This is a genomic window from Streptomyces sp. NPDC014764 (assembly GCF_043082785.1).
GTDB classification, from domain to species: Bacteria; Actinomycetota; Actinomycetes; order Streptomycetales; family Streptomycetaceae; genus Streptomyces; species Streptomyces althioticus.
The window spans coordinates 1-115034 of the sequence record NZ_JBIBXY010000002.1; the positions used below are offsets into that span (position 1 = coordinate 1).

Genomic DNA, 115034 nt, shown 5'->3' on the forward strand with positions numbered 1-115034 from the left:
CTGTCGACGAACGCGGAGAAGGTGTCGGCGTTCGGGATCGACACGGCGAACATGTTCGAGTTCTGGGACTGGGTCGGCGGGCGGTACTCCTACGACTCGGCGATCGGGCTGTCGCTGATGATCGCGATCGGCCCGGACCGGTTCCGGGAGATGCTGGACGGTTTCCGGATCGTCGACGACCACTTCCGCACCGCCCCGCCGGAGGCCAACGCGCCGCTGCTCATGGGCCTGCTGGGGATCTGGTACAACAACTTCCACGACGCCCAGTCGCACGCGGTGCTGCCGTACTCGCACTACCTGTCGAAGTTCACCGCCTACCTCCAGCAGCTCGACATGGAGTCCAACGGCAAGTCGGTGGACCGCCGGGGCAGGCCCGTGAGCTGGCAGACCGGTCCCGTGGTGTGGGGCACCCCCGGCACCAACGGGCAGCACGCCTACTACCAGTTGATCCACCAGGGCACCAAGCTCATCCCCGCCGACCTGATCGGCTTCGTCCGCCCGGTCGCCGAGCTGAGCGAGGGACTGAAGGCGCAGCACGACCTGCTGATGGCCAACCTCCTCGCACAGGGACAGGCGCTGGCCTTCGGCAAGACGCCGGACGAGGTGCGCGCCGAGGGCGTGCCCGAGGAACTGGTCCCGCACAAGACCTTCCAGGGCAACCACCCCACCACGACGATCCTGGCCACCGGGCTGACCCCGTCGGTGCTGGGCCAGCTGGTCGCCCTCTACGAGCACAAGGTGTTCGTACAGGGCGCGGTCTGGAACATCGACTCCTTCGACCAGTGGGGCGTCGAACTCGGCAAGGTGCTCGCCAAGCGCGTCGAGCCCGCCCTCACCGAGGGCGCCGACGTCCCCGGCCTCGACCCGTCCACGGCCGCGCTGGTGGCCGCCTACCGCGAACGCAGGAAGTGAACTGACATGCAGATCGGTCTTGTTGGTCTCGGCAAGATGGGCGGCAACATGCGCGAGCGGTTGCGCCGCGCGGGCCACACCGTCATCGGCTTCGACACCAATCCCGCGGTGTCCGACGTGCCGCACCTGTCCGACCTGGTCGACCAGCTCGAGGGGCCGCGCGCGGTGTGGGTGATGGTCCCCGCGGGCGGCCCCACCCAGGAGGTCATCGACCGGCTGGCGAGCCTCCTCAAGCACGACGACGTCGTGGTGGACGGCGGCAACTCCCGCTGGACCGACGACGAGAAGCACGCCAAGGAACTGGCCGCCCGGGGCATCGGCTTCGTCGACGCGGGCGTCTCCGGCGGCGTCTGGGGGCTGGAGCACGGCTACGCCCTGATGGTCGGCGGCGAGGCGGAGTACGTGGAGCGGCTCAAGCCGGTCTTCGACGCCCTCAAGCCGGACGGCCCGTACGGCTACGTCCACGCGGGCAAGGTCGGCGCCGGGCACTTCGCGAAGATGGTCCACAACGGCATCGAGTACGCCATGATGCAGGCCTACGCCGAGGGCTGGGAGCTGCTGGAGAAGGTCGAATCGGTGGACAACGTGCGGGAGGTTTTCCGCTCCTGGCAGGACGGCACCGTCATCCGGTCCTGGCTGCTGGACCTCGCGGTGAACGCCCTCGACGACGACGAGCACCTGAGGAAGCTGCGCGGTTACGCCGAGGACTCGGGCGAGGGCCGCTGGACGGTGGAGGCGGCCATCGACAACGCCGTGCCGCTGCCCGCGATCACCGCGTCGCTGTTCGCCCGGTTCGCCTCCCGGCAGGAGGACTCACCGCAGATGAAGATGGTCGCGGCGCTGCGCAACCAGTTCGGCGGCCACGCCGTCGAGACGAAGAAGGCGTAGGCACGGTGGGGGATTTGTACCTCGCGCGGCACGGGGAGACGGAATGGAGCAGGTCGGGCCGTCACACGGGCGGCACCGACCTGCCGCTGACGCCCGCCGGCGAGGCGCAGGCCAGGTCCCTGGCCCCGCTGCTGGCGGGCCACGCCTTCGCCCTGACGCTCACCAGCCCGCTGGCCCGTGCCCGCCGCACCGCCGAGCTGGCGGGCCTGGCCGGCGCCGGACCGGAGCCGGACCTGCGCGAGTGGGACTACGGGGCGTACGAGGGCGTCACCACCGCGGACATCCACACCACCCGGCCGGACTGGGACCTGTGGGCCGACGGGGTGCCGCCGGGCGAGGAGTTCCCCGGTGAGTCCCCGGAGCAGGTGGGCGCACGCGCCGACCGCGTGCTGGCCCGGATAGCGGGGGCGCTGGAGGAAGGGGACGTGATGCTGGTGGCCCACGGCCACCTGCTGCGGGTCCTCACGGCGCGCCGTCTGGGTCTGCCTCCCTCCCACGGGCGTCTCTTCCGGCTGGAGACGGGCACGCTGAGCCGGCTGTCCCTGGAGCACGACCTCCCGGTGATCGCGGAGTGGAACACCCGGCCGCCCGCGCCGGCCCGGGGCTGACCGGCCTTCTCCTCGCTTCCGGTGCGCCCCGTCGGCTTTCCCGGCCGGCGGGGCGCGCCATTCGCGGCCGCTGAGGTGTGTGCGGGGCACTCAGCGGCGTCCCCGGTCCCGCGCGGTCCCGAGGTGTGTCCCAGGTGTGCCCGCACCCCGGCCCCACGGGACGCGGCCCTCGCCGTTCGGGGGTGTCAGCTTCCCCGGCTCCCTCGGCCCCGTACGCCCTCCCCGCCCCGGAGGCACGTCCGCGGCTTCCCCGGCTTCCCTCGGCCCCAGGCGCCCCTCCCCGTCCCGGAGACGTGCCCGCGGCGCGGAAGCGCCTCCCGCCTCCCCGCACGGCACGCCCTCGCCTCTGCGGAAGCGTGTCCGCGGCACCTCGACAGCCACCCTGCCCCGCGAGACGCGGCCCTCGCCGTTCCTCACTCGTGTCGGGGGCGCGTCAGCGGCCGATCAGGAATGGAGAAGCACCGGCGGGCGTCGTCGGCCTAGGCTGTCGGTGGCGCGCGACGCCCGAGGGCGGGGGACGCCGTATGGGCCGGCCGGGACGCGGCCGTGGGCGCGCCGCCACGGACCGGCCGGACGCGCCCTGCCGACGGCCGGACCGAGCCGGGGAACGCCGGCGGGGACCGCGAAGGCGGACCCGCCCGACGGATGGAGAACCACGACCATGGTCACGAGCACGGACCCGCAGCAGCCGGGCGGACACGTCGCCGACAGCCACGACCTGATCCGCGTGCACGGGGCGCGCGAGAACAACCTCAAGGACGTCAGCGTCGAGCTGCCCAAGCGCCGCCTGACCGTGTTCACCGGCGTGTCCGGCTCGGGCAAGAGCTCGCTGGTCTTCGACACCGTCGCCGCCGAGTCGCAGCGCCTGATCAACGAGACCTACAGCGCCTTCCTCCAGGGGTTCATGCCGACGCTGGCCCGTCCCGAGGTGGACGTGCTGGAGGGACTGACCACGGCGATCACCGTCGACCAGCAGCGGATGGGCTCCGACCCGCGCTCCACGGTCGGCACCGCCACCGACGCCAACGCCATGCTGCGCATCCTCTTCAGCCGCCTCGGCAAGCCCTACTTCGGCCCGCCCGGCGCGTTCTCCTTCAACGTGGCCTCGGTGACGGCGAGCGGCGGCTTCACCGTCGACCGCGGCGGCGACAAGACGAAGACCGAGAAGGTGACGTTCTCCCGCACCGGCGGCATGTGCACCCGCTGCGAGGGCCGCGGCACCGTCACCGACATCGACCTCACCCAGCTCTACGACGACTCCAAGTCGCTCAGCGAGGACCCGTTCACCATCCCCACCTACACCGGCGGCGGCTGGGTGGTGCGGGTCATCGCCGAGTCGGGCTTCTTCGACCCGGACAAGCCGATCCGCGAGTACACCAAGAAGGAACGCCACGACTTCCTGTACCGCGAGCCCACCAAGGTCAAGGTCGGCGGCGCCAACCTCACCTACGAAGGGCTGATCCCCAAGCTGCAGAAGTCGATGCTCAGCAAGGACCGGGAGTCGATGCAGCCGCACATCCGGGCCTTCGTGGACCGGGCGGTCACCTTCACCACCTGCCCCGAGTGCGACGGCACCCGGCTCACCGAGGGCGCCCGCTCCTCGAAGATCCAGGGCATCAGCATCGCCGACGCCTGCGCCATGGAGATCAGGGACCTCGCCGTGTGGGCGCGGGGTGTGGACGAGCCGTCCGTGGCGCCGCTGCTCACGGCGCTGCAGCACACCCTCGACTCGTTCGTGGAGATCGGCCTCGGCTACCTCTCCCTGGACCGGCCGTCCGGCACGCTGTCCGGGGGCGAGGCGCAGCGGGTCAAGATGATCCGGCACCTCGGCTCCTCCCTCACCGACGTCACCTACGTCTTCGACGAGCCGACCACCGGGCTGCATCCGCACGACATCCAGCGGATGAACAACCTGCTGCTGCGGCTGCGCGACAAGGGCAACACCGTGCTCGTGGTCGAGCACAAGCCGGAAGCCATCGCGATCGCCGACCACGTCGTCGACCTCGGACCCGGCGCCGGCACCGAGGGCGGCACGGTCTGCTTCGAGGGCACCGTCGAGGGGCTGCGGGCCAGCGGCACGATCACCGGCCGCCACCTCGACGACCGCGCCTCGGTCAAGGACACCGTCCGCAAGCCCACCGGCGCCCTGGAGATCCGCGGAGCCTCGGCGAACAACCTGCAGAACGTCGACGTCGACATCCCGCTCGGCGTGCTCACCGTCGTCACCGGTGTGGCCGGCTCCGGGAAGAGCTCCCTGCTGCACGGCTCGATCCCGGCCGGCCAGGACGTGGTCTCGGTGGACCAGGCCCCCATCCGCGGCTCCCGGCGCAGCAACCCGGCGACCTACACCGGGCTGCTGGAGCCGATCCGCAAGGCGTTCGCCAAGGCCAACGGCGTCAAACCGGCGCTCTTCAGCGCCAACTCCGAGGGCGCCTGCCCCACCTGCAACGGCGCCGGGGTCGTCTTCACCGACCTGGGGATGATGGCCGGTGTCTCCACCACCTGCGAGGACTGCGGCGGCAAGCGGTTCGACGGGGCGGTGCTCGAGTACCGCTTCGGCGGGCGCGACATCAGCGAGGTGCTCGGGATGTCGGTGACCGAGGCGGAGGAGTTCTTCCGCGAGGGCGAGGCGCGGCTGCCGGCCGCCCACAAGATCGTGCAGCGGATGGCGGACGTCGGGCTCGGCTACCTCACCCTCGGCCAGCCGCTCACCACCCTGTCCGGCGGTGAACGGCAGCGGCTGAAGCTCGCCACGCACATGGGCGACAAGGGCGGCGTGTACGTGCTGGACGAGCCGACCACCGGTCTGCACCTCGCCGACGTCGAGCAGCTGCTCGGGCTGCTGGACCGGCTGGTCGACTCCGGCAAGTCGGTGATCGTCATCGAGCACCACCAGGCCGTCATGGCCCACGCCGACTGGATCATCGACCTGGGCCCGGGCGCCGGCCACGACGGCGGGCGGATCGTCTTCGAGGGCACCCCGGCCGAGCTGGTCGCCGCCCGCTCCACCCTGACCGGCGAGCACCTCGCGCAGTACGTGGGCGCCTGACCGCGGACCGGGTGCGCCGGGGCTCTCGGTCTAGGCCCCGGTGCCCCGGCGCGGAACGCCGTACGCCCGGTCGACGTGCAGGCGCAGCACCAGCCGGCGGTCGCGGACCATCGCCGCCCGGTACTCCTCCCAGTCCTCGTGCTCGCCGTTGATGTCCCGGTAGAGCCGGATCAGCTCCTCCACGGTCTCGTCGTACGGCTGCCCGGCGACCGGCGTCAGCTCTGCGGTGCCCTCCGCCACCGTGTACGCCCAGCGGTCCGGGGTGGTGACGTGGTAGGACGCGCGGTGGTCGCGCCGCAGGTTGCGGGTCTTCGCCCTGTCGTCGGTGAGGGAGACGCGGACGACCCGCTCGTCGGGGTAGTAGGCGTGCATGACGTTGGACAGCTGGGGCCGTCCGTCGCGCTTGATCGTGACGAGCACTCCGCCGTGCCCCTCGGAGAGCAGCGCGAGCAGTGCGTTCTGTTCTGCGTCCTGGGTCATGCTTCGATCAACGGCCCGCGCCGGGCCGGCGTTCCCCGGAGGTGTGCGATGGCGGTGCTGCGGCAGGAGGTCGGCCCCGGCGAGGCGGGGCTGGACCCGGACGCGCTGGAACGGCTCGACCGCGAGCTGGCCCGCCGGGTCGACGACGGGGAGATGCCCGGATTCCTGGTGGCCGTCGCCCGCGCCGGACGTGTCGCGCATCTGACGGCGTACGGGGCGCGGGACCTGGCGGCCGGTCTGCCCGTGGAGAGCGACACCCTGTGGCGGATCTACTCCATGACCAAGCCGGTGACCACCGTGGGCGCGCTGATGCTGGTGGAGGACGGGCTGCTGTCCCTGGACGACGAGGTGGGCCGTCACCTCCCGGCGTTCGCGGAGCCCCGCGTGTACCTGGACGGCTCGGGCGACCAGGTGCGGACGCGTCCGGCGGCCGGCCCGCTGCTGGTACGGCATCTGATGACGCACACCGCGGGGCTGACGTTCGCCTTCTACCACGCCCATCCGGTCGACGCGCTGTACCGCGCGGCCGGGCTGGACTCGTCGGTGGCGCCGGGCACGGACCTCGCCGGGACGACGGACGTGTACGCGAGCCTGCCGCTCCAGTTCGACCCGGGCACACGCTGGAACTACTCGGTCGCCACCAACGTGCTCGGCCGGATCGTCGAGGTCGTCTCGGGGCGCCCTCTCGACGTCTACCTCGCCGAGCGCGTGTTCCGGCCGCTCGGCATGGAGGACGCCGGGTTCGAGGTGACCGACGCGCAGGCGGGGCGACTGGCCGAGTTGTACGGCGAGACGGACGACGGGGGCATCGAACCGATCGACGGACTGCCGCTGCGGGGCCGCCCCCGCTTCCTGTCCGGCAGCGGCGGCATGGTCGCCTCCGCGCACGACATGCACCGCTTCATGGAACTGCTCCGCCGGCGCGGCGAACTCGACGGCACCCGGCTGCTCCGCCCGGAAACGGTCGCCATGATGACCCGCAACCACCTCCCAGGCGGTGCCGATCTGCGCACCGTCGGCGTCCCCCCGCACGACGACCCCGGCAACGAGGGCGTCGGGTTCGGCCTCGGCGTCTCCGTGGTCGTCGACCCGTCGCGCACCCGCGAGCCGTCCGGCCCCGGCGCCTACGGCTGGAGCGGGGTGGCCACCACCACGTTCTGGGTCGACCCCGGCCGCGACCTGACCGTGCAGTTCTACACGCAGGTGCGGCCCAGGTCCTCCCACACCGTCTACCGCGACCTCAAACGGCTGGTGCACGAGGCACTGACCGACTGACCTCCGCACGGCGACGGCTCCCCCGCCCGCAGACGTCAGGACAGGTGCCCCACCGCGTCCAGGTGCGGGAGGTGGTGGTCGAGCCGCTCCCGCTTGGTGCGCAGGTAGGTGATGTTGCTCTCGCACGGCTCGATCAGCAGCGGCACCTGCTCGTCGACCTCGACGCCGTGCCGGACCAACGCCTCGCGCTTGCGCGGGTTGTTGGACATCAGCCGTACCGACCGCACGCCCAGGTCCTTCAGCATCCCGGCGGCCACGGCGTAGTCGCGGGCGTCGACCGGCAGCCCGAGCGCCAGGTTCGCCTCCACGGTGTCCAGGCCCTCCGCCTGCAGCGCCATCGCGCGCAGCTTGGCGAGCAGGCCGATACCGCGGCCCTCGTGGCCCCTCAAGTAGACGACGACGCCCGCCCCTTCGGCCACGACCGCGCGCAGCGCAGCCGCCAGCTGGTCGCCGCACTCGCAGTGCTGGGAGCCGAAGGCGTCACCGGTGAGGCATTCCGAGTGCAGCCGGGTCAGGACCCGGTCCGCGCCCAGGTCGCCGTGGACGAGCGCCACTTGTTCGTCACCGCGGTCGTGGTCCAGGTAACCGATCGCCTGGAACTTGCCGTACACGGTGGGCAGCGGCGCATTCACGACGCGTTCCACACCGGTCCGCCGCTGAGGCTGCTTGCCGAGTACGCCTATTTTTTCTGTCATGATTCTCGAGTTCCTAAGCAGAGACGAAAGGCCGTGACGGATATGGGTGGTTCACACGAGCGGTCGGCGGCATACGGCCCGGTGCACGGTCTGTTGCCGGCGGATACTACAGAGGATGTACGGACGCGGGGAGCCGGCGTCTCACGTCAGATCGCGGTACTTCCGGTCGGAAGTCATGAACAGCACGGTCCCTTCCTGCCGCTGGCGACGGACACCCTGGTCGCCTGCGCGATCGCACGGGCGGTCGCCAGCTCCTACCCCGTGCACCTCCTTCCTCCGGTGACCATCTCCTGCTCGCACGAGCACGCGGCCTGGCCGGGCACGGTGTCCATCTCCGCCGTGACCCTGCACGCCGTGGTGCGGGACATCGCCGACTCGCTGCGCCGCTCGGGCGTCGACACGCTCGTGCTGGTCAACGGGCACGGCGGCAACTACGTGCTGGGCAACGTCGTCCAGGAGGCGTCCGCGCGCGGTGAGCGGATGGCGCTCTTCCCCGCCCCTGAGGACTGGGAGGCGGCGCGGGAACACGCCGGGGTCGTCACGTCGCTGCTGACGGACATGCACGCGGGCGAAATCGAGACGTCCATTCTTCTGCACACTTCTCCCGAGGTTCTCCGTCCCGGTTACGAGACGTCCGACCACGTTTCGGACGACCGGCGTCATCTGCTCACCACCGGAATGTCCGCCTATACGGATTCCGGCGTCATCGGCCGGCCTTCGCTGGGCACCGCGGAAAAGGGAAGGGAACTTCTCGCGAGCCTGGCGGATTCCTTCGGCGCGTATTTCTCGCTTCTGACCTCCGACAGCTGAGCGGGAATCCGGACGACCGGGACGGATGTGCTGGGGGCGAGCGGGCGGGGGTGCGCTTCTTCCAGGGGGCGCGCCTCCTCCGCGAGTTGCTCAGGGTCCGCCGCACGGCGGTCCCGGGTGGTGGCGTACCACCGGGCGACCAGCACCACCGCTCCCGGCAGGCTGGCCGCCAGGCTGAGCACCCCGTACACCACGGCGACCGTCAGCCCCCTGCCCGCGCCGAGCCCCGCCGCTCCGAACGCCCAGGCGGCGACGCCCTCCCGTGGCCCCCAGCCGCCCACGTTCAGCGGCAGGCTCATCGCCAGCAGGGCCAGCAGGGCCAGCGGCAACAGCTCCGTCACCGACGCGCCTGCCCCGGCGACGTCCGCGGCGAGGACGAACATGGCCACGTACCCGGCGAGCACGATGACGGACGACACCACGACGCCCGGCGCGGTGGTCCGCGAGCACAGCGTCTGCCGTGCCTCACCGAGCATCCCCCGCACCGCGCCGGGCTTCCGCCCGGACGGCGCCCGGTTCATCCGCAGGGCCAGCACCACCGCGCAGGCACCCACCAGCCCGAGCCCGGCCAGCGGGGCGGCCGCCCGCATCTGGTCGCGGACCGGGGACGGCATGGTCAGCAGGACCGCTCCCCCGGCGGCGAACAGCGCGAGCTGCCCGGCCGTCCGCTCCAGCACCACCGCCCGCACGCCCCGCCCGAGGTCGCCGGCGTCCTGTCCGTGCCGCACGGCCCGGTGCACGTCGCCGAGGACACCGCCGGGCAGCGCCGCGTTGAGGAACAGGGCACGGTAGTAGTCCGCGACGGCCGCGCCGAACGGCAGTCGGATGCCGACGCCGCGGGCCACCAGCGCCCAGCGCCAGGCGCTGAACACCGTGGTCACCAGCCCGATGCCGAGGGCGGCGGCCAGCGTGGCCGCGTCGACGCGCCGCACCCCGTCCACGAAGGCGCCGGTGCCGAGCCTCCAGAACAGCACGGCGAGGATGACGACACCGGCGAGCGTGCCGAGGCGGGTGCGCACGGCGGGACTGCCCAGCCGCCCGAGCACACGGCGGACACCGCCCCCGGCGGCCGGCGGTCCCGCCGGGGACGCCTCCGCCTCGGCCGTCTCCCCCGTGTGCGAGCTCATGCGCCGCCGTCCACCGGGCGGCACAGGGCGAGCAGGTCGGTGTGGTGCACGACCACCCGCAGCCTCCCCACCTCGCAGGCTTCGAGCCGCTCGGTCAGATAGGCGCCGGCGCGCTCTGCCAGCTCCGGGCGCTCCTCCACCGCCGCGCCGACCCAGCCGCGCAGCCACTGCTCGGTGAGCGCGGCCTCCTCCGGACCGAGCCGCCACGGACTGGGGTTGAGCCGTACGGTCGCGCCGTGCTCGGTGAACGCCTCGGCGGCGGCCGTGACCGCGTCCGGGCCGAGGAGGCCATCGCGGCGCTGATGGGCGTTGAACGCCTCGGTGATCTCCGCGTCCAGCGGGTGCGGCTCCGTCAGCTCCACACGCCCGGCCACCGACAGGGTGAGCAGGGCGGGGCAGCCGGCTCCCGCGCAGGCGGCGGCAAGCACGCCGATCTCCTCGCGGGTGAGGACGTCGAGCAGGGCGGACGCCGTCACCAGGGAGGCACCGGCCAGCGCGTCCGGGGTGAGCCGGGCGACGTCGCCGCGCCGGGTCTCGACGGTGACGTGACTGCCGTCGGCGGCGGAGCGCGGGGAGGCGACGGCGGCGAAGTGCAGGAGATAGGGGTCGCGGTCGTGCAGCACCCAGTGCTGGGTGCCGTCCAGACGGGGCGCCAGCCAGCGGCCCATGGAGCCGGTGCCGCAGCCGATGTCGTGCACGACGAGACCGCCGCCGGCCCGCCCGGGCATGTTGGCGAGCCGGATCCGCAGCGGGTCGAGCAGGTCGTAGGAGCGGGCGGCGGCGTCGGCCGGTTCGCGCAGCTGGAGCCACTCGGGCGCGTAGCGGGGCGGCTCGTCCTCGCCGGTGTCACGCAGTCGCACGGTGGCCCGCTCGCCGGGGCGGGGCCCGGCGGGTCCGGCGCCGGGGATGACCGACGCGGCGTCCGTGGATCCGGTGGCTGTCATGTCGCCCCCTGGGGTCGCGGGCGCCGTGTCGGTGACGTCCCGGGGTCCGGGCTGGGCCGGGATCGCGGCGGCGGGCTGGGTGGTGGTCGGTCGGGTCATGCCGCCCTCCCGGACGCGGTGGGGAGCCGGCGCAGGACTCCCGCGAGGCTCTGTGCGGTGCCGGCCCACCCGCCGAGCGCGGCCCGCCGGCCGCGGGCGGCCGCCTTCAGCCGTCGCCGTACGTCGGCCTCGCGGAACCAGCCGCGCAGTTCGGCGGCGATCGCGGCCGGGTTCTCCGGCGGCACGAGGATGCCGGGCACCCCGCCGTCGGGCGCGCGGCCGACGGCCTCGGGCAGTCCGCCGACATCGGTCGCCAGCACCGGGATGCCGCGCGCCAGCGCCTCGGTGACGGCCATGCCGTAGGTCTCGGCGTAGGAGGTGAGGACCATCAGGTCGGCGGCGGCGTACGCCGCGTCGAGGTCGGCGCCGGACTTCGGTCCGGTCAGCTGCAGCCGGTCCTCCAGGCCGTGTTCGCGGACGAGGCCGCGCAGGTGGGCGACGTACCCGGGGTCGTGTCCGAGGCCGCCGACCAGGGAGCAGGTCCACGGCAGGTCGGTCACCGTCGCCAGCGCCTCCACCAGCCGGTGCTGGCCCTTGCGCGGGGTGACCGCGGCGACGCACACCAGGTGCGAGACGCCGTCGGTGCCCGGGGCGAGGGGCGCGATGTCGGCGCCGGGGGCGGCGACATGGACCCGTTCGGGGGCGAGCCCGTGGTGGGAGACGAGCCGGCGCACCGCCCACTCACTGGTGGCGACGACGGCGGGGACCGCGCGCAGCACCTCCCGCTCGCGGGCGTCCAGTTCGGCGGCGACGGTCGCGTCCAGGCCGGTCTCGTCGCCGAGCGGCAGGTGGACGAGCACCACCATGTGCAGTCGCCCCTCCTCCGCCTCGGGCACGATGACCTCGGGCACCCCGCAGGCGACCAGCCCGTCGAGCAGGACGACCGCGCCGTCGGGCAGCTCGCGCAGGGTGCGGGCGAGTTCCCCGCGGGCGTCCGCGTCGGGGCGGGGCCAGTCACCGGCGACCGGATGCCGGTGCGCCTGCCAGCCGAAGCCGGGCAGGTCCAGGCACACGCGCCGGTCGTAGGCGTTGCCGCCGCTCGGGGCGGACCGGTCGTCGACCCCTCCCGGCATCACGAAGTGCACGGAGCGCAGGGACATGGGAATGATCCCGCCGTTCCTCCGGAAGGACGCCTGCACGGGCACGTAGTCCAGGCGACCGGTACCGCCGCGGCCTGCCGTCCTGGCGGTGGTGTCGAGCGTCCTGTCGGTCGTCGTCCCGGTCATGTCGATGGTCGTGTCGGTCACAGCCCACGCTCGTAACTCGCCCAGGCGATGTGCGACTCGTGCAGGGTGACGGCGATCCGCGCGATGCCCTTGGCGCCCTCTCCGAGCGCGCCCTTGTGGATGCGCTCGGCGAGCCGGTCGGCGATGACCTTGGCCAGGTACTCGGTGGACGTGTTCACCCCGGCGAAATCGGGCTCGTTGTCGAGGTTGCGGTAGTTCAGCTCTCCCACGACGGCCCCGAGTTCCTGCGTGGCCAGGCCGATGTCGACGACGATGTTGTCCTCGTCCAGCTGTTCGCGCCGGAAGGTGGCGTCCACGAGGAACGTGGCCCCGTGCAGGCGCTGGGCCGGTCCGAAGACCTCGCCGTGGAAGCTGTGGGCGATCATGATGTGATCGCGGACGGTGATGCTGAACAACGGACGACCCTCCAGGTGCGGCGCGTCTGTTCCCCGCCGGTCTGGGAGGCGGGGATGTCGAGTAGTACGGCTGGCTTCCTTCCCGCGTTCAGCGTCTGCCGTGTCTTTTCTCAGGTCAGGCGTGTGCGTCCGTGCCGGGGTCGTCGTAGCGCACCCGGTGGCACAGGGCGGGGATGTCTCCGGAGGCGAGGCGGGGCATGACTGCGGGCAGTTCCTCGAAGGGCGACTCGCCGGTGACGAGGGCGTCCAGGGCCGGGTCTGCGAGCAGCTCGAGGGCGAGTGCGAGACGGTCCCCGTAACCGAGGTGAGCGCGGGCCGGGGAGACGGTGCCGACCTGACTGCCGCGGACGGTGAGCCGACGGGAATGGAACGCCTCACCCAGCGGCACGCCCACCTTCCGGTCGCCGTACCAGCTGAGCTCGACGACCGTGCCCTCGGGCCGCAGGAGCTCCAGCGCCCGGGCGAGCCCCTGTTCGCTTGCGCTGGCGTGGACCACGAGGTCGCAGTCCGCGTCGGCGTCCGCGGGCAGGGCGAAACCCACGCCCAGGGCCTCGGCGGTCCTGGCCCGTGCCGGGTCGGCGTCGACGAGCTGGACGCGCACGCCGGGGAAACGGGCCAGCAGTGCGGCCACCGAGCAGCCGACCATCCCGCCCCCGACCACGGCGATCCGGTCTCCGACCAGAGGCGCCGCGTCCCACAGGGCGTTGACGGCGGTCTCCACCGTGCCGGCGAGCACCGCCCTCCCGGCCGGCACCGACTCGGGCACCGGCGTCACGGCCGCTGCAGGCACCACGTACCGCGTCTGGTGCGGGTACAGGCAGAACACCGTCCGTCCGGTGAGCGACTCGGGCCCCTCCTCCACCACGCCGACGCTCAGGTAGCCGTATTTCACCGGACCCGGGAAGTCGCCCTCCTGGAACGGCGCCCGCATCACGGTGTGCTGGCTCTCCGGCACCCCGCCGCGGAACACGAGCGTCTCCGTGCCCCGGCTGACCCCCGAGTACAGGGCGCGCACCACGACCTCGTCCGGGCCCGGCTCCGGCAGGCCCACCTCGCGGATCTCCCCCCGGCCAGGTGAGTCGAGCCAGAACGCACGTGCGGCGCGGTTCATCGAAGTCCTCCTGAACGATCGGGATCCTGCGCGCGTACGGAGTGGTGCACAGGCCGCGCACAAGGTAGCGGCGTTGATCGACTCTGTCACACGGCCGGAGGGTGTTCGGTGGCCCTGAACAACACGTACGACGCGAGGCTCGTCCAGCAGGAGACCGCTGTGGGGGCGGGCGTGCAGATCCTGCTGCTGGCCCTGATCGGTACCGCGATCGGCATGGGCCCCGCGGGCTGGGTCACGGGCCTCGTGTTCGCGATCGCCACCTGGGCGGTGCTGTCCCGGGCCCTGCACCGGGCGGGGTCGCGCACCTTCGGTCCGGCGAACCGCGTCACCCTCGGCCGGGCCACCCTCGTCGGCGGGGTGACCGCTCTGGTCGCGGACTCGTTCCAGGATTCACCTCCCGTCTCCCTGTTCGTCGGCCTGACCTCCGTGGCTCTCATCCTCGACGGCGTCGACGGCAAGGTCGCCCGCAGGACCGGCACCTCCACCGCGCTGGGCGCCCGCTTCGACATGGAGGTCGACGCGTTCCTGATCCTGGTGCTCAGCGTGTACGTGTCGATGGCGATGGGCCCGTGGGTGCTGCTGACCGGCGCCATGCGCTACGTGTTCGTCGCCGCCGCCCGGGTGTGGCCGTGGCTGACCGCGCCGCTCCCGCCCAGCACGGCCCGCAAGACGGTCGCGGCGCTCCAGGGCGTGCTGCTGCTGGTGGCGGCCTCCGCACTCCTTCCCCACCCGGTGAACGTCGGGGTCGTGGCGCTGGCCCTCGGCCTGCTGGTGTGGTCGTTCGGCCGGGACGTGCTGTGGCTGTTCCGCACGCACCGGGCGACGCAGGCGGTTCCGGTGGCGGTCGAGCGCAGGGCGCGGCGCGAACTCGTCGCGAGCTGACGTCCACTGACGCTCGCCGCCCCCTTCCACCGCCGGCACCCCGCTACTCGATCCCCGTGGCGTCCAGCAGCCGCACCAGTTCCTTCCGCCCGTATCCGAGCCGTCTCGACCGGTGGGCGGCGGTGAGCACCAGGTGTGCCACGGTCTCGGCCGCGCCCCCTCTTGCGGCGTCGGTGTCGGGCCACTCCCCCGGTCCGCCGTCCGGTCTCACGGCGTTCATCACCACCCCGTACACGCGGCGGATCTCCGCGACCGTGCCGGCGACGGCGTCCAGCAGTGTCCTGCCCGGACGCTGGCACTCCAGGGCGAAGCAGCCGCGGTCGACCGGCACGCATCCCTCGGGCGGCCCCGCCCGCAGTCCCGCATACCGCTCCTCTCCGAAGCCGCAGCCCTCCTCGTCCTCCTCGTCCTCCTCGTGCACCAGCAGGAAGCGGTGGTGTCCCGGCGGGAGCGGGGGCGGCGGGGGCGTGTACTCCCATCCCGCGTCCTCGTAGAGCTGCCGCTTCACCTCCTCCTCGTCGGCGTGCGTCACGGTGAAACCGTTGCTGTCGTTGCGTCCGGTGACCGTGCCGTCCCCGTTCCGCAGGAATTGCAGGCTCATGTCGTCTCCCCCGTCGTCGGTGCCTCGCCGGTCCTTCACGGGAGCGGTGGCCGCCCCCGTCACCCCGTCGAACGGCCCGCACGACCGCCGCGTGCCCGCTTCGGGCGTTATCACCGGATCGCGTGAAAAGACCGGAGGCGGGAACTCCCCTGGCCGTCCGGGGACTTCCCCGCCCGCTCCGACCTGCGGTTGTTACGCTCCCCGGGTGAGGATTCCGGGACCAGAAGAGATCCGTGCGCTGCACGAGAAGCACGCGCCGACGGCCGAGGCGTTCGCCTCCGTCCACCGCCACTGCGAGCTCGTCTGGAGTGTGGCCGAGCAACTGCTGGCGTCACCGCGCCTCGCCCGTCTCGACGCCGAACTGGTCCGGGCCGGCTGCCTGCTGCACGACATCGGCGTCTACCGCCTGTACGGCGAGGACGGACGGCTGGACCACGAGAACTACATCCGGCACGGCCTGCTCGGCCAGGAGCTCCTGGAGAGCGAGGGCCACTCCGCCACCCTCAGCCGTTTCTGCTCGCACCACACCGGCGTAGGACTGACCCGGCAGGACGTCGTACGCCAGAACCTCCCCGTCCCGCCCGCCGACTATCTGGCGGAGACGCCCGAGGAGCGTCTGGTGATGTACGCGGACAAGTTCCACTCCAAGTCGCGCCCCGGCCGGTTCCTCACCCCCGACGCCTATGCCGCGCACGTCCGCCGCTTCGGCGATGAGAAGGTGACCGCTTTCCAGGCCCTGCGGGACGAGTTCGGGGACCCGGATCTCGCCCTCCTCACCCCTCACGTGGAACCCCTCACCCCGCACATGGAACCCCTCACCCCGCACGTGGAACCGCCGCCCGTCAGCGGCTGACGGGCGGCGGTCCGGAAGTCGCGGGCGGGCCGGCACGGAAGGGGTCGGCCTGCCCGGCGCTCACTCCTCCGGCAGGTGCGCGTCCGGCGCGTCCGGGCGGTGGTCGGGGAGGCTGGAGCGGGTGGACGCGTCGTGACGCACGCGCAGGAACTCCAGGTACCGCTCGTACTGGTCGAGGGCGTCGGCGATGAGCTGCTCCTTGGTGTAGCCCATCACGTCGTAGTCCTGGTTGCCCTCGGCGAGACGGACCTCGAACCGCACGTAGGTGTCCCGCTTCTCGACCGACCGGGTGGCGAAGGCGGGGGTGGGGCGTTCCACGGGCCACACCTCGTAGAGGAACACGTCGCCCTCGCCGACGGGGACGCGCAGGCCGACGTGGGTGAGGCCGCTGTCCTCGACGGTGCCCTCCAGCATCTCCGCCTCGGCGCCCTGCTGTCGGAGTTCGTGCGCCACCTCCTCGAAGGCGGGCCGGGCGGTGTGGTCCACGAACCGCGCCGCGGCCCTGCGTCCGGGGAACGACATCGCGCGCGCCAGCCGGTGCCGCCAGTTCGGCGCGCCGGGCAGCCCCTGCTGCACGGTGCGCCCGGAGAGCGAGCCGGGCAGCGTGGTGACCCGCGCCTCGACCTTCATTCTCTCGGTTCGCAGGGCGAGATAGAGGCCCGCCATGATGAGGAACATCACGAACGAGAAGGGCAGGCCCATGATGATGGTGGCGTTGGTCAGGGCCTGTACACCGCCGACGATGAGCATCGCGAGGGTCAGCAGACCGGTCGCCACCGCCCAGAAGATGCGCAGGTAGGTCGGCGCGTCGGTCATCGGGGTGGGCAGGTCGGCGCTGAGGTTGCCCATCACCAGGGCGCCGGAGTCGGCGGAGGTGACGTACAGCAGCAGGCCGACGAAGGTGGCGAGGCCGGCGCTGAACGTGAAGCCGGGGAACTGCTCGAGCAGGGTGTAGAAGCCCTGTTCGGGCACGTTCATGGCGGTGTCGCCGAACTCGGTGTTGCCGTCGCGCACCAGGAACAGGGCGCTGTTGCCGAAGATGGCGAGGAAGAGGCCGGTGAAGAGGAACGGGATGACCAGCGTCGCGGCGACGAACTCGCGCAGGGTGCGCCCGCGTGAGATGCGCGCGAGGAACAGCCCGACGAACGGCGCCCAGGCGACCCACCAGGCCCAGAAGAACAGGGTCCACGCGTCGAGCCACTCGGTGGGCTGGTCGTAGGCGAAGGTGTTCAAGGTCTTCGACGGGAAGCCGCTGACGTAGTCGCCGACGTTCTGCACGATGGCGTTGAGCAGCCGGAACGGTTCGCCGACGACGAGGATGTAGAACATCAGCAGGGCGGCGAGCAGGATGTTGAGCTGCGACAGCCGGCGGATGCCCTTGTCGACGCCGGACACCGCGGAGACGGTGGCCATGCCCACCGCGATGACGATGAGCGCGATCTGCGCGGTCAGTCCTTCGGGGATGCCGAAGAGCGCCTTGAGCCCGTAGTTGAGCTGCACCACGCCGATGCCGAGGGTGACGCCGATGCCGAAGACGGTGCCGATGATGGCGGCGAGGTCGACGGTGTCGCCGATCCGCCCGTGAATGCGGCGTCCGATGATGGGGTACAGCGCGGAGCGGATGGCGAGCGGCAGCTTGTACCGGAAGGAGAAGTAGCCGAGCGCCATGCCCATGAGGGCGTACATGCCCCAGCCGGTGATGCCGTAGTGGAACAGCGTCCAGACGACCGCCTCCCGGGCGGCTTCCAGGGTCTCCGGGTCGCCCTCGGGCGGCGCGAGGTAGTGGCTGACCGGGCCCGACACCGAGAAGAACATCAGGTCGATGCCGATGCCCGCGGCGAAGAGCATCGACCCCCAGGTGAAGAGGCCGTAGTCGGGCTTGGAGTGCTTGGGGCCGAGCTTGATGGTGCCGTACTTGGAGGCGGCGATGAAGATGACGAACAGCAGGTAGAGGGTCGCGGCGAGGAAGTAGTACCAGCCGAACCAGCTGGAGATCTTGCCGACGACGACACCGATGGCGTCCTCGGCTCCTGACGGGGTGATGATGGCCCACAGGGAGATCGCGAGGACGAACAGCGCCGACCCGAAGAAGACGACCGGCTTGATCCGCACCTGGCCGTTCGCCTCATCCTCGGGCGGTTGTTCTTCCGGTGTTCTGGGGCCCTTCTCACCAACGTTCGACACGTCGCACTCCTTCTCGGCCTCCGCTGCCGGCCGCCGCACCGGCCGTCCGGCCCGCGGCGTGGGCGCCCGGATGGTTTCCGGCCACCGAGGCGCATATACCCAACAGTCCCGCCGTCACCACGACTCGGCCGCCGGGGAAGTTTTCACACGTCGCGGCGGTCGCGGACCGCTCACCGCGTCGCCTCCCGGCCGGACGGACCGGACCGGCCGGTGATCAGGTCGGCGGCGCGTTCGGCGGCGAGCAGTACCGTCACCATGGGGTTGATGGTGGGCATTGTCGGAAAGACCGAGGCGTCGACGACGCGTACGCCCTCGGCGCCGCGCAGCCGCATCTCCGGATCGCACACGGCCATCGGGTCGTCGGCGGCGCCCATCTTGCAGGTGCCCGCGGGGTGGTAGACGGTGTGGGCGACGCGGCGGCCGTACTCCGACAGGTCGGCGTCGGAGGTGACATCCGGGCCGGGCGCCACCTCGCGGACCAGCCAGTCCTTCAGCGGGTCGGTCGCGGCGACCTCGCGGGCCACCTTGAGCCCTTCGACGACGGTGCGCTCGTCGTGGCCCTCGGGGTCGGTGAAGTAGCGGAAGTCCAGGGCGGGATGCTCGGACGGGTTGGAACTGCGCAGCCACATACGGCCGGTGGAGCGGGCGCGCGGCACGTTCGGCGTCATGCACACACCGTGCTCGGGGACGGGGTAGCCGAGCCGTTCGGTGTTGACGGTGAACGGCACCTGGTAGAAGTGGAACATCAGGTCGGGCCGGGGCTGCTTCTTGTCCATGCGCAGGAACAGACCGGCGTCGGAGTCCATCGCGGAGTTGGGCGGCAGCGGGCCGCGGGTCTCCCAGACGATCACCGACTCGGGGTGGTCCAGCAGGTTCTCGCCGACGCCGGGCAGGTCGATGTGGACGTCGATGCCGAGGCGGCGCAGGTCGTCGGCCGGTCCGATGCCGGACAGCATCAGCAGCCGCGGGGTGTCGATCGCCCCGGCGCACAGCAGCAGTTCACGGTTCGCGCGTACGGTGGCGGGCTCGCCGTCGGCGCCGCGCACCGCGACCCGGGTGAGCCGTCCCTTCTCGTCGGTGAGCAGCCGGTGCGCCCAGGTCTCCAGTTCGAGCGTGAGGTTGGGGCGGTCGAGCACGGGGTGCAGATAGGCCACGGAGGCGGAGGAGCGCTTGTTGCCCTCCGGCTCGTAGGCGAGGGAGAAGAAGCCGGTGCCGTCGGCGAAGGGCTCGGCGTTGAAGTCGTCGACGACGGGCACGCCGGTGGCGCGGGCGGCGGCGGTGACGAAGTCCTTGGCGATGGGGTTACGGTCCGCCTCCGCCACCGGCACGATGTTGGTCTGCAGCCGGTCGCGGTACGGCAGGATCGTGCCCGGGTCCCAGCCGGTGCACCCGGCGGCCACCCAGTCGTCGAGGTCCTGCGGCAGCGGCAGGAAGCTGATGAGGGTGTTGTGGGAGGAGCAGCCGCCGAGGACGCGGGCCCGCGAGTGCAGGATGTGGGAGTTGCCGCGCGGTTGTTCGACGGTGGTGTAGCCGTAGTCGAACTCCGAGCCGAGCAGGTTGATCCAGTTGCGCAGGCGCAGGATGCGGTCGTCGCCCACGTCGCTGGGTCCGCCCTCGATGACGCAGACGCGGCAGTCGGGGTCCTCGCTGAGGCGGGCGGCGAGCACACAGCCGGCGGTGCCGCCGCCGACGATGACGTAGTCGTAGTCCGACTCGGCGCCGTGAGGTGTGATGGAGGCCATGGGCTGCCTTTCTTCGGAACCATGGGGTTGGAGGGCCGGTGCTGTGCGGGCGGCTCAGCTGCCGCCGCTCTGGCCCTTGAACCAGCCGGAGGGTCCCGGGTTGAGGTTCTGGTAGATGTGCTTGGCCTCCTGGTACTCGCGCAGGCCCGTGGGACCGAGCTCGCGCCCGACGCCGGAACGTCCGAAGCCGCCCCATTCGGCCTGCGGTACGTAGGGGTGGAAGTCGTTGATCCAGACGGTGCCGTGCCGCAGCCGCTGCGCGACGCGCTGGGCGCGGCTCGCCTCGGAGGTCCAGACACCGCCGGCGAGTCCGTAGCGGGTGTCGTTGGCGAGTTCCACGGCCTCGTCCTCGGTGCGGAACCGTTCGACGGTGACGACCGGTCCGAACACCTCCTCCTGCACGATGCGCATGGAGCGGTCGCAGTCGGCGAAGATCGTCGGGAGCAGGAAGTAGCCGTTGCTCAGGGCGGGGTCGTCGGGGCGGGTGCCGCCGGTGACGAGACGGGCGCCCTCCTCCTTGCCGAGGGCGATGTAGCTCTCGACCTTCTCCCGGTGTTCGGCGGAGCTGAGCGGCCCGCTCTCGGTGCCCTCCTCCAGGCCGTTGCCCAGCCGGATCTGACGGGCGCGTTCGGCGAAGGCCTCGACGAACCGGTCGTGGATCGAGTCCTCCACCAGCAGGCGTGACCCGGCGGAGCAGACCTGACCGGCGTGCAGGAAGGAGGCGTCCAGGGCGTAGTCGACGGCGGCGTCGAAGTCGGCGTCCGCGAAGACGATGTTGGGGTTCTTGCCGCCGAGTTCCAGGGCGATGTTCTTCGGGCCCTCGGCCGCGGCGGCCATGATGGCGCGCCCGGTGGCCAGGCCGCCGGTGAAGGACACCAGGTCGACCTCGGGGTGGGAGGTCATGGCCGCGCCGACGGTCGCGCCGGAGCCGAGGACGAGGTTGGCGACGCCGCGCGGGGCGCCGGCCTCCTCGATCAGCCGGAACAGGGCGATGGTGGTGAGCGGGGTGATCTCGCTGGGCTTGAGGACGATGGTGTTGCCGGCCGCCAGCGCGGGCGCGACCTTCCAGGAGGCTTGCAGCAGCGGGTAGTTCCAGGGGGCGATGAGCGCGCAGACCCCGACGGGCTGGTGGACGACGCGGCTGAGCACGTCGGGGCCGACGTCCACGACGCGCCCGCCGTCCTTGCCGGCCAGCTCGGCGAAGTAGCGGAAGGCGTTGGCGACGTCCTCGACGTCGAAGCGGCCCTCGGCCAGGGTTTTGCCGGTGTCGAGGGTCTCCGTGCGGGCGATCTCGTCGATGTCCCGCAGCAGCAGGTCGTGCACCCGCATCAGCAGGTCGGCACGGCGCCGGGTGGGGGCGTTCGCCCAGTCCTCCTCGTCGAAGGCACGGCGGGCGGCCAGCACCGCCTTGTCCACGTCGGCGGCGTCGGCCTCGTCGACAGTGGTGATGACGGAGGCGTCGTACGGATTGATCACCTCGCGCCGCCCTCCGCCGGCGGCGGTCGTCCACTCCCCGTCGATGTACAGCTCACCCATGGCGGGCGCCTCCTTAGCATCCGACCGGCACCGGCTCGGGCGGCCGGCCGGCAGCACGGCCCATCGTGCGGTCGACGGCCACGGCGCGCACGGCCACCGCCGCGTCCGGGTGGTCCGGGTGACTCGGCCGGGCTAGCGCCGGGCGGAGGACGGACCGTCCCTGGCGGCGAGGAAGGACGACGCACGGGTCGGCGAGAAGGGGCGGCCCGCGCGTTGTGTGGGCCGCACGTATGTGTGGGCCGCGTGACGGGACCGCAGGCCGTGTGTGAATTCTTCACACGACCGCGTGGCGTTCACCACAGCACCGCAGCAAAGCAGGACGACCGAGGAAGCGGCACACCCCGCCGACGGCCGGAATGACGGGGATTCAGCCCGACAGTGGCACGTGGAAGGGCCATGGCGCGCGCCACATCGATGGCGGACCGCCCCGTCCCACCTGATCTATGATCGTTCAATAGTTGACTTCATCGCGCTTGCAACTGCTCCCTGATGATGTCCGGTGACCCGGAACGCACCCGTCGGTGCGCGTCCCGTCGCGGTACACGCAGGAGGAAAGGTGATTCGTATGGCCCTCGGACTGCTCCGGCGTCGACGTTCGGGCAGCGGCCGCAAGGCCGCACCGGGCGCGCCGCTGCCCCTGCCGGCCGGCGCCGGCGCGTACAGCTGTGAGGTCGTCGATCCCATGGGGCAGCCCTTGGGCGGTGCCGAGGTAACGGTGACCGCCTCGGACAGTCACCGGGTCGCCGCCCACGGCACCACCGATCCGTACGGCCTGTTCATGGCGGCGCTTCCGCCCGGCTCCTACAGCGTGATGGTCACGGGCGAGGGTCTCACCCCGGCCCGCAGCGACGTCGGCATAGCCGCCGACACCGCCCTCCCCCCGGCGCGCGTCGCGCTGCTGCCCGCACGCCAGCTGGAACTGCCGTCGCCCGGCACCTGGATGTTCGACCCGCCGCACACCGCGATCCGCTTCATCGCCAAGCACGTCGGCATGGCGCACGTGCACGGACGCTTCACCCGCTTCACCGGCGGTATCCGCGTCGCGCCGGACATGCGCGACTCCCAGGTGTCGGTGCGCATCGACGCCGCCAGCATCACCACGGGCAACAGGACCCGTGACAACCACCTGCGCTCCGCCGACTTCCTCGACGTCGAGCACTACCCGTACATCGACTTCATCAGCACGCGGTTCGTCTACCAGGGCGGATCGAAGTGGACGCTGCACGGCACGCTCACGATGCACGGCACCAGCCGCTCCGTGGGGCTGGACACGACGTACCTCGGCACGGTGAACGGCGGTTACGAACAGGAGCTGCGCTGCGCGGCCCTGGCGAAGACGGAGCTGCACCGCGAGGACTTCACCCTCAACTGGCGCTCGATGCTGGCCCGCGGTATCGCTGTCGTCGGTCCGACCGTGCAGCTGGAGCTGGACGTCCAGGCGATGTACCGCACCTCGGAGACCCCCACGCCCCCGGAGTAACCTACGCGGCCCGGCGGGCGGCGGCCTCCCGATTCACGCGTGGTGGTCGGGGATCACCTCGGTCGCCGACTCGAGGACCTTCTCCACCCACAGGACCGCGCTGCGGACGGCTCCCGCCTCCGCGACCAGAACGTCAGGCACGTGGGACTCGTAGAAGCGGAGGTACCCGACGGTACCCACGGTCGTCGTGCGCGCACCGAGCCACAGCACCATCCTGCGCAGGTCGTCGAACTCGTCGGGGTGCGCCTCCTGCCGCACGGTCAGCGCCCACTGCGGCCCGTCGGAGCACAGCTCCCCGACCAGCGCACCCCCGATCCGCAGCGCCGGACCCCGGTCTGTCCACAGAGGGTATGCGTAGCCGTCGTCCTGCCGGCCTCCCTCTTCCCCCAGGTGCCATCGGAGCAGGGCGAGGTCCTGCGGCGGGAGCGAGCCCGGCAGGTCGAGCGTGAGCTGGAACTCGTAGATGTCGGCCATGATCAAAAGGCTACGAGTCCCGGCGCCGGCGCCCTTCACCCCGGCCTCACGTCCGTCGCTCTGCTGTCAGTGCGTGGCGGCGGACCAAGCCGAAGTCGAGAGCCGCAACCACCCGCTACGGCACGCTTCGTTCCACGGCGCCCGGGACGACCGAAACACGTGCGTTCGACGCGCGCTTCGGCGCGTTGAACCCGGTGCGTGGTCATCACGAGATCACCGCCCCTGCACGACCCGCCTCCTACCAGCGCCCTCGGGACAGGAGCAGCCGTGACGCACATCGAGCAGCAGACGCGTTCCGCGTGGGACGCCTACGGGCAGCACCACTTGAAGCGCGGTACGCCCTTGCCGGACCTGGACCGGATCACCTGGGGCCCCGGCCTGGACGGACCGGGCGACGAGGTCCTCGGCGACCTGGAGGGTCTACGGGTCCTCGACCTGGGCTGCGGTACGGGGCGGCACGCCGCGCATCTGGCCCGCGCCTACGGCGCACTGGTCGACGGCGTTGACGCCTCTCCCAGCCAGATCGAACGGGCCCGCGCCCACCATCCCGACGTGCCGGGATTGCGCCTGTTCCACGCGGACGCCGTCGATCACCTGCGCCAGGCGGAGCCGTACGACGTGATCTACTCCGTCAGCGCGGTCCACTTCTTCGACCCGCACCGCCTTTTCCCGGCCCTGGCCGGTTCGCTGGCTCCCGGGGGCCGTCTGCACTTCACGGTGTTGCACACCAACTCGGATGGTCAAGGCCCCAGTTCGACGCCTACGCCACGCACAGAGCTCCTGCACCTGGCGGGCGGGGGCACCCTCACGATGCACATGTGGGTCCTCGCCCCGGACCTGTGGGAGTCCCTGCTCACCCGACACGGCCTCGAGGTGCGCGGCGTCACCGCCCTGGACGCTCCGGAGGAGAGCAACCGGGCGTCGTACCGCTTGTTCGAGGCCCGGCGACCTGACCAATGATCGGTGCTGGTGCCCCATGCGCAGCGGGACGCCTGGCGCTCCAGGGCTAGCACCGAGTCCGCCAGGTCGTACGGTCCGGCCGCCCCCGACGTCTTCGCACCAACGGCGTCGGAGGCTTCCGCGTACAGGGCACAGGATCCGGTAAAGGTACGTCAGCGGCACGTCGACCGGGCCGAGGATGTGATCCGTGTCCGGGTCGACCCGCCGGTCCAGGTAGCGGAGCAGGTCAGCGTCCGTCTTGTCGAAGTCGAAGGGATGGGCGACCGGTCCGGCCAGGCGGCGGTCCTGCCGCAGCAGCCGTAGCGCGTGATCGGACATGCCACGGAACGTAACACCGCCCGTTGGCCGCCGACTGGTGGCTCCTGCCGCGGAAGGCCGTGCGCCGCGTAGACGCTCGGGTACGCGCGGCTGATCACCTACAAGCCGGACGGCTAGTCGGGGCGAGCAACGCCGTCACCCGGCGAAGGCGTCCACGCCGGTCAGCTCCGCCGACAGGGCCCACAGCCGGGCCGCCTGCTCGGGGTCGGCCGCCCAGTCCTTCACCCCGACGCGCTCGCCGTCGGCCGGGGCCGGCTCGGCGACGTCGCAGTCCTCCAGGTACAGGCCGCCCAGGCCCGCCAGCTGAGGGGAGGTCGCCGCCCACACCTGGGTCGCGGCGCCCTGCTCGGGCGTCTTGAAGCCGGACTGGGGGATTTCGTTGCCCTGCTCGTCGATCCAGCCGTTGGCGATCATCTCCTCGCGGGGGAGATGGCGCTGGAGGGGCGTGAAGATGCCGCCGGGGTGCAGCGAGAAGGCCCGGACACCGCGGTCGGCCGCGAGCCGGTCCAGGTGGACCGCGAACAGAGCGTTCGCGGTCTTGGCCTGCCCGTAGGCCTGCCACTTGTCGTAGCCCTGGCGCCACTGGACGTCGTCCCAGCGGATGCCGGAGTAGTGGTGGGCGCGCGAGGACACCGACACCACCCGGGCGCCGCCGGGCTCGATCGCCGGCCACAGCCTGTTGACCAGGGCGAAGTGCCCCAGGTGGTTGGTGGCGAACTGGGCCTCCCAGCCGGGTCCGACCCGGGTCTCCGGGCAGGCCATGATGCCGGCGCTGTCGATCATGATGTCGATGGTCCGGCCCTCGGCCAGGAATCGTTCGGCGAAGCCGCGGACGCTGTCCTGGTCGGCCAGGTCGAGCTCGTCCACCTCGACGCCGCTCAGACCGGTCAGCGCCTCGTCGGCGGTGGACCGGCGGCGGGCGGGGACGACGACGTGGGCGCCGGCCCGGGTCAGGGCACGGGTGGTCTCCAGGCCGATCCCGGAGTAGCCGCCCGTGACGATCGCGAGCTTCCCGGTGAGATCGATGCCCGCCAGGACCTCGTCCGCGGTGCTGGCCGCTCCGAAACCGGAGCCGATCTTGTGCTGTCCAGTACTCATGTCCGAAACGCTACGAATTGGAGTGCTCTCGAAGTCAAGCGGACGGGGGGTGGTGCGTCCGGACAGGGAAGAGCCCCGGCCGGATGGGGGATTCTTGCCGAGGCGTCGGGGGTGGGTGCGCATGGCGGTCGAGGGCAGCTGCGACGGACCCGACCGGAAGTGCAATCTGGACGGTGCTCAGGCGACCTCGTCCGGAGGGATATGAATACGGCTGACGTGCCGGATCGCCCTCGACGGACGATTACGCCGGCCTCCTTGACGGCCCACGGACGGGAGTGCCAGCTGTGGCGGCGGTACACGTCCAACGTGCGGCTTCGCTGCTCCAGGGTGTCGTCAGGAAGAGCCAGAAGGCCCGAGGCAACGGTCTCGACCGCCACGGGCGCTCGAGAGACGCGTCCGTGCCGTCCCAGACGTGCCCCATCACGCCCGGCCCAGCACCCGCTCCAGCCCGTACCTGCCGCGCAGGACCTTGCCCACGGCGCACTGCTCCACCGTCCAGTTCCCTTGACACTCCCCGTGACAGTGCCGGGTGCATCAACCGCGGATCAGCCGTACGCCGACGACGACCGAACGGCCTGCGGCGCTGACCCGGTGGTCGCGACCGCCCCAGGACGACCGGTCGCCGGTGAGCACTCACGGATCGACCACGGGTTTCCGGGCGATACCTCCCCGTATGACATCACCGACGATCTGGCGCTCCGCATCCGCAGGAAATCCCCTTTCCGGCACCACCGGTTGTCACAGGCAAGCGTTATCCTCGCAAGGCGCTTGTGACACGTGTGTCGTACGACAACGGGGGGGTGTCCATGCTCGGCCGGGATCAGACGTTCCCGCAGGACTGTCCTGGGGGTCATCAGGGCATGTCGACGGGGGCGGGGGTCGACGTCCAGCGGCAACTGGAGTCGCTGATCCAGGACTTCCGCGCGGGCGACCCCCCGATGCCGGTGATCGTGCTGCACGCGGAGGACGCCGCCGACGACGACCGTGTGACGGAGCTGGTCGACGAGCTGCGCGAAGGGCAGCAGAGTCACGGTACGCGCCTGGCCGTCGCCCCCACCGAGCCGCCGCAGAACGACGCGGACCCGGACCCCACCGCCCAGGCCGTGCGGCTTCTGCGCGATCTGGGCGACAGCCGGAAGTGGGGCGACCGGTCCGCGTCCTACCGCCCCTACTCCTTCCCCCGGCTAGGACTGGTGCGCGCCCTCCAGGACGCCGCCGACGACCCGGAGATGGACGAGCACTGGCCTACGGCCCCGGCGGGCACCCCGGACGGCAACGCCCAGCGCGAGCAGGCCCAGACCCAGCTGCTCCGCATCCTCGCCCGGCAGCGCTGGCGTCCGCGCCGGCCCGCGCGCCGGAACCGGCAGGCGCTGCTCAACGACGTGCAGCAGTTCCTCCCCGCGGGCGTCCTGGGCGCGCTCACCTCGCTGCTGACCCGCCCCGAGTGGTACGTCGCCGTCCTCGCGGGCATCGGTCTGATGATCCTGCTGGCCGCGCTGAACCACGTGCCTGGTCGCGCACCCCTCTTCCTGTGGCTGCGCAGGGAGAGCCGCTGGTTCCTGACCACCACGTTCCTCCAGTCGGCCGCCCGCCGGCAGTCGACCAGCGTGCGGCTGTTACGGCCGGTCCGGTCCTGGCGCGCCATCGCAGCCCGCGCCTACGACGTCGCCGAGGCCATGCGCGAAGGGGGCGTGTTCCCCCTCCAGTTGCACGTGCTGGCCCTCTTCGAGGACCTGCGGGACAACCACAGACGCGCCAGCTGGGATCTGCGGGGCCTCAAGCGGACCCGGCCGCCCGTGCTGATCCTGCGCCAGGTGAGCCTCGAGAACGGCGGCATCGAGCTGATCAGGGCGGTCAGCGACGTCCGCAGCCGACGCAGCGAACTGGACCCGCTGCTGATCGTCGCCGGCGTGGCGGCGGACGACGCGCCGCTGCTCGACCGGGGCACCGGCACCGGCACACCCCCGAACGGCGTCAACTCCCGTCCCCCGCTGCTCTCCCGCCCCGCCCGGCTCCAGCAACGCCTGCGGCACTGGTACGACGAATGGGCCGGTAACCTACGGGCCGACCAGTCCCCGAGCCGGACCAACGCCCTGCCCTGGGTCCTGCGCATAGCCCTCCCCCACGAGGAGCTGATCCAGCTGCGGCAGGCGGACTGGCGGTGCGTGCGGGCCCGGCACCGTCCGCCCGTGGCGCGGATCGTGTGGTCGGCGTACAGCCTGGCGCTGGTCCTCGCGCTGGCCGCCACCGTCGGCGTCGTGCACGCCCGTGACCTGCACCGTACGTACTGCTCGGCAGGTCTGCTGACCGCCGACCGCGACACCGAACTGCGTCCCGCGCCTGGCGGCGGCACGGAGTGCGTCGGCATATCGGCGGGCGACGTGCGGTTCGGCTCCCACCTCAAGGGCGGCTCCGACTCGGAGGGCGGGCGGCTGCGCGAGCTGGAGAAGCTGGTGCACGCCGAGAACGACAAGGTGCTGCGCGAGAATCCGCGCGCCTACGTCACCGTGGTCTACGCGGGTCCGCTGAGCTCGGCCACGGTTGACCCGTCCCTGGTCAAGGGCGCGGAGGAGCTGGCCGGCGTCTACCTCGCCCAGCGCGTGGTGAACGAGAACTACCGCGTCAAGCTACGCGTGTTGCTCGCCAACGGCGGCGCGGACATGGGCCACCAGCGCTTCACGGCCGGCGCGATCGCCCGCTATGCCGACCGCGATCCGACGGTCGTCGGTGTCGTCGGATTCGGCCGCGACCTGCAGAGCAGCCCGGCCGTCACCCGACGGCTGCAGGAGGCGGGCCTGCCCATCGTCTCGGGCACCAACTCGGCGACGTATCTGCCGGAGGACTTCTCCAACTGGTTCAGCCTCGCGGCCCCCGACGAACACCAGGCGCAGGCGCTCGGCCTGGTCGCGCGGCAACTCCACGGCAAGGGCGAGGCCCCGCACGCGCTCGTCCTGGCCCGCGACACCAAGGCGTCGCAGGACCGGTACACCAGCGAACAGGCCCACTACGGCGGGGAGATGCTGCGCAAGGAGGGCTTCCGGCTGCTGCCCTCGCGGACTTACCGGGTGGCGAACGGCAAGCCCGAACTCCGGCTGCACGCGGAGAGCATCTGCCGGGGTGAGGACGTCCCGTCGGTCATCTACTTCGCGGGTCGCGTCGAGGACATCGGCCCGCTGATGACGCAACTGGGTGTCGAACCGGGATGCGCGAACCGGGAGATCTCGATCCTCACCGGGGACGACCTGAGCAAGGCCAAGTTCTCCGGCGTGGGCGGCAGGGACGGCGTGGCCCCGCGCATCACGCTGTACCACGCGGCGCTGGCGGAGCTGCGGGAGGCGGCGTCCGGCACCGCCTTCTACCAGGACGCCGCCCAGCACCTCCCGTGGCTCGAGCCGGGCGAGGCGACCTACGACTCCCCCGGCTTCGCCAGCGGCCAGACGGCGCTTTCCCACGACGCCACCCGCGCGCTGTACTGGGCGGCGAGCCTCGGCGACGTACGTCAGAGCCGCGCGGCGACCTGGGTCAACCTCAGGGTCGTCAAGCTGGAGGGCATGGCCACCGGCACGATCGACTTCACGGACGCGCCGCTGTTCGGCGAACGCCACGGCCACAGCATCGTCCTCGCCCGCGTCCGCAGGACACCGGAGGGCGTCTCGAAGGCGGAGGTGCTGTGCAGCAGGCCGGCGGGGGTGAGCGAGCCGTTGGACGTGAAGCAGTGCCCGATCGGGTGAGGTGGGCAGGCCTCGACCGAGGGCTCGGGCACGCGGTCACCGGTGCTCACGTTCAGACGGTGAGAGCCTTGGCCAGGTCCACCGCCCCGTCGTCCCGCGGATCGGGCAGCACGACGTAGCCCTGCCGCTGGTAGAGGGCGAGGTTGCGGTGGCTGGTGGCGCCGGTGGTGAGGAGGACACGGCGGCACCCCTCGGCGGCCGACTCCGCGCGGCCCAGCAGCCAACGGCCCACGCCGAGACCGCGCAGGTCGGGTGCGACGGCGAGGCGTCCGATGTGCAGGTCGTCGCCGTCCCGGCGGGTGCGGACCATGCCGAGCAGCCGCCCGTCGCGCCACAGTCCTGTGACGTCCCACTCCGCCAGCCAGGTACGCACGTCCTCCAGGGTCTCGTGGAGCGCCGGGATGTCGAGGGTGTCATTGACCAGCGCCTCCTCCAGCCAGCAGCAGCGCTGCAGCACGGTCACCTCGGCGGCGTCGTCGGGGCCGAGAGGCCGGACGTAGGAACCGGGGAGCGGGCCGGGTACCGCGTCGGCGTGCTCGCGCTCGCGCATCGGGGTCAGGGCGTGGGCGACCCGCACCAGCTCCGCCAGCAGCCCTTCAGCCGCCTCGGCGTGGCGCGGGCCGGGGGCGAACCGCTGGTCCCGCATCGCGTCGGCGATCCGCATCGCGACGGTCGAGCCCAGCGGGACCAGACGCAGAGTGGTCACCACCTGCTTGGCGTGCTGGACCGCGCGGGTGCCGGCGGAGGTGTGGCCGTAGCTGACGAAGCCGGCCGGCTTCCAGGCCCACTCCGGGCCGAGGTAGTCGAGCGCGTTCTTCAGGGTGGCCGGCATGCCGTAGTTGTACTCCGGCGTCACGAAGACGAAGCCGTCCGCCTCGGCGACGATCCGACTCCACCGGCGGGTGTGCTCGTGCCGGTGCACGCCGGTCGACGGGTGCTCCTCCTCGTCGAGGAAGGGCAGGTCCAGGTCGCCGATGGCCAGCGGCACGAGTTCCACGCCGAGCTCCTTGGCGACCGGGGCGAGGGTGTCGGTCAGCCATCCGCCGACGGCGGGGCCGAGCGCGCCGGGCCGGGTGCTGCACGTCAGGACGAGGACACGGAGGTGTTTCGTTGTCATGGAAATGAAATTAGCGGCTAGATTGATTACATGTCAATGAATAAGAGGGAAGGCGAGGTCAGCCGGCTCACGGACGAGGAGGAGCGCGCCTGGCGGGCGTACCGCCGCATGGTGATCGCGGTGCAGACCCGCACGGTGCAGGACCTCGCGGCCCACGGCCTCTCCGAGCCGGACTACGAAGTGCTCAGCACGCTCTCCGAACACCCCGACGGGACCAGCACGTTGCACGAACAGGCCGCGAAGATGGGCTGGTCACGGAGCCGCCTGTCCCGGCACGCGACCCGCATGGAGGCGCGCGACCTCATCCGACGCGCACCCGACCCGGCGGACGGCAGAGGCTGCCTGCTGGTCCTGACCGAGACGGGCCGGGAGACGCTGCGGGAGGCCGCTCCGACCCATCTCGAGTCCGTACGACGGCACTTCGTCGACCGGCTCGAGCCGGAGGAGCTGGCGCTCCTGGGTCGCATCGCGGAAAAGATCGCCGACGGACAGTAGGGGGTGCCCGCACACCATAGGGCGGCCTGTCGTGAACGCTTCAACTACGGCATCCTGGTCGGCGTCCGTGTCCGTTGACATCACCGTGCGACCCACGTCGCAGTTCGGAGACAGCTTTGAGATCGATACGCCTCGCCCTGGTCGGCCTGGTGGCCCTGGTCGGAAGCCTGCTCGTCACGACACCCGCGCAGGCGGCGCCCCTGTTCAAGGCGCCCTTCGCCTGCGGCCAGAAGTGGACCTACAGCCATCACTCGGCCGAGGTCCGGCAGGCGCTCGACTTCGTCCGCAGCGACGGCGGCGCGACGAGCGGCGCGCCGGTGCTCGCGTCGGCGGCCGGCACCGCCACTCGGCACTACCAGGCGAACGGCGCCGGCAACTACATCGTGATCGACCACGGCGGCGGCTGGAAGACCTACTACTTCCACCTCAACGCGTTCTCCGTCGCCAGTGGCGCCTACGTCGGCCAGGGACAGCAGATCGGCACCACCGGCAGCACCGGCAACAGCTCGGGCGCCCACATCCACTACGAACAGCTCCTCAACGGCGTCGGACAGCGCATCACCATCAACGGCACCGCCCTGGCCTACCCCGGCTCGTACGGCAGTCACCACCTCACCAGCGACAACGGCTGCGGCTCAGGCGGCCGTTACTGGGTGGACACCTTCGCCAATGCCACGGGCTACGCCCAGCCGAACACCAACGACGCGCAGGGCGTCCTCAACGCGGGCACCAACTACGTGTACTGCAAGGTGTGGGGCCAGGAGATCCGCGGTGCGAACGGCACCTACAACCACTGGTGGCTGAAGACGGACCTCGACGTCACGTACGCCGGCAAGAACGGGCGCGGGGCGTACGTGTCCGCGTACTACCTGTCGCGGTGGGGGAACGACGAGGCACGGGACAACGGCGGGGCGGTCATTCCGGACTGCTGAGACCATCTCGGCCGGAGCAGAACGCTCTGCGTCTTCACCAACCGCTGGTGCGGGTAGCTGTCGCCTCCCGTCGCAGTACGCGAACCCCGCTGCGCCCCGGGAGGCGGGTGAACACATTTGCGACGCGCGATCATGACGGGTCATACTCCCCTCCCCCCACGCCCTTCCCCGTCGCCTTCAGTCCCAGGAGGACTCCGCCCCCATGGGTGTACCAGTTCGTGCGCACAACTTCATGACGGTCACGGCACACCAGGGCGGTGCGTGACCCGTGGAGATCGCCCGCATCATCGTCGTCGGACTGGTCGTGGCCGTGTCCGTCGTCTTCTACCGCCGTACCACGGCAGCACCGTCCTCGCCCCGAAGATCCGCCCGCAGGGCGGAGGCTCTGGGCTTTCTGCCCCAGGCCGCCCAGAACACGCTGTACTCCGCGCCCGACGCCGAGTTGGAGCAGGCGGCCAGGGCAGCGGCGACCCGGGGAAGCTGGGAACCGGCGGCCCGTCTGCTGGCCCGGACCAGGGAGCAGCGCGACTGGGCACGTCGTTCCCACTACGCCAACGTGCTCGGCACGCAGCGGGCTGCGCAGCCCGGCAGCTGGCTGGACGCCTGGGAGAAGGCGGCCGGCCCCGACGATCCTGACGCGGCGCTGGTCCGGGCCCGGGCGACGGTGTCCCTGGCCTGGCATCTGCGGGGCGGCGGCTGGGCGAAGGACACCAGCCGCGAGCAGGTCGCCGGGTTCCTCGGCACGCTGACCCAGGCACCACCCCTGAACGCTCACGCGCTGAAGCTGAACCCGGACGACCCCTCGCCGTACCTCGGCGAGATCTGGACCGCGCTCGGCCTGAACTACCCGCACGAGAGGATGCGCCACATCTGGGAGGAGGTCACGGCCCGGGACCCCCATCACTTCGGGGCGCACTCGGCGGCGCTCCAGTACTGGTGCGCGAAGTGGCACGGATCGGAGGACCTGGCCGCGTCCTTCGCCACGGAGGCCGCTTCCAAGGCGCCTGCCGGCAGCCTGCTCGCCGCGCTGCCGCTGATGGCGTGGTACGAGCACCGTGACAGTGCGGCGAAGGCGGACGACTTCCGCGAGCCGTACGTGTTCGACATGGTCGACGCCGCCCTGGCGGACGTGTCCGCCGCCCCGCCGCACCACCCGGACGTGCCTGCCGTACGCCATCTGCTGGCCTACTTCCTGACCCGGCAGAACCGGTGCACGGAGGCGTTGCAGCAGTTCCGGCTGGTCGACGGGTATGTGAACGCCCTGCCCTGGCGGTACTGGGACGACTCGGCCGCCGCCTACTGCCTCTGGCGGGACCGGGCGGTCGCGGGCGTGCGGACCCGCTGAGTCCGCCGAGGTCTCGCGGCTGCGGCGGTGCGTCCCGGAACACCGGGCGCACCGCTGCCGAGACCACCCTCAGATGCGCCGGACCGCCGTTGCCGCGGCTCCGCACCGGTGTCGAAGACCTGATGACTTCCAAGTCGCTTACAGGCTCGCTGTGTTCAAACTATTGACACGTGAATTACACCGGCTTTACGTTCCGGCCATCTGAGAGCGCTCTCAGAGCCTCCCCCAGTCACAACCTGAGGTGACTCATGCCATCCCCACGCACCAGACCGGCAACCGTTCTGCTGCTGGCGTCGGCCCTCGCCGTCGTCGGCCTGGGCCCGGCGGCCGCGCCCGCGGCGGCCGCCACCATCCCCGTCGGAGCGGGCAGCTACTCCGACACCAGGCCGGCCGGAACATCCGGCCCCACGACCAACACGGGCACGCCGGTCACGCCCAAGGTGACCGCCGCCGCCCGGAACCGCCCCGTCCCCACCAACGACTGGTGGTCCTCCCTCGCCTTCCAGCGCTACGGCGACAACCCGTACTCGACCCCCATGTACGGGCACCCGCTCACCTACCAGGCCACCGCCGGCGGACTCGACGTCGGGTACCCGACGACCCCCGTGATCACCGGTGACGGCCGCCAGTACGAGTTCGCCCACAAGCGCGACCTCACCATCGGACTGACCGGCCTCAACTCCCCCGACACCAAGGCCGACGACTGGTCCGACTGGACGGTCACCCCCTACTGGTCCGACGGAACCCGGACCCTGCGCACCACCATCGGCCACGGCTCACCGTTCGTATACGCCAAGGGATCGGGCGGCAACGCCCAGATCACCACCGCGGGCGCACCCACCGTCTTCGCCGACCAGGGCAACGTCCTCGGCATCACCGTCGCCGGACACCACTACGCGCTCTTCGCCCCGACCGGCAGCGACTGGAACGTCTCCGGTTCCACCGTCACGGCGGGGCTCGGCGGCAAGGACTACTTCTCCGTGGCCGTGCTGCCGTCCACGGGCGCGCTGGCGACGTTCAAGAAGTACGCCTACAGCTTCGTCACCGACTCCAAGGCGACCTGGAGCTACAACGGCGGCACCGTAAGGGCTACGTACACGCTCACCACCGAGGCGAAGGAGGGCAGCGAGCGCGGCACGCTCCAGGCCCTCTACCGCCACCAGTGGCTGCACACCACGGACGCACTGACCTCGTACACGTACGTCTCGCCGCGCGGCACCATGAAGCTGCGCGAGTCGGCGTCCTTCACGACCACCCAGAAGGCGGCGGCGGTCCTGCCCGCGCTGCCCAGGTCGGGCGGCGTGGACACGGCCCGGCTGCGCGGTTACCTGAACGACGTCGTGAACGCCTCCGACCCCTTCTCCGGGGCGGTCGACACCTACTGGACCGGCAAGGCGCTCGGCCGTCTCGCCCAGCTGGTGCCCGTTGCCGACCAGATCGGCGAGACCGGCATCCGCGACCGGATGCTGAGCCTGATGAAGGGCAGGCTGCAGGACTGGTTCACGGCGGGCGGGGCGAACGAGTTCAGCTACGACCAGGCCTGGAAGACGCTCACCGGTTACCCGGCTTCGTACGGCAGTGACACCGAGCTGAACGACCACCACTTCCACTACGGCTACTACGTCTACGCGGCGGCGATCATCGCGCAGTACGACCCGTCGTGGGCCGCGGACTCGGCGTGGGGCGGCATGGTCAAGACCCTCGTGCGGGACACGGCCAACCCGAGCCGTACCGACTCCGCGTACCCGTTCCTGCGCGGCTTCGACGTCTACGCCGGCCACGGCTGGGCCTCCGGCCACCAGGGCTTCGCCGCCGGCAACAACCAGGAGTCGTCCTCCGAGTCGACCAACCTCAGCGCGGCTCTCGTCCTGTGGGGCTCCGCGACCGGTGACACCTCGCTGCGCGACCTGGGCGCCTTCCTGCTGACCACGGAGTCGGAGTCGATCGCCCAGTACTGGTTCGACGCCGACGAGCAGGTCTTCCCGTCCTCGTTCAGGCACGACACGGCCGGCATGGTGTGGGGCAGCGGAGCCGCGTACTCCACGTGGTGGACCGCGAATCCCGAGGAGATCCACGGCATCAACGTCCTGCCGGTGACCGGCGGTTCGCTGCACCTCGGCGGTGAGAAGGCGGCGATCCGGCGCAACCTCGCCGAGATGGAACGGGAGAACGGCGGCCCGGCCGTCGAATGGCGGGACCTGCTCTGGGAGTTCGAGTCGTTCGCCGACCCGGCATCGGCGAAGGCCAAGTGGGACGCCAGCAACGGCAACTACACCCCGGAGGAGGGCGAGTCGAAGGCGCACACCTACCACTGGATCAACACGCTGGCCACGGTCGGCGCCCCGGACGCCACGGTGACGGGTGACATTCCGACCTCGGCGGTGTTCGCCAAGGGCACGACCCGGACGTACGTGGCCCACAACCACGGCTCCTCGGCCCGCACGGTGACCTTCTCCGACGGCAAGACGCTGTCGGTGCCGGCCCGTTCCACCGCGACGAGCACGGGCAGCGGCTCCACGGACCCGGACCCCGACCCGGAGCCCGAGCCGCCGACCGGCAACACCTTCCAGCTGCGCGGGGGCGGCGTCCTCACGACGGCGACCGGCGGCACGGCGGGCAGCGACACGATTCCGTCGGCGAACGGCGCCAACCACGACGGCACGCCGTACCAGCCCCTCGTCTACGAGGTGCGCGGCGTCAACGGCACCCCGACCTCGGGCGGCCAGACGTCCTTCCGTCTCCAGGTCGACGCGGGCACGTCGGTCGGCCTCGGCCAGCAGGCGCGCGTGAGCTACGACTTCACGGGCGACGGCACGTTCGACCGGACGGAGACGTATCACTACTTCGCGACCGACCCGGTGACGGGCTGGGAGGAGTACACCCAGGCCCGCGGCCTCAAGTCCGCCACGGGCTCCCTGGGCAACCTCAGGGGCGGCACGGTACGCCTGGAGGTGTGGAGCGCCATCGGCAACGGGACGTCGAAGCTGCAGACGGGGACGGACAGGTCCGTGCTGGTGATTCCTTACAGCTGAGGTGCTGTGAGCCGTCGGTGGGGCCGGCCCTGCGGAGGGTCGGCTCCACCGTGACGGGGTAGGGTCACGGCACACGCCTCAGCTCTCCCGTCGCGGTGCAGGAAGCATGGATCCGATCACCACACTCGCCGGTTTCCCGAACGCGGCCCCGCTCGCCGGCCTCGACCGGGCATGGACGTGGTCACTGGGGCCCGTCCTGCACTTCGCGGGCGCCGTGACGGCAGACGGTCGTCGCCTGCTGCAGACCAACCAGCGCGGCCGGCACGACGCGGGGCTGGCGCGGGAGGTTCTCGCCTTCGCGCGACAGCACGAGGATGCGCTCATCGGGGACGGCCGGCCGATCGCGGCCGTGCACGGCTTCTCGCCAGCCGGTTACGCCTTCGACGCGGTGGCCGCCACGGCGCCCGAGGTGCACGGCCACCACCGGGCGCAGAACCCTGACCTCACCGGCGTGACGTACATCGTCTTCCCGGCGTTCGCGTCGGAGGTGTCGGGCGCGAGTCGCTGGATGAAGCGCGGGCGCGGTACCTAAGGATGCTGAGTCCGGCGGACATCGGCCGGGACGCGGTGCTCTTCCTGAAGATGCGCTTCGACAACTCCCGCACGGGCGGCGGGAGCACCAACCCGGGGCGGGCCTTGACGCATCCCCGCCTGCTGCACCAGGAGATCCCTCAGCTGGAGGGCGTCGTCGGGGGGTTCGCGGAGTGGGAGAACCGGGTCGGGGACGTGTGGCGGGTGGAGTGGGACCAGGGGTGGGAGCTCATCGGTGGTGGGGAGGAGCGGCGAGGGCTGAGCCTGGACGACCTGTTGTCCTTCGCCGACACCACAGTGCGCCTGGCGCCGTGAGGGCTCCGGACGCGCAACACCCGGGGGAGCTTTCCTCGCACTGGTGTCGGTGACCGACCGTACGGCCGTCACACCGGCTCTAGTCGTGGGGGACGTCTCTCACGTACAGGACCGCGTCGATGCGTGGCAGGTGGGCCGGGTCCAGCGGGGCGTAGCCGAAGTACGGGGACACTCGTGGGACAGCGGGTATGTCCCGTGCCGCTGCGTCGAGTCGAGCCGCGTCGAGCACGCAGTGCGGTTCGGGCAGCGCATGCAGGATGCCCTCCACCGTGTCCGCGGGCGGGGCCTCCACGCCGTGGTGCTTCATCGTGCCGAGGGCGGTCGCCAGGTGAGCGTACTGGTCGCCCAGCCGCGTGCTCACCAACGCCCCGGCGCTCCACCACTCCACCTTCGGGTGGCCCCACATGCGCATGGCGCTCTTGTCCCGCTGCAGGTGACTGTTGTGGGCGTGGACCAACACCGGCCCGCGTGCGGCGAGGGCGAGAAGGTTGCCGGCCATCATCTCGTCCCGTGCGGCGAGCAGGCGTGCCATGCGGGACGGTGATGTGTCCGCCATCCAGGAGTGGTAGCGCAGCAGGCCGACGGTGGTGCGGCCGTACAGGTGCGCTCGGTCGCGATCGCTCGGTGCGGACGCCGCTGCGAGGTGCGGTGCCTGCGTCTCCAGCAGGGTCACCATGTCGTCGGCAAGCAGGCGTAGTTCGCGTGCTTCCGGGGTGCGGCCGACGGACTGGGACGGGTCCATCATGGCCTCCTGATTGGTCCAGGACGCGTCGGTGCCGAGCAGCTCGTCCAGCCTGTCCGCCGTGCAGGGCAGCAGCTCCGCGTCGACGTGGGCGGTCAGGTAGTCGTGCAGTCCGCTGAGAGCCTGACGCGGGCTTTCGGCACCTGTGATCTCCAGCGGGCCGTCCATCCCCGCGAACCTGACCTGGTCGGCCGTAGGGCGGTCCGCGTTGAACTCCCGCATCCAGCGCAGCAGTTCACGGTTGGCTCGCGAGCCGCCCCAGCCGTGACTGAAGCCGTGTTCCGTCACGTCGTCGAGTGACCCCTCACCCGAGGTGACGTACGCGTCCACGATCAGTGCCCTCAGGCAGTCACTCTCCAGCGCGATGGTCCGATAGCCCTGCTCCTCCACCAGTTGCCGGAAGAGACGGTTACGCGGGCCGAGGAGAGTGTCTTCGCCGTGCGTGGGTTCGCCGAGGGCGAGGACGCGGGGGCGGGTCGGCAGCAGTTCCATGACGGCCGACGCTTCGACAGGGCGGGTGAAGTTCGTGATGCCGGTTTCCATACCTTCAACGGTATCGTTGAACTTCCGGTTGAAGGTTTGGCCGCGTATCGTCTGCCGTATCGTCTGGTTCGTGGGGAAGAACCTTCAAACGAGTGTGAAGCTGAGGCCGGTCGACCTGGCACGACGACACGGTCTGTCCACCCAGGCGGTGAGGAACTACGAAGAGGCCGGCATCCTGCCGACAGCCGAGCGAACGGCCTCCGGCTATCGCGTGTACACCCCTCTGCACGAGCGGGCGCTGGCCGCGTTCTTCGCCCTCGTGCCGGGGCACGGGCATGCGACGGCGACGGCGGTCATGCAGGCCGTGAACGGTGACGCCGTCGACGATGCCCTCCAGCTCATCGACGAGAGTCACGTCCGGCTGCTGCACGACCGGCGCACACTGCGAGCCGTGGAGGACGCCCTGCACGGGCTCACCGCCGACTCCGCCGCTGCCGGTTCGGCCGGCTTCGAGCCGACGTTCATCGGGCCGCTGGCGCGGGAACTGGGCGTCCGTCCGGCGACCCTGCGGAAGTGGGAGTACGCCGGCCTGGTACGTCCGCGACGCGATCCCGTGACCGGGTACCGGGTGTACGACCCGGCGGACGTACGGGACGCGCACCTGGTGCACCAGCTCCGGCGTGGCGGTCACCTGCTCGAGCAGATCGCCCCGCTGATCACCCAGGTGCGGACAGCCGGCGGCGTGGAGCCCCTCGAAGGCGCTCTGCGTGACTGGCACAGCCGGCTGTCCGACCGCGGACGGGCGATGCTGCGCGGGGCCGCAACCTTGGACGTCTATCTGCGTGAGCGTGACTGAGTCACCTCAGCCCTTCACACCCAGCGCGCCGAGCAGCATAGGCAGCGAGGCGTGCAGTTCGCGTTCCCAGTAGCGCCAGGTGTGCGTGCCGGCGCCGTAGAAGTGGGTGGTGAGGTGCTTGGCTCCCACGCGCTTCAACTCGGCGGCCAGAGCATGGTTCTGGCGGTTGAAGTCCGCCTCGAGAGCGCTCGACGCGCCCGGTGTGTCCAGCGGGCCCGCCGTGCCGTCGCCGCAGGACAGGTAGACGGGCAGGGACTTGAGGCGCTTGGCCAGGTGGAAGGGGTCGTGGGCCTGCCAGACGCGGCGCTGCGCGACCGGGTCGCCCCACACCCGGAGGGGGTCGTTTCCCTGCCCTGCGAACAGGCCCAGGATGCGGTTGACCGACTCGTCGTTGAGCAGCGGGTGCGCCGAACCCGAGTACGCGGCGGTCGCCTTGAACATGCCGGGGTGCCGGGCGGCGTACAGCAGGGCGCCCTGGCCGCCCATCGACAGCCCGGCGACGACGCGGTCGGGGCCGGCGCCCCAGTCGCGTTCGAGGAGGTGGCGCAGTTCGACCGTGTGGAAGGTCTCCCAGGCGGGGTCACCGCCCTCGCCGTAGTTCCACCAGTCGCTGTACCAGCCGTTCCAGCCCGCCTCCGGCATGACCACGAGCACGTTGCGCAGGCTGTCGGTCTCGGCGACGTCGGTCATCGCGGTCCAGGACGTGTAGTCGCCGCAGCAGCCGTGCAGCAGCCAGAAGGTCGGCCAGTGTCGGCGGCGGTCGGCGGGGTTCCAGCCGTCGGGGGTCAGCAGGCGGACCTTGACGGTCCGGCCGCCGAGGGCCGTGGAGCGGACCGACAGGTCCACCTGGCGCTCCGCGACCTGCGTGACCGCCACGACCTCGGCGCCGCGTCGCCCCGTCTCACCCTGCGGAGAGCGCGTGCCGGCGGCATCCGCGGGGGTCGGGGCGACGAGAGTCGGTGCGGTCGGTACGAGGGCGAGGATCAGGACGACGAGGACGAGACGTACACGTGCTCGGAAGGTGACTGCGGCGGTCACGGCGGCTCCCTGCGGTGCTGTTCGTCGCTGCGGTGGACGGGCGGGCGGGGCGAAGAGCGGATGTGCCCTGAGGCAGCATCCACCACATGAGGCGATCGGCGACAGACCATGGTCGGCCTGTGCGTGACCCGAGCGTGGATGATCCGTCGCCCGTCTGCATGGGCTCCCACGTACGGGCCGGGGGTGGCTTGAGGCTCATCAGACCTACCGGACCCGATCCGACGCCTCTCGTCAGCGCCTGCGCGGCAGGATCAGCAGCGCGTCACCGACCGGCCGTTCACCGGCCGCGTCCGACGGGTCGTTGATCACCTGGCCGTTCGCCACCATCGTCGTCGACCCGCCCCCGTCGAGGTTGACGGCGTCCCGCAGGCCGAGGGAACGGGCCACCTTCGCGCTCTCGGTGATGCTCAGCCCGAGGGCGTCCGTGCTGCGGCCGTCGGCGGTGACCAGGACGGTGCGGCCGGCCGCGTCCGTGCCGGCGAGGGTGCGGGGATTGCGCTTGTGGACCCAGCCGTAGTACCAGCTGGGGTCGCCCGGGTGCACCATCCCGTCGGTGGCGGGGGTGACGTGGAGGCGTCCGTCGCGGACCAGTTCGGGGCCCGCGTTGACGATGTCGGTCCCCGGCGACGGCGTGACGCGGCGGCCCCGGTCGTCGCGGAGGGTCGTCTCGACGCGCAGGCGCTCGCCGGGGCGGGCCAGCGCCGTCAGCGCCGCCACGTGCCGTCCGGTCGCCTGGATCGAGCTGCCGCCGGACGGGAGGGGGCCGCCGCGCACGGAGCGCAGCTCCAGCACGCGTCCCCGGCTGTCCAGGACGGCTTCCACACCCTCGCCCTGCGGGGTGTTCGCGCCGTACTCCTGGGTGAAGGCTACGAGTTGATCGGGGTTGGTACACGTCACGTCGTGCAGGGGCAGCGAGGTAGGGCTGTCGTCCTCACTGCCGCCGCAGTTGCGGATCAGGCCCGGCACCCGGTTGACGCCGTTGAGGGTCAGTGTGGTGCCGCGCGCCGTGACCCGCCCTTCCCAGGTGAGGCGGGTCACCTGGGCGCTGCGGCCGCCGTCGTGGACGACGAGGCCGGGGCGTCCGTTGACCGGTTCGCTCAGCAGGCGCCCGTCGTAGACGCCGACGCCCGCCGGGTCGCCGGGTGCGCCGGAGCGGGGGTCGAGGACGAAGAAGCCCGCGTTTACCGCGGCTACGGCACCGGCGTCGGTGGCGAGGGTGCTGACGGTCTCGCGGTTCTCGATGTCGGGGCCGTAGGTGGCGTCGAGAGCGCCGCGGAAGGTGCGCGGGTCGATGGTGAGGACGTCGAGGCGCCAGGGGCCGCGGTCGGTGGTCGCGCCGTCCCAGCCGGTGTAGGTGACCGAGCCGCTGTGACCGGCGTTGATCACGCGGATGCGTTCTGTCGCCGCCGCGGACTGGGAGGTGAAGCTGCCGATGCGGACGCGCCAGCCGAGCGTTCCGCCGGCGTAGTCCGCCGTGCCGGGTGTCGTCACCTGCTCGGCACGCGCGTCGAAGCCGTCGCCGCGCAGGTCGGAGGCGAGTTCTTCGGCGCTTTCCTTGTCCTTGAGTGTGGTCGGCGGTGCGTCCGGGTCGGGTGAGGTGTCGCCACCGGGGATGGTCGCCTCGACCGTCCAGTGGTGTGCCGGGTCCACGGTGCCGCGCACGATGCGGGTGAGGGTGAGTCCGGGCTGCAGGGTCTGTGTGGTGCGGGTTTCGGCGAGGCCGGCCGAGCCCAGCGGGAGAACCGCACGAGTGTCGGTGGCGCGTGTGTCGGTGGTGCGGTTGTCGGTGGCGCGGTTGTCGGCGGACGCCTGGGCCGGGAGGCCGGTCACCGCCAGGACGACACCGAGGGCGACGGCCGCCCCGCCGAGTCTTCTTCTCTTCATCATTGACCGCCCTCTCGCGCGTCGAGCCTGCCCGCGTCACTCGTGGAGCGAAGCCCCGGTTGGGAACATGCGTCACTTTCTCGCCTTGTGCTGACGGCGTCACGAACAGTCACTTAACGCACGCTGGACAAGTATCGACCTGTGGGAACGTGCGTCAAGAAGGCGTGACGGCCGGTCAGTCGCAGTCGGATCGGCTTCAGCAAGGTGCGGCGATCTGGTCCGGTGACCTGTGTCCGGTGTGCGGTGTCCGTATCGGCGTGGCATCACACCATCGAGTGACGCCCATGGCCGGGCGCCCCGGGTTGTCCACAGCCCCGAGCCGTTGTCAGTGGCCGCCGATAGATTTTTTCGCGTCCCGCCGGTCCGGCGAGGACATCCCCTTTCGTATGCATGGGAGAGGTGCGTTGTCGGATTGGGAGAGGTCGAGCACGGTGCGGGTGGTGCCGTCCGCGCGGCCGCGGAAGCTCGCCAAGGTGCCGTTCGTCGAGCTGGCGGACGGGCGGTTGCAGGGTGTGGTGTCCAGCGGCTCCGACATCGGTCGGGTGTACGTGTCGTCCGTGGAGGCGGGGACGTACGCGTTCTCGTGCAGCACGAACAACAACAGGCCGTGCGGCGGGGCACGCGGTGCCTTCTGCAACCACATACGGGCGCTGATCGGGGAAGCCGTGCTCCAGTACGGCGCGGAGCGCGTCGCCCGCTACCTGAAGGTGGACGTGTCCGGTGAGACGACGGACGCGCAGGGCCTGACCTCGGCCATGACGTCGACGCGCCCCGCCCAGGGTGACAGGTCGGCCGCGGCCCAGGTGTTCAGCCGGTTCCTGCGCCACCTGGCCTACCTGGAGTTCACGCCGACGACCGGGCCGGTGCCGGAGATGCACTGGTTCCCGACGACCGGGGCGGTGGCGTGATGCGAGCGGATCTGCTGACCGACGCCGTCGAAGGGCTGGACGAGGCGCTGGCCGCCGTGGACGCGTTCGACCAGGTGCTCGTGGGCGGGCTGCTGCGTCCGCAGCCGGCGCAGGCGGTCGGACTGGCAGGGCTGGCGGACGCCGTCGCCGGGTCGCCGCTGGCCGGGCGGGTCGCCGAGGCGGCGGAGAAGACCGCGGCGGGGGCCGCGGACGAGGACCACTACCTGGCGCTGGCCGCCGCGCGCTCGGCGCTGCTGGGTTCCGTGCACGACGCCCTCGTCGGGCGGGTCGAGGAAGCGGTCGGGCGGCCGCGCGCCGACAAGCCGGCCGCCGTGGGCGACGGCGCCGACCATCCGGTGAACCTGCTGGTGGCGGCGCGTGGCTGGCTGGGCGACCTGGCGCGAGCCGGCTGGCAGGGAATCGACCACGAGCTGATCGGCGGCGCCGCCCCCGTCGTCACCGCGATGCTGCCCGAGCTGGGGCTGCGGCGGCTCGCCACGCTGCTCGACGGCTTCGCCGCGGAGCTCGCCGCGTCCTGCCCCGGCGCCACGCTGGAGCGGATGCCGGTACGACGGTGGGCCGACCTTTGGTCGCGGGCGATGCTGCTGACGCTGCCCGGAGCGGACCGGGCGACAGCCGCCGCGGAGGCCACCGGCCGTCTGCTGCCGCTCGGTGTCGACCTGCACGAGCACGCCACTGCGGTGCAGGCGCAGGTGCACGCGGTGTTCGAGCCTGCGGACGGCGGGACGCCCCGTCTGGTGCGGGCCGGTGTGTCCGCCCCCAAGCCGGACACGGTCGTCGGCGCGGGACTGTGGCAGTTGCTACGGCCGCACATGTCGTTGCTGGCCGCCGTCAGTGAGGGACGCGCCATGGAGCTGGACGCCATGCCGGTCACTGCCGAGGACGACCTGATCTGGGACGACGCCCGAGCTGTTCCGGGCGAGCCTGCTGAGCCCTTCACCACCGCACGGGTGGCGTTGCCGACCGCCGTCACCGCGCCGGTGGCGCCGGTGGACCGGCATCCGGCACGGATCGCCGTGCCCGTCCTGCTCGAGGGGTACGCCGTGGAGGACGAGGACGACGGAGTCACCTTCCGGATCGCCGGCGAGGGTCTGGCCGTCGACACGAGCCGGATACCCGCCGCCGGACCGCTGACCGCGGACGCCGTCGCCTCGTCCGCCGCGTGTCTCGGTCTGCTGCGCTGGGACGCCGGTCGGTTCCTGCTCCAGCCACTGGCCGTGGAGCGCACGGTGCGGAAGAAGGCCGTGGCCGTGCATGCGGGGGCCTGGGCGGGCGGCACGGCCGACAAGGCGGGCGTACGGGCCGAGAAGGCCGCCACCGACGCCGTCAGTGTGCTGCGCGAGCGCGCGGGAAGGCTGCTGCGGAAATGAGCGAGGTGAGCATCCTCGAGGGAGGGGCCGAGGACGGGGCGCCCGTCCCGGACTCCGACGAGAACCGGCGGCAGGTCCTCTACTGGCGGCTGCTGGCCCGGCTCTTCGACCCGGAGGAGCAGGCGTCGCTGGAGTCGGCGAGTGTCGCCGTGGTCGAGGACATCGGGCTGCCGGCGGCGCTGCTCGACCCGGCCGCGTCGGTCGACTCCGTGGTGCAGCGGCATCCCGAGCTGTCCGACGAGTTCGACGGGCTGATGACGCCGGAGCCGGACGCGGACGGCGAGCGGGACCGGGCCGCCGAGGTGCGGCGGGCGGCGCTGGCGTCGAAGGTGCTGCTCAACGTCTTCTCGACCGGCAGCGGCACGGTCACCGCCGAGCAGCTCGCCCGCTGGCAGTCCGACGCCGGCTGGCTGGAGCGGGCGCTGGGCTGCCGGCCCGGTGACCTGCGCGGCGGCCGGGGCGGCGCGGGCCGGGCACCTGCCGGCAGAGGGGTGAGTCCGACCGGCACGGGTGTCGGCACACCCGTGCCCGACCTGAGCAGGCTGATTCCCGAGATCGGACCCGAACTGGGCTCGATCGAGGCCGGCCTGGTGCAGCGGATGCATCTGCGGGAGGTGCTGGCGGACCCGGCGCTCGCCTCGCGGCTGACGCCCAGCATGTCGCTGATCGAGCAGCTGCTGCGGGACAAGAACAACCTGTCCGGCGTCGCCCTCGCCAACGCCAAGGCGCTGATCCGGCGCTACGTCGACGAGGTCACGGAGGTGCTGCGCACGCAGGTGGAGAAGGCCTCGGTCGGCGAGCTGGACCGGTCCGTGGCGCCCAAGCGGGTGTTCCGCAACCTCGACCTGGACCGCACCATCTGGAAGAACCTCACCAACTGGGACCCGGAGGAGGAGCGTCTCTACGTCGACCGGCTCTACTACCGGCACACCAGCCGCAAGACGACGCCGCAGCGGCTGATCGTCGTGGTGGACCAGTCGGGGTCCATGGTGGACTCGATGGTCAACTGCACCATCCTGGCGTCGATCTTCGCGGGCCTGCCCAAGGTGGACGTGCATCTGATCGCGTACGACACGCAGGCGCTCGACCTGACGCCGTGGGCGCACGACCCGTTCGAGACGCTGCTGCGCACCCAGCTCGGCGGCGGCACGGACGGCACGGTCGCCATGACGCTCGCCCAGCCGAAGATCGCCGAACCGCGCAACACCGTCGTGGTGTGGATCTCCGACTTCTACGAATGGCGCACGGACGAGCTGTTCGAGAGCATGGCCGCCATCCACCGTTCCGGGGCGAAGTTCATCCCGGTCGGGTCGGTGACCAGCTCAGGCCGCGGCAGCGTGAACCCGTGGTTCCGGGAGAAGTTCAAGGACCTGGGCACGCCGGTGCTATCCGGCCACATCAAGAAGCTCGTGCACGAGCTCAAGACGTTCCTGACGTGATCGCCGGCGCTCATGCGCCCTACGGCCCTGTCCTCTCGACTTACCGCCTCACCGACTTTTCGACTTCTCGTTCTCGACTTCTCGTTCTCGACTTCTCGTTCTCGACTTCGAAAGGCTCATTCCCCATGTCCGAACTGCTGCGCGCCCCCGCCGAGATCAAGTACGCCGAGGAGCTCGACTGGCTGGAGTCGATCGACGACAACCCCAAGCCGTTCTCGTGGCGCCTCTCTCCGAAGATGGTGCGGCTGTTCATCCTCGGATCGGAGCGGGCCGACGGACTGGACCGTGAGATCTCGCAGAAGTGGTTCGGCGACCGCAGCTTCGTGGAGCGGTCGATCGTCACCCTCGCCTCCGACCGGGGCCTGTTGCTGATCGGCGACCCCGGCACGGGCAAGAGCTGGCTGGCCGAGCTGCTGTCGGCGGCGATCTGCCGCAACTCGACGCTGGTCGTCCAGGGCACGGCCGGCACCACCGAGGACCACATCAAGTACTCGTGGAACGTGTCGATGGTGATCGCCAAGGGCCAGTCGCGGGAATCGATGATCCCCTCGCCGATCATGACGGCGATGGAAGCCGGTGCCATCGGCCGCTTCGAGGAGCTGACCCGGTCCACCAGTGATGTGCAGGACGCGCTGATCTCGATCCTGTCGGAGAAGTACATTTCCGTCCCCGAGCTGGAGAGCGGAGGCGGCGACGAGAACATCGTGTTCGCGAAGCCGGGCTTCTCGATCATCGCCACCGCCAACAGCCGCGACCGGGGCGTCAACGACCTGTCGTCCGCGCTGAAGCGCCGCTTCAACTTCGTCCGCATCCCGGTGGTGACGAACAAGAAGAGCGAGGCGGAGATCGTCCGCTTCCGCACCGAGGAGCTGCTGCGCCGGCACGCGATCGACCTGGACGTGCCGCCCACGCTGCTCGACGTACTGCTGCAGAGCTTCGCCGATCTGCGCGCCTCCGCCGCGGCGGCCGGCAGCGACGACGAGAAGCTGGAATCCGCGCTGTCGACGGCCGAGCAGATCGGCGTCCTCGAGGACGCGGTACTGCACAGCAACTTCTTCGGTGACCGTGCCCTGACCGCCCGCACCCTGGCGTCCTCGCTGGTCGGCTCGCTGACCCGCCGGGAGCCGGAGGACCTGGCCATACTCAACAAGTACCTGCACGGGGTCGTCGAGCCGCGCAGCAAGGAAGCGGGCGGGGCCTGGCCCGAGTTCCTCGAGGGCGGCCGCGACGCGATCGCCACCCTGTCGTGAGCGGGTCCCGGGCGAGCGGTGTGTTCACCCCGCTGCGTACGCAACTGCAGGAGGCGGCAGCCGAGTTCGCGGGCGGTCCCGACGCCCTCGAGGGCATCCTTCTGGGGCTGGTCGACGACGTCGACCGGGCGGTGCGGGAGCCGCTGGAGATCTTCCCGGTCTGCCACCACTCCCCCGCCTCCGCCCTGGCCATGGCCCGGCGCCTGCGGGAGAAGCAGCCCAGCGTGGTGTACCTGGAGCTGTGCGAGGACATGGCGCCGCTGCTGACCGAGCTGCGCAACTGCCGGCTTCCCGTGGCGGTGCAGGCGTTCGCCGGCGACATCGACGGGTTCCCGCAGGAGTGGGCGCCGCTCTCGGTGGTCGCGCCGATCACGGAGGCGTCCGCCGAGTACCAGGCGATCGCCTACGCCCTGGACACGCCGGGCGTGGACCTGGTGCTGGTCGACCGGTCCTCCGACCACGTCTTCCAGTGGAACGAAACCGCTGCCAAGGACGAGGCTTCGACCGAGGCGGACGAGGAGCCGAGGTCCGAGGAGGCGGCGCTGCACGGCGAGGCGGTCGGCGTCGAGATCGGCGACCTGCGCCCCAGGTTCGCCGAGCTCGAGGAGCATCTGCTGCGCCACGGGAAGGTGCGGCACTGGTCGGAGTGGTGGCACCAGTACGTCGAGGTCCCGCTCGGGGACAGCGACCACGACACCTACCGCCAGGTCATGTTCCTCATCGGCAGCCTGTTCCGGCGGCTCGCGCCGGGCGACGGCGGCCGGATCCGGGTGGACGAGGACCGCGAGCGCTACATGTGGACGCGGATGCGCGAGCACATGGCGGCGACGGGCGCGGACCCGGAGGACTGTCTGTACGTGTGCGGGGCGTTCCACGCGGCGAGCCGGGTGGAGGAGTTCGGCGTGGAGGGGCGCTCGGACTCGTTCACCATCTCACCGCGCACGGCGACCACATGGCAGTACGGGCTGATCCCGTCGAGCCACGCGGCGATCGAGGCGCAGTTCGGCCTGGCGCCCGGCTCGGTGTCGATCGCGGCGACGCAGTGGCAGAAGAGCCTGAAGCGGACGAGGGTGCGGCCGTACCGGCTGCAGGGCCAGGCGGGAGCGCGTACGTCACGCGCGAAGCAGACGCTGCCGGGCGCCGCACCGGCGGTCCCCGCGCCCGCGACGGACCGGCTGTCCGGGTTCCTGCGGCAGCCGCCCGTGCTGGACGGCCTGGACGAGGCGGAGCTGCTCGGCTGGTCCGTGGACATCGTCAGGGCGGCCCGCCGCAACGGCTATCTGGCCTCCACCGCGGACGCCATCGCCGTCTTCGAGACGTCGATCCTGCTCGCGGGGATGCGGGACCGGGCCAAGCCGACGCCGTACGACTTCCAGGACGCGGCGGTCACCTGCATCGAGAAGGACAGGGTGCCCGGGCGGCGGGACGTGCGGCGGCTCGTCGAGATCATGATGGGCGGCGACCGGATCGGGCAGGTGGGCTACGAGGCGCTGCCGCCGCTCGCCCGGGACGTGTACGACCGGCTGGAGCCGCTGGGGCTGAAGCTGCGACAGCGCGGTGTGCAGCGGGCGTTGGTCGACATGTCCGGTCGGCCGGAGCTGGAGGCGTGCTCGGACGTCCTGTGGATGCTGCGGCGGCTGATGCCGGCGGCCGCGGCCCGGCCGATCATGGGTGAGCGGCGCCTCGGTGAGCGGTCGATCCAGGAGTCGTGGGACCTGGCTCTCGGCACCCATCAGCGTGCGCTCATCGAGCTCGGCTACGAGGGTGTCAGCATCGAGCAGGTGCTGGAGCAGCGGCTGCGGCGCGAGGCGTACGGTCCGCGGGCGACCACGGCGGGCGTGCTGGCGGCCGTCGAGGACAGCCTGCTGTACCTGCGCAGCGGGCGTCTGGCGGACGAGCTGGGCACGCACGCGCTGAAGGTGCTGTCCGCGGAACGCACGGTCGACGGCGCGCCGGAGGTGCTGCGCCGGGCACGGGCGCTGCTGGCGTACTACCGCACGAGCCGGCCGGAACTGCCGGCGTGGATCGAGTCCTTCGTGAGGACGGGGTACGCGCACTACTGCACACTGCTGCCGACGGCGTTCCGCGACGAGGACGCGACGGTGGGGCAGGTCGCGGCGATGCTGGGCTTCCTGTTCAGCATGGAGAGCCTGGCGCTGTCCCTCGGCTGCGACCGTACGCAGCTGGAGCTGGCGGTGGCCCAGTCGCACCCGGAGGAACCGTCGAAGACGGCCCTGCTGTGGGCGGCACAGGTGCAGCTCGGCACGTTGTCGCGGGCCGAACTGCGCTCGCGGTGCGACGCGTTGCTGGACAACCCGCTGGTGGTGCCCTCCTACCCGCGCTACCTCAGCGGCTTCGTGCACGCACTGGAGCCGGTGCCGGGGCTGGCGGACGTGGTGGTGGAGGCGGTGTCGAACGCGTTCGGACGCCTGCCGGACACGGTGCTGCTGCCGTGGCTGCCGCTGCTCATCACCACCCTGCGCAACGGGGCGGGGGACCTGGCGCCGCTGCTGATACGGGAGGCGGGCCGCGTCTTCCCCGGCCGGCTGCCGGCGCTGGACACGTGGGTGCCGCCGTGGCGGCAGCCGCAGGAGGACCCGTTCGCAGCCTCCCGCGCCCGCCACACGGCCACCGCGGCCCAGGCACCCCGGGGCCTCGCCCTGCTTGCCGCCCACCCTGCGGCGTGCGACGCGGTGGCGGGGCTGCTGGGGTGCGAGGACGGCTGGCAGCAGCCGTGCCCGTCCACCGCGCCGCACACGGGCGCGACCCTGCTCGCCGCCCACCCCGCGACGTGCGACGCGGTGGCGGAGTTGCTGGGGTGCGACGAGGACTGGGTGGCGGCCGGCGACGCCGGCGCGCCGGGAGCGGCCCTGGTAGCCGGCCACCCCGCCTCGGCCGAGGCCCTGGAGGCGCTGCTCGCCGACGCGTGACGACGAGGTGACGCCGGCTCTCCTCAGAGGGCCGGCGTCACCTGTCCTTCGAACCGGAAGACGGGGTGGGCCCAGTCGGCGTCGTCACCGTGGTCGTCCAACGCCTCGCCGATCGCCCGCTCCTCGTAGCGGAAGTGGCTCTCCATGATCGCCGCGAGTCCGTCGAGCTCACGGTCGATCGCGTCCAGATCCGGACCATGCGCTCCGAGGGCCCGGTCGGCGAGTTCGCGTACCTGGGTCAGGATCGAAGCGATCAGTCCGTGGTCCTGGACGAGCTTCGCCACGGTCTCGGCGAGGTCAGGGCGCTCGCGCAGCAGTTGGGCGAACATCCCGTCGTCCTCGCCCTCGTGGTGCTTGGTCAACGCGTCGCAGAAGGCCAGGCAGTGTGTGACAAGTGTGTCGTCGTTCGAGCGCCGACGTCCGAGTCCCGCCCTGAGGTCGTTCAGGCGTCGACGCAGTTCCTGATGGGCTCGGGAGAGTTGCAGGCTGAGAGCAGCCGCACGGTCGGTGTTGTGGGAGGCCACCGGTGGCAGTCACTTCGGTACCGCACCTCCATGCCTGACGCTGACCGTCACCGGCACGCGATGCTGCTCCCATCCGATCACGCGTCGCGAGGCCGCGGCAAGGGATGTACGCGGCGCGCCTCATGAGACCTCCCGCGTACCCACCACCGCCAGCAGGTCGATTAGGCCCTGTCTCTTTGGAGCTCTGACGCCTTGGTAGGAGGGCCGATTACTCTGTCGTGATGGCCAAGAGAATTGAGTCGGATCTCGTGGTTGATCTGCGGGGTCGGCCAGTCGAGGCGCTCGATGACCTCTGGGACGCTATGGCTGAGCCTTGCGGACTGCCGGAGTGGTCCGGCCGGAACACAGACGCCTGGATGGAGGGTTGAGGAATGACAGCGCGGACGCCTCGCCGTCGGAGATGGCTGCGGATCGCGCGAGAAGAATAGGCGCGGTCCGCGAGGACGGTCTCTGGTCGAGTCCGGGGCCTTCCGAGTCCGCGTCGCGGGACGCGGATCCTGCCCATGACGGCCTCGACTGCCGGAGCATCACCCGCCTGACCAGCGGTGACGTAGAAGGCCAACGGCCGCGCCCGGTTATCGCTGGCTAGATGACCTTCCTACTCAGGCCGCCACGAGATGATGACGAGGTACAGACCGGGGAAACGGCCGCAGTGCACCTCGTCGATGAGTTGCCGCAGTGCGTTGAGCGCCTTGTCGCGGGCGTCGGAGCGAACCCGTTGGAGCGTCTCCTCCTCGTCCAGGACGACGAGGAGACCGGTGTGCCCGGAGTCGCGCAGCACGGTGAGCAGGCCCTGCAGGAAGCCGAGCGCTCCGAAGTGGTCGAGGTCGCCGCGTACCCCGGCGGATCGGCGGGCGGAGGCGGCGACGTGCGGCTGGCCACCGAGCCACGCCAGCACGGCCGCGGCGGTCGCCTCGTCTCCCTCGGCGAGGGCGGCCCGGTAGCCACGCAGGGCGGTGGCGAAGGACGGGGCGTGCCGGGACACCTCGGCGAGCCGCGCGACGAGCAGCTTCTCCACCTCGCCGGACAGTTCCTCCTCGGTCGCGCCGGCTGCGAGGGCGTCTTCCTCCAAGGCGTAGAACCATGCGTCGACGACCGGGCGCAGGGCGCTGGGCGGGAAGCTGGGGGTGGTGAGGCGCTCGGTGAGCCGCTGGTGCCCCGTACTCACCACGCACCGCCTTGAACACGGATCCGCCGGAGGTGACGGCGTCCAGTTCCGCGTCGAGGGCCGCCTCGAAACGATCGAGCCCGGTGGCGAGCAGGTCTAGCCCGCTCTCCGGTACGGCCCCGCGGCGCAGGGCGTCGACGACGGTACGGCGGCGGGCGGCACTGACTTGTGCGGGTCGCTTGGATCCGGCGGTACTCACGGAACCAGTGTTCCCTCTCCTCGCACCTCTACCCGGGCGAAGGGACCATGCTGCCCGGTATGTGGACAAGTGCCCGTTGGTGCAGGTTCCGCACTCGCAGTCCATGGTGCACCGATGATGCCGGAGCTCCCACCTCAGTACCTTATGATCGCGGGGCAGTTGGGGTGACAGCGCATTCGGGGGGCGTGGCACATGGTCGACGAGATCAAGCATGAGTACAAGACCGTGCGGACCGTTCGCGGCACCGACGGCTTGGTGATCTCGAAGATGCAGAAGGACGGATGGGAGGTCGTCGAACAGTCCCAGGGCGCGGTTCGCTCCACCCTCATCTTCCGTCGGCCTAAGAAGCCGATACCGTGGCCGCTGGTCGGCGCGGGAGCCGCTGCCCTCGTGGTCATCGCCATCGTCATCGGCACTGCCGCCGCACTCAGCGACGGGGGTGAGCAGAAGGACGAGGCCGCCAAGCCGTCGGCCGCCGTGAGCGAAAAGCCTTCCGCTACGCCGACCTCGACCCCGACCGCAGCCGAGCGCGCGGCCGTCGAAGTGATCACGCCGGAGAACAACTCGGAGTTCGCGGCACTGTTGAAGGCGTCGGACACCTGCGACGACGCGAACGCGGACTTCGCGACCAAGCACGCGGGCCGGACGATCGCTTTCGACGGTTCGATCGTGAACATGGCACCCCACGGCGACTACGAGCCCCGCTGGGACTTCCTTCTGGGCCCCGGCGACGAGGGACCGGACACGACGGTCGGCCCGGCCTTCCAGTACAAGAACGTCAACGTGGCCGAACTGAGCCTGACCGGCAAGGACGTGCCCGCTGCCATCGGCGTGGGCGACAAGTTCCGCTTCGTCGCCGAGGTGGGCGACTTCAACGCCGTCCAATGCCTCCTCCAGCTCGACCCGGTCTCGACGGAAACCCGATAGGAACGGATGCCCTCGCGCATCTGCCAACCGGCTTGACCGGCACCACAGAGCGCTGCTGGAATCACTCTCCGTACAGAAATCAGGGCGGGGAGAGGAGTCACATGGCAGCCCTCGACAACGTGAAACTGAAGGACGTCTTGGCGGAAGTCGCCTCAGGCTCCTTACAATTGCCTGACTTCCAGCGGAACTGGAAGTGGGACGACGACCGAATCCGGGCGATCATCGCGACGGTCACGCTGGACTACCCGCTCGGCGTCGTGATGACGCTGCAGACCGGCGGCGCCACGCGGTTCCGATCCCGGACGCTCACCGGCGCCCAGCCGGAGGGGGACCCGGAGGCCGACCTCCTGCTGCTGGACGGGCAGCAGCGCCTTACCTCGCTCTTCCAGTCCTTGTGGCTGGACGCCCCGGTGGAGACGGCGGACGCCCGGGGCAAGGCCATCCAGCGCTGGTACTACGTCGACATCACTAAGTGATCGTTTCAGAATGATCTACGGAGCCGGCGGAGGCAGATGACGCTGCAGGCGAGCTCGAGTAGGCCTTGGTGGAGGTCGGCCCGACGCTCGTAGCGGATCCGCAGGCGCTTGAATTGGTGGAGCCAGGCGAAGGTCCGCTCTACCACCCAGCGAGTGCGGCCGAGGCCAGAGCCGTGGACGACACCTCGGCGGGCGATGAGGGGCTTGATCCCGCGCTGCCTCAACAGGCGGCGGTACTTGTCGTAGTCGTAGCCCCGGTCAGCGAAGAGCCGCTTGGGCCGGTTGCGAGGGCGTCCACGACGGCCCCGGATCCGGGGTATCGCGTTCAGAAGCGGGATCAGCTGTGTGACGTCATGCCGATTTCGCCGGTCAGGGATACAGCGAGCGGGGTGCCGAGACGATCGACGATCACATGGTGCTTGGAGCCGGGGCGGCCGCGATCCACCGGCGACGGCCCGACATGAGCCCCCCTTTCAAGGCCCTGATGTGGGAGCCGTCGATCGCAGCATCATCCATGTCCAGCGAGCCTGCTGCCCGCAGCTCGGTGAGGAGCGCCTCGTGCAAGCGAGTCCAGACACCGGCCTCGGTCCAGTCCCGCAGTCGGCGCCAGGCGGCCACTCCCGAGCAGCCCACGACCTCACGGGGCACATCTCGCCAGGCCACTCCCTTGCGCAGGACGTAGATGATGCCGGCCAGGGCAACCCGGTCCGGCACCGGCAGCCGTCCGGGGTGACGCTTCCGCCGCGCAGGCCGCTTTGGCAGCAGCGGGGCTGTTCGCTCCCACAGATCATCGGGGACAAGGTCGGTAGTCACGACGTAGGAGCTTGCCAGAGAACCTGGTTGAGCCCACTGGGTCGGCTCGTGATACTCCCCGAATGACCAACAGTGCACAGCCCGGAGCCACTGAACAGGGTTGGGACGGACCCTGGTACCGCGTCCGTACGGACCGTTTCGTGGCGTCCTTCCTGCCCGGCGCGGGTGAGGATCTGGATGCCGTCTGCAACGTCGATGTCAAGGTCCGGTTGGTAGACGGCGGCTCACGCTGGAGTGCGACCGTGTTCACCGTCGCGGAGGTCGAGCGCCTGATGGACAAGGGGGTTCAGACCGGCGAGGACCTGGGCGGCCGCTACTTCTGGTGCTCCGACGGGCTGATTGTTCGAGAGCCCGGCATCGACAACATGACCCAGGTGATCGCCGGTCTGCTCGACTCCGGCGAGTTCGAGCAGGTCCTCCAGCGACTCGATGACGAGTGACCGCCTCAGCTGCATTCTGAAACGATCAGTCAATCGCTACCGCTACACCGAGCAGGCCCGTGCCGATCTCCTGGCGGCGCTCGGCACCCTGGGTGATCGTTTATGGATTCCCCACCAGGTCCTGGTGGAGTTCTGGCGGAACCGGGAGACCACCATCTCCGAGGCACGGTCGACCAGCGCCAAGGCCGCCCAGGAGATGAGCGGTCACTCGGTGCAAGCGGTACAAACGCTGCGCACTTGGGGCCAACCGGGTCGCTTTGAGCGATGACGACTTCGAAGACCTCCACGATCGGTTGAGCGAGGTCTTCGAAGAAGTCCGAAAGAAGATCAATGAGGTTGGTGAGGGCGAGTGGCAGCACATCGGTCACGACACGAGTACCGATCCGGTGATCGCCAAGCTGGAGCCGGCACTGACCGGCAGGGTGGGGCCTTCCTTCTCCCCGGAGGACCGCGCCGCGTTGACCGCGTTATGTCACAAGCGTGTCGACCAGCGCGTGCCACCCGGCTACATGGACGCCAAGAAGGACGGCAACGGGGCGGTCGGTGACTTCTTCGTCTGGGAACAGTTGCTGCGAGAGGCATCCCGCCGCCAGTGCGATGTCCTGTTCGTGACCGCGGACGCGAAAGAAGACTGGTGGCGCAAGGAACGGGGCCACAACCGGGGCCTGCGACCGGAGTTGACGGCGGAGCTACGGGCACGTGGCGGAGGCCGCCTTTACCTGCTGTCGCCGAAGCAGTTCCTGGAAGTCGCCGCCCCCGTACTACGACTCAGTCTTCAGGCTGGTTCCGTCGAACCGGAAGCGGTCTACGACCTCTGTGACTACGACGACGATCGAACGCTGAGAGGCTTCACCAAGCCGATCACTCGGATCAGCCGCAAGCTGCAGAAGCAAGGGCTGATCCCCGACTCAGCGGTTCCTGTTCTCACGGCTGAGTACAAGAACGGTCCGGGCCGCACGTCCGGCTTCAGAGTCCACCCTCTCCTCGCTCCCCTCATCAACGACGCGGAGAACAACGACGAGGACTCGTGACGCAACATCGGCCCGCGGCGCGCAGGCCCTCCCGAATGGCTGTCAAGCCCCGGCTCGGCCGCAGCCGAGCCGGGAACCGCTCGTCAACCGCATCCCGGCATTGGCTGAAAAGGCGTGAGCTCGTATTGAAGGTCCACTACCGTTGATCTCGCTGCGCACCTTCCCGGAGGGTACGTCGGCGGAGTTTCGGATGCCGGTTCCCGGCTGTGACTGACGATTGGTTTCCGCTGCGTGTCGCACGCGGCGTGACCGCGGATGCCCGGAAGGGCGGTCCCGCCATTCCCAGGTCACGCCAAGGAGTGGACATCCATGAACCCCGTTGAGTACAAGCCTGCACGTCGTCACCGGCTTCGCGAGATCCTGGTCGACGTCGCCGCGGGTGTCGTCACCCAGGTCGTGGTGACGGCCCTGGTGGCGGCAGCGCGCCTGTTCTTCTGAGCAGGCCTGTGGCGGGCCCGGAGAGCCCGCCACTCCACATGCAGGCGGCGCGCGTCAGAACAGGTACAGGTCGGGCGAGTGTGGGCCCGTGCTCTGTCGCCTCCTGCGGGAACCCCGCCCGCGACGCGGCCGGGGCAGGTGCGGAACGCGTGCCTCCTCCGGCAGGTTCTCCCAGGTGGGGCGCAGCCCGTGGACCTGGACCTCGCCGACCAGTTCCTTCAGATAGTTCCGGGTCTCCTCGTCCGTGGAGTAGAGCACCGTCGCCCGGCTCGCCCGTGTCATCAGCACGTGGTAGGCGTGGCGGACCAGCCGGGCGAACTCCTCGTCGTCGACGCTTCCGGCCTTCACCTTGGGGTCGAACGAACCCGGATCGGCGACGCGTTTGACGCCCGACTCCGGGTCCTTCCGCTCCTTGCCGCGACGGAATACCCACCGGTCACCCCGGCGCACCATGTCCTCGCCCAGAATCACGCCACACCAATCCCACTCAAGGCCCTGGGCTGTGTACACGCAGCCGATCTGATCAAGCCCCTTCTCGTGCACGGCCCAGATCCTGCAAGGTGGCGCCCCGTCCTCGCAGAAGGCGTCGCTGTCCGCGTTCCAGGGCCTGTGCCAGTCTCCGATCCGCACGTCGGCCTCCAACCTCCTCTCCTTGCCGATCGGCTTTGTCCACGGCCAGCAATACCCCGCGACGAGGCGGGCGGACGCTCCGGCGAGCGCTTCCGTGCGGATGATCCGTTCGAGTTCCTCCGGGCTGTCCGCCACCTCGACGTGCATCAAGCCGTCCGGCGTCCACTGCTCCGGCTCCTCGTCCGCCACCCCGAGCATGGCCCGCACCCAGCGGATGTAGGCATCGCTGCCTCCGCAGCGAAACTGTTCACGAAGCTCGTACCTGAGAAGAGTGGCGTCGTACCGTTGCGCCGCGTCCTCGATCAGTTCGACGGTGCCGACCTCGTGCGGTCGCACGGTCTGGCCCTCGTCGAGGAAGAACACGGTCAGACGGGACGCGTCGAGAAGTTCGTCGACCTGGGGCTTGGTGCCCTGGTGTTCGGGCTTCCAGAAGCGGTTGGTCGAGCGTTCCCGCAGGCGGTGCGCCTCGTCGCACATCAGCACGTCCAGCGGCGGGTCCGGAGGGGTGACGAAGTTGCTGAAGTAAGTGAAGCTCTCCCTGAACTCCCGGTCCCCGTAACCAACGTGCTCCTGGATCGCGCCATTGAAGGCCCTGCTGCCGCTGGCGTACTTGACCGTGTGGCCGCCCGCCTCCAGCTCCGCCTTGATCTGGAGGCCGATGGCGCTCTTCCCCGTACCGGCGCCGCCGGTGACCAGGAAGACCACGCGCCGCTCGTCCGGCACGAGGGCGGGGCGCTGCGGATCCGGGAGAACCTTGGCCGCGGTGTCCAAGATCTGGTCGGCGACCTTCTTCTGCCGGCCGCGCAAGGTGAAGACCGTGTCCTCTCCACGGGAGCGGATCATGGCGTCGAGCAGGGGTGTGTTGCGTAAGCCCATGTTCTGCAGCAGAATCTCGGCCGCGGAAGCGCCCCCTTCGTCGGCGAAGTGCTCCCGGAGGTCGGAGATCAACTGCTCGCGTCGGTCGTTCGTGTAGACGGCCGCGTAGGCGCCGGTCGGAGCGTCCACGTCGACCAGGGGCCGGACGGAGGCGTCGGTGGCGTTGTGCAGGTAGGCGAACCCCCCGCATTCGAAATCCAGTCCGCTCAGTGGGCCCCTGCCGCCCGTGAACGCCTCGTAGTACTCGCGCAACTGCAGGGCGGGGTGCTTCTTCCTGCCCATCCCCGGTACGTGGACCAGTTCCGCGGTGGCTCGCTCCACCCTGGTCACCGTCGACCAGCGCTTGAGCTCGACCAGTTGGACGGACAGCCGGCTGTCGTCGGGATGGTGGCCCACGAGAACGACGTCGATCAGTCGTGGGTCACCGGGGCGGTCCGCCTCGTCGAGGGTGGCGGCGCACTCGACGATCATCTCCACGTTCCCGCGGCCGGCGGCGACCAGGTCGTCCGCGAGGTGCACAAGGCTCTCGGCCCACGCGGACCGTTCCGACAGCGATGCGTCGGCGCCTCGGAAGTGCCGCCATCGAGCGGCCAGGTGCGGCACCATACGGCGCCTCGAGTTCAAGGTCAGCAGATCCTGTGCTGCCAGCCGCAGCAGGAGCATGGACACGAGGTGAGTCCCCCAGAGCACGAGTGATCGTGCGGGTGGGGGCATGTCCTCGTGAGGAAGCCCGTCGGGCCGCAAGCAGTACTCGGGATCTTAGGGAGGCCAGCCGCCCTACGGACGACGATGCGGCGGTGGGCGACGCGAAGCGTAGCCATCATGGCCGGATCGCGTTCCCCCTGGCGTAGACGGGTCCCAGGTCAGACCGTGGCAACGCGCTGATCCAGTCGGCCACCCGCCAACTCCCGCAGCTTCTCGCGCGTCTCCGGATCCGTCGAGTAGACGACCGTGCCGACCATGCCCCGGGTCAGCAGCACCTTGTAGGTGTTGCGGATCAGGCGGTCCACGTCGGCGTCCGGGGTGGACTTCTTGAACACCGGGTCCTGGGAGGCCGTCCGGTCCGTGACCCAGCGGTCACCGCGCCACAGTAGGTCGGGGCCGACGATGACGCCGGACCAGTCGTACTCGAACCCCTGGGCGGTGTAGACGCAGCCGACCTGGCCGAAGCCCGCCGGGTCGGTGGCCCACAGGGCGGCCGGGGGGGCACCCGAGACCGAGCGTTCGCCCCGCAGGTTCCACGGGCGGGCCCAGTCACCGATGACGACATCCAGCGGGAGCGGGTGACCTGGCTTGGGTTCCGGGGACCAACGCCAGCAGTAGCCGGCGGACATGCGGGCACCGTAGCCCTCCGCCCGCCGGGCCTCGAGGAACGCTTCCATCTCCTGCGGGCTGTCGGCGACCAGCAGCTGCATGCGGTCGTCGGGCTCCCAGACGACCGGGCCGCCGGGTTCGAGGCCGAGGAGCCGGACGACCCAGCGCAGGTAGGCGTCGCTGCCACCGCAGCGGAACTGGCTCTCCAGCGGGACGACGTGGCAGGGGATGTCCCGTTTGGCCGCCGCCGCCTTGATGTCGGCGACGGTGCCCATCTCGCCTGGCCGTACCACCTGGTGCTCGTCGAGCAGGAAGACGGGCACGTGGGCGACGTCGATGAGTTCGTCGATCTGGGCCTTGCCGGTCCGGTGCTCGGCACGCGTGTAGCGGTTCGCCGAGGTCTCCCGAATGCGGTGGGCCTCATCACAGATCACGACGTCCAGGCTGTTCTTCTCGGCGGTCATGAAGCTGTTGAAGTACTTGAAGAGGTCCTGCACCTCTCGCTTGCGGGAGCCGGCGACCTTCCTCATCGTCTTGGTGAACGACTGGGAGCCCGTGGCGTGCAGGGCAGGCATCCCTCGCCGGTACAGCTCGCCGAGCAGTTGGAGAGCAATCACGCTCTTGCCGGTGCCCGGGCCGCCGGTCACGACGACGATCTCCTTGCGGTCGGCGCGCTTGGCCTTCTCCACCGCATTGAGCACCATCCGGCAGGCGACCTGCTGCTCGTCGAGGAGCACGAACTGCTGCCGGTCGCGTACCTCCTCGGCGGCCACGGACATGAGCTGCTTCGACGGCACCGTGGCACCCGAGAGCAGTTCGTCCGCCACCCGGGCGCCGGAATGCCTGTCGCTCAGTTTCGAACGGAGATGGTCGAGGAATTCGCCGCGGCGTTGTCCCGTGAACAGCAGTCCGCGGCCGTCGCGCTCTATCTCCCGCAGGCCAGCGACACCGAACTCCGTGGCGTTGTGCAGGAACGCCACTCCGCTGACTCGGTGTCCGTGCTCGGCCACCGCCCCGTTGAAGTTCACCAGATAGTCGCAGTAGCGGCTCACCTGCTCGATGGGGTTGAGCACAGGATGGGGATAGTGATCGACGTGGCATAGCGTGGGATCGTCCTCGTGGGGCACGACCTCGCTCCACTGCTTCAGTTCCACCACGACGTACGACGGCTCCCCGGTGGAGGGGTGCACGCCCGCGAGGACGACGTCGGCACGCTTGCTGTTCAGCGGGAGGGCATACTCCAGCATCATCTCCACATCACCCAGGCCCGCCTCGTTGAGCGCGGCGGCCAGGACGGGGATGCTGCGCTCCCAGGAGCGCACCTCCGAGGTGCCGGGCCGGTAGCCGTGCATGTGGACGAACTGGTCGGTGAGGTGCAGGAACAGCGAACCGTCGAGCGCCATGACGGCGACCGTTTTCGCGGACGCGCGGAACAGCAAGAACTTCCCCCAGGCAGCACGAAGTGACTCGTGCGGGTGGGGGCATGTCCTTCAAGACTCCACCGGGGTGGAGCGGAAGCCCGTCGGGCCGCGTTGACGATGTGGACGAGGTTACCCGGCAACAGGGAGAAAGGTGAGGTGGGCCGGCACAGGTCACGACGCCCGGACGTGCCGGAGCACCCCCGGTCGACCGGCCCCCTCACGCCCCGGACTCGACCACGCTAAGAACGTCCGTGCTGCGCGCGTACCGCGTCCGCAGCCTCCCTCAGAGCTACCAAGGAGTACCACTCATGCCCTTCGCCCACTTCAAGGTCCCCGCGGACACTCTCAGCTCCGACGACAAGAAGAAGATCGTCGAGCGCACCACCGATCTCTACGCGGAGATCTACGGTGAGCGCGCCCGCGCCACCACTGTGGTGCTCGTCGACGAGGTCGCCGACGGAGGCTGGGGCGTAGGCGGTCACGTCCTCACGGCCGCCCTGCTCAACAGCGACGCCTGACCCGCGGAAGCCGGCGGGCACGGGACCCTATCCGCGCCCGCCGGCGCCACAGCCTCACGCCGCCTTCCACCCCCGCTCCCCATGCCCCCGGATGATGTCCGCGTACCGGTGTCCCGAGCCCTTGATCGTGCGGGTCTGGGTGGCGTAGTCCACGTGGACGAGGCCGAAGCGCTTGTCGTAGCCGTACGCCCACTCGAAGTTGTCGAGCAGGGACCAGGCGAAGTAGCCGGCCAGCGGTGCGCCCCTGCGGGCGGCGGACGCGCAGGCGGCGATGTGCCGTGTCAGGTAGTCCTGGCGCTCGGGGTCGTCGACCGTGCCGTCGGGGCGGACGACGTCCGGGAACGCGGAGCCGTTCTCCGTGACGTAGAGCCGGCGGGCGCCGTACTCGTCGGTGAGGCGCAGCAGGAGGTCCTCGATGCCGGTCGGGTCGATCTCCCAGTCCATGCCGGTGCGCGGGACGCCCTCGCGGCGGACGGGCGCGGCGTAGGGGGCGGGACCGTCCGGGTCGGCGGCGACCACCTGCGGGAAGTAGTAGTTCAGGCCGAGCCAGTCGAGAGGCGCCGCGACGGTGTCGAGGTCGCCGGGCCGTTCGGGGAGGTCGACGCCGTAGACCTCGCGCATGTCGGCGGGGAAGCCGCGGCCGTGGATCGGGTCGAGCCACCAGCGGTTGGTGTGGCCGTCCATGCGGACGGCGGCGGCGTGGTCCTCGGGGCTGTCGCTCGCCGGGTGGATGGTGGAGAGGTTGTTGACGATGCCGACCTCGGCGCCGGGGGCCGCGGCGCGGATGGCGCGGGCGGCCAGGCCGTGGCCGAGGAGCAGGTGGTAGGAGGCGCGGACGGCCGCCGTGAGGTCGGTCCGGCCGGGGGCCATCTTGCCTTCGAGGTGTCCGATCCAGGCGGAGCACAGGGGTTCGTTGAGGGTGGCCCAGTGGTGGACGCGGTCGCCGAGGCGTTCGGCGACGGCGGAGGCGTACGCGGCGAAGTGTTCGGCGGTGTCGCGCTCGGGCCAGCCGCCGCGGTCCTGGAGGACCTGGGGCAGGTCCCAGTGGTAGAGGGTGACGGACGGGGTGATTCCGGCTTCGAGGAGACCGTCGACCAGCCGGTCGTAGAAGGCGAGGCCCTTGGCGTTGACCGGGCCGTCGCCGCCGGGCACGACGCGCGGCCAGGCGACGGACAGCCGGTAGGCGTTGGCGCCGAGGCGGCTCATGAGGGCGATGTCCTCGCGCCAGCGGTGGTAGTGGTCGCAGGCCACGTCGCCGTGGTCGTCGTTGTCGATGCGGCCGGGGGTGTGCGAGAAGGTGTCCCAGATCGACGGCGAGCGGCCGTCCTCCGTCACGGCGCCCTCGATCTGGTAGGCCGAGGTGGCCGTGCCCCACAGGAAGTCGTCGGGGAGGGCGGCGTAGTCGATGGTCACGAAAGTCCTTTCGGGGTGGGTCACTTGACGGCTCCCGCCGTCAGGCCGGCGACGAGGTAGCGCTGGAGGAGCAGGAACCCGGCGACCACGGGGACGCTCACCACGAGGGAGGCGGCCATGATCTGGTTCCAGTACACGTCGTTGAGGGTGGAGTAGCCCTGGAGGCCGACCGCCAGGGTGCGGGTGGTGTCGTTCGTCATCACGGAGGCGAAGAGGACCTCGCCCCAGGCGGTCATGAAGGCGTAGACGGCGACGGCGACGATGCCGGGTACGGCGGCCGGGACGACGACGCGGAACAGCGCGCCGAGCGGCCCGCAGCCGTCGACGAGCGCGGCCTCGTCCAGGTCGCGCGGGACGGAGTCGAAGTAGCCGATCAGCATCCAGATGGAGAACGGCAGCGAGAAGGTCAGGTACGTCAGGATGAGGCCGCCGCGGGAGCCGAACAGGGCGATGCCGGTGGCGTTGCCGATGTTGACGTAGATGAGGAACAGCGGGAGCAGGAACAGGATGCCGGGGAACATCTGCGTCGACAACACGGTCACCGTGAAGACGCGCTTGCCGCGGAACGAGTAGCGGCTGACGGCGTACGCGGCGAAGACGGCGATGACGACCGAGCAGACGGTGGCCGCGCCCGCCACGATCAGCGAGTTCACGAAGTAGCGGCCGAGCGGGACGGTGGACCAGATGTCGATGTACGGGCGGATCGTCAGCTCGGTCGGCAGCCAGCGGAACGTGCCGGTGACGTCGGCGAGCGGCTTCAGCGAGCTGGAGAGCATGACGTACACCGGGATCAGCACGAAGCCGGTGAGGAGGGTCAGGAAGATCCGCCGTGACCACAGGAACGTGCGGGGCGGGGCCATCGGGGACCGGGGCGTGCTCACTGGGCGGTCCTCCGTCCGCGTGAGGTGAGGGCGAGGTAGACGCCGGTGACGACGAGCAGGAACAGCAGGAGCAGCACGGACATCGCGGAGCCGGTGCCGAAGTTCCACGTCACGAAGGACGCCTGGTAGATGTGCACGGAGACGAGATCGGCGGCCTCGGGCGCGCTCTTGCCGAAGAGGACGTAGGGGGTGTTGAAGTCGTTGAACGTCCACAGGAACAGGACGAGGACCAGCACCTGGTTGACCGGGCGGAGCGACGGCAGGGTGATGCGGCGGAGCTGCTGGATCATGCCGGCGCCGTCGAGGGCGGCGGCCTCGTACAGTTCGCGCGGGATGTTCTGCAGTCCGGCCATGACGATGAGGAAGGCGAACGGCCAGCCCTTCCACACCGAGACGGTGAGCAGGGCGACGAAGCTGTTGTCGCCGATCAGCCAGAAGGACGGCTTGTCGGTGAGGCCGAGCTGGTCGTGCAGGACGTGGTTCACCAGGCCGTTGTCGTGCTGGAACATGAACACCCAGGTGATGACGGCCGCGTAGACGGGCAGCGCGTACGGCACCAGGAACAGGGCGCGCAGCAGACCACGGCCGCGGAAGGTGTCCTGCATGAACACCGCGGCGGCGGTTCCGATGAGCCAGCACAGGCCGACGGACAGCACGGTGAAGGCGACCGTGACGAGGAACGAGTGGAGCAGGGCCTGGCCGACGGGGGCGTCGAAGTCTACGGAGACGGAGTAGTTGTCGAAGCCGGCCCAGGGGGCGGTGCCCCAGTCGCGGATGTAGAACTGGGTGAGTTCCTTGAAGCTCATCACGATGCCGATGACCATCGGCACCAGGTGGACGAGGAGTTCGAGGAGGAGCGCGGGCAGGAGCAGCAGGTAGGGCAGTCCGATGCGGCGGAGCCTCCCGGGGCGGCGGCGGGGGCCGCTCGCCGCACCGGGGGAGCTCTTCCGCACGGTGGCCTCCGCTGCGGGGGCGGTGGCGGTCATGGCGGTGTGGGGACTCACTTCGTGGGCATCTGCTGCTGTGCCTTGGTGAGCGCGGCCTTCACCGAGTCGGTGGTGACCGGGCGTCCGGCGGCTGCGTCGGCGAACAGGTTCTTGACGGCGGTACCGACGGCGGTCTCGAACTGGGACTCGTCGGGCACCTGCGGCAGGGCGACGGCGCTCTTGGCGAGGGTGTCCTTCAGCACGGCGTTGGCAGGGGTGTTGAAGGCGGGGTCGGCCTGGGCGGCCTTGACGGGCGGGATGGAGCTGTAGGCGGTGTTGAGGATCTTCTGCTCGGCGTCGCTGGTCATGAACTTCACGAACTCGGTGGCGCCGTCGAGGTTGTCGGTGTTCTTGAAGACGGCGAGGTTGATGCCGGCGACCATCGAGTTGACCTGCTTGCCTGCGCCGGGGACCCCGCCCTGCACGGGCACGGGGGCGATGCCGTAGGCGTCCTCGCTCATGCCCTGCGACTTGAGGTTGGCGGAGGCGGACTGCCACAGCAGCATGCCCGTCCTGCCCTTGGCGAAGTCGCTGACCGACTGGTTCTGCGCGTACTCGGCGTTGCCCGGGGCGATGACCTTGTCCTTGGCCATGAGGTCGACGTACTGCTTGACCGCGGCGACGGCGCCGTCGCCGGTGAAGTCGGGCTTGCCGTCGGCGGTGAAGAAGTCGGCGCCGTGCTGCTTGGCGAAGACGTAGGCGTGATGGATGTTCTCGGAGGGGTTCGAGCCCTCCATCGCTACGCCCCACTTGCCGTCCTCGGACAGCTTCTTGCCGGCGGCGACGAACTCGTCCCAGGTGGCGGGCGGGGCGCCGATGCCGGCGTCGGCGAACATCTGCTTGTTGTAGTAGAGCGCGTACGCCATCGAGTAGAGCGGGACGGCGGCCGGGGGCTGCCCCTCGACGCCGGTGGAGCCGAGCGCGGAGTCGACGAAGCGGTCCTTGCCGCCGATCTTCTCGAACTGCTCGTCGTCCCACGGCAGGAGGCCGCCGGTCGCCTGGAGGGAGGCGGACCAGGTGTTGCCGATGTTCAGCACGTCCGGGCCCTGGCCGGAGGTGGTGGCGGTGAGGATGCGGTTGAGCAGGTCGGACCAGGGCACGACCTCCAGCTTGACCTTGATGCCGGTCTGCTTCTCGAACTTGTCGAGCTCGGGCTGGAGGACCTTCTTGTCGACCTCGATGCTGGCGCCCTGGTTGGAGGCCCAGTAGGTCAGTTCCTTCGGCGAGTCGTTGGACCCGCCGCCGGTGCTCGAACCGCCTCCGCAGGCCGAGGCGGCGAGTGCGAGAGACAGCATGACGGCGCCTGTGGCCGCGGCTCGGATGCTGCGCATGGCTCCTGGTCCCTTTCCGGGAATGTCGAATGCCCCGAGGACGGCCGGGACAGCGCCTCACGGCTTAATTTAGGACGTGAGTTAAACCCTTGGCCGGGACCACGTCAAGGCCTCTGACGGACTCGCCCGACTCTTGTCGCATGTCTTGACTCATGCGTTCCGGAGATGAACCATTCAGCGGCGAGAGAGCGCTCCCAACTCCCCTGCTCCTTTCACCTCTTGAACCAGGAGAGCCGCCCCATGACGTCGCAGTCCGACTCCCCTTCCACTCCCTCCCCCACTGTTTCGGCCCCGCGTTCCGCCGTAGGCCGCCGGGCCGTCCTCGGCGCCGCGGCCGCCGCTCCCGTGCTGGCCGGGCTGTCCGGCTCGGCGTCCGCCGCGCCCGCTTCGCGCAGGAGGCCCCCGCGCCTCAAGGGCGGTGGCGACCTCGGACCTAACGTGATCGTCTTCGACCCGTCCACGCCGGGCATCCAGGCCAGGCTGGACGAGGTGTTCGCCCGGCAGGAGGAGGACCAGTTCGGCCCCGGCCGCTACCAGTTCTTCTTCAAGCCCGGCGCGTACCAGGGGCTCAACGCCCAGCTCGGCTTCTACACCTCGGTCTCCGGCCTCGGCCTGTCGCCCGACGACACCACCATCCACGGTGACGTGACGGTCGACGCCGGCTGGTTCGACGGCAACGCCACGCAGAACTTCTGGCGTTCGGCGGAGAACCTGGCCCTCGTCCCGGCCAACGGCACCAACCGGTGGGCGGTCGCGCAGGCCGCGCCGTTCCGCCGGATGCACATCCGCGGCGACCTCAACCTCGCTTCGTCCACGTACGGTTGGGCCAGCGGCGGCTACATCGCCGACAGCCGGATCGACGGTGCGGTCGGCCCCTACTCGCAGCAGCAGTGGTACACCCGGGACAGCTCGGTCGGCGGCTGGACCAACGCCGTGTGGAACATGGTGTTCTCCGGCGTCGAGGGCGCCCCCGCGCAGAGCTTCCCGGACCCGCCGTACACCACGCTCGACACCACGCCGGTCTCCCGCGAGAAGCCGTTCCTGTACCTCGACGGCGAGCGGTACCGCGTCTTCCTGCCCGCGCTGCGGAGGAACGCGCGCGGCGTCACCTGGGGCAACGGCACCCCGCGCGGCACCTCGCTGCCGCTGGACCGCTTCTACGTCGCGAAGCCGGGAGACTCGGCGGCCACCATCAACCGGGCGCTTGAGCAGGGCCTCCACCTGCTGCTCACACCCGGCATCTACCACGTCGACGAGCCGGTCCGGGTGAACCGGCCGGACACCGTGGTCCTGGGCCTCGGTTACGCCACCCTCGTCCCCGACAACGGCGTCACCGCCCTGAAGGTCGCCGACGTCGACGGTGTACGGCTGGCCGGCTTCCTGATCGACGCCGGAACGGTCAACTCGCCGGTCCTGCTGGAGGTCGGGCCGCGCGGCGCCTCCCGGAGCCACGCCGCCAACCCCATCACCGTCCAGGACGTCTTCATCCGGATCGGCGGCGCCGGCCCCGGCAAGGCGACCACCAGCATGGTGGTCAACGCCCGGGACACCGTCGTCGACCACACCTGGGTCTGGCGCGCCGACCACGGCGAGGGTGTGGGCTGGGAGACCAACCGCTGCGACTACGGTGTCGTGATCAACGGCCACGACGTCCTCGCCACCGGCCTGTTCGTCGAGCACTTCAACAAGTACGACGTGCAGTGGAACGGCGAACGCGGCCGCACCATCTTCTTCCAGAACGAGAAGGCCTACGACGCCCCGAACCAGGCCGCGATCCAGAACGGCTCGCTCAAGGGCTACGCCGCCTACAAGGTCGGCGACCACGTCACCACCCACGAGGGCTGGGGCATGGGCAGCTACTGCTACTACAACGTCGACCCGACCATCGTCCAGCACCACGGCTTCGCCGCGCCCGTCCGGCCCGGGGTGCGCTTCCACCACATCATGGTCATCTCGCTGAGCGGGAACGGGCAGTACGAGTGCGTCATCAACGACACCGGGGCGCCGACGTCGGGGTCGGACACGGTGCCGTCGGTGGTGGTGTCGTACCCCTGACGCCGACCCGCTCCGGGGCGTGCCACGGCCGGGGCGCGCCCCGGACCGCGGGACCCGGGGCGGTCCCTCCCAACTGGGTCGGGGAGGGACCGCCCCGGTCAGCGCGTCACCGCGTCACCGCGTCACCGCGTCACCGCGTCAGCACGTCAGTGCGCCAGCACGTCACCGCGCCACCGCCGCCGCGTCACCACGTCGCCGCGTCACCGCACGGTCACCCCGGCCGGGGCCGGTGCGTAGCCGGTCGGCCGGGTGGTGAAGGTGCCGCGGCCCTGGGTGCGGCTGCGCAACCGGGTCGCGTAGCCGAAGAGTTCGGCCAGCGGCACGGTCGCGGTGACGACCGACGCGCCCGCCCGGGTGGCCGAGCCGCTCACCCGGCCGCGGCGCGCCGCCAGGTCACCGAGCACCGACCCGACCGCATCCTGCGGCACGGTGACCGTGACCTCGGCGACCGGCTCGAGCAGCACCATCGCGCACGTCCGCAGCGCGTCCCGCAGACCGAACCGGCCCGCGGTGCGGAACGCGGTGTCGGAGGAGTCCTTGACGTGCGTCGAACCGTCGGTGAGCGTCACCCTCAGGCCCGTCACCGGGTGCCCGCCGAGGGGGCCCTCGGCGAGCGCGTCCCGGCAGCCGGCCTCGACGGCACGGACGTATTCCTGCGGCACCCGGCCTCCGACGACCGTCGAGCGGAACTCGAAGCCCCGCTCGGGGGCGTCCAGCGGCTCCACGTCGAGCACCACGTGCGCGAACTGCCCGGCTCCGCCGTCCTGCTTGACGTGCCGGTGGACGAAGCCGGACACCCCGCGTCCGACGGTCTCCCGGTAACTCACTCTCGGCCGGCCGACGTTGACGACCAGCCCATGGTCGTGCCGGATGCGTTCCACCGCGACCTCCAGATGCAGTTCGCCCATGCCGGACAGCACCGTCTGGCCCGTCTCGGTGTCGGTCCGCACGACCAGCGAGGGGTCCTCCTCGGCGAGCCGGGCCAGCGCCGACGCCAGACGTCCGGTGTCCGTGCCGCGCAGCGCCTCGACGGCGACCGAGACGACGGGTTCGGCGGTGCCGGGCGGTTCCAGCATCAGCGGGGCGTCCGGCGCGCACAGCGTGGCGCCGGCCCGGGCGCCCTTCAGTCCGACCACGGCGACGATGTCGCCGGCGACCGCACGGTCCAGGCGTGCGTGCCGGTCGGCGGTGACGCGCAGGATGCGTCCGACGCGCTCGGCGCGGCCTGCGGTGGCGTCCCACACGGTGTCCCCCTGTTCGATCGTTCCGGAATAGACGCGCAGGTAGGTGAGGCGTCCGGTGGCGGTGGCGTTGACCTTGAAGGCGAGGGCGGCGAGCGGCGCCGCCGGGTCGGCGGTCCGCTCCTGCTGGGCCCCGTCGTGCGTGCCGCGCACCGGCGGTACGTCCAGCGGTGACGGCAGGTAGGCGAGGACGGCGTCCAGCAGCGGCTCGGTCCCGCGGTTGCGGTAGGCGGAGCCGCACAGCACGACCACGGCGTCGCCGCATGCGGTCAGGTCCCGCAGGGCCGCCGTGAGCGTCCCGGTGCGGAGCGCTCCGGTGTCGCAGTACTCCTCCAGCGCGGCCGGGTGCAGTTCCGCCACCGCTTCCTCCAGCAGCCGGCGCCGCCGCAGCGCCTCCTCGCGCAGGGCGTCCGGGACGGGAGCCGGGTCGTGGGCCTCACCGTCGTCGCCCCAGGTGAGAGCACGCATGCCGAGCAGGTCGACGACGCCGGTGAAGGTGTCCTCCGCCCCGATCGGGAGCTGTACGGCGAGCGGCGCCGGGTGCAGCCGCTCCCTGATGGAGGTGACGGCGGCGTCGAGGTCGGCGCCGGCCCGGTCCATCTTGTTGACGAAGGCGATGCGCGGGACGCCGTGCCGGTCCGCCTGCCGCCACACCGACTCGCTCTGCGGCTCCACACCGGCGACCGCGTCGAACACGGCGACCGCCCCGTCGAGGACGCGCAGGGAACGCTCGACCTCGTCGGCGAAGTCGACGTGGCCCGGGGTGTCGATCAGGTTGACCCGGTGACCGTCCCAGGAGCAGGTGACGGCAGCGGAGAAGATGGTGATGCCCCGGTCGCGCTCCTGCGGGTCGAAGTCGGTGACGGTGGTGCCGTCGTGCACCTCGCCGCGCTTGTGGGTGGTGCCGGTGGCGTACAGGATCCGCTCGGTGACGGTGGTCTTGCCGGCGTCGACGTGAGCGAGGATGCCGAGGTTGCGGACGACGGCGAGGGTGTCGGTGGTGCGCATGGCCCGTGGCCTTTCGGATGGAACCGGGAAAGGGCAGCGCGATTCCCCCCGGCGCACGGCGCGGGTGACCCCTGTCGGGGGCGGCCGGACGTGCGTCAGGGCAGCCGGTGCCGGCCGCGCAGCGGGCACCGGGCGGCCGGAGACACCAGGATCACCACGGACCGGCGGGACCGGGAACGGGGAGCGGCGGCGACAGCGGTGTGGACACGCACGGCCGGACTCCCTCCCAGGTCGGATCTGATCGCGCGCACCGCCGACGGACAGGGGGCGGTGGACGCCTGCCCGATGAGTGTAGGGAGCCGAGCGGACGCAGGGCCACGCATTTTGCGCAGCAGGTCACAGCGAAGTCGTCTCATATCTTGGAACAACGTTCCTGAGACGTGAGACCTTCTGAGAATGTGGAGTGATCGTCCCCGTGGAAAGACCGTGAAATGCCCGCACCATCCACCAGTCCGGCCCCGACCCCCGTCAACTCGCGGTCGCGCGTCCTCATCGCCAGCCTCATCGGCACGACGATCGAGTTCTACGACTTCTACATCTACGCGACCGCCGCCGTACTGGTCTTCCCCACGCTCTTCTTCCCCAGCAGCGACCCCACCACGGCGCTGCTCTCGTCCTTCGCGGTGTTCGGCGCCGCGATGGTCGCCCGGCCGATCGGAGCTGTGGTCTTCGGCCACCTCGGCGACCGCCTCGGCCGTAAGGGAACGCTCGTGGCCTCCCTGCTCACCATGGGCATCGCCACGTTCCTCATCGGCGTACTGCCCACCTACGCGCAGGCCGGCTGGGTGGCGACCGCGCTGCTGGTGCTGATGCGGCTGGCGCAGGGCTTCGCGCTCGGCGGCGAGTGGAGCGGCGCGGCTCTGGTCGCCACCGAGAACGCGCCGAAGGGCAAGCGCGCCCTGTACGGCACGTTCCCGCAGCTGGGCGCCCCGCTGGGCTTCATCATCGGCAACGGCCTGTTCCTGGTCATCGGCGCGCTGCTGCCGTCCGCGGCCGGCGCCGACCCGTCCCAGCCGTCGGACGCCTTCCTCGACTGGGGCTGGCGCATCCCGTTCCTGTTCTCGGCGGTGATGGTGGCGATCGGCCTGTGGGTGCGGATGCGCCTGGTCGAGGCGCCGGTGTTCGCGAAGACGCGGGAGGCGGGCCTGGTGCGGAAGCTGCCGCTGGCCACGGTCTTCCGGAACCACTGGAAGCATCTGATCCTCGGCACGTTCTTCATGCTGGCGACGTACGTGCTCTTCTACCTGATGACCACGTTCTCGCTGAGCTACGGCCGTACGGCGGAGGACGCGGCCGTGCCGGGTCTCGGCTACGACTACACGACGTTCGTGCTGATGATGATCTTCGGTGTGCTGTTCTTCGCGGCGTTCACCCTGATCTCCGGCCCGCTCGCGGACCGCTACGGCCGACGCGCCACGCTGATCGCGGTCACCGCCGGAATCCTGGTCTTCGGCCTGGTGTGGGTGCCGCTCATCGGCCTCGGCACCGTGGGTGTGGTGCTGTGGCTGGTGTTCGGATTCACGCTGATGGGCATGACGTTCGGCCCGATGGGCGCGCTGCTGCCGGAACTGTTCCCGACGAGCGTGCGCTACACGGGGTCCGGCATCTCCTACAACGTCAGCTCGATCCTCGGCGCGGCCGTGGCCCCGTTCATCGCGGTGGCCCTGTGGGAGGCCGGCGACGGCTCCCCGTGGCTGGTCGGCGTCTACCTGTCCTCGATGGCTCTGCTGACGCTGGTGGCGCTGCTGCTCGGGCGGGAGACGAAGGACGTGGGGCTGGACGAGGGCGAGGCCGTCGAGGCGGCGGTCCGCGAGGAGGCCCCTGTCACCGCGGCTTCCTGAGCCCTCCGGGACTCCGGGACACCCCCTGAACCGCTGAGGCCCTCCGCGTCCGACGACCGGACACGGAGGGCTTCTGCATGCCGTTCACCTGCGGTGCGTCGACATCAGGCAGTCAGCCGTGACCGTACAGGCCGGAAACCTCTGGTCCCCTCCCGACGGGCCGGCCGGCCTTGGCCGGCGGTCACCTGACGTGGAATCCGAAGACGTGGTGGGTGCCGGCCCCGGTGAAGGGGGCCTGAGTGTGGGGCGGGAGCACCGAGACGTCCCATCCCGCACCCGTCGTCCAGAAGACGACCACCTCGTGGGCACCCGAGGAGAAGGAAGTGACCCCGCCCTGTCCGAGTGTGACGTCACCGGGTCCGGTCCAGCACCTGCTGTGCTCCGTGCCGTTCTCCAGGTACGTCACCCGCACGGCATCGGCGCCCGCGCCGCAGTCGATCTCCTCGGTCGCCAGAGCGGGGGCTGCCGGGAGCGCAAGGCTCATGGCGACGGCCGCCACGGCGCCCAGCGCCAGCTTCCTGGGTCGGGTCTTCATGGTCGAGGTTCCTTCCGGTCGGAGCTCCGATGGAGCACGGCTTTAGATGAACCATCAACCATCAAACACGTTTACTCACCGGCGCGGGAGGCAGTCTCCGCAAGCTGGCCGACAATGGACCATGTGCGAGTGCCACGGACCGGATCACGGGCACGGTGATGACCGGGCCGCTCCTGAACGCACCTCACCCTTCGGTCCGGCGCCCCGCCGGGTGGTGCCGACGAGTGGTGCCGACGGGGCGGTGACGCCGAGAACACGGCGCGGGGGTCCCTGCGTTCGCCGAGCCCCGCGCCTTCGTGGACGGACCGGCCAGGACGGGACCGGCTTGTCCGACGCACCGGTCACACTCACCGCGGACGGGGGACCGGCCACACGGCCGGCCCGTGCCTCACACCGGCAGTGCGTGCAGCGCGGTGCCGTGCAGGGCGAAGAGACGCTCGCCGTCGGTGGCCGCCAGCCAGGCGTGGTGGTCACCACTGCCGTCGTTGAACGTCCAGCGCACGTCACCGGTCTTCGCGTCCATGGCGATGATGCCGCCCTTCGCGTCCAGGTCCGTGGCACCGAAGAGCGTGTCCCCCACCTTGACGTACTGGCGCGGCACCTGGAGTCCCGCGTCGGCGAGGGACGTCGACTGCCAGAGCACCTTGCCCGTGCGGGGGTCGACGGCCCGCACTTTCCGTGCGCTGTCGGCGATGTACAGCACGTCCTCCAGCACGGCCGGTTCCTTGAAGAGGTCGAACTGCGCAGACTTCAGGGTCCACTTCTCGGTGCCGTCGGAGAGGTCGAAGGCCTGAAGGACGTTGCCCTGCGGAACGATGACCAGATTCTCGTGCACGGCGAAGAAGCCGTAGTTCGTCTTCGTCGTCTTCCGTGTCCACACCTGGCCGCCGGTGGCGGTGTCGCGGACGGTGAGGTTCTTCTTGAAGTCGGTGTAGACGAGGTGGCGGCCGCGTACGGCGGCGTGGATGCCGTTCTGCATGGTGCCCAGGTCGCGCTGTTCCTTCCAGGCGATCCTGCCGGTGCCGCTGTCGAGGGCGGCGATGACGTTGGTCTTCGACGACCCGTCGTCCTCGAGGATCTCGGCGACGACGTACACCTGCGTTTCGTCCACCGCGACGGGCCTCGGCTGCCGGTGACCCGCGCCGAGGCGGCTGCGCCAGGTCTCCTTGCCCGAGGCCGGGTCATATCCCGTGACGGTGCCGTCGTACTGACTGCTGGCCAGGTACAGCGTGTCCTTGCCGAGCAGCAGGGGTGCTCCGGGAACCGCGCCGCCCGGCAGGGACCACTTCTTCTTGCCGGTCGCGGTGTCGAGGGCGGCCAGCGGGCTGCCGCTGGCGAGCACGACACCGGCGGCGACCACGAGTTCGTCGTTGTCCCCGTACGTCTCCGCGGAGGTCGTCTTCGTCCACAGCGGCTTCGGCGCCTTGCCGTCCCCGCCCGTGGCGTCGTCGGCGGGCTTCTTGTCCTCGCCCTTCGACTGCCCTCCGCCGGCGCTTGTGGGGTCCTCGGTCTCCACCGCGTCGTCGTCGCAGCCGACCGCGCCGGTGGTCAGGGTGGCCAGCGTGAGCCCTCCGACGGCCAACCGCAGCAGACGCCGGCGGGAGGAGAACTCCGGCTCCGCCAGTGTTCTGTCGTCCGACGTGCTGTTTCGCTCGGCCATATCGCCGTACCCCCGTGAAGTATCAGGAACATGAACGTGCGGGCCATTCCGCACCGAACATACGGACGCGGGCCCTCGTGACCTGGAACGTTAGCCGGGCTCCCGCCAGGTCCCCATGGCGGGATCGCAACCGGGACAGCACCGTGAAGCAATCGAGACGTGCCGGGCACCCCACCGCAACCGCGGGGAGCCGCAGCTCAGCGCCGTTGTCAGTGCCCCTGCCTAAGGTGAAGCCATCATCTGGACGGACCAGAGTCCATCCCGGCGTTCACGCTGTGGATGGACACGTCCGCCTGCGGAAAGGGCGTCGGGGAGGTCCCCGACGCCCGAGGGGGAAGGGATGGACGCGATGAGCGCCACGGTGAAGGACCGGCTGAAGAAGCACTTCGTGAACCACGTCGCTCTCGTCATCGACAAGTCCGGTTCGATGCAGGGCCACTCGGAGCAACTGGTGCGCGTCGTCGACGAGTTCGTGAAAGGGCTGGCGGAGGAGTCGGACCGGCTCGGGCACGAGACGCGGATCAGCCTCTACGCCTTCGACCACCTCGTCGAGAACCTGGTGTGGGACATGGACGTGAAGCACCTGCCGTCCATGCGGGGCCTGTACACCGTCGAGAACGGCGCGACCGCGCTCATCCAGGCGTCGGTGAAGGCGCTCGACGACCTCGGGCACATATGGGAGGAGTACGGCGAGCACAGCTTCCTCCAGGTCGTCGTCACCGACGGCGAGGAGAACGCCTCCGGCGCCGACACGACCGGTTCGCGGCACGACCTCATGCCCGACGGGCGTGCCGTCCTGGACGAGTGGCGGAGCCGGATCGCCGACAAGATGAACACCCTGCCCGACCACTGGACGTCGGCCATCATGGTGCCCAACTCCCTGGCCAAGCGCACCGCCCAGCAGTACGGCTTCCCGACGGGCAACATCTCGATCTGGGACGCCGACTCCGACCAGGGTGTCGAGGAGGCGATCGGCGCCGTCAAGACGGCCGCGACGAGGTTCCTGCGGGACCGCGAGCAGGGTGTGCGCGGCACGCGGAACCTCTTCGCGATGGGTCAGGACCTGAGCGCGGCGGACGTGACGTCGAACCTCCAGGCGCTGGACGCCGGCAAGTACGTGCTGATCCCGGTGGACCGGTCGACGTCGATCCGCGACTTCGTCACCAGCGCCGGGCATCCGTACAAGACCGGCTGCGCCTTCTACGAGCTGTCCAAGCGGGAGAAGGTCCAGGCCCGCAAGCAGATGGCGGTGGCCGAGAAGGACCCGGCCACCGGCCGCATGACCGGCAAGGTGTTCACCGGCCCCGCCGCCCGGCAGCTCCTGGGCCTGCCCGCGACCGAGGTCACGGTGGCGCCGGGGAGCAACGACGCCTACACGGTGTTCGTCCAGTCGACCTCGGTCAACCGCAAGCTGATCCCGGGGACCAAGCTGCTCGTCCTGCTGTGACCGTCACCGTCCATCACGCCTCGGAGACCTCCCTTGTCCTCGCTCCACGACATCACCACCTGGCAGCCCTTGCTGCGCCTCCTGCACGCCGCACACGCGGACACGCTCGCCGCGCCCGGCGGGCACGTCTCGGGCCAGATCAGTCCCGGCGCGTGGAGTGTTCCCCTCCCTCGCCGGGCTCCGCAGCCGGGGCGTGCCTCACTGGTCTCGGACAGCCAGGCCAAGTTCGACGCCGTGGGTCTGGTCGTCGAGGCGCTCATGAAGGACGGGAGCGACGGTGTCTCCTTCGTCGTGGAGGCCTCCTCCACACCCGGTGGTCTCCGGCTGCACCTGATCGAACCGAGCGCCTCCGCCGAGCCGGGCATCGCGACCGCACACCCGGGCACGCTCCTGCTCGTGGACGGGGCTCTGCCCGAGCCGGTGCGCCGCCTGCCCGATCCGGTGCCTGGCGCGGTGCCGGCCGCGTCCGCGGACGTGGCACTGCTGCGGCGCACTCTCCGCGAGCGGCTCCCGGGCGCGGTCGGGGCCACGGAGGAGGAGATCACGGAGGCCGAGGTGCGTCTGGGCGTGCCGCTGCCTCCCGAGCTGAGAACGCTGTACCAGGTCGTCCGGGGCCGGTACGCGGACTGGGACGACCTCCGCGACCCGTACGACATCATCGGCTGCGAACTGTTCCCCCTAGGTGAGGTGTACGTCGCCGACGCGGCGTCCCGGGAGGTGATGTGGCAGTTCGGCGCCATGGAGGCGGTCGAGACGGGTCCTGAGGACTCGGTGCAGCAGCTCGTCGGTTCGCCGGGCTGGATCGTCTTCGGTGACAACGGCGGCGGGGACCGTATCGCCGTCGACCTCACACCGGGGCCGGAAGGGCACACGGGACAGGTGATCATCATCGGCCACGAGGGGAACATCGGTGCCGGGCTGGTCGCGGACTCCCTCACCGACATGGTCGTCCACCGTCACTTCGACGGCAGACCGGTGCCGAGGGTCGAGCGGCCCCCGCTCGTCGCCCACGTCAATCATGCCTCCGTTCCCAGCGTCGAGGCCGCCGCCCACCCCGGTCTCGAGGTCCTCAGCATCGGGGTGTGGAAGAAGGAACCCCTCAGCCTCGCGCCCGTGTTCGGCCTGCCGCGTCTGCGGACCCTCTGTGCGTACGAGGGGACGCTCGCCGACCCTTGCGAGATATCCCGGCTCACCCACCTCGAGTACCTGCGTCTCCCGCCCGCGGAGTGGCGCGTCCTCCTCGATGCGGGAGCCGTGCCCACCGGGCTCCTCGCCGCGGGCATCGAGGCACATCGGCAGCAGGACGACCCGTTGCGGATCATCGCCCTCGCCGACGAGATCCTCGCCCTCCACGGCCGGCCGCCGGTCAGCGAGGTCACGGTGCTGGAAGGGACGGCCGGCTGAGCCGCCCCCACAGCCGGGCCCCCGGAACGCCTCGAGGGCCCCGACCGTCCGGTCGGGGCCCTCGAAGGAGCAAGTGTCCGAGGGGGGACTTGAACCCCCACGCCCGATAAAGGGCACTAGCACCTCAAGCTAGCGCGTCTGCCATTCCGCCACCCGGACAAGGTGTCTGTCGCGTGCGGGGTGATCCCCGCGGCGACATGGACAACCATACCAAGGTTTCGGAGTGCCTTTCACCTGCGTTTCCGTCGTCCCGGGGAGGCGCGGGAGACACTCCCGCGCGGCCCGGGTACCGGCCGGCTCAGGGGGTCAGCCGGTGGTCCGGGAAGTTCCCCGGCAGCCTCTCCCCCGCAGGGCCGCGGGTCACCGCCCGCACCAGAAGCTCGCCGCCGACGAAGGCGCCCCGCCAGGACGCGCCGTAGCCGCCGAACAGCTCGTCCCGGTCTCCGCGCGAGCGCGGCACCCCGTGTCCGATCTTGAACGCGCGGATGTGCGGGGCGAGCCGGTCGAAGGTGGTGCGCTCGTCCGTGGAGAGGGTGGCCACCAGGGCGCCGTTGGACGCGTTCATGGCGGCCAGCAGCTCCGCCTCCGTGTCGACCAGGACGATCGTGTCCACCGGGCCGAACGGTTCCGCGTGGTGCAGCGGGGAGGAGCGGGGCGGATGCAGCAGCGTGACCGGCTGGACGTACGCCGACGTGTCCTGGCCGGGCAGGAAGCGGGCGTCGGCCGGATCGCCGCGGTGCAGCGGAACGGCGCCCCGGTCGATCGCCTCGGCGACCTGGTCGTCCAGTTCCTTCGCCTTGGCCGCGTTGATCACGGGGCCGAAGTCGAGCGCCGGGTACGGGTCGTCCGGGTGCTCGACGGCGAGGGGGTGGCCGATGCGCAGGGTACGGACCGCGGGGAGGTAGGCGGCGAGGAAGGCGTCGAAGAGGCTGCGCTGGACGACGAAGCGCGGGTAGGCCGTGCAGCGCTGTTTGCCGTAGTCGAAGAGTTTCGGGATCGTCGCGCTCAGGGTGTCCCAGTCGGAGAAGTTCCAGACGCCCCAGGTGTTCAGCCCCTCCTGTTCGAGGATGTGCCGTTTGCCCAGGTCGGCGACGGCAGTGGCGACAGCGGCGCCGGTGTCGCGGCCCCCGACGAAGGAGACGCAGCCGATCTCCGGCGCCCGCACCAGCGCCTCGGACAGCTCGCCCCCGCTGCCGCTGACGAGGGTGACCGGGATGCCCTCGCGGGCGGCGAGCGCCGTGGCCAGGGTGAGGCAGGCGACGCCGCCGTCGGTCGGGGTCTTGGCGACGACCGCGTTGCCGGACAGCGCCTGCACGAGCAGGGCGTGGACCAGCACGCTCATCGGGTAGTTCCAGCTGGCGATGTTGGAGACGGGCCCGTCGAGCGGGGCGCGGCCTTCCAGCATGGTGTCGATGCCGTCGACGTACCAGCGCACGCCGTCGACGGCGCGGTCGACGTCGGCGCGGGCGAGCCGCCAGGGCTTGCCGATCTCCCAGACGAGCAGGAGGGCGAGCAGATCGCGGTGCTCGGCGAGTGCGTCGAGTGTGGCGGCCACGCGGGCCCGGCGTTCCGGGAGGGGGACGTGGCGCCAGGCGCGGTGCTGGTCCAGGGCCGAGCGTACGGCCTGCCGGGCGGTGGCCCGGTCCAGGCGGGGCGGTCCCGCGAGGGGGGTGCCGTCGACAGGGCTCACGGCGGGCAGGGCCCGGCCGTCGGCCTGCCAGGAGCCGTTCCAGAGGTTGAGGACGCGGTCGTCGCGGAAGGCCTCCGGGGCGACGGTCAGGCAGCGCTGCCAGGCGTCTTCCCAGGAGGTGCCGGACTTGAGGGTGAGGATGGGTGGCATACGGTTCGCTCCGCTCTCGGTGCACGGTCGAGAGATCAGGGGGCCTGCGGGAGGGCCGTGGGGCCCGCGTACGGGTCAGGCGCGGGCGTCGAGCACGGCCAGCACCTGCCGCGCCGTCTCCGTCGGGGTACGCCCGACCCGCACGCCGGCCGCCTCGAGTGCCTGCTGCTTCGCCCGCGCCGTGCCGGAGGAGCCGGAGACGATCGCGCCGGCGTGGCCCATGGTGCGGCCCTCGGGAGCGGTGAAGCCGGCGATGTAGCCGACGACGGGCTTGGTGACGTGGTCGCGGATGTAGGCGGCCGCGCGTTCCTCCGCGTCGCCGCCGATCTCGCCGATGAGGACGATCAGGTCGGTGTCGGGGTCGTCCTGGAAGGCGGCCAGGCAGTCGATGTGGGTGGTGCCGACGACGGGGTCGCCGCCGATGCCGACGCAGGTGGAGAAGCCGATGTCGCGCAGCTCGTACATGAGTTGGTAGGTGAGGGTGCCGGACTTGGAGACCAGGCCGATGCGGCCGGGTTTGGTGATGTCGGCGGGGATGATGCCCGCGTTGGACTGGCCGGGGCTGATCAGGCCGGGGCAGTTGGGGCCGATGACGCGGGTGCCGCGCTTCCGCGCGTGGGCGAGGAAGGCGACGGAGTCGTGGACGGGGACGCCCTCGGTGATGACGACGGCGAGCCCGATGCCGGCGTCGGCAGCCTCGGTCACCGCGGCCTTGGTGAAGGCGGGCGGCACGAAGACGACGGTGACGTCGGCGCCCGTCGCGTCGATGCCCTCGGCGACGGAGCCGAAGACGGGCACGGAGCGCTCCGTGAAGTCCACGGTACGGCCCGCCTTGCGGGGGTTGACGCCGCCGACGACGTTCGTGCCGGCGGCGAGCATCCGGCAGGTGTGCTTCATGCCCTCGCCGCCGGTCATGCCCTGGACGAGGATCTTGCTCTCCTTGGTGAGGTGGATCGCCATGTCGTCCGGTCTCCTCAGGGTGTGGTGGCGAGGTGGGCGGCCCGGCTCGCGGCGCCGTCCATGGTGGTGACCTGTTCGACGAGCGGGTGGGCGCGCTCGTCGAGGAGGGCGCGTCCGCGCTCGGCGTTGTTGCCGTCGAGGCGCACGACGAGCGGCTTGGTGAGCCGTACGGTGTCGAGGGCTCGGACGATGCCGTCGGCGACCGCGTCGCAGGCGGTGATGCCGCCGAAGACGTTGACGAAGACGGACTTCACCGCCGGGTCGGAGAGGACGACGGAGAGACCGTCGGCCATGACCTGGGCGGAGGCTCCGCCGCCGATGTCGAGGAAGTTGGCGGGGCGGGCGCCGCAGCCGGCGACCACGTCCAGGGTGGACATGACGAGCCCGGCGCCGTTGCCGATGATGCCGACCTCGCCGTCGAGCTTGACGTAGTTGAGGCCCTTGGCGGCCGCGGCGGCCTCCAGCGGGTCATGACCCGTGTCGGCCTCGTCGCCCCAGCGCGCCTGGCGGAAGCGGGCGTTGTCGTCGAGGGTGACCTTGCCGTCGAGCGCCATGATCTGTCCGTCGCGGGTGCTCACCAGCGGGTTGACCTCGACCAGGAGGGCGTCCTCGCGGACCAGGACCTCCCATAGGCGGACCAGGACGTCGACGGTGCGGGCGGGCAGGCCCGCCGCGTCGGCGATGCGGGCGGCGACGGCCGGGGTGACGCCCTCGGCGGGGTCGACGGGGACGCGTGCGACGGCCTCGGGGCGGGTCGCGGCGACCTCCTCGATGTCCATGCCCCCTTCGGCGGAGGCGATGGCGAGGAAGCCGCCGGCGGCGCGGTCGAGGACGTAGGAGACGTAGAACTCGCTCTCCACGTCGACGGGTTGGGCCAGCATCACCGTCTCGACCGTGTGGCCCTTGATGTCCATGCCGAGGATCTGGCGTGCGGTGATTTCGGCGGCGGCCGGGTCGGCGGCGAGCTTGACGCCGCCCGCCTTGCCGCGTCCGCCGGTCTTGACCTGGGCCTTGACGACCACGCGGCCGCCGAGCCCGCGGGCGATCTCGCGGGCCTGTTTGGGCGAGCCGGTGACCTCGGCCCGCGGCACCACGATGCCGTGGTCTGCGAAGAGTTCCCTTGCCTGGTGTTCGTACAGGTCCATCTCGGCTCCTGTCTGTGACGTCGCCGGAGGGTCCGCGGAGGGCCGGGAACCGGCGACCGAAAAGTGCCGCGCACCCCCTGGACACCACCCATCGGATGCGGGATAACAAGGTTCATACAGTATTCGTCGACTGTATGCAATGTACCGCGAGAGCGTTCCCCACCCCCTAGGAAAGGGACAAGGACTTCGCCATGCCCGACGACACCCAGGACGTCATCTCCGGCGGTCATCTCGTCGCCAAGGCCCTCAAGGCCGAGGGCGTCGACCGCATCTACACACTGTGCGGCGGCCACATCATCGACATCTACGACGGCTGCGTCGACGAGGGCATCGAGGTCGTCGACGTACGGCACGAGCAGGTCGCCGCGCACGCCGCCGACGGCTACGCGCGCATCACCGGGAAGCCCGGCTGCGCGGTGGTCACGGCGGGACCGGGCACCACCGACGCGGTCACCGGGGTCGCCAACGCCTTCCGCGCGGAGTCGCCGATGCTGCTGATCGGCGGCCAAGGGGCCCTGACCCAGCACAAGATGGGGTCGCTGCAGGACCTGCCGCACGTCGACATGATGAACCCCATCACCAAGTTCGCGGCGACCGTGCCGGACACGGCCCGCGCCGCGGACATGGTGTCGATGGCCTTCCGCGAGTGCTACCACGGCGCGCCCGGGCCCTCCTTCCTGGAGATACCGCGCGACGTGCTGGACGCCAAGGTGCCCGCCGACAAGGCGCGGGTGCCCCGGGAGGGCGCCTACCGGGCCTCCACCCGCTCGCCCGGCGACCCGAAGGCGGTCGAGAAGCTCGCCGATCTGCTGGTGCACGCCGAGAAGCCGGCGATCCTGCTCGGCAGCCAGGTGTGGACGACCCGAGGCACCGAGGCCGCCGTCGAACTGGTCCGCACCCTCAACGTCCCCGCGTACATGAACGGGGCGGGGCGCGGCACCCTGTCGCCCGGGGACCCGCACCACTTCCAGCTGTCGCGCCGGTACGCGTTCTCCAACGCCGACGTCATCGTCATCGTCGGCACGCCCTTCGACTTCCGGATGGGCTACGGCAAGCGCCTCTCCCCCGCGGCGACGGTCGTGCAGATCGACCTCGACTACCGCACGGTCGGCAAGAACCGCGACATCGACCTCGGCATCGTCGGGGACGCGGGGCTGGTGCTGAAGGCGGTGACCGAGGCGGCCTCCGGGCGGGTCAACGGCGGTGCGTCGAAGCGGAAGGAGTGGCTGGACGAGCTGCGCGCGGCCGAGCGCACCGCGCTCGACAAGCGGCTGCCGCAGCTGCGGTCGGACGCTTCGCCGATCCACCCGTACCGGCTGGTGAGCGAGATCAACGACTTCCTCACCGAGGACTCGATCTACATCGGCGACGGCGGTGACATCGTGACCTTCTCCGGGCAGGTCGTGCAGCCCAAGTCGCCCGGTCACTGGATGGATCCGGGGCCACTCGGGACGCTCGGCGTCGGCGTGCCGTTCGTGCTCGCCGCCAAGCAGGCCCGGCCCGACAAGGAGGTCGTCGCGCTGTTCGGCGACGGCGCGTTCTCCCTGACCGGCTGGGACTTCGAGACGCTGGTCCGCTACGACCTGCCGTTCGTCGGCATCGTCGGCAACAACTCCTCGATGAACCAGATCCGTTACGGCCAGGCCGCCAAGTACGGCAAGGACCGCGAGCGGGTCGGCAACACCCTCGGGGACGTCCGCTACGACGAGTTCGCGCGGATGCTCGGCGGATACGGCGAGGAGGTCCGCGACCCCGCCGACATCGGGCCCGCGCTGCGCCGCGCCCGCGAGTCGGGCAAGCCGTCGCTGATCAACGTCTGGGTGGACCCGGACGCGTACGCCCCCGGAACGATGAACCAGACCATGTACAAGTGAGGTGCATGCCCATGACCCCCAAGGCACTTGAGGGCATCCGCGTCCTCGACATGACCCACGTCCAGTCCGGGCCGTCCGCGACCCAGCTGCTGGCCTGGCTCGGCGCCGACGTCGTCAAGCTGGAGGCGCCCACGGGTGACATCACGCGCAGGCAGCTGCGCGACCTGCCGGACGTCGACTCCCTCTACTTCACGATGCTCAACTGCAACAAGCGGAGCATCACCCTGAACACCAAGACCGAGCGCGGCAAGGAGATCCTCACCGAGCTGATCCGGCGTTCGGACGTCATGGTCGAGAACTTCGGTCCGGGCGCCATCGACCGGATGGGTTTCACCTGGAACCGCATCAAGGAGATCAACCCGCGGATCGTCTACGCCTCCATCAAGGGCTTCGGCGACGGCCCGTACACCAACTTCAAGGCGTACGAGGTGGTCGCGCAGGCGATGGGCGGTTCGATGTCGACCACGGGCTTCGAGGACGGGCCGCCGCTCGCGACCGGCGCGCAGATCGGCGACTCGGGCACCGGCGTGCACGCGGTGGCCGGCATTCTCGCCGCGCTGTTCCAGCGGGAGCGCACCGGGCGCGGACAGCGGGTGAACGTGGCCATGCAGCACGCGGTGCTCAACCTGTGCCGGGTGAAGCTGCGCGACCAGCAGCGCCTGGCGCACGGCCCGCTCGCCGAGTACCCGAACGAGGACTTCGGCGACGAGGTCCCCCGCTCCGGCAACGCCTCCGGCGGCGGTCAGCCCGGCTGGGCGGTGAAGTGCGCGCCGGGCGGCCCGAACGACTACGTGTACGTCATCGTGCAGCCCGTCGGCTGGAAGCCGATCAGCGAGCTGATCGGCCGGCCGGAGCTGGCCGACGACCCCGAGTGGGCGACGCCGGAGGCCCGGCTGCCGAAGCTGAACAAGATGTTCCAGCTGATCGAGGAATGGTCCTCGACGCTGCCCAAGTGGGAGGTGCTGGAGCGGCTCAACGCGCACAACATCCCGTGCGGGCCGATCCTGTCGACCAAGGAGATCATCGAGGACGGCTCGCTGGTCGCCAACGAGATGGTGGTGACGGTCCCGCATCCCGAACGGGGCGAGTTCGTCACCGTGGGCAGCCCGCTGAAGCTGTCCGACTCCCCCGTGGACGTGGTCGCCTCCCCGCTGCTCGGCGAGCACAACGAAGAGGTCTACGTCGGTGAACTCGGCCTCGGCGACGAGGAAGTGCGCCTGCTCAAGTCGAACGGGGTGATCTGACGTGATGGCCGAGGACCGCACGGTGAAGGTACGGGCGCTGCTGGACGCGGTGCGCGCCGAGGGGCGGACCGCGCTGACCGCGCCCGAGGGCAAGGTGATCGCCGACGCGTACGGCATCGCGGTGCCCGGCGAGGAGCTGGCGCGGGACGTCGACGAGGCGGTGGCCGCGGCGGCCCGGTTCGGCGGGCCCGTGGTGATGAAGATCGTGTCTCCGGACATCCTGCACAAGACCGACGCCGGCGGAGTGGTCGTCGGCGTGGAGGGCGCGGCGGACGTGCGGGCGGCGTTCTGCCGGATCGTGGAGAACGCGCGGGCGTACGACCCTCGGGCACGTGTCGAGGGCGTGCAGGTGCAGGAGTTGCTGCCGCAGGGGCAGGAGGTCATCGTCGGCGCGGTCACCGACCCGACGTTCGGGAAGGTGGTGGCGTTCGGGCTCGGCGGGGTGCTCGTCGAGGTGCTGAAGGACGTCACGTTCCGGCTGGCGCCGGTGGACGCCGACGAGGCGCTGTCCATGCTGGACTCCATCCGGTCGGCGGAGATCCTCACCGGGGTGCGCGGTCAGGAGGGCGTGGACCGGTGGGCGGTCGCCGAGCAGATCCGGCGGGTGTCCGCACTGGTCACGGACTTCCCGGAGATCGCCGAGGTGGACCTCAACCCGGTGATCGCGACACCGGAGGGCGCGGTCGCCGCGGACATCCGGGTGATCCTCTCCACGCAGGCGCCGAAGGAGCGGCGCCGGTACTCGCGGGAGGAGATCCTCACCTCCATGCGGCGGCTGATGCAGCCGCGGTCGGTGGCGGTGATCGGCGCGTCCAACGAGTCCGGCAAGATCGGCAACTCGGTGATGCGCAACCTCGTCGACGGAGGTTTCGCCGGGGAGATCCACCCGGTGAACCCCAAGGCCGATGACATCTTGGGCCGCAAGGCGTACAAGAGTGTCACGGACGTTCCCGGCGAGGTGGATGTGGCGGTCTTCGCGATACCCGCCCGGTTCGTGGCGGCGGCGCTGGAGGAGGTGGGGCGCAAGCGGATCCCCAACGCCGTCCTCATCCCGTCCGGGTTCGCCGAGACAGGTGAGCAGGCGCTGCAGGACGAGATCGTGGAGATCGCCGAGCGGCTGGGCATCCGGCTGCTCGGGCCGAACATCTACGGCTACTACTCCACCTGGCAGGACCTGTGCGCCACGTTCTGCACGCCGTACGACGTCAAGGGCGGGGTGGCGCTGACCAGCCAGTCGGGCGGCATCGGCATGGCGATCCTGGGCTTCGCACGGACCACCGGGACGGGCGTCTCGGCGATCGTGGGCCTCGGCAACAAGTCGGACCTGGACGAGGACGACCTGCTGACCTGGTTCGGGGAGGACCCGCACACCGAGTGCATCGCGATGCACCTGGAGGACCTCAAGGACGGGCGCGCGTTCGTCGAGGCCGCGCGGGCGACCGTGCCGAAGAAGCCGGTGGTGGTGCTCAAGGCGGGCCGCACGGCGGCGGGCGCCAAGGCGGCCGGTTCGCACACGGGGGCGCTCGCGGGCGACGACGCCGTGTACGACGACATCCTGCGGCAGGCCGGCGTGATCCGGGCGCCGGGGCTGAACGACATGCTGGAGTACGCGCGGGCGCTGCCCGTGCTGCCCGCGCCGCGGGGCGACAACGTCGTGATCATCACCGGGGCGGGCGGCAGCGGGGTGCTGCTGTCGGACGCGGTCACGGACAACGGGCTGTCGCTGATGGAGATCCCGCCGGATCTGGACGCCGCGTTCCGGGAGTTCATCCCGCCGTTCGGTGCGGCCGGGAACCCGGTGGACATCACCGGGGGCGAGCCGCCGTCGACGTACGAGGCGACGATCCGGCTGGGTCTCGAGGACCCGCGCATCCACGCCCTGGTGCTGGGCTACTGGCACACGATCGTCACACCGCCCATGGTGTTCGCCGAGCTCACCGCGCGGGTGGTGGCGGAGTTCCGCGAGCGGGGCGTCTCCAAGCCCGTGGTGGCCTCCCTCGCCGGGGACGTGGAGGTCGAGGAGGCCTGCCAGTACCTCTTCGAGCACGGGGTCGTGGCCTACCCGTACACGACCGAGCGGCCGGTGGCCGTGCTCGGCGCCAAGTACCGCTGGGCGCGGGCCGCCGGGCTGATGGGGGGGCGGCTCATGAGCTGACGGGGCGGGGGCCGGCCGGCGGGTGCGCGCCGGCCGGCCCCGGGACCCGGGCGCGCACGAAAGGCACGGGACAGGGGGCGCTGGCCAGTTCTTTCGACGCAAGGGGTGCATTTTCCATGACAACCACGGATGTCACACGGGTCGTCCCCTACCGGGAGGTGACCGACAGGAACGGGCGGGTCTACCGCGTCGGTGAGACCGACATCGACATCATGGGCCGCAAACGCAAGTGGATGGTGGTCCTGCCCTGGGTCGGCATGATGGGCATCTCCTCCGCCGAGTACGCGTTCGCGTCGGCGGAGGACACGCTTCACGAGGCCCACAGCTGGTCGAGCGGCAGCATCTACTGGATGATGACCGCCTGGGTGTTCTGCCAGGCGGCGGTGGCCTTCCCGGCGGGGCGGCTGCGGGAGAACGGCAAGCTGCCCGCGCGGTGGGCGATGATGCTCGGCTCGGTCGGCACGCTGCTCGGCTACCTCTCGCTGGCGTTCGCGCCGCATGTCGCCCTGGCCTTCATCGGGTTCGGCGTGTTCAGCGGCATGGGCGCCGGCATGGTGTACGCGACCTGCGTCAACATGGTCGGCAAGTGGTACCCGGAGCGCAAGGGCGGCAAGACCGGCTTCGTCAACGGCGGTTTCGCCTACGGTTCGGTGCCGTTCGTCTTCATCTTCCACGGCTACATGGACGGCTCCAACTTCCGCTGGGTGCTGGTCGCCTCCGGTGTGTTCCTCGCCGGTGTGGTGGCGGTGGCCGGCTTCTACTTCCGGGACCCGCCGAAGAACTGGTGGCCCGACTCGGTCGACCCGCTGAACCCGCCGGACGACCCGCGCGCCCGGCGTTCGCTCGAGAAGAACCCGCCCGCCGTGAAGCAGTACTCGCCGCTGGAGGCGTGGCGGACCGGCCGGGTGGCGCTCATGTGGTTCTGTCTCGCCTGCACCTCGGGCGTGAACATCTTCGGCATCGCGTTCCAGGTCGACATCGGTGAGGACGCGGGGTTCGCGGCCGGCATCGTGGCCACCGCGATGTCGCTGAAGGCGATCGTCAACGGCACCGGCCGCGGCGTGATCGGCTGGCTCTCCGACCTGTACGGCCGCAAGCAGTGTCTGCTGTACGTGTGCGTGATCCTGGGCCTGGCCCAGTTCGGCATCATCTGGTCCGCGGAGATCAAGAACCTGCCGCTGTTCCTGATCTTCTCCGCCATCTCCGGCTTCGGCGGCGGCGCCATCTTCCCGATGTTCGCGGCGCTGACGGCGGACTACTTCGGGGAGAACAACAACGCCACCAACTACGGCATGGTGTACAGCTCCAAGCTGGTCTCCGGGCTGGGCGCGGGCATGGGGTCCATGGTCGTGGCGGCGTGGGGCTACAACGGCGCCTTCGGTCTCGCGGGCGGCATCTCGTTGTTCGCCGGGTTCGTCGCGCTGTTCCTGACCCCGCCGGGACGTCCGAAGAGCAAGAAGGTGACGCCCAACCCCCGGCCGCTCGGCGAGGGTTGACGAGCGGCTCCGGCACGGCACGGACCGGGCGGCCCTTCCCGAGGGGGAAGGGCCGCCCGGTCCGTCGTCACGCGGTCAGCGGCGGCGCCGGCGCAGGGCCGCCATGTTGTCGTAGCTGATCTTGGCCTCGCGCAGCGACTGCGCGGGGTCGGTGGCGCTCGGGGAGTTGTCGTCCTCCACCATCGGGTTGCGGTAGTTGCTCAGCCCGACGCGGGAGAAGAACGTCGTGTAGTCGATGTCGCCGGTGCCGAACGGCACCATGTCCCAGCCCATGCCGTTGGTGGTGTCGACGACGCCGTCCTTGGCGTGGAACAGCGGGTAGCGCTTGTTGTACCGGGTGACCAGGCCCGCCGGGTCGAAGACGTTCCTGCGGGTGGAGCCGTCGGGCGCGGTGTAGGTGTGGAACTTGTACTGGGCGACGTGCGCCCAGAAGATGTCCATCTCCAGCCACACCAGCTTGGGGTCGGTGACCTTCAGGAAGTACTCCAGCTTCCGGACGCCGGAGCTGCGGGTCGGCCGGCCCTGGTCGTCCAGGGGCCCCCGGTCGAGCAGGAAGCCGTACGCGCTGTCGTGGTTGTGGGTGTAGAGCTTGATGCCCTCGCGGCGGGCGATCTCGCCGAGGGCGTTCCACTTGTCGGCGGCCACGTCCCAGTCGGCGCGGTAGGAGCTGCCGGTGGGGTCGCCGCCGGTGCCCATGTGGTCCATGCCGAGGATGTTGGCGATCTCCAGGTGCTTCTTGAAGGTGTCCTTGTCCTCGGCGGCGAGCGGCCAGGACGAGGGGATGAAGCCGTGGTTGCCCTGGGCGCGCAGCCCGTACTCGTCGAGCCAGGAGCGCAGCAGCCGGGCGCCCTCGACCGACTCCAGGCTCGCGCCGCCGGGGGCGTTCGCGTGCTGGTTGTAACCGGCGAACTCGACCTGGCGGTAGCCGTGCCGGGCGAGCTGCTTGAACACCTCGCGGAATCCCGAGGGCAGGTCGCTCGCGAGCGGGTCGCGGGCGGTGGCGTCACGGACGGTGTACAGGATGATGCCGCGCTTGTGCGGCGGGACGAGCACCTGGCCACGGCCGTGGTCGTGGTCGTGGCCATGCCCGTGTCCGTGGCCGTGGTCTCTGCCGTGGGCCAGGGCCGGGCCGGCGCCGAGGACGGGGGCGGCGACGGCGCCGGCCGCCACGGCGGTGCAGGTGCTCAGGAAGCGGCGCCGGGCCACGCCGAGGCTGCGGCGCAGCGCCTCGTCCGGGGTGTCGGTGAGCGGTGCGGCGTCGGCGCCGGCGGGGAGGGAGGGGTCGGAGTACGAGGTCACGGGTGCCTGCCTTCTCGGTCGTGGCCGGTCCCGGCGGCTGCGGGACCGGCCGTTGTCAGTGCCGTGTGTTTCACTCTCGGCAGTCGGAGTTCGGCGGACGGTGGTGCCGTGCGGTGTCAGCCGAGTCCGGCGAGCCGGAGCAGGAGTTGCTTGACGTCGGTGGCCGCGACGCGGTCGCCGACAGCGCGAGGGGTGGAGCAGATGAGGAGCGGACCGTCGTCGTCGCTCGCGGGGAGGCGGCCGTGGCTGCCGCGAACAGGTGACGCGTCGAGGGGCACGACCGCCATGCGGTAGCGCATGCCGAGCTTCTTGCGCGCCAGCGCGCCGGCCGCCTTGACCTTGACGTAGGGGTCGTGGGGGTCCATGAACAGCTCGACCGGGTCGTAGCCGGGTTTGCGGTGGATCTCGACGAGCTGCGCGAAGTCGGGCGCGCGGTCGTCGTCGAGCCAGTAGTAGTACGTGAACCAGGCGTCGGGTTCGGCGACGGCGACCAGTTCGCCGGCGCGCGGATGGTCGAGGTGCTGGGCCTTCTTGCCCTCGTCGTCGAGGAGCTGCTCGATGCCGGGCAGCCCGTCGAGTGCCTCGCGGGTGGCGTCGAGGTCCTCGGGGCGGCGCACGTAGACGTGGGCGATCTGGTGGTCGGCCACGGCGAAGGCGCGGGAGGCCATCGGGTCGAGGTACTCCATCCCGTCCTGGGTGTGGACCTCCAGCAGCCCCGCGCGGCGCAGGGCGCGGTTGATGTCCACCGGCCGGCTCACCGGGGTGATGCCGTACTCGGACAGGGCGACGACGGTGCGTCCCTCGGCGCGGGCGTCGTCCAGGAGCGGGGCGAGGGCCGCGTCGAGGTCGGCGGCGGCCTTCAGGGAGCGCGGGTCGTCGGGGCCGAAGCGCTGCAGGTCGTAGTCGAGGTGAGGGAGGTAGCAGAGGGTCAGGTCGGGACGCCGGGTGTGCATGATGTGGCGGGTGGCGTCGATGATCCACCGGCTCGACACCAGGTCGGCGCCGGGTCCCCAGAAGTGGAACAGGGGGAAGGTGCCGAGCTTCTCGGTGAGTTCGTCGTGCAGGGCGGGCGGCCGGGTGTAGCAGTCGGGTTCCTTGCGGCCGTCGGCGTAGTAGACGGGGCGGGGGGTGACGATGATGTCGGTGTCCGCGCCCATGGCGTACCACCAGCAGATGTTGGCGACGGTGTAGCCGGGGTGGGCGCGGCGGGCGGCGTCCCAGAGCTTGCCGCCGGAGACGAGGCCGTTGTGCTGCCGCCACAGCAGCACGTCGCCGAGTTCCCGGAAGTACCAGCCGTTGCCGACGATGCCGTGCTCGGAGGGCATGGCGCCGGTGAGGAACGTGGACTGGGCGGCGCAGGTGACGGCGGGCAGGACGGTGCCGAGCGGGGCCCGGGAGCCGGACTGCCCGAGGGTCTTGAGGTGGGGCATGTGGTCGAGCAGACGGGGGGTGAGGCCCACGACGTCCAGGACGAGCAGCGGGGTGGGGTCGGTCATGGGAGTTCCTTCAGGCCGAGGTCCGTCAGCAGGTCGCGGGCCAGGGTGAGTTCGGCGGCGATGCCGTCGGCGAGCTGGGCGCGGCCGCGGGGGCGCAGTTCGGGCGGGAGCGCCTGCCAGGTGTAGGTCTCCACCTCGAGGTGGCGGGTGAGCGGGTGCGGACCGCCGACGAGCCGGTTCAGCACGGAGGTGAGGACGGGGAGCGTGGAGGTGAGGGGCTCGGCGGGGGCCGCGTGCAGGGGCACGTGGAAGTGGGAGCGCCAGGGGCCCGCGTCGGGCAGGGCGTCGCCGGCGAGTGCCTCGCCGAGGTCGTCGGTGCCACGCAGCCCGGCGGCCGTGGCGGTGCGGGTCTGGTGCAGGAAGCGGGGTTCGGCGAAGGCCGCCAGGGCTTCGCGGACCTCGGGGAGGTGCGGCTGTTCGGCGTGCAGGGCGGCGGACAGCTGGGACTTGACGACGGGGACGCCGGCCCGGGCGAGGTCGTCCAGGGCGGTGTCGGGTTCTTCGAAGGAGGTGGCGAGGTGGCAGGTGTCGACGCAGATGCCGATGCGGTCGTGTCCGACCGCGGTGAGCGGGGCGATGGCGTCCTGGGTGGTCTCGACGACGCAGCCCGGCTCTGGTTCGAGGGCGACGCGGATGGAGCGGCCGGTGAGCTCCTCCAGGGCGTCGAGGCGCTCGGCGAGGGTGCGCAGGGCCGTACGGGCGGTCTCGGCGCGCTCGTCGTCGTAGGCGGTGCGCCAGGCGAGCGGCAGGGTGGAGATGCTGCCCTCGGTGACGTCCTCGGGGAGCAGTCCGGCGAGCAGGCGGGCGAGGGCGGCGGTGTGTTCCAGGCGTTCGGGGTCGGCCCAGTCCGGTTTGTAGACGCGGTACTTGACCTCCTCGGCGCCGAAGCCCTCGTAGGGGAAGCCGTTGAGGGTGACGACCTCCAGGCCGCGCCGCTCCAGTTCGCAGCGCAGTCCGCGCAGCGCGGCGGGGTCGGTGACCAGGGCGCGTGCGGCGTCCTTGGCCAGCCACAGTCCGATGCCGAGCCGGTCCCGGCCGAGGCGGCGGCGGACGGGTTCGCAGTGGTCGCGGAGCTGGGCGAGGACGCCGTCGAGGGTCTCGGCCGGGTGGACGTTGGTGCAGTAGGCGAGGTGGACGGTGGACCCGTCGGGGTGGCGGAAGCGCATGGCTCACGCCCCCGTGGCGTCGGCGGTGTCCGGTGCCGGTGCGTCTCTGGGCTGCCCGCGCAGGATGGAGTTGCCCTCGTGGGTGGCCTCGGGGGCGGTGACGTCGAGGTTCAGGCGTCCGCTGAGGCCGTAGAACGCGACCGGGTTGCGCCAGAGCACGCGGTCGACGTCGTCCTCGGTGAACCCTTCGGCGAGCATCAGGTCGGCGACCTTGCGGGTCTTCAGCGGGTCGCTCTTGCCCCAGTCGGCGGCGGAGTTGACCAGCACCTTCTCGGGGCCGTAGGCGCGCAGGAGGGCGACCATCCGTTCCTCGTCCATCTTGGTGTCGGGGTAGACGGAGAAGCCGAGCCAGGCGCCGCTGTCCTTGGCCTCCTTGACGGTGGTCTCGTTGAGGTGGTCGATCAGCACCCGCTCCACCGGCAGCGCGGACTCGCGGACCACGTCGAGGGTGCGGTGCAGTCCGGCGAGCTTGTCGCGGTGCGGGGTGTGGACCAGCGCGGGCAGCCCGTGGTCGGCGGCCATCTGGAGCTGGGCGGCGATCGCGTCGTCCTCGGCGGGGGTCATGGAGTCGTAGCCGATCTCGCCGACGGCGACGACGTTGTCCTTGACCAGGTAGCGGGGCAGCGCGTCGAGGACGGGGGTGCAGCGCGGGTCGCCCGCCTCCTTGGGGTTGAGGGCGAGGGTGCAGTGGTGGGCGATGCCGTACTGGGCGGCGCGGAAGGGTTCCCAGCCGAGGAGGGAGTCGAAGTAGTCGAAGAAGGAGGCCGGGGAGGTGCGGGGCTGGCCGAGCCAGAAGGAGGGTTCGACGACGGCGCGGACGCCCGCGGCGTACATGGCCTCGTAGTCGTCGGTGGTGCGCGACGTCATGTGGATGTGGGGGTCGAAGATGCGCATCAGGACTCCTTGCCGTGGGAAACGTCCGGGCCGTCCGCGCCCTGCGTCGGGGCGGCTTCGGTCAGGGCCAGGACGCGGTGCAGGTCCTCCGGGACGGTGCGGCCGGCGGCGGTGCGTTCGGCGGCGTAGTCGCCGAGCATGCGGGCGAGTTCGGCGTCGCCGCGGGCGCGCCGGGTGAGGTCGGCGACCAGGTCGACGGCGACGCCGGTGAACAGGCACTTCAGAACGGCGTGCCGCCAGGCGTGGGCGTCGAGGTGGCGGGCGCCGTAGGGGCCGAGGGCGGCGGCGACCAGCCGGGTGTCGTTGGTGCGCAGGGCGTCCTCGACGAGCGGGAGCGCCTCGGGCCCGGGCACCAGGTGGGGCAGGGCGTGCAGGACGGCGCGGCGTTCGTCGGCGGTGCCCTGGTGGTAGACGCGGATCAGGCCCTCCGCGTCGGCGCGGGCCGCGTGCAGGATGAGGACGCGGGCGGCGTCGGCGTGTTCGGGTCCGCAGCGGCGGCCCGCCTCGGCGAGGCGCAGTTCCCACACCGAGATCGGTCCGTGGGTGCCGGGGTGGGCGGTGGCCTCGTCCACTGCCTGGTCGAACCAGGCGCGCGCTGCGCCGTCGAGCCGTGCCGCGAGATGACGGCGCAGGTCGGCGGGCGGGGTGACGGCGGGGGTGGTGCCGTCGCCGGGGGCGGCCGGTCTGCCGGTGGTGTCGGCGTCCGGACCGGCCGGTGCTGCGTGCGGGCGGTTCATGGGGTGCTGCTCCCTTCATGGGTGGCGGAGGGATCGCCGTGAGAGGGGACGGGGGACGTGCCGGTGGTGCGCTCGGCGGCGAGCCGGGCGGCGCGGCGCAGGTACGGCAGCGAGTGGGCGGCGAAGCGGGGTCCTGCGTGGGAGTGCCGGGGCAGTTCGACGACGGTCAGGCCCCGGTATCCGGTGGCGGCGAGCGCGGCGAGGACGGGCGGGAAGTCGATCTCCCCGTCGCCGAACGGCAGATGCTCGTGGACACCGCGGCGCATGTCCTCGATCTGCACATGACGCAGCCAGGGCCCGGCCTCGCGGACGCAGTCGGCGGGCGCGAGGGGTTCCAGGCACTGGCAGTGGCCGACGTCCAGGGTCAGGCCGAGCGGCTCGGGGTCGCCGAGGGCGCGGCGCAGGTGGTGGAAGTCGGCGAGGGTGGCGAGGAGGTGACCGGGTTCGGGTTCGACGGCGAGCGGGATCCCGGCGGCGGACGCGGCGTCCAGCACCGGCCCGAACGCCTCGGTGAGGCGTTTCCAGGCGGTGTCCTCGTCGGTGTGGTCGGGGACGGTGCCGCTGAAGCAGTGCACGGCGTGTGCTCCGAGGTCGGCCGCGACCTGGACCGCCCGCACGAGCAGGTCGACGCGGCGCGCCCGGTCGTCGGGGTCGGGGTCGAGCAGGGACGGGCCGTGCTTGCGCCGGGGGTCGAGCACGTAACGGGCGCCGGTCTCCACGGTGACGCTGAGCCCCAGTTCGTCCAGGCGGCGCGCGACGTGCTTGGTGCGGGCCGCGAGGTCGGGGGCGAGCGGGTCGAGGTGCATGTGGTCGAGGGTCAGTCCCACGCCGTCGTAGCCGAGGTCGGCCAGCAGGCCGAGGGCGTCGTCCAGGCGGAGGTCGGCGAGGCCGTTGGTGCCGTAGCCGAAGCGCAGCGGCAGCGCGGCGGGCTCGTGCGCTGTCATGTGATGCTCACCTTCCTCATGGCGCGCCGGCGGGCGAACAGCCGTCCGGCCGGGGCCAGCCCCGCGATCAGCAGGGACGTGGCGGTCGCCCCGGACCGGGCGGCGAGCGCCGCCTGGAGCGGGACGGTGGCGCGGATGCCGCCGCCGACCGCGCGCTGGGTGAGCGGGGGTGAGGGGTTGAGCGCGGCGTGGAAGTACGGCCGGGCGGCCGTGACCGCGTAGGCCGCCGCGAGCGCGGCGGTGACTGCGCCTGCGGGTGTGCTGCGGGCGCCGCCGCCCGGGGCGGGACCCGGCAGGCCGGGGGCGGCTGCTGCCCGTCGGCCTGCCGGGAGTCGGACACGGCGGTGCGTGACCAGCCGGGTCAGGGCGCCCGTGGCCGCGAGGGCGGCGAGCGGGGCCGTCGCCGAGCCGCCGGTGGTCTCGCGCCGCGACACGGCGGTGACGGCGAGGGTGTGGCAGCCGAGGAGGGCCGCGGAGGGCGCCGCCGCACGGGCGGAACCGGCGGAGGCCGCGCCCATCAGCAGGTCCAGTCCACGGGCGGCGGCCATGGCGGCCGGGCCCGCGGGCGTGTGCTTCAGCGCCAGGTCGTACGCCCATACCGTCGCTGCCAGGGGGGCGGCTGCCGCGAGGGCGGGGCGGCCGGCGCGGGCGGCGAGCAGCAGTCCGGCGCCGGTGAGTCCGCAGGCGGCCGTCAGCGCGGCGGCGGGGCGGATCCGTCCGGACGGAAGAGGTCGGTGGGGGCGTTCCACGGCGTCCTCGGCGCGGTCGGCCCAGTCGTTCAGGACCATGCCGGCCGCGTACAGGCACAGGGAGGAGCCGATGGGGATCAGGGTGCGGGGTCCTGGCCGCGCGCCGGCCGCGGCGACGCCGGCGAGGGTGTCGCCGGGGACGGTGAACAGGGCGGGCAGGCGGACCAGTTCGGCCCAGGCGGCGGCGCGGCCCGGGGTGGCCGGGCGGTCGGCGGTCGGGGGCGCGGACGTGGTGTCGCGGTCCACGGGGGTGAGGGGAGGCGACGTGGTGGGGGTCATCGCGGTGTGGGTCATCGGTGCGCCCCGCTGTCCCCCGCCTCGTCGCTCGGGCGCGCGGTGTCACTCAGACGTGCGGCGAAGCGTTTCAGCTCCGTGTACTGCTCCCCCAGGGACGCCGGGCCGTCGCCGACCGGGTCCTTGAAGTAGAAGCCGAGTTCGCCCAGCGGGCCGGTGATGCCCTTCTGTCCGGCGCGGAGCAGCAGCCGGGCCAGGTCGAGGACGAGGGGCGCGGCGAGGGCGGAGTCGCAGCCCTGCCAGATGGTCTGGAGGATCATGCGGGAGCCGAGGAAACCGTCGAAGGCGATGTGGTCCCAGGCCGTCTTCCAGTCGCCCAGCGCGGGCACGTCGTCGATGTGCACCTCACCCTCGGGCGCGGCGCCAAGGGTGTCGGCGAGGACGCGTTCCTTGCCTGCGTTCTTCGCGGCGGCCGCTGCGGGGTCGGCGAGGGCGGCGCCGTCGCCGCCGCCGAGGAGGTTGGTGCCGGACCAGGCGCGCACCGCGAGGGCGCGCTGCTGGAACATCGGCCCCAGCACCGACCGCAGCAGGGTCTGCCCCGTCTTGCCGTCCCGGCCCGCGTACGGCACGCCGGAGGAAGCGGCGAGTTCGGCCAGCGCGGGGTGGTGCAGGCCGGTGGAGGGGGTGAAGTTGACGTAGCCGCAGCCCGCGCGGAGGGCGGCGGCCGCGTAGAGGGAACTGGGCGGGAGCGCGCCCTCCGCGGGGGCGGGCTCGGTGGAGGCGACGTTCACCACGACGGTACCGGCGAGGTGGTGGCGGTCGGTGAAGTCGCGGATGTCGGCGGCGAAGACGTCGATCCAGTCGTCGTCGGTGCGGGCCGGGCCGGTGTCCGAGTCACGGGGGGTGGGGCCGCCGGGCCTGATCTCGCGGTCGGCGGCGACGAGTTCGGCGTGCACGGCGGTCGGGAGGCCGTGCGGGAGGACGCCGCCCTCGGCGAGGTGTTCGGCGCGTTTGGGCAGCGGGCAGTCGACGGTGTCGTGCCCGCCGAAGACGAGCGAGGCCAGCGGGGGCAGGCCGCTCGTGGCGAAGTCGGGGGTCTCGGTGACCATGCCGGTGGGCGGATGGAGCCCGGCGGCGACGGCCGCGCATCCCACGACGGCGGTAGTGGCGACGGACCCACGGGCCCCGACGAGCCAGACGCCGTAGCGGGGGGCGGAGGGGGAAGAGGTGGTGGGGACGGAGGACGGTTCGGCGGACATGGGCAGCCTCCTTGTCGAACGCGAACCGAATGTGGCGGTGCGCCGGCCCACCGCCGGCCCTTCGACCGACGGTGCGCCGGACCCCGGACGGGGTGGTGTGTCCGGATCGGGTGCCGGACGGGGTCGCTCGTTCCCGGCCCGGCAGCGGACGGGCCCCGGGAGCCGGATGCGCCACCGGGTCGGTGCCCCGGTCAAACACCCGGTCCGCGGCCCGTCGCCCTGCCGGTCGGGAGCCCTGCGGTGCACCGGGCATCGGCCCGGCACGTGCCCGGCCGGCGGCCGGGCGGGTGCCCGTCCCCCCGGGAACCGGGCCGTGGCCCGCCCCCCGGGAGCCGGGTGGTACGTCGTGCGGGACCGGGACGCGTGACCGCGCCCCGCCCTGGTGGCAGCACCACGGGGGCTGGTGCGGGCACCGGCCCGAGGACCGGACACCGCACCGCGCCGAAGCCGCGGTCCCGAGGTGGTTCCGGGCCTGGCGGCCCGGGTCGAGGCGGCGGGCGGGGGTCCGGCGTCCGCCCGCCCGCCGCCGTTCTCGGTGCCCTAGGAGGGCAGTTCCTTCAGCTGGATGTTGCGGAAGGAGACCTTGTCGTCGGCCCCGTGGTTCTGCAGGCCGATGTAACCGTCGGTCAGGCTCCGCTGCGGGTCCTTGTTGGTGAAGTCGTTGATCTTGACTCCGTTGAGGAACACCTGCAGCCGCTCGCCCTGGACCTTGATCTCGTAGGAGTTCCACTGGCCCGGCGGGCGCAGTACCTGGTCACGGGCCGTGATGTTCGCCGCCTTGAACGTGTAGATCGCACCCGTGGTGCGGTCCACCGCGTCCGTCGCGTCGATCTGGACCTCGTACCCCCGGTCGACCGCCGACCACGGGTCGTCGGAGGCCGGGAAGCCCACGAAGACGCCGGAGTTGTCGTCACCGCGCATCCTCCAGTCGAGCTTCAGCGAGTACGACTTCAGCTCCTTGGCCTGGTACCAGAGGAGACCCATGCCGCCCTCGGACTCCATGACCCCGCCGTCCTTGACGACGAACTTGCCGGGGCCGGCCTGCTTCCAGCCGTCCAGGGTCTGGCCGTTGAAGATCTTCCGGTAGCCCTTGTCCGGCTTGCAGTCCGCCTTCACCTGGCCGGTGGCGTACTGCATACCGCCGAGCAGGTGGGCGCGGAAGGCCTCTTCGGCGTACGACTCCTTGGTGTGGCCGCCGCCCGTGTAGAAGGAGCGGCCGCCGCCGTAGGTCTGGCACCAGGCGATCGGGTGGTCGCCCTTCATGTTGCCGCCCTGGTAGGTGGTCTCGTCCAGGGTGGCGAGGACCTTGGCCTGCTCACGCGGGTTGGTGCGGTAGTTGTACCACTCGTCCGTGCGCTCCCAGGTGTCCTCCAGGTGCGCGGTGGCAGGGTGGTCGTGGTCCTCGACGCGCACGGTGGCCTTCTGGATGGCCGGGTGCGAGTGGAAGTAGGCGCCCACGAGACCGCCGTAGAACTCCCAGTCGTACTCGGTGTCGGCGGCGGCGTGGATGCCCATGTAGCCGCCGCCGTTCTTGACGTAGTTCTCGAACGCCTTCTGCTGGTCGGCGTTGAGCACGTCACCGGTGGTGGACAGGAAGGCGACCGTGTCGTACTTGGCGAGGTTGGCGGTGGTGAACTGTCCGGCCTCCTCGGTCGCGGTGACCGAGATGCCCGCCGGGGCGCCGAGTTCCTTCAGGGCGGCGACGCCGGTCTCGATGGAGTCGTGCCGGAAGCCGGCGGTCTTCGAGAAGACCAGCACCTTCTTGCCCTGCTTGAACGGCTGCGTGGAGAACTCGAAGTCGTCCACGTCGAACAGCGCGCCGTCACCGCCCTTGAAGACCAGGTAGATCTCGGTGGTCTTCTTCGGCAGTGCCCGCAGCGGGACGTCGACGTCCTGGAACGTCTCCCAGCCGCCGGTCGGCGGAATGTACGCCGAGCCGTGCAGCGGGCCCTCGGGGGAGCCGGTGCGCAGCTCGATGTAGCCGCCGGAGCCGCCGGAGGAGGCCCGTACGGTCATCTTCTTCTGCCCGTCGAACTTATAAGGGCTGAAGGAGATCCAGTCGCCGTCGTTGATGTCGCCGACCGTCTTGCCGCCGTTGGCCTGCGTCTTGTCGAAGACGTTGACGCCGGACTGCGCGGTGAAGTGCTCGGCCTGGCGGTGCAGCGGCTGGAGCACGGTGCGGGCGGTACCCGTCAGCGCCTCCTGGCCGTTGGCGCCCCCGTCGGTGTAACTGGCCCCGACGACACCGTAGATGTTGGCGTTGGGGTCGTGGCCCCCGTCGCCGGGCGGCGGGTTGAGGGTGCCCTCACAGCCCGTCTCGCTGGTGAGCTCGTGGGCGTGGGAGTCGTGGCCGAGGCTGTAGGCGACCTTGACCTTGGAGCAGTCGATCTGCTCCTCGGGGTCGGTGACGGTCACCTTGAACGGCACGGGCTCGCCGAAGGCGGCCAGGCTGCCGTTGCCCGGGACGTCGATCCGCACCTTGGGCTCGGTGTTGCCGACGACGATCCGGGCGCTGGCGTTGCCGGTGTTGCCCTCGGGGTCGGTGGCGGTGAAGGTCGCCGTGTAGGTGCCGACCTTCTTGTACTTGTGCGTGGGGTTGAGCCCCTCGCCCTTGGTGCCGTCGCCGAAGTCCCAGGCGTAGGTGAGGTCCGGGGAGTCGGCGTCCTCCGCGGTGGCGGTGAACGTGACCTTCAGGCCGGCCGCGCCGGACGTGCGGTCGGCGCTCACCCCGACGATCGGGGAGAAGCCGTCCTCGGCGTTCTCGATGCGGTACAGCCCGGAGAACTCGTCACCCTGGAACCAGGACAGGCCGTAGTCGAGCACGTAGAGCGCGCCGTCGGGGCCGAAGTCCATGTCCATGATCTGCGTGCCGGTCCACGGGAAGTCGTTGATCTTCGCGACCGAGCCGCCGGGTCCGTCCTCGGTCTGCTCGATGCGCTTGATCCAGCGGCGCCCGAACTCGCCGGCGAAGAAGTCGCCGTCGAACTCCTCCGGGAACTTCACCGAGGACTCCAGGTCCGGGTCGTAGCGGTAGACCGGGCCTGCCATCGGGGACTCGGAGCCGCTGCCGAACTCGGGCAGGGAGCCGCCGTCGTAGGGGATCCACGCGGGCTGCGCGGGCGGCAGGTCGACCAGGCCGGTGTTGTGCCGGGAGGTGTTCTTCGGCGCGGAGCAGTCGAACGCGTCACCCGACGTGCCGGTGGCGAAGTCGTAGTCGATGTAGGCATCGTTGTCGCCGGTGCAGAACGGCCAGCCGAAGTTGGCGGCCTTCGTCACCTTGGCGAACTCGACCTGTCCGGCCGGGCCGCGGGTGGGGCTGGCGGCTCCGGCGTCGGGGCCGTAGTCGCCGACGTAGACGATGCCGGTCTTCTCGTCGACGCTGATGCGGAACGGGTTGCGGAAGCCCATCGCGTAGATCTCGGGACGGGTCTTCTCGGTGCCCGGCGGGAAGAGGTTGCCCTCCGGGATGTCGTACGAGCCGTCCTCGTCGACCTTGATCCGCAGGATCTTGCCGCGCAGGTCGTTGGTGTTGCCGGAGCTGCGGCGCGCGTCGAAGGCGGGGTTGCGGTTGTCGCGCTCGTCGATCGGCGTGTAGCCGTCGGAGGCGAAGGGGTTGGTGTCGTCGCCGGTGGACAGGTAGAGGTTGCCCTCGGCGTCGAAGTCGATGTCGCCGCCGACGTGGCAGCAGATGCCGCGGGAGGCGGCGACGTCCAGGACCTTCTTCTCGCTGGCCAGGTCCAGGGTGCCGTTGGCGTTCAGGGTGAACCGGGAGAGCCGGTTGACGCCGTCGAACTTGGCGAAGTCCTCGGCGGTGCCGGTCTCCGGGGCGTCCCCGGCGGGCGTGTCGAGCGGCGGGGCGTAGTAGAGGTAGATGGCCCGGTTGTTCTCGAAGTCGGGGTCCACCCCGACGCCCTGGAGGCCCTCCTCGTCGTGGCTGTAGACGTCGAGACGGCCGGCCACCTTGGTGGTGCCGCCGGCGTCGGTGAGGCGCAGGGTGCCGTCCCGGGAGGTGTGCAGGACGCTGCGGTCCGGGAGGACGGCGAGCGACATGGGCTCGCCCGTCTCGGGTTCGCCCTTGGCGAGCGGCACCTGCTGGAACTGCCCCTCGGCCGCGACCGGTTCGTCGTGCTCCGGGTGACCGGGGTGGGCGCCGGCGACGGTGGCCGGGGTGCCCACGGCCAGCAGCAGGCCGGTGACCAGGGCGAGCGTGGTACGGAAGACGGGACGCTTGGCGGTGCGGGTCGATTTCAGTCTTCTTCTGTGCACGAAGTCCCTCCGGGAACGGGATGGGGCCGTACGGAACAGGTGCTGATCGTGCGGTGCATGCGGTGCATGCGGTGCGTGCGGGCGCCGGGGTGCGCCGTCACCCCGGAGGCGTGGGTGCCCTGAACACTCAGGGACGGTAACCGCGTTCTTCCTGCGATAACACCCCTTGGACCGGGCCTGGTTGAACTTTTTCCCTCAACAGGACAAAGCGGTGTGAGGGCATGCCTGACCGGGGACCGGCGACTGCGCCGGCCCCCGTCACCACCTGCGTTCGGGCCTGTTCCTCAGCTGTTGAACGCCGCGTCGAAGGACGCGCTCGGGGGTTCGTAGTCGAAGGCCTTGAGTCGCTTCAGCGCCTCGGGGGCGCCCTGGAGACGGTCCATGCCGGCGTCCTCCCACTCCACCGAGACCGGGCCCCCGTAGTCGATGGAGCGCAGCATGCGGAAGACGTCCTCCCAGGGCACGTCGCCGTGGCCCGCGGAGACGAAGTCCCAGCCGCGGCGGGGGTCGCCCCAGGGGAGGTGGGAGCCGAGGCGGCCGTTGCGGCCGTCGAGGCGTTTGCGGGCCTCCTTGCAGTCCACGTGGTAGATGCGGTCCCGGAAGTCCCACAGGAAGCCGACCGGGTCGAGGTCCTGCCAGACGAAGTGCGACGGGTCGAAGTTCAGGCCGAACGCCGGGCGCCGGTCGACCGCGTCGAGGGCGCGCACGGTGGTCCAGTAGTCGTACGCGATCTCACTGGGGTGGACCTCGTGGGCGAAGCGCACGCCCTCCGCGTCGAAGACGTCGAGGATCGGGTTCCAGCGCTCGGCGAAGTCCTCGTAGCCGCGCTCGATCATCGAGTCGGGCGCGGGCGGGAACATGGCGACCAGGTGCCAGATGGCCGAGCCGGTGAACCCGATCACCGTGTCGACGCCCAGCAGGGCCGCCGCGCGCGCCGTGTCCCTGATCTCGGCGGCGGCCCGCTGCCGTACGCCCTCGGGTTCGCCGTCGCCCCAGATGCGGGCGGGCAGGATGTTCTGGTGGCGTTCGTCGATGATGGCGTCGCAGACGGCCTGGCCGACCAGGTGGTTGGAGATCGCCCAGCACTTCAGGCCGTACTTGTCGAGCAGCTGGTGGCGGCCGGCCACGTAGGAGGGGTCGGCGAGGGCCTTGTCCACCTCGAAGTGGTCGCCCCAACAGGCGAGTTCGAGGCCGTCGTAGCCGAAGTCACGGGCGAGCCGGCAGACCTCCTCGAGCGGAAGGTCGGCCCACTGGCCGGTGAACAGCGTGAAGTTGCGCGGCATCCGTATCCGTCCTCCTCAGGCGGCGATCGTGGTGTAGACGGCGTTCTTCTCTGCGCTCTCCTCCACCGCCGCGAGGACGCGCTGCACCTGGAGCCCGTCCGCGAAGGACGGCTCCGGGCCTCGGCCCTCTGCGATGGCGTGCACCAGGTCGCGGGCCTGGTGCGCGAAGGTGTGCTCGTAGCCCAGCCCGTGACCCGGCGGCCACCAGGCGTCCAGGTACGGGTGGTCGGGCTCGGTGACGAGGATGCGGCGGAAGCCGCCGTGCGTGGCGTCCCCGGTGCCGTCGTGGTACTCCAGCTCGTTGAGCCGCTCCAGGTCGAAGGCGAGCGAGCCGCGCTCGCCGTTGAGTTCGATCCGCAGGGCGTTCTTGCGTCCGGTCGCGTACCGGGTGGCCTCGAACGACGCCAGCGCGCCGGACGCGAACCGGCCGGTGAACAGGGCGGCGTCGTCGACGGTGACCGGCCCGGTGCCGGCCGCGGAGACGGCGGCCAGGCCGCTGCTCGGCGCGGTGGGCAGCGGCCGCTCACGGACGAACGTCTCGGTGAGCGCGGAGACGCCCGCGAGCCTCTCCCCCGCCAGGTACTGGGCGAGGTCGACGATGTGCGCGCCGAGGTCGCCGAGCGAGCCGGAGCCCGCCTGCTCCCGGCGCAGCCGCCAGGTGAGCGGGAACTGCGGGTCCACCAGCCAGTCCTGGAGGTAGACCACCCGCACGTGCCTGAGGGTGCCGATGCGGCCCTCCTCGACCATCCGCCGGGCCAGCGCGGTGGCGGGCACCCGGCGGTAGTTGAAGCCGACCATGGCCGCCTGGCCGCGGTCCCGTGCCTCCTGAGCGGCGCGGGCCATCGCCTCGGCCTCGGCGACGGTGTTGGCGAGGGGCTTCTCGCACAGCACGTGCTTGCCCGCGGCCAGCGCGGCCAGCGCGATCTCGGCGTGGCTGTCGCCGGGGGTGCAGATGTCGACGAGGTCGATGTCGTCGCGCTGCACCAGGGCGTGCCAGTCGGTCTCGGCCTCCGCCCAGCCGTGCCGGTCGGCCGCCGCCCGCACGGCGTCGGCGTCCCGGCCGCAGATCACAGCCATCTCGGGGCGGAGCGGCAGGTCGAAGACGCGTCCCGCGGTGCGCCAGCCCTGGGAGTGGGCGGCGCCCATGAAGGCGTAACCGACCATGCCGATGCGCAGCGGTGGCTTCCCCGTTTCCGCCCCTTCGGACGCTTGCGGCTGTGCCATTCGGATGTCCTCCTCGTCGTCGTGGCGGGCGGGGCGGTCCCCGCCCGGTGGGCTGGTCAGGCCCGTGGGGCGGGGCTCCTCACTTGAACCCGGTGGGCATGTACTGGTCGACGTTCTCCTTGTCGACGACGGCCGAGTAGCAGGTCACCGACGAGGGGATCTCGAACTCGGCGAGGCCGCCGATCCCCTTCCCCTGGCCGAGGGCGCGGGCGAGGTCGATCGCGGAGGCGGCCATCGTCGGCGGGTACAGGACCGTCGCCTTGAGGACGCCGCTGTCGGCCTTGATGGCCTCGAACGCGGAGAGCGCGCCGGCGCCGCCGACCATCAGGAAGTCGTCGCGGCCGGCCTGCTCGATGGCGCGCAGGGCGCCCACGCCCTGGTCGTCGTCGTGGTTCCACAGCGCGTCGAACTGCGACTGGGCCTGGAGCAGCTGCGCCATCTTGGCCTGGCCGGACTCGACGGTGAACTCGGCGGCCTGGCGGGCCACCTTGCGGATGTTCGGGTAGTTCTTCAGGGCGTCGTCGAAGCCCTGGGTGCGCTGCTTGGTCAGCTCCAGGTTGTCCAGGCCGGCCAGCTCGATCACCTTGGCGTCCTGCTTGCCCTTGAGCTTCTCGCCGATGTAGTGGCCGGCGTTGAGGCCCATGCCGTAGTTGTCGCCGCCGACCCAGCAGCGGTAGGCCTGCGGGGTGTTGAAGATGCGGTCGAGGTTGACGACCGGGATGCCGGCGCGCATCGCCTTCAGACCGACCTGGGTGAGGGCCTTGCCGTCGGCCGGCAGGATCACCAGGACGTCGACCTTCTTGTTGATGAGGGTCTCGATCTGGCCGATCTGCTGGGCGGTGTCGTTGGAGCCCTCGGTGATCTCCAGGGTGACGTCCGAGTACTTCTCGGCGCGCTGCTTGGCGTTGTCGTTGATGGCGTTGAGCCAGCCGTGGTCGGCCTGCGGTCCGGCGAAGCCGATGGTGACCTGCTTGCCGGGCTTGTCGTCGGCGGCCGGCTGGTTGTTGGCGGCGGACTCGCCGCCCCCGCTGGGCTCGTTGCTGGTGCAGCCGGTGACGAGGGCGCCGGCGGAGACGGCGGCGGCTCCGAAGAGGAGCCCTCTGCGGCTGGTGAACGTCGGCTCTGGCATGGCGGTGAACCCTTCCCTCAGGTCGTGCTCGCGGTACGCCGCTGGACCAGCACGGCGGCGACGATGATCGCGCCCTTGGCGATCTGCTGGACGTCGGTCTGCAGGTTGTTCAGGGCGAAGATGTTGGTGATGGTGGTGAAGATCAGGACGCCGAGGACGGAGCCGACGATGGTGCCGCGGCCCCCGGTGAGCAGGGTGCCGCCGATGATCGCGGCGGCGATGGCGTCGAGTTCGTAGAGGTTGCCGTTGGTGTTCTGGCCCGAGCCGGCCAGCACGATCAGCAGGAACGCGGCGATGCCGCAGCACAGCCCGGACAGCAGGTACAGGTAGAGCCGCTGGCGGCGCACGTCGATGCCGGCCAGGCGGGCGGCCTCCGCGTTGCCGCCGACGGCGACGGACCGGCGGCCGAACGTGGTGCGGTTGAGGACCAGCCAGCCGACGACGGTGACCGCGGCGAACACCAGCACCAGCGGGGGGATGCCCAGCACGTAGGCGTCGCGTTCGCCGAGGTCGAGGACGCTGTCGACGGTGACGATCTGCGTGCGGCCGTCGGTGATCTGCAGGGCGAGGCCGCGGGCGGAGGCGAGCATGGCGAGGGTGGCGATGAACGGCACCATCCCGCCGTACGCGATGAGCACCCCGTTGACGAGGCCGCAGCCCAGTCCGACCAGGACGGCGGTGAAGAGGATGCCGGCGAAGCCGTACTCCTGTGTGGCGACGGTGGTCGCCCACACCGAGGCGAGGGCGACGATCGCGCCGACCGACAGGTCGATGCCGCCGGAGATGATGACGAAGGTCATGCCGACGGTGACGACGCCGATGACGGACGCCTGGGTGAGGACCAGCTGGAGGTTGCGGGTGTCCAGGAACTGGTCCGGCTTGGTGAGGCCGCCGATCAGGATCAGTACGGCGAGCACGCCGAGCAGGGACAGGGTGCGCACGTCGGCGCGGAACAACACGGCCCGCCAGGCGGGCTGTTCGCCGGCCGACGGCACCTTGGAGGTGCTGTCCCGCGGCGGAGAGACGTTCTGCGTCATGACGCCGGGCTTCCTTCCATGACCAGGTCGAGTACACGGTGTTCGTCGAGTTCGCGGGCGGGCGCCGTGTGGACGACGGAGCCCTCGCGCAGCACCAGCACGCGGTCGGCGAGGCCTAGGACCTCGGGCACCTCGCTGGAGACCAGCAGCACGGCGAGCCCTTCGTCCGCCAGCCGCCGTACGACGGCGTACAGCTCGGCCCGCGCGCCGACGTCGACGCCGCGGGTGGGTTCGTCGAGCAGCAGCACCCGGCAGCCGCGCAGCAGCCAGCGCGCGAGCACGGCCTTCTGCTGGTTGCCGCCGGACAGGGTGCGCACGGGCACGTCGGGGTTGTCGGGCCGCAGGGACAGCTCCCGGACCGCCGCGCGCGCCGCCCCCAGTTCGGCGCCGCGGTCGATCCAGCCGGCCCGCGCGAAGCGGGACATGGAGGAGACGGACACGTTGCGGGTGACCGACTCCAGCATCAGCAGCGCCTGCGCCTTGCGTTCCTCGGGGGCGAGGCCCAGTCCGGCGCGGACGGCCGCGCGGACGCTGCCGGGGCGCAGCGGCCTGCCGTCGACGAGGACGCGGCCGGTGTCGGGCTTGCGGGCGCCGTAGATCGTCTCGAGGATCTCCGACCGCCCGGACCCGACGAGCCCGGCGAGGCCGACGATCTCGCCGGGGCGCACCTGGAGGTCGAGCGGGGCGAACTCGCCGCGCCGGGACAGGTTCTCCACGGTGAGCACCGGTTCTGCGGCCCCGGCGGGCGGGACGTCGGGTCGGGGCGGGAAGACGTACTCGACGTTGCGGCCCGTCATCAGCGACACCACCTCGCTGGTGGGCGTGGACTTGGCGGGCAGCCCGCGGGCCACCGCGCGGCCGTCCTTCAGCACGGTCACGCGGTCGCCGATGCGGCGGATCTCCTCCAGGCGGTGGGAGATGTAGACGACGGCGACGCCGGCGGCGGTCAGGTCGCCGACGATGCGGAAGAGGTTGTCGACCTCGTCCGGGTCGAGTGCGGCGGACGGCTCGTCCATCACGATGAGCCGCACGTCGTGGGAGAGGGCGCGGGCCATGGACACGATCTGCTGGTGCGCGGCGGAGAGGTCGCCGACCAGACGGCCGGGGTCGATCTCGGGGTGCCCGAGGCGCTTCAGCAGTTCCGCGGTGGACGCGCGGGCCGCCCTCCCGCGGACGACGAAGCCGGCGGCGGTGGGTTCGTGTCCGAGGTGGACGTTCTCGGCGACCGACAGGTGCTCCACCAGGTCGAGTTCCTGGTAGATGGTGGCGATGCCGAGGCGCATGGCGGCGATCGGCGAGCGCAGGGTGACGTCGTCCCCGCGCCAGCTGATCGTGCCCGTGTCGGGCTGGTGGGCGCCGGCCAGGACCTTGATGAGCGTGGACTTCCCGGCGCCGTTCTGGCCGAGCAGACAGTGCACCTCGCCGGCCTGGACGTCGAGGTCGACGCCGTCCAGGGCCCGGACTCCCGGGAACGACTTGGTGATGCCGGACATGCTGAGCAGCGGTGGTTCTGGTGCCATGCGGATTCCCCTCGGCGGGCGTGGGCCGACGGCCCCTCGCGGGGCAAGAGTTTTCGGGCAGGGCGGAGCAGAGCGGCGGCGGGTGGTGGTGGTGGTGTTCGGGTGCGGGGCGGCGCCCCGCGCGGGCGGGTGGTGCGGCTCCCTGCCGGAACGGGCGGCTCCCGACCCGGCGGGTCGTGCGGTGCGCACCGGAGCGGGCGGCTTCCGCACCGGCGGGTGGTGCACTGCCGGTGCGGCTGGCGGTCGCACCGGCGGTGGTGCCTTGCACGCCGGGGCGGGTGGCTTCCGCGCCGGCGTCGTGCCGTGCACGCCGGTACGGGCGGGCCCGTACCGACGGGTGGTGCCGATCGGGTCGGCGCGAGTGGACCGCGCCGGGTGGTGCCGGCCGGTGCGGGCGGACCCGCGCCGGGTGGTGCTCGCCGATGCGGGCGGACTCGCGTCGGCTGCTGGTGCCGGTGCGGGCGGACCCGCGCCGGGTGGTGCCGGCCGGTGCGGGCGGGGTGCTCGCGCCGGGTGGTGCGGGGTGCTCGCGCCGGGTGGTGCGGGGTGCCGGATGCGGCGGGGCCGCCCGGCAGGGGTCAGGCGGGTGAGAACAAGTGGTCGCTGATGAGGCGGGCCGCGCCGATGACTCCGGCGGTGGGTCCCAACTCCCCCAGGACGATGGGAAGGTTGCCCGTCGCCAAAGGCAGCGAGCCCCGGTAGACCTGGGTTCGGAGCGCGGCGAGCAGGGTGTGGCCGAGGCCCGTCACCCCGCCGCCGATCACCACAAGGCCGGGGTTGAAGAAGCTGACGAGGCCGGCGATCACCTGCCCGGTGCGGTTGCCGCCCTCGCGGATGAGGTCGAGGGCGGTGGCGTCACCGGCGGCGGCCGCGGCGGCGACGTCGACGGCGCTGAGCGTGCCGTTCGCCTCGAGCCGGGCGGCGAGTTCGGGCGAGCGCTGCTGCTCGGCGGCCTCCGTCGCGTCCCGCGCGAGGGCCGCGCCGGAGAAGTGCGCCTCGAGGCAGCCGCGATTGCCGCAGGCGCAGGGGCGTCCGTCGGGCACGGCCTGGATGTGCCCGATGTCGCCCGCGCTGCCCGTCGTGCCGCGGTACACCTCACCGCCGACGACGATGCCGCAGCCGATGCCGGTGCCGATCTTGACGACGAGGAAGTCGGCGACGGTGCGGGCGACGCCCGCGTGCTGCTCCCCCAGCGCCATGAGGTTCACGTCGTTGTCGACCATGACCGGGCAGCCGAGCTCCTGGCTGAGCGCCTCCCGCACGGGGAAACCGTCCCAGCCGGGCATGATCGGCGGCGCGACCGGGATGCCCTCGGGGAAGCGGACCGGTCCGGGGACGCCGATGCCGGCGCCGTCGAACCCCTCCGCGAGCCCGGTGGCCTTCAGCTTGGCGGCCATGGACAGCACCTGTTCGAAGACCGCGACCGGTCCCTCGCGCACGTCCATCGGCTGGTTGATGTGCCCGAGGATCTCCAGTTCGGCGTTGGTGACGGCGACGTCGACCGAGGTCGCGCCGATGTCGACGCCGAGGAAGCGCAGATGCGGGTTGAGACGGATGTTGTGGGAACGGCGCCCGCCGCGTGAGGCGGCGAGTCCGTCGGCCACGACGAGTTCCGTCTCCAGCAGCCGGTCCACCTCCACGGCCAGTTTCGACCGGGACAGGTCGACCTGGTCGCCCAGTTGGGCGCGGGAGTTGGGCCCTCCGTCGCGCAACAGCCGTAGCAGCCGTGCCTGATGGGCGTTCGCGGGTCGCGCGGTCATACGTCTCACGAGCCCCTCCCCGCCTCATCGGCTGTGCGCGCCGGATTCCGGCCACGTGCGTGGCGTGCTTTCGGATGGGAAAGTAGCAGCGCCTGCCGGAGGTGGGAAGAAGTCGCGCAGGAATTGCCCCCTACTTTTTCCACTCTCAGGACAAAGAAGGGGGTGCGAGGTCCGGGACGACCCCGCTCAGGTCGGGCGAAAGCCCCTCAGGACGCCTCCCGCGCGTGGTACGACCGCCGGGTGTGCTCGGTGTGTTCGCGCATCAGCCGCGTGGCCGACTGTTCGTCCCGCGCGGCGATCGCGGCGATCAGCTCACGGTGCTCGATCCAGGACTGCTCGCCGCGCTGCCGGGCGACGGGCGTGTAGTACCAGCGCACCCGCCGGTCCACCTGGGCGGCCAGCTCGGCGAGGACCGCGTTGCCCGCGAGCTCCATCACCTTGGCGTGGAAACGGGCGTTGAGCGCCACCGCGGCATCCACGTCGTCCGCCCCGACGGCCTCGAGGCCCTCGGCGAGGATCTCCTCCAGCGCCCGGACGCCCTTGCTGTCGGCGTTGCTCGCGGCGAGCCGGGCCGCCTCCGCCTCCAGCAGCGTGCGCACGGTGAGGAGCTGGTCGGCCTCCTCCTCCGTCGGCTCGTGCACGAACGCGCCCTGCGCGGGGCGCAGATCGACCCACCCCTCGGTGTTGAGACGCTGGAGCGCCTCGCGCACCGGCTGACGGGAGACGCCGAGGTGGCCGGCGAGTTCGCTCTCGACGAGGTGCTGGCCCGGCTGGAGGGCGCGGGTGGTGATGAGTTCGAGCAGTGCCTCGTAGACGCGGTCGCGCAGCGGGCCCGGCCGCTCGAGCCGGGGCACCGCCCCGTGGGGCAGTCCTGTCGACAACATCGTTCCCCCTCTTCGGCGGCGCCGCGCGTCCGTCGTGAACGCCGGTGACGCCGTAGACGTCCTGGGTGATTGTCTTTCGTCTACAGTCTACGGCGCACCGTCGCACCTGGTTCGGGTTGCCCTCGTCACACCCGCGTCACGCCCGAGGGGCTGAGGGGCAGCGCACGGCCCGCCCGCTCACGAACAACGCACGGCCCGCCCGCTCACGGGCACCGCACGACCTGCCCCGCGTACGACAGGTTGCCGCCGAAGCCGAACAGCAGTACCGGGTCCCCGCTCGACACCGCGCCCTGCTCGACGAGTTTGGAGAAGGCGATAGGAATGCTCGCGGCCGACGTGTTGCCGGAGTCGACGACGTCCCGCGCGACCACCGCGTTGACGGCGCCGATCCTGCGCGCGAGGGGTTCCACGATCCGCAGGTTGGCCTGGTGCAGCACCACTGCGGCGAGGTCCTCGGGCGTCAGCCCCGCCTTCTCGCACGCCTGCCGGGCGAACTCCGGCAGCCGGGTGGTGGCCCAGCGGTAGACACTCTGCCCCTCCTGCGCGAACCGCGGCGGAGTCCCCTCGATCCGCACCGCGTTCCCCATGTCGGGCACCGAGCCCCACAGCACCGGCCCGATGCCGGCCACGGCACCCCCCGCGCCCTCGTCGGTCGCCTCCACGACTGCCGCACCCGCCCCGTCGCCGACCAGCACGCAGGTGGTGCGGTCGGTCCAGTCGGCCACCTCGGACATCTTGTCCGCGCCGATCACCAGCACCCGCTCCGCCCCGCCGGCCCGCACGGCGTGGTCGGCGGTGGCGAGGGCGTGGGTGAAGCCGGCACACACCACGTTGACGTCCATCACGGCGGGGCAGGGCATGCCGAGGCGGGCGGCGACCCGGGCCGCCATGTTGGGCGAGCGGTCGATCGCGGTGGAGGTGGCGACCAGGACCAGGTCGATCTCGGCGGGCGTGCGGCCGGCCGCGGCGAGCGCCTTGGCGGCGGCGTGCGCGGCCAGTTCGTCGACGGGCTCGTCGGGCCCTGCGATGTGACGGGTACGGATGCCCACCCGGCTCGTGATCCACGCGTCGCTGGTGTCGACCATGCCCGCAAGGTCCTCGTTGGTCAGGACCCGGGCGGGCTGGTAGTGGCCGACGGCGGTGATGCGCGAGCCGCTCATGGTGATCCCCTTGGTGATCCGGTTGCGGGATGCACCAGTCTGATCAGTGACTCACGGGTACGACCGCAGGTGAAGCGACAGGAAACGGGCGCGAGGCTTGTCGGCTTCCGTCAGCCCCCGGAGGGCTCCGGCAGGCGTCCCCGCGCCCGTCTCCTCTGCTACCGGCCGGTCACCCGGTGAACAGCTGCGTCGCCTTGCGCACCAGCTCGTACAGGCCGTAGGCGAGCGGGAGGCCCACCCAGAGCCAGGAGAAGGCGATCAGCGCGCGGCGGTCGGGCTCAGGCGGACTCTGACTGCTGTCGCCGGTCATCGGCGGCCTCCTTCCGGGTCCCGGCCGGGGTGCCGGCAGCGGGTTCGTGATGGCGGGGGTGGACGGGGCGGACCAGTTCGTTGGCGACGAAGCCGACGGCCAGCAGCCCGATCATGACGACCAGGGACATCCCGTACAGGGACGGGCCGTGCTTGCCGGCCTCCTCCTGGCGGTCGGCTACCCAGTTGACGATGAGCGGTCCGAGAACGCCGGCGGTGGACCACGCGGTGAGCAGCCGGCCGTGGATGGCGCCCACCTGGTAGGTGCCGAACAGGTCCTTGAGGTAGGCGGGGACCGTCGCGAAGCCGCCTCCGTAGAAGGAGAGGATGACGAGCGCGGCCAGCACGAACAGCGGCTTGGAGGAGTCGCCCAGCGACCAGATGAGGGCGTACATCAGCGCGCCGACGCCCAGGTAGACGCGGTAGATGTTCTTCCGGCCGATGAGGTCGGAGGTGGTGGACCAGCCGATGCGGCCCGCCATGTTGGCGGCGGACAGCAGGGCGACGAATCCGGCGGCGGCCGTGGCGGACACCGGTGCGGAGGTGTCCGCGAAGAAGTCGGTGATCATCGGCGCGGCCTTCTCCAGGATGCCGATGCCGGCGGTCACGTTCATGCAGAGCACGAGCCACAGCAGCCAGAACTGGGGGGTGCGGACGGCGGACCGGGCGGAGACCTGAGGTCCGGCGGTGACGGCGGGCGCGTCGGCCTTCGGCCGCACGGTGGGCGGCACGCGCACCAGCAGCACGCCGAGCGACATGAAGACGGCGTACGTCAGCCCGTGCACGAGGAAGGCGTAGGCGATGCCAACGTTGTCGTTCCCGAACGATTCGAGCATCTGCGCCGACCAGGGGGAGGCGATCAGCGCGCCGCCGCCGAAGCCCATGATGGCGATGCCGGTGGCCATGCCGGGCCGGTCCGGGAACCACTTGATGAGCGTGGAGACGGGCGAGATGTAGCCGATGCCCAGGCCGATGCCGCCGACGAAGCCGTAGCCGAAGACGATCAGCCAGTACTGCTCGGTGGCCGCGCCCAGAGCGGAGAGCAGGAAGCCGGAGGAGAAGCAGATCAGGGCGACGGTCATCGCCCAGCGGGGGCCCCGGCGTTCGACGAGGGTGCCGCCGAAGGCCGCGGACAGGCCGAGCATGACGATGCCGAGCTGGAAGGGCAGCGCGCTCTGGGTGCCGCTGAGGTCGAGCGCGGACTCCAGCGGCGGCTTGAACACGCTCCACGCGTAGGCCTGGCCGATGGAGAGGTGTACGGCGAGTGCGGCGGGCGGGACGAGCCAGCGGCTCCAGCCCGGCGGTGCGACGGGGGGACTCATGAATCCCCAACCGTAGGGAGCGTCCCGCCCCTTGAGAAGACTGTTCAGCGGACAACCACCGGTACTGCACAAAGCCTTGTCGGCCTTGTCTCCATACTGTAGACAATATTTCGTCGACAGAGATTCGGCGATCCTCCTGGTTCTTCGGTGTCCCTCGACCGGACGGAGCTCCCTTCGCCATGAAAGTCGCAGTTCTCGGCGCCGGTGCGATCGGCGCCTACGTGGGCGCCGCGCTCCACCGCGCGGGCGCCGACGTGCATCTCATCGCCCGTGGACCGCATCTGGCGGCCATGAGGCAGGACGGGGTACGGGTGCTGAGCCCGCGCGGAGATTTCACCGCGCGGCCCCGTGCCACCGACGACCCGGCGGAGGTCGGCCCCGTCGACTTCGTGTTCCTGGGTCTGAAGGCCAACTCGTACGCGGCGTGCGGGCCGCTGATCGAGCCGCTGCTGCACGGCACGACGGCCGTGGTGGCCGCCCAGAACGGCATCCCCTGGTGGTACTTCCACCGGCACGGCGGCCCGTACGACGGACGCCGGCTGGAGAGCGTCGACCCCGGCGGCGCGGTCAGTGCGGTGCTCGCGCCCGAACGGGCCGTCGGCTGCGTGGTGTACGCGGCCACGGAACTCGAACGGCCCGGTGTCGTCCGCCATGTGGAAGGCACCCGCTTCTCGATCGGTGAACCCGACCGCAGCGTCTCCGCGCGCTGTCTCGCCCTGAGCGAGGCGATGCGGGCCGGTGGCCTGAAGTGCCCGGTCGAGCCGGACCTGCGCAACGACATCTGGCTCAAGCTGCTGGGCAACATCTCCTTCAACCCGATCAGCGCCCTGGTCCGGGCCACCATGCGGCAGATGTGCCTGCACGGCGGCACCCGCCAGGTCATCGAGACGATGATGGCCGAGACCCTGGCCGTCGCCCGCGCGCTGGGCTGCGAGGTCGGCGTCTCCATCGAACGGCGGCTGGCCGGCGCCGAGCGCGTCGGCGACCACCGCACCTCCACGCTCCAGGACCTGGAGCGCGGCAAACCGCTGGAGCTCGACGTGCTGCTCGCGGCCGTGGTCGAGCTGGCGGAGATCACGGGCGTCCCCGTGCCCACCCTGCGCACCGTGCACGCCCTGTCCGACCTGCTCGCGCTGAGGAGCGCCGCATGAGGAAACGCGACCGGACCCCGAAGACCTACACCCGCCTCACCCACCCCCTCGTCCGCGACTCACGGGACGAGCCGTTCCGCCGGGCCACCTGGGACGAGGCGCTGGACCGCACCGCGCGCGCACTGGGGGCGGCGCGCGGCGCGTTCGGCATGTTCTCCTGCTCCCGCGCCACCAACGAGATGAACTACGTGGCGCAGAAGTTCGCCCGGGTCGTCATGGGCACCAACAACGTCGACTCCTGCAACCGCACCTGCCACGCGCCCTCGGTCGCCGGACTGTCGGCGGCGTTCGGCTCGGGCGGCGGCACCTCGTCGTACGAGGAGGTGGAGCACACCGACGTCGTCGTGATGTGGGGCTCCAACGCCCGCTTCGCGCACCCCATCTTCTTCCAGCACGTCCTCAGGGGCATACACAACGGCGCCCGGATGTACGCCGTCGACCCGCGCCGGACCTCCACCGCGGAGTGGGCGGAGAGCTGGCTCGGGCTGAACGTCGGCACGGACATCGCGATGGCCCACGCGATCGGCCGCGAGATCATCCACGCGGGCCTGGTCAACGAGGCGTTCGTGCGGCGCGCCACCACCGGCTACGAGGAGTACAAGGCTCTCGTCGAGCCGTGGACGCTGTCCCTCGCCTCGAAGGTGACCGGTGTCCCGGCCGCCGCGATACGGGAACTGGCGCACGCCTACGCCCGAGCCGAACGCGCCCAGCTGTGCTGGACGCTGGGCATCACCGAGCACCACAACGGCACCGACAACGTGCGCGCCCTGATCAACCTCGCGCTGCTCACCGGGCACGTCGGACGGTACGGTTCGGGCCTCCAGCCGCTGCGCGGGCAGAACAACGTGCAGGGCGGCGGCGACATGGGCGCGATCCCCAACCGGCTGCCCGGCTTCCAGGACCCCCTCGACGCGGGCGTGCGCGCCAAGTTCGAGTCCGCCTGGGACACCGTCATCCAGCCCCGGTACGGGATGACGCTGACGGAGATGTTCGAGGCGATGGAGGACCGGTCGCTGCGCGCCGTCTACTGCATCGGCGAGAACCCGGCCCAGTCGGAGGCGGACAGCGAGCAGGCCGTGCGCCGGCTCAAGGAGCTGGACTTCCTGGTGGTGCAGGACATCTTCCTGACGAAGACGGCGGAACTGGCCGACGTGGTGCTGCCCGCGACGGCCGGCTGGGCCGAGACCGAGGGCACCACCACCAACAGCGAGCGCCGGGTGCAGCGCGTGCGCCGGGCGGTGACGCCGCCCGGCGAGGCCCGCGAGGACATCGACATCCTCTGCGACCTCGCCGGACGCCTCGGCCGCGACTGGAAGTACGACGGCGCGGAGGCCGTGTGGAACGAGCTGCGCTCGGTCTCCCCGGACCACCACGGCATGACGTACGAGCGGCTCGAGGAGCACCAGGGCATCCAGTGGCCGTGTCCGAGCACCGACCGGCTGGAACCGCCCTACCTGCACGCCCGGTTGTGGGAGAAGGACCCCGGACGCCGGGGCCGTCCCGCGCCGTTCGGGATCGTGCAGCACGACCCGCCGGTGGACCTCACCGACGAGCACTACCCGGTCCGGCTCACCACGGGACGGCGCCTGGACTCCTACAACACCGGCGTCCAGAGCGGCAGTTTCGCCTCCCCGCTGCGGCGCGGCGAGTACGTCGAGCTGTCCCCCGAGGACGCCGAGCGGTACGGGGTCGTGGTGGGCGAGGAGGTACTGGTGACCTCACGGCGCGGGTCC

Annotated in this window: 86 protein-coding genes, 1 tRNA gene and 6 pseudogenes (1 of these 93 running past the window's edge); 40 read left to right on the top strand and 53 right to left on the bottom strand. The window is 71.2% G+C overall.

Going from position 1 to position 115034, the window contains the following annotated elements:
- From ACF1AG_RS05145 to ACF1AG_RS05160, 4 genes and pseudogenes are all read left to right on the top strand, one after another.
- A pseudogene (locus ACF1AG_RS05145) lies at positions 1 to 912 on the top strand (glucose-6-phosphate isomerase); the annotation flags it as partial.
- Between the two features lie 6 nt (positions 913 to 918).
- On the top strand, positions 919 to 1800 hold the full coding sequence (gene gnd, locus ACF1AG_RS05150) for a phosphogluconate dehydrogenase (NAD(+)-dependent, decarboxylating) (protein ID WP_359751597.1): 882 nt from the start codon (positions 919 to 921) through the stop codon (positions 1798 to 1800).
- A 5-nt stretch (positions 1801 to 1805) separates the two neighbouring features.
- Entirely contained in the window at positions 1806 to 2408 is a 603-nt protein-coding gene (locus tag ACF1AG_RS05155; RefSeq protein ID WP_387797417.1) for a histidine phosphatase family protein, read from the top strand.
- Positions 2409 to 3069: 661 nt separating this feature from the next.
- Complete coding sequence (locus tag ACF1AG_RS05160) at positions 3070 to 5457, top strand: ATP-binding cassette domain-containing protein (RefSeq protein WP_391809331.1); 2388 nt, start codon at positions 3070 to 3072, stop codon at positions 5455 to 5457.
- 30 nt (positions 5458 to 5487) lie between these two features.
- On the opposite strand, the gene ACF1AG_RS05165 is transcribed toward ACF1AG_RS05160, so the two are convergent.
- The gene (locus tag ACF1AG_RS05165; protein WP_391809332.1) at positions 5488 to 5937 is read right to left on the bottom strand and encodes a PPOX class F420-dependent oxidoreductase; all 450 of its coding nucleotides are present in this window, start codon (positions 5935 to 5937) and stop codon (positions 5488 to 5490) included.
- Between the two features lie 48 nt (positions 5938 to 5985).
- On the opposite strand from ACF1AG_RS05165, the gene ACF1AG_RS05170 reads away from it, so the two are divergent.
- Positions 5986 to 7212, top strand: a complete 1227-nt coding sequence (locus ACF1AG_RS05170; protein ID WP_391809333.1) for a serine hydrolase domain-containing protein — start codon at positions 5986 to 5988, stop codon at positions 7210 to 7212.
- A gap of 35 nt (positions 7213 to 7247) precedes the next feature.
- Here the strand turns inward: ACF1AG_RS05170 and ribA are convergent, their stop codons facing one another.
- On the bottom strand, positions 7248 to 7907 hold the full coding sequence (gene ribA / locus ACF1AG_RS05175; protein WP_048458900.1) for a GTP cyclohydrolase II: 660 nt from the start codon (positions 7905 to 7907) through the stop codon (positions 7248 to 7250).
- 42 nt (positions 7908 to 7949) lie between these two features.
- On the opposite strand from ribA, the pseudogene ACF1AG_RS05180 reads away from it, so the two are divergent.
- Positions 7950 to 8711: pseudogene (locus ACF1AG_RS05180) on the top strand (creatininase family protein); the annotation flags it as partial.
- On the opposite strand, the gene ACF1AG_RS05185 reads toward ACF1AG_RS05180, so the two are convergent.
- The 5 genes from ACF1AG_RS05185 to ACF1AG_RS05205 form a co-directional block, all read right to left on the bottom strand.
- Positions 8594 to 9844, bottom strand: coding sequence for a lysylphosphatidylglycerol synthase transmembrane domain-containing protein (locus ACF1AG_RS05185; RefSeq protein ID WP_391809334.1), 1251 nt, complete (start codon positions 9842 to 9844; stop codon positions 8594 to 8596). The pseudogene ACF1AG_RS05180 and the gene ACF1AG_RS05185 sit on opposite strands and share 118 nt — an antisense overlap.
- Positions 9841 to 10887, bottom strand: coding sequence for a class I SAM-dependent methyltransferase (locus ACF1AG_RS05190; protein ID WP_391809335.1), 1047 nt, complete (start codon positions 10885 to 10887; stop codon positions 9841 to 9843). Before ACF1AG_RS05190 ends, ACF1AG_RS05185 begins: the two co-directional genes overlap by 4 nt.
- The gene (locus tag ACF1AG_RS05195) at positions 10884 to 12113 is read right to left on the bottom strand and encodes a glycosyltransferase family 4 protein (RefSeq protein WP_387797537.1); all 1230 of its coding nucleotides are present in this window, start codon (positions 12111 to 12113) and stop codon (positions 10884 to 10886) included. Before ACF1AG_RS05195 ends, ACF1AG_RS05190 begins: the two co-directional genes overlap by 4 nt.
- Positions 12114 to 12130: 17 nt before the next feature.
- Complete coding sequence (locus ACF1AG_RS05200) at positions 12131 to 12529, bottom strand: 6-carboxytetrahydropterin synthase (protein WP_359751582.1); 399 nt, start codon at positions 12527 to 12529, stop codon at positions 12131 to 12133.
- Positions 12530 to 12644: 115 nt separating this feature from the next.
- Positions 12645 to 13640 carry a zinc-binding alcohol dehydrogenase gene (locus ACF1AG_RS05205; protein WP_387797405.1) on the bottom strand — a complete coding sequence of 332 codons (996 nt, stop codon included), beginning with the start codon at positions 13638 to 13640 and terminating at the stop codon, positions 12645 to 12647.
- Positions 13641 to 13748: 108 nt separating this feature from the next.
- Here ACF1AG_RS05205 and ACF1AG_RS05210 point away from each other — a divergent pair, with 108 nt between their 5' ends.
- Positions 13749 to 14522 carry a CDP-alcohol phosphatidyltransferase family protein gene (locus tag ACF1AG_RS05210; RefSeq protein WP_359606622.1) on the top strand — a complete coding sequence of 258 codons (774 nt, stop codon included), beginning with the start codon at positions 13749 to 13751 and terminating at the stop codon, positions 14520 to 14522.
- Positions 14523 to 14565: 43 nt separating this feature from the next.
- Here ACF1AG_RS05210 and ACF1AG_RS05215 read toward each other — a convergent pair whose 3' ends face one another.
- Positions 14566 to 15123: a hypothetical protein gene (locus ACF1AG_RS05215; protein WP_359606620.1), complete on the bottom strand. Its 558-nt coding sequence runs from the start codon at positions 15121 to 15123 to the stop codon at positions 14566 to 14568.
- A gap of 205 nt (positions 15124 to 15328) precedes the next feature.
- Between ACF1AG_RS05215 and ACF1AG_RS05220 the strand changes: the two genes are divergently transcribed.
- On the top strand, positions 15329 to 15976 hold the full coding sequence (locus tag ACF1AG_RS05220) for an HD domain-containing protein (protein ID WP_359751574.1): 648 nt from the start codon (positions 15329 to 15331) through the stop codon (positions 15974 to 15976).
- A 60-nt stretch (positions 15977 to 16036) separates the two neighbouring features.
- Here ACF1AG_RS05220 and betT read toward each other — a convergent pair whose 3' ends face one another.
- The 3 genes from betT to ACF1AG_RS05235 all read right to left on the bottom strand — a co-directional run bounded on the left by betT (position 16037) and on the right by ACF1AG_RS05235 (position 21438).
- A complete protein-coding gene (gene betT / locus ACF1AG_RS05225) occupies positions 16037 to 18160 on the bottom strand; it encodes a choline BCCT transporter BetT (protein WP_391809336.1) in 2124 nt (707 codons plus the stop codon).
- Between the two features lie 170 nt (positions 18161 to 18330).
- Entirely contained in the window at positions 18331 to 19902 is a 1572-nt protein-coding gene (locus ACF1AG_RS05230) for a GMC oxidoreductase (RefSeq protein WP_359601243.1), read from the bottom strand.
- A gap of 54 nt (positions 19903 to 19956) precedes the next feature.
- A complete protein-coding gene (locus ACF1AG_RS05235; protein ID WP_387797401.1) occupies positions 19957 to 21438 on the bottom strand; it encodes an aldehyde dehydrogenase family protein in 1482 nt (493 codons plus the stop codon).
- Between the two features lie 565 nt (positions 21439 to 22003).
- On the opposite strand from ACF1AG_RS05235, the gene ACF1AG_RS05240 reads away from it, so the two are divergent.
- Complete coding sequence (locus tag ACF1AG_RS05240) at positions 22004 to 22918, top strand: YceI family protein (protein WP_359601245.1); 915 nt, start codon at positions 22004 to 22006, stop codon at positions 22916 to 22918.
- Between the two features lie 33 nt (positions 22919 to 22951).
- On the opposite strand, the gene ACF1AG_RS05245 is transcribed toward ACF1AG_RS05240, so the two are convergent.
- On the bottom strand, positions 22952 to 23392 hold the full coding sequence (locus tag ACF1AG_RS05245) for a hypothetical protein (RefSeq protein ID WP_387797399.1): 441 nt from the start codon (positions 23390 to 23392) through the stop codon (positions 22952 to 22954).
- 267 nt (positions 23393 to 23659) lie between these two features.
- Between ACF1AG_RS05245 and ACF1AG_RS05250 the strand changes: the two genes are divergently transcribed.
- The gene (locus tag ACF1AG_RS05250) at positions 23660 to 24352 is read left to right on the top strand and encodes a class I SAM-dependent methyltransferase (protein ID WP_359601247.1); all 693 of its coding nucleotides are present in this window, start codon (positions 23660 to 23662) and stop codon (positions 24350 to 24352) included.
- A 453-nt stretch (positions 24353 to 24805) separates the two neighbouring features.
- Here the strand turns inward: ACF1AG_RS05250 and ACF1AG_RS05255 are convergent, their stop codons facing one another.
- Positions 24806 to 25768 (bottom strand): SDR family NAD(P)-dependent oxidoreductase, encoded by a 963-nt coding sequence (locus tag ACF1AG_RS05255; protein WP_359601248.1) that lies wholly within the window; start codon positions 25766 to 25768, stop codon positions 24806 to 24808.
- Between the two features lie 860 nt (positions 25769 to 26628).
- Here ACF1AG_RS05255 and ACF1AG_RS05260 point away from each other — a divergent pair.
- Positions 26629 to 29499, top strand: coding sequence for an ABC transporter substrate-binding protein (locus ACF1AG_RS05260; RefSeq protein WP_359601249.1), 2871 nt, complete (start codon positions 26629 to 26631; stop codon positions 29497 to 29499).
- A 52-nt stretch (positions 29500 to 29551) separates the two neighbouring features.
- Here the strand turns inward: ACF1AG_RS05260 and ACF1AG_RS05265 are convergent, their stop codons facing one another.
- Positions 29552 to 30616: a bifunctional NAD(P)H-dependent oxidoreductase/GNAT family N-acetyltransferase gene (locus tag ACF1AG_RS05265; protein ID WP_359601250.1), complete on the bottom strand. Its 1065-nt coding sequence runs from the start codon at positions 30614 to 30616 to the stop codon at positions 29552 to 29554.
- A 30-nt stretch (positions 30617 to 30646) separates the two neighbouring features.
- Between ACF1AG_RS05265 and ACF1AG_RS05270 the strand changes: the two genes are divergently transcribed.
- The 6 genes from ACF1AG_RS05270 (at position 30647) to ACF1AG_RS05295 (ending at position 37266) form a co-directional block, all read left to right on the top strand.
- Positions 30647 to 31111: a MarR family winged helix-turn-helix transcriptional regulator gene (locus ACF1AG_RS05270; RefSeq protein WP_387797396.1), complete on the top strand. Its 465-nt coding sequence runs from the start codon at positions 30647 to 30649 to the stop codon at positions 31109 to 31111.
- Positions 31112 to 31227: 116 nt separating this feature from the next.
- Positions 31228 to 32043: a M23 family metallopeptidase gene (locus ACF1AG_RS05275; protein ID WP_359601252.1), complete on the top strand. Its 816-nt coding sequence runs from the start codon at positions 31228 to 31230 to the stop codon at positions 32041 to 32043.
- Between the two features lie 268 nt (positions 32044 to 32311).
- Complete coding sequence (locus tag ACF1AG_RS05280; protein ID WP_359601253.1) at positions 32312 to 33388, top strand: hypothetical protein; 1077 nt, start codon at positions 32312 to 32314, stop codon at positions 33386 to 33388.
- A gap of 248 nt (positions 33389 to 33636) precedes the next feature.
- Positions 33637 to 36420: a glycosyl hydrolase gene (locus ACF1AG_RS05285; protein ID WP_387797394.1), complete on the top strand. Its 2784-nt coding sequence runs from the start codon at positions 33637 to 33639 to the stop codon at positions 36418 to 36420.
- Positions 36421 to 36526: 106 nt separating this feature from the next.
- Positions 36527 to 36952, top strand: coding sequence for a hypothetical protein (locus tag ACF1AG_RS05290; RefSeq protein ID WP_387797393.1), 426 nt, complete (start codon positions 36527 to 36529; stop codon positions 36950 to 36952).
- A 2-nt stretch (positions 36953 to 36954) separates the two neighbouring features.
- Positions 36955 to 37266 (top strand): hypothetical protein, encoded by a 312-nt coding sequence (locus ACF1AG_RS05295; RefSeq protein ID WP_387797391.1) that lies wholly within the window; start codon positions 36955 to 36957, stop codon positions 37264 to 37266.
- Positions 37267 to 37345: 79 nt separating this feature from the next.
- On the opposite strand, the gene ACF1AG_RS05300 is transcribed toward ACF1AG_RS05295, so the two are convergent.
- The gene (locus ACF1AG_RS05300; RefSeq protein WP_391809337.1) at positions 37346 to 38551 is read right to left on the bottom strand and encodes an erythromycin esterase family protein; all 1206 of its coding nucleotides are present in this window, start codon (positions 38549 to 38551) and stop codon (positions 37346 to 37348) included.
- Positions 38552 to 38621: 70 nt separating this feature from the next.
- On the opposite strand from ACF1AG_RS05300, the gene ACF1AG_RS05305 reads away from it, so the two are divergent.
- A complete protein-coding gene (locus ACF1AG_RS05305) occupies positions 38622 to 39347 on the top strand; it encodes a TioE family transcriptional regulator (protein ID WP_359601258.1) in 726 nt (241 codons plus the stop codon).
- 6 nt (positions 39348 to 39353) lie between these two features.
- Here ACF1AG_RS05305 and ACF1AG_RS05310 read toward each other — a convergent pair whose 3' ends face one another.
- Together ACF1AG_RS05310 and ACF1AG_RS05315 are read right to left on the bottom strand one after the other, a co-directional pair.
- Entirely contained in the window at positions 39354 to 40385 is a 1032-nt protein-coding gene (locus ACF1AG_RS05310; RefSeq protein WP_359601259.1) for an alpha/beta hydrolase family protein, read from the bottom strand.
- A 231-nt stretch (positions 40386 to 40616) separates the two neighbouring features.
- Entirely contained in the window at positions 40617 to 42272 is a 1656-nt protein-coding gene (locus ACF1AG_RS05315; protein WP_387797388.1) for a phosphodiester glycosidase family protein, read from the bottom strand.
- A 383-nt stretch (positions 42273 to 42655) separates the two neighbouring features.
- On the opposite strand from ACF1AG_RS05315, the gene ACF1AG_RS05320 reads away from it, so the two are divergent.
- The 5 genes from ACF1AG_RS05320 (at position 42656) to ACF1AG_RS05340 (ending at position 50187) form a co-directional block, all read left to right on the top strand.
- Positions 42656 to 43177, top strand: coding sequence for a hypothetical protein (locus tag ACF1AG_RS05320; protein ID WP_359601261.1), 522 nt, complete (start codon positions 42656 to 42658; stop codon positions 43175 to 43177).
- On the top strand, positions 43177 to 44568 hold the full coding sequence (locus ACF1AG_RS05325; RefSeq protein WP_391809338.1) for a hypothetical protein: 1392 nt from the start codon (positions 43177 to 43179) through the stop codon (positions 44566 to 44568). Before ACF1AG_RS05320 ends, ACF1AG_RS05325 begins: the two co-directional genes overlap by 1 nt.
- Positions 44565 to 46007 carry a VWA domain-containing protein gene (locus ACF1AG_RS05330; protein ID WP_359601263.1) on the top strand — a complete coding sequence of 481 codons (1443 nt, stop codon included), beginning with the start codon at positions 44565 to 44567 and terminating at the stop codon, positions 46005 to 46007. Before ACF1AG_RS05325 ends, ACF1AG_RS05330 begins: the two co-directional genes overlap by 4 nt.
- A 125-nt stretch (positions 46008 to 46132) precedes the next feature.
- Positions 46133 to 47257 (top strand): AAA family ATPase, encoded by a 1125-nt coding sequence (locus tag ACF1AG_RS05335; RefSeq protein ID WP_359601264.1) that lies wholly within the window; start codon positions 46133 to 46135, stop codon positions 47255 to 47257.
- Positions 47254 to 50187 (top strand): hypothetical protein, encoded by a 2934-nt coding sequence (locus ACF1AG_RS05340; protein WP_391809339.1) that lies wholly within the window; start codon positions 47254 to 47256, stop codon positions 50185 to 50187. The genes ACF1AG_RS05335 and ACF1AG_RS05340 overlap by 4 nt, the downstream gene beginning before the upstream one ends.
- A 23-nt stretch (positions 50188 to 50210) precedes the next feature.
- Here the strand turns inward: ACF1AG_RS05340 and ACF1AG_RS05345 are convergent, their stop codons facing one another.
- The 3 genes and pseudogenes from ACF1AG_RS05345 to ACF1AG_RS05355 all read right to left on the bottom strand — a co-directional run.
- On the bottom strand, positions 50211 to 50711 hold the full coding sequence (locus ACF1AG_RS05345) for a hemerythrin domain-containing protein (RefSeq protein ID WP_391809340.1): 501 nt from the start codon (positions 50709 to 50711) through the stop codon (positions 50211 to 50213).
- Between the two features lie 352 nt (positions 50712 to 51063).
- A pseudogene (locus ACF1AG_RS05350) lies at positions 51064 to 51329 on the bottom strand (transposase); the annotation flags it as partial.
- A gap of 1 nt (position 51330) precedes the next feature.
- Positions 51331 to 52078: pseudogene (locus ACF1AG_RS05355) on the bottom strand (BREX system ATP-binding domain-containing protein); the annotation flags it as partial.
- Positions 52079 to 52270: 192 nt separating this feature from the next.
- Here ACF1AG_RS05355 and ACF1AG_RS05360 point away from each other — a divergent pair.
- On the top strand, positions 52271 to 53005 hold the full coding sequence (locus tag ACF1AG_RS05360) for a DUF4839 domain-containing protein (protein ID WP_359601267.1): 735 nt from the start codon (positions 52271 to 52273) through the stop codon (positions 53003 to 53005).
- Between the two features lie 101 nt (positions 53006 to 53106).
- Positions 53107 to 53478 (top strand): annotated as a pseudogene (locus ACF1AG_RS05365) (DUF262 domain-containing protein); the annotation flags it as partial.
- 8 nt (positions 53479 to 53486) lie between these two features.
- On the opposite strand, the pseudogene ACF1AG_RS05370 reads toward ACF1AG_RS05365, so the two are convergent.
- Positions 53487 to 54294: pseudogene (locus ACF1AG_RS05370) on the bottom strand (IS5 family transposase).
- Positions 54295 to 54356: 62 nt separating this feature from the next.
- Between ACF1AG_RS05370 and ACF1AG_RS05375 the strand changes: the two are divergent.
- The 4 genes from ACF1AG_RS05375 (at position 54357) to ACF1AG_RS05390 (ending at position 56203) form a co-directional block, all read left to right on the top strand.
- The gene (locus ACF1AG_RS05375) at positions 54357 to 54734 is read left to right on the top strand and encodes a hypothetical protein (RefSeq protein ID WP_391809341.1); all 378 of its coding nucleotides are present in this window, start codon (positions 54357 to 54359) and stop codon (positions 54732 to 54734) included.
- The gene (locus ACF1AG_RS05380) at positions 54724 to 55002 is read left to right on the top strand and encodes a PIN-like domain-containing protein (RefSeq protein ID WP_359601269.1); all 279 of its coding nucleotides are present in this window, start codon (positions 54724 to 54726) and stop codon (positions 55000 to 55002) included. Before ACF1AG_RS05375 ends, ACF1AG_RS05380 begins: the two co-directional genes overlap by 11 nt.
- On the top strand, positions 54992 to 55765 hold the full coding sequence (locus tag ACF1AG_RS05385) for a PIN-like domain-containing protein (protein ID WP_391809342.1): 774 nt from the start codon (positions 54992 to 54994) through the stop codon (positions 55763 to 55765). The genes ACF1AG_RS05380 and ACF1AG_RS05385 overlap by 11 nt, the downstream gene beginning before the upstream one ends.
- Positions 55766 to 56074: 309 nt before the next feature.
- The gene (locus tag ACF1AG_RS05390) at positions 56075 to 56203 is read left to right on the top strand and encodes a DUF6408 family protein (RefSeq protein WP_359601271.1); all 129 of its coding nucleotides are present in this window, start codon (positions 56075 to 56077) and stop codon (positions 56201 to 56203) included.
- A gap of 54 nt (positions 56204 to 56257) precedes the next feature.
- Here ACF1AG_RS05390 and ACF1AG_RS05395 read toward each other — a convergent pair whose 3' ends face one another.
- Together ACF1AG_RS05395 and ACF1AG_RS05400 are read right to left on the bottom strand one after the other, a co-directional pair.
- A complete protein-coding gene (locus tag ACF1AG_RS05395; protein ID WP_391809520.1) occupies positions 56258 to 58372 on the bottom strand; it encodes a DUF2075 domain-containing protein in 2115 nt (704 codons plus the stop codon).
- Between the two features lie 200 nt (positions 58373 to 58572).
- Positions 58573 to 60462, bottom strand: a complete 1890-nt coding sequence (locus ACF1AG_RS05400) for a DNA/RNA helicase domain-containing protein (protein ID WP_391809343.1) — start codon at positions 60460 to 60462, stop codon at positions 58573 to 58575.
- A 290-nt stretch (positions 60463 to 60752) separates the two neighbouring features.
- On the opposite strand from ACF1AG_RS05400, the gene ACF1AG_RS05405 reads away from it, so the two are divergent.
- Entirely contained in the window at positions 60753 to 60962 is a 210-nt protein-coding gene (locus ACF1AG_RS05405) for a tautomerase family protein (protein WP_033273663.1), read from the top strand.
- Between the two features lie 54 nt (positions 60963 to 61016).
- On the opposite strand, the gene ACF1AG_RS05410 is transcribed toward ACF1AG_RS05405, so the two are convergent.
- The 4 genes from ACF1AG_RS05410 to ACF1AG_RS05425 are packed head-to-tail and all read right to left on the bottom strand — an operon-like array spanning position 61017 to position 65573.
- Positions 61017 to 62375: a GH1 family beta-glucosidase gene (locus ACF1AG_RS05410; RefSeq protein ID WP_391809344.1), complete on the bottom strand. Its 1359-nt coding sequence runs from the start codon at positions 62373 to 62375 to the stop codon at positions 61017 to 61019.
- Between the two features lie 20 nt (positions 62376 to 62395).
- Positions 62396 to 63235, bottom strand: a complete 840-nt coding sequence (locus ACF1AG_RS05415; protein ID WP_359601277.1) for a carbohydrate ABC transporter permease — start codon at positions 63233 to 63235, stop codon at positions 62396 to 62398.
- A 17-nt stretch (positions 63236 to 63252) separates the two neighbouring features.
- Positions 63253 to 64242: a carbohydrate ABC transporter permease gene (locus ACF1AG_RS05420; protein WP_391809345.1), complete on the bottom strand. Its 990-nt coding sequence runs from the start codon at positions 64240 to 64242 to the stop codon at positions 63253 to 63255.
- Between the two features lie 14 nt (positions 64243 to 64256).
- Complete coding sequence (locus tag ACF1AG_RS05425; RefSeq protein WP_359601274.1) at positions 64257 to 65573, bottom strand: sugar ABC transporter substrate-binding protein; 1317 nt, start codon at positions 65571 to 65573, stop codon at positions 64257 to 64259.
- Positions 65574 to 65813: 240 nt separating this feature from the next.
- On the opposite strand from ACF1AG_RS05425, the gene ACF1AG_RS05430 reads away from it, so the two are divergent.
- A complete protein-coding gene (locus ACF1AG_RS05430) occupies positions 65814 to 67628 on the top strand; it encodes a coagulation factor 5/8 type domain-containing protein (RefSeq protein WP_391809346.1) in 1815 nt (604 codons plus the stop codon).
- Positions 67629 to 67828: 200 nt separating this feature from the next.
- On the opposite strand, the gene fusA is transcribed toward ACF1AG_RS05430, so the two are convergent.
- Complete coding sequence (gene fusA / locus ACF1AG_RS05435; protein WP_387797376.1) at positions 67829 to 69877, bottom strand: elongation factor G; 2049 nt, start codon at positions 69875 to 69877, stop codon at positions 67829 to 67831.
- Between the two features lie 431 nt (positions 69878 to 70308).
- Between fusA and ACF1AG_RS05440 the strand changes: the two genes are divergently transcribed.
- A complete protein-coding gene (locus ACF1AG_RS05440; RefSeq protein ID WP_359605447.1) occupies positions 70309 to 71718 on the top strand; it encodes an MFS transporter in 1410 nt (469 codons plus the stop codon).
- A 181-nt stretch (positions 71719 to 71899) separates the two neighbouring features.
- Here the strand turns inward: ACF1AG_RS05440 and ACF1AG_RS05445 are convergent, their stop codons facing one another.
- Together ACF1AG_RS05445 and ACF1AG_RS05450 are read right to left on the bottom strand one after the other, a co-directional pair.
- Positions 71900 to 72253 carry a hypothetical protein gene (locus tag ACF1AG_RS05445; RefSeq protein ID WP_359605449.1) on the bottom strand — a complete coding sequence of 118 codons (354 nt, stop codon included), beginning with the start codon at positions 72251 to 72253 and terminating at the stop codon, positions 71900 to 71902.
- A 388-nt stretch (positions 72254 to 72641) separates the two neighbouring features.
- Complete coding sequence (locus ACF1AG_RS05450; protein ID WP_391809347.1) at positions 72642 to 73913, bottom strand: PQQ-binding-like beta-propeller repeat protein; 1272 nt, start codon at positions 73911 to 73913, stop codon at positions 72642 to 72644.
- A 340-nt stretch (positions 73914 to 74253) separates the two neighbouring features.
- Between ACF1AG_RS05450 and ACF1AG_RS05455 the strand changes: the two genes are divergently transcribed.
- Positions 74254 to 75360 (top strand): VWA domain-containing protein, encoded by a 1107-nt coding sequence (locus tag ACF1AG_RS05455; RefSeq protein ID WP_391809348.1) that lies wholly within the window; start codon positions 74254 to 74256, stop codon positions 75358 to 75360.
- A gap of 33 nt (positions 75361 to 75393) precedes the next feature.
- The gene (locus tag ACF1AG_RS05460) at positions 75394 to 76764 is read left to right on the top strand and encodes an SMI1/KNR4 family protein (RefSeq protein WP_359605455.1); all 1371 of its coding nucleotides are present in this window, start codon (positions 75394 to 75396) and stop codon (positions 76762 to 76764) included.
- 74 nt (positions 76765 to 76838) lie between these two features.
- Here ACF1AG_RS05460 and ACF1AG_RS05465 read toward each other — a convergent pair.
- The 4 genes from ACF1AG_RS05465 to sucC form a co-directional block, all read right to left on the bottom strand.
- Positions 76839 to 76923: transfer RNA gene (locus ACF1AG_RS05465), tRNA-Leu, on the bottom strand.
- A gap of 139 nt (positions 76924 to 77062) precedes the next feature.
- Positions 77063 to 78604 carry an aldehyde dehydrogenase family protein gene (locus ACF1AG_RS05470; protein WP_359605457.1) on the bottom strand — a complete coding sequence of 514 codons (1542 nt, stop codon included), beginning with the start codon at positions 78602 to 78604 and terminating at the stop codon, positions 77063 to 77065.
- Positions 78605 to 78679: 75 nt separating this feature from the next.
- Positions 78680 to 79564 (bottom strand): succinate--CoA ligase subunit alpha, encoded by an 885-nt coding sequence (gene sucD, locus ACF1AG_RS05475; RefSeq protein ID WP_391809349.1) that lies wholly within the window; start codon positions 79562 to 79564, stop codon positions 78680 to 78682.
- Positions 79565 to 79578: 14 nt separating this feature from the next.
- Positions 79579 to 80709, bottom strand: coding sequence for an ADP-forming succinate--CoA ligase subunit beta (sucC, locus tag ACF1AG_RS05480; RefSeq protein ID WP_359605461.1), 1131 nt, complete (start codon positions 80707 to 80709; stop codon positions 79579 to 79581).
- Positions 80710 to 80900: 191 nt separating this feature from the next.
- Between sucC and ACF1AG_RS05485 the strand changes: the two genes are divergently transcribed.
- From ACF1AG_RS05485 to ACF1AG_RS05500, 4 genes are all read left to right on the top strand, one after another.
- Entirely contained in the window at positions 80901 to 82583 is a 1683-nt protein-coding gene (locus ACF1AG_RS05485; RefSeq protein ID WP_359605463.1) for a thiamine pyrophosphate-binding protein, read from the top strand.
- A 5-nt stretch (positions 82584 to 82588) separates the two neighbouring features.
- Entirely contained in the window at positions 82589 to 83827 is a 1239-nt protein-coding gene (frc, locus tag ACF1AG_RS05490) for a formyl-CoA transferase (protein ID WP_387797368.1), read from the top strand.
- A gap of 4 nt (positions 83828 to 83831) precedes the next feature.
- On the top strand, positions 83832 to 85982 hold the full coding sequence (locus ACF1AG_RS05495) for an acetate--CoA ligase family protein (RefSeq protein ID WP_391809350.1): 2151 nt from the start codon (positions 83832 to 83834) through the stop codon (positions 85980 to 85982).
- A 116-nt stretch (positions 85983 to 86098) separates the two neighbouring features.
- Positions 86099 to 87478, top strand: coding sequence for an OFA family MFS transporter (locus tag ACF1AG_RS05500; protein WP_391809351.1), 1380 nt, complete (start codon positions 86099 to 86101; stop codon positions 87476 to 87478).
- Positions 87479 to 87553: 75 nt separating this feature from the next.
- Here the strand turns inward: ACF1AG_RS05500 and ACF1AG_RS05505 are convergent, their stop codons facing one another.
- The 19 genes from ACF1AG_RS05505 to ACF1AG_RS05595 all read right to left on the bottom strand — a co-directional run bounded on the left by ACF1AG_RS05505 (position 87554) and on the right by ACF1AG_RS05595 (position 112150).
- A complete protein-coding gene (locus ACF1AG_RS05505; protein WP_359602588.1) occupies positions 87554 to 88777 on the bottom strand; it encodes a sugar phosphate isomerase/epimerase family protein in 1224 nt (407 codons plus the stop codon).
- Positions 88778 to 88893: 116 nt separating this feature from the next.
- A complete protein-coding gene (locus ACF1AG_RS05510) occupies positions 88894 to 90273 on the bottom strand; it encodes an alkaline phosphatase family protein (RefSeq protein WP_391809352.1) in 1380 nt (459 codons plus the stop codon).
- Complete coding sequence (eboE, locus tag ACF1AG_RS05515; protein WP_359602584.1) at positions 90270 to 91439, bottom strand: metabolite traffic protein EboE; 1170 nt, start codon at positions 91437 to 91439, stop codon at positions 90270 to 90272. The genes ACF1AG_RS05510 and eboE overlap by 4 nt, the downstream gene beginning before the upstream one ends.
- A 3-nt stretch (positions 91440 to 91442) precedes the next feature.
- A complete protein-coding gene (locus tag ACF1AG_RS05520) occupies positions 91443 to 92333 on the bottom strand; it encodes a TatD family hydrolase (protein WP_359602583.1) in 891 nt (296 codons plus the stop codon).
- A complete protein-coding gene (locus ACF1AG_RS05525) occupies positions 92333 to 93070 on the bottom strand; it encodes an EboA domain-containing protein (RefSeq protein WP_391809353.1) in 738 nt (245 codons plus the stop codon). Before ACF1AG_RS05525 ends, ACF1AG_RS05520 begins: the two co-directional genes overlap by 1 nt.
- On the bottom strand, positions 93067 to 94014 hold the full coding sequence (locus ACF1AG_RS05530; protein ID WP_391809354.1) for a sugar phosphate isomerase/epimerase family protein: 948 nt from the start codon (positions 94012 to 94014) through the stop codon (positions 93067 to 93069). The genes ACF1AG_RS05525 and ACF1AG_RS05530 overlap by 4 nt, the downstream gene beginning before the upstream one ends.
- Positions 94011 to 95042 carry an SCO3242 family prenyltransferase gene (locus tag ACF1AG_RS05535; protein ID WP_391809355.1) on the bottom strand — a complete coding sequence of 344 codons (1032 nt, stop codon included), beginning with the start codon at positions 95040 to 95042 and terminating at the stop codon, positions 94011 to 94013. Before ACF1AG_RS05535 ends, ACF1AG_RS05530 begins: the two co-directional genes overlap by 4 nt.
- Positions 95043 to 95053: 11 nt before the next feature.
- Complete coding sequence (locus ACF1AG_RS05540; protein WP_359602575.1) at positions 95054 to 96256, bottom strand: inositol-3-phosphate synthase; 1203 nt, start codon at positions 96254 to 96256, stop codon at positions 95054 to 95056.
- A gap of 540 nt (positions 96257 to 96796) precedes the next feature.
- Positions 96797 to 100522 carry a ThuA domain-containing protein gene (locus ACF1AG_RS05545; protein ID WP_391809356.1) on the bottom strand — a complete coding sequence of 1242 codons (3726 nt, stop codon included), beginning with the start codon at positions 100520 to 100522 and terminating at the stop codon, positions 96797 to 96799.
- A gap of 284 nt (positions 100523 to 100806) precedes the next feature.
- Positions 100807 to 101805 (bottom strand): sugar phosphate isomerase/epimerase family protein, encoded by a 999-nt coding sequence (locus ACF1AG_RS05550; RefSeq protein WP_359602572.1) that lies wholly within the window; start codon positions 101803 to 101805, stop codon positions 100807 to 100809.
- A 15-nt stretch (positions 101806 to 101820) separates the two neighbouring features.
- Complete coding sequence (locus tag ACF1AG_RS05555; RefSeq protein WP_359602570.1) at positions 101821 to 103029, bottom strand: Gfo/Idh/MocA family oxidoreductase; 1209 nt, start codon at positions 103027 to 103029, stop codon at positions 101821 to 101823.
- A gap of 79 nt (positions 103030 to 103108) precedes the next feature.
- On the bottom strand, positions 103109 to 104158 hold the full coding sequence (locus ACF1AG_RS05560; protein ID WP_359602568.1) for a substrate-binding domain-containing protein: 1050 nt from the start codon (positions 104156 to 104158) through the stop codon (positions 103109 to 103111).
- A gap of 17 nt (positions 104159 to 104175) precedes the next feature.
- Positions 104176 to 105195, bottom strand: coding sequence for an ABC transporter permease (locus ACF1AG_RS05565; RefSeq protein WP_191880022.1), 1020 nt, complete (start codon positions 105193 to 105195; stop codon positions 104176 to 104178).
- The gene (locus tag ACF1AG_RS05570) at positions 105192 to 106715 is read right to left on the bottom strand and encodes a sugar ABC transporter ATP-binding protein (RefSeq protein WP_359602567.1); all 1524 of its coding nucleotides are present in this window, start codon (positions 106713 to 106715) and stop codon (positions 105192 to 105194) included. Before ACF1AG_RS05570 ends, ACF1AG_RS05565 begins: the two co-directional genes overlap by 4 nt.
- Before the next feature lie 578 nt (positions 106716 to 107293).
- The gene (locus tag ACF1AG_RS05575; RefSeq protein ID WP_359602565.1) at positions 107294 to 108475 is read right to left on the bottom strand and encodes an ROK family protein; all 1182 of its coding nucleotides are present in this window, start codon (positions 108473 to 108475) and stop codon (positions 107294 to 107296) included.
- Positions 108476 to 108681: 206 nt separating this feature from the next.
- Positions 108682 to 109359: a GntR family transcriptional regulator gene (locus ACF1AG_RS05580; protein ID WP_359602563.1), complete on the bottom strand. Its 678-nt coding sequence runs from the start codon at positions 109357 to 109359 to the stop codon at positions 108682 to 108684.
- A gap of 203 nt (positions 109360 to 109562) precedes the next feature.
- Complete coding sequence (locus ACF1AG_RS05585; RefSeq protein ID WP_359602561.1) at positions 109563 to 110519, bottom strand: beta-ketoacyl-ACP synthase III; 957 nt, start codon at positions 110517 to 110519, stop codon at positions 109563 to 109565.
- A 169-nt stretch (positions 110520 to 110688) separates the two neighbouring features.
- Positions 110689 to 110829 (bottom strand): hypothetical protein, encoded by a 141-nt coding sequence (locus ACF1AG_RS05590; RefSeq protein ID WP_186568037.1) that lies wholly within the window; start codon positions 110827 to 110829, stop codon positions 110689 to 110691.
- Positions 110798 to 112150: an OFA family MFS transporter gene (locus ACF1AG_RS05595; protein WP_359751978.1), complete on the bottom strand. Its 1353-nt coding sequence runs from the start codon at positions 112148 to 112150 to the stop codon at positions 110798 to 110800. Before ACF1AG_RS05595 ends, ACF1AG_RS05590 begins: the two co-directional genes overlap by 32 nt.
- A gap of 179 nt (positions 112151 to 112329) precedes the next feature.
- On the opposite strand from ACF1AG_RS05595, the gene ACF1AG_RS05600 reads away from it, so the two are divergent.
- Both ACF1AG_RS05600 and ACF1AG_RS05605 read left to right on the top strand, forming a co-directional pair.
- Positions 112330 to 113301 (top strand): 2-dehydropantoate 2-reductase, encoded by a 972-nt coding sequence (locus ACF1AG_RS05600; RefSeq protein ID WP_359602557.1) that lies wholly within the window; start codon positions 112330 to 112332, stop codon positions 113299 to 113301.
- A protein-coding gene (locus tag ACF1AG_RS05605) for a molybdopterin-dependent oxidoreductase (RefSeq protein ID WP_359602555.1) crosses the window boundary here: on the top strand, positions 113298 to 115034 show its 5' portion. It continues 189 nt past the right edge of the window; only the first 1737 of its 1926 coding nucleotides appear in the window; it begins with the start codon at positions 113298 to 113300; its stop codon lies off the right edge, out of view. Before ACF1AG_RS05600 ends, ACF1AG_RS05605 begins: the two co-directional genes overlap by 4 nt.

Bases quoted from the DNA above. Each gene is read 5' to 3' on its own strand.
- ACF1AG_RS05255 (WP_359601248.1), bottom strand. From the start codon at position 25,768: ATGAGTACTGGACAGCACAAGATCGGCTCCGGTTTCGGAGCGGCCAGC.
- ACF1AG_RS05300 (WP_391809337.1), bottom strand. From the start codon at position 38,551: ATGGAAACCGGCATCACGAACTTCACCCGCCCTGTCGAAGCGTCGGCC.
- ACF1AG_RS05260 (WP_359601249.1), top strand. From the start codon at position 26,629: ATGTCGACGGGGGCGGGGGTCGACGTCCAGCGGCAACTGGAGTCGCTG.
- ACF1AG_RS05245 (WP_387797399.1), bottom strand. From the start codon at position 23,392: ATGGCCGACATCTACGAGTTCCAGCTCACGCTCGACCTGCCGGGCTCG.
- ACF1AG_RS05290 (WP_387797393.1), top strand. From the start codon at position 36,527: ATGGATCCGATCACCACACTCGCCGGTTTCCCGAACGCGGCCCCGCTC.
- ACF1AG_RS05360 (WP_359601267.1), top strand. From the start codon at position 52,271: ATGGTCGACGAGATCAAGCATGAGTACAAGACCGTGCGGACCGTTCGC.
- ACF1AG_RS05430 (WP_391809346.1), top strand. From the start codon at position 65,814: ATGACGTCGCAGTCCGACTCCCCTTCCACTCCCTCCCCCACTGTTTCG.
- ACF1AG_RS05165 (WP_391809332.1), bottom strand. From the start codon at position 5,937: ATGACCCAGGACGCAGAACAGAACGCACTGCTCGCGCTGCTCTCCGAG.
- ACF1AG_RS05450 (WP_391809347.1), bottom strand. From the start codon at position 73,913: ATGGCCGAGCGAAACAGCACGTCGGACGACAGAACACTGGCGGAGCCG.
- ACF1AG_RS05285 (WP_387797394.1), top strand. From the start codon at position 33,637: ATGCCATCCCCACGCACCAGACCGGCAACCGTTCTGCTGCTGGCGTCG.
- ACF1AG_RS05185 (WP_391809334.1), bottom strand. From the start codon at position 9,844: ATGAGCTCGCACACGGGGGAGACGGCCGAGGCGGAGGCGTCCCCGGCG.
- ACF1AG_RS05590 (WP_186568037.1), bottom strand. From the start codon at position 110,829: ATGACCGGCGACAGCAGTCAGAGTCCGCCTGAGCCCGACCGCCGCGCG.
- ACF1AG_RS05315 (WP_387797388.1), bottom strand. From the start codon at position 42,272: ATGATGAAGAGAAGAAGACTCGGCGGGGCGGCCGTCGCCCTCGGTGTC.
- ACF1AG_RS05230 (WP_359601243.1), bottom strand. From the start codon at position 19,902: ATGGCCTCCATCACACCTCACGGCGCCGAGTCGGACTACGACTACGTC.
- ACF1AG_RS05205 (WP_387797405.1), bottom strand. From the start codon at position 13,640: ATGAACCGCGCCGCACGTGCGTTCTGGCTCGACTCACCTGGCCGGGGG.
- ACF1AG_RS05500 (WP_391809351.1), top strand. From the start codon at position 86,099: ATGACAACCACGGATGTCACACGGGTCGTCCCCTACCGGGAGGTGACC.
- sucD (WP_391809349.1), bottom strand. From the start codon at position 79,564: ATGGCGATCCACCTCACCAAGGAGAGCAAGATCCTCGTCCAGGGCATG.
- ACF1AG_RS05550 (WP_359602572.1), bottom strand. From the start codon at position 101,805: ATGCCGCGCAACTTCACGCTGTTCACCGGCCAGTGGGCCGACCTTCCG.
- ACF1AG_RS05190 (WP_391809335.1), bottom strand. From the start codon at position 10,887: ATGACCCGACCGACCACCACCCAGCCCGCCGCCGCGATCCCGGCCCAG.
- fusA (WP_387797376.1), bottom strand. From the start codon at position 69,877: ATGCGCACCACCGACACCCTCGCCGTCGTCCGCAACCTCGGCATCCTC.
- ACF1AG_RS05325 (WP_391809338.1), top strand. From the start codon at position 43,177: ATGCGAGCGGATCTGCTGACCGACGCCGTCGAAGGGCTGGACGAGGCG.
- ACF1AG_RS05420 (WP_391809345.1), bottom strand. From the start codon at position 64,242: ATGACCGCCACCGCCCCCGCAGCGGAGGCCACCGTGCGGAAGAGCTCC.
- ACF1AG_RS05170 (WP_391809333.1), top strand. From the start codon at position 5,986: ATGGCGGTGCTGCGGCAGGAGGTCGGCCCCGGCGAGGCGGGGCTGGAC.
- ACF1AG_RS05575 (WP_359602565.1), bottom strand. From the start codon at position 108,475: ATGACCGCGCGACCCGCGAACGCCCATCAGGCACGGCTGCTACGGCTG.
- ACF1AG_RS05510 (WP_391809352.1), bottom strand. From the start codon at position 90,273: ATGACCGACCCCACCCCGCTGCTCGTCCTGGACGTCGTGGGCCTCACC.
- ACF1AG_RS05570 (WP_359602567.1), bottom strand. From the start codon at position 106,715: ATGGCACCAGAACCACCGCTGCTCAGCATGTCCGGCATCACCAAGTCG.
- ACF1AG_RS05520 (WP_359602583.1), bottom strand. From the start codon at position 92,333: ATGCGCATCTTCGACCCCCACATCCACATGACGTCGCGCACCACCGAC.
- ACF1AG_RS05195 (WP_387797537.1), bottom strand. From the start codon at position 12,113: ATGACCGGGACGACGACCGACAGGACGCTCGACACCACCGCCAGGACG.
- sucC (WP_359605461.1), bottom strand. From the start codon at position 80,709: ATGGACCTGTACGAACACCAGGCAAGGGAACTCTTCGCAGACCACGGC.
- ACF1AG_RS05440 (WP_359605447.1), top strand. From the start codon at position 70,309: ATGCCCGCACCATCCACCAGTCCGGCCCCGACCCCCGTCAACTCGCGG.
- ACF1AG_RS05555 (WP_359602570.1), bottom strand. From the start codon at position 103,029: ATGGCACAGCCGCAAGCGTCCGAAGGGGCGGAAACGGGGAAGCCACCG.
- eboE (WP_359602584.1), bottom strand. From the start codon at position 91,439: ATGCGCTTCCGCCACCCCGACGGGTCCACCGTCCACCTCGCCTACTGC.
- ACF1AG_RS05395 (WP_391809520.1), bottom strand. From the start codon at position 58,372: ATGCTCCTGCTGCGGCTGGCAGCACAGGATCTGCTGACCTTGAACTCG.
- gnd (WP_359751597.1), top strand. From the start codon at position 919: ATGCAGATCGGTCTTGTTGGTCTCGGCAAGATGGGCGGCAACATGCGC.
- ACF1AG_RS05540 (WP_359602575.1), bottom strand. From the start codon at position 96,256: ATGTCCGCCGAACCGTCCTCCGTCCCCACCACCTCTTCCCCCTCCGCC.
- ACF1AG_RS05270 (WP_387797396.1), top strand. From the start codon at position 30,647: ATGTCAATGAATAAGAGGGAAGGCGAGGTCAGCCGGCTCACGGACGAG.
- ACF1AG_RS05525 (WP_391809353.1), bottom strand. From the start codon at position 93,070: ATGAACCGCCCGCACGCAGCACCGGCCGGTCCGGACGCCGACACCACC.
- frc (WP_387797368.1), top strand. From the start codon at position 82,589: ATGCCCATGACCCCCAAGGCACTTGAGGGCATCCGCGTCCTCGACATG.
- ACF1AG_RS05470 (WP_359605457.1), bottom strand. From the start codon at position 78,604: ATGCCACCCATCCTCACCCTCAAGTCCGGCACCTCCTGGGAAGACGCC.
- ACF1AG_RS05485 (WP_359605463.1), top strand. From the start codon at position 80,901: ATGCCCGACGACACCCAGGACGTCATCTCCGGCGGTCATCTCGTCGCC.
- ACF1AG_RS05415 (WP_359601277.1), bottom strand. From the start codon at position 63,235: ATGGCCCCGCCCCGCACGTTCCTGTGGTCACGGCGGATCTTCCTGACC.
- ACF1AG_RS05445 (WP_359605449.1), bottom strand. From the start codon at position 72,253: ATGAAGACCCGACCCAGGAAGCTGGCGCTGGGCGCCGTGGCGGCCGTC.
- ACF1AG_RS05565 (WP_191880022.1), bottom strand. From the start codon at position 105,195: ATGACGCAGAACGTCTCTCCGCCGCGGGACAGCACCTCCAAGGTGCCG.
- ACF1AG_RS05295 (WP_387797391.1), top strand. From the start codon at position 36,955: ATGCTGAGTCCGGCGGACATCGGCCGGGACGCGGTGCTCTTCCTGAAG.
- ACF1AG_RS05265 (WP_359601250.1), bottom strand. From the start codon at position 30,616: ATGACAACGAAACACCTCCGTGTCCTCGTCCTGACGTGCAGCACCCGG.
- ACF1AG_RS05380 (WP_359601269.1), top strand. From the start codon at position 54,724: ATGACGAGTGACCGCCTCAGCTGCATTCTGAAACGATCAGTCAATCGC.
- ACF1AG_RS05530 (WP_391809354.1), bottom strand. From the start codon at position 94,014: ATGACAGCGCACGAGCCCGCCGCGCTGCCGCTGCGCTTCGGCTACGGC.
- ACF1AG_RS05320 (WP_359601261.1), top strand. From the start codon at position 42,656: ATGCATGGGAGAGGTGCGTTGTCGGATTGGGAGAGGTCGAGCACGGTG.
- ACF1AG_RS05375 (WP_391809341.1), top strand. From the start codon at position 54,357: ATGACCAACAGTGCACAGCCCGGAGCCACTGAACAGGGTTGGGACGGA.
- ribA (WP_048458900.1), bottom strand. From the start codon at position 7,907: ATGACAGAAAAAATAGGCGTACTCGGCAAGCAGCCTCAGCGGCGGACC.
- ACF1AG_RS05455 (WP_391809348.1), top strand. From the start codon at position 74,254: ATGGACGCGATGAGCGCCACGGTGAAGGACCGGCTGAAGAAGCACTTC.
- ACF1AG_RS05580 (WP_359602563.1), bottom strand. From the start codon at position 109,359: ATGTTGTCGACAGGACTGCCCCACGGGGCGGTGCCCCGGCTCGAGCGG.
- ACF1AG_RS05495 (WP_391809350.1), top strand. From the start codon at position 83,832: ATGGCCGAGGACCGCACGGTGAAGGTACGGGCGCTGCTGGACGCGGTG.
- ACF1AG_RS05535 (WP_391809355.1), bottom strand. From the start codon at position 95,042: ATGACCCCCACCACGTCGCCTCCCCTCACCCCCGTGGACCGCGACACC.
- ACF1AG_RS05235 (WP_387797401.1), bottom strand. From the start codon at position 21,438: ATGGGTGAGCTGTACATCGACGGGGAGTGGACGACCGCCGCCGGCGGA.
- ACF1AG_RS05215 (WP_359606620.1), bottom strand. From the start codon at position 15,123: ATGAGCCTGCAATTCCTGCGGAACGGGGACGGCACGGTCACCGGACGC.
- ACF1AG_RS05425 (WP_359601274.1), bottom strand. From the start codon at position 65,573: ATGCGCAGCATCCGAGCCGCGGCCACAGGCGCCGTCATGCTGTCTCTC.
- ACF1AG_RS05160 (WP_391809331.1), top strand. From the start codon at position 3,070: ATGGTCACGAGCACGGACCCGCAGCAGCCGGGCGGACACGTCGCCGAC.
- ACF1AG_RS05585 (WP_359602561.1), bottom strand. From the start codon at position 110,519: ATGAGCGGCTCGCGCATCACCGCCGTCGGCCACTACCAGCCCGCCCGG.
- ACF1AG_RS05560 (WP_359602568.1), bottom strand. From the start codon at position 104,158: ATGCCAGAGCCGACGTTCACCAGCCGCAGAGGGCTCCTCTTCGGAGCC.
- ACF1AG_RS05330 (WP_359601263.1), top strand. From the start codon at position 44,565: ATGAGCGAGGTGAGCATCCTCGAGGGAGGGGCCGAGGACGGGGCGCCC.
- ACF1AG_RS05240 (WP_359601245.1), top strand. From the start codon at position 22,004: ATGGCCCTCGGACTGCTCCGGCGTCGACGTTCGGGCAGCGGCCGCAAG.
- ACF1AG_RS05405 (WP_033273663.1), top strand. From the start codon at position 60,753: ATGCCCTTCGCCCACTTCAAGGTCCCCGCGGACACTCTCAGCTCCGAC.
- ACF1AG_RS05335 (WP_359601264.1), top strand. From the start codon at position 46,133: ATGTCCGAACTGCTGCGCGCCCCCGCCGAGATCAAGTACGCCGAGGAG.
- ACF1AG_RS05600 (WP_359602557.1), top strand. From the start codon at position 112,330: ATGAAAGTCGCAGTTCTCGGCGCCGGTGCGATCGGCGCCTACGTGGGC.
- ACF1AG_RS05390 (WP_359601271.1), top strand. From the start codon at position 56,075: ATGAACCCCGTTGAGTACAAGCCTGCACGTCGTCACCGGCTTCGCGAG.
- ACF1AG_RS05595 (WP_359751978.1), bottom strand. From the start codon at position 112,150: ATGAGTCCCCCCGTCGCACCGCCGGGCTGGAGCCGCTGGCTCGTCCCG.